Annotated in this window: 101 protein-coding genes, 1 pseudogene and 1 riboswitch (2 of these 103 cut by a window edge); of the genes and pseudogenes, 44 read left to right on the top strand and 58 right to left on the bottom strand. The window is 63.1% G+C overall.

The window, feature by feature from the left end; all coding sequences use genetic code 11:
* Together AAG793_RS12455 and AAG793_RS12450 are read left to right on the top strand one after the other, a co-directional pair.
* Positions 1-1,097: the 3' portion of an EAL domain-containing protein gene (locus tag AAG793_RS12455; protein WP_341908605.1), read on the top strand. It extends 952 nt beyond the left edge of the window; the window shows 1,097 of its 2,049 coding nt (coding positions 953-2,049); the start codon falls outside the window, past its left edge; its stop codon occupies positions 1,095-1,097.
* Between the two features lie 42 nt (positions 1,098-1,139).
* The gene (locus AAG793_RS12450; protein ID WP_341908604.1) at positions 1,140-2,150 is read left to right on the top strand and encodes an asparaginase; all 1,011 of its coding nucleotides are present in this window, start codon (positions 1,140-1,142) and stop codon (positions 2,148-2,150) included.
* 601 nt (positions 2,151-2,751) lie between these two features.
* On the opposite strand, the gene AAG793_RS12445 is transcribed toward AAG793_RS12450, so the two are convergent.
* Entirely contained in the window at positions 2,752-3,564 is an 813-nt protein-coding gene (locus tag AAG793_RS12445; protein WP_341908603.1) for a UPF0149 family protein, read from the bottom strand.
* 143 nt (positions 3,565-3,707) lie between these two features.
* On the opposite strand from AAG793_RS12445, the gene AAG793_RS12440 reads away from it, so the two are divergent.
* Positions 3,708-5,450 (top strand): FMN-binding glutamate synthase family protein, encoded by a 1,743-nt coding sequence (locus AAG793_RS12440; RefSeq protein ID WP_341908602.1) that lies wholly within the window; start codon positions 3,708-3,710, stop codon positions 5,448-5,450.
* Here AAG793_RS12440 and AAG793_RS12435 read toward each other — a convergent pair.
* The 14 genes from AAG793_RS12435 to argS form a co-directional block, all read right to left on the bottom strand.
* Positions 5,447-5,893: a putative toxin-antitoxin system toxin component, PIN family gene (locus tag AAG793_RS12435; protein WP_341908601.1), complete on the bottom strand. Its 447-nt coding sequence runs from the start codon at positions 5,891-5,893 to the stop codon at positions 5,447-5,449. The genes AAG793_RS12440 and AAG793_RS12435 overlap by 4 nt on opposite strands.
* Positions 5,890-7,329, bottom strand: coding sequence for a THUMP domain-containing protein (locus tag AAG793_RS12430; protein ID WP_341908600.1), 1,440 nt, complete (start codon positions 7,327-7,329; stop codon positions 5,890-5,892). The genes AAG793_RS12435 and AAG793_RS12430 overlap by 4 nt, the downstream gene beginning before the upstream one ends.
* Before the next feature lie 194 nt (positions 7,330-7,523).
* Positions 7,524-9,071 (bottom strand): RNA polymerase factor sigma-54, encoded by a 1,548-nt coding sequence (locus AAG793_RS12425; RefSeq protein WP_341908599.1) that lies wholly within the window; start codon positions 9,069-9,071, stop codon positions 7,524-7,526.
* 231 nt (positions 9,072-9,302) lie between these two features.
* Complete coding sequence (lptB, locus tag AAG793_RS12420) at positions 9,303-10,079, bottom strand: LPS export ABC transporter ATP-binding protein (RefSeq protein ID WP_341908686.1); 777 nt, start codon at positions 10,077-10,079, stop codon at positions 9,303-9,305.
* 59 nt (positions 10,080-10,138) lie between these two features.
* Entirely contained in the window at positions 10,139-10,714 is a 576-nt protein-coding gene (gene lptA, locus AAG793_RS12415) for a lipopolysaccharide transport periplasmic protein LptA (RefSeq protein ID WP_341908685.1), read from the bottom strand.
* 165 nt (positions 10,715-10,879) lie between these two features.
* Positions 10,880-11,629: an SDR family oxidoreductase gene (locus tag AAG793_RS12410; RefSeq protein ID WP_341908598.1), complete on the bottom strand. Its 750-nt coding sequence runs from the start codon at positions 11,627-11,629 to the stop codon at positions 10,880-10,882.
* A 24-nt stretch (positions 11,630-11,653) separates the two neighbouring features.
* Complete coding sequence (locus AAG793_RS12405; RefSeq protein ID WP_341908597.1) at positions 11,654-13,045, bottom strand: MmgE/PrpD family protein; 1,392 nt, start codon at positions 13,043-13,045, stop codon at positions 11,654-11,656.
* Entirely contained in the window at positions 13,042-14,526 is a 1,485-nt protein-coding gene (locus tag AAG793_RS12400; RefSeq protein WP_341908596.1) for a tripartite tricarboxylate transporter permease, read from the bottom strand. Before AAG793_RS12400 ends, AAG793_RS12405 begins: the two co-directional genes overlap by 4 nt.
* A 3-nt stretch (positions 14,527-14,529) precedes the next feature.
* The gene (locus AAG793_RS12395; protein WP_341908595.1) at positions 14,530-15,060 is read right to left on the bottom strand and encodes a tripartite tricarboxylate transporter TctB family protein; all 531 of its coding nucleotides are present in this window, start codon (positions 15,058-15,060) and stop codon (positions 14,530-14,532) included.
* Positions 15,057-16,013, bottom strand: coding sequence for a tripartite tricarboxylate transporter substrate binding protein (locus AAG793_RS12390; RefSeq protein ID WP_341908594.1), 957 nt, complete (start codon positions 16,011-16,013; stop codon positions 15,057-15,059). The genes AAG793_RS12395 and AAG793_RS12390 overlap by 4 nt, the downstream gene beginning before the upstream one ends.
* 284 nt (positions 16,014-16,297) lie before the next feature.
* Positions 16,298-16,999, bottom strand: coding sequence for a GntR family transcriptional regulator (locus tag AAG793_RS12385; protein ID WP_341908593.1), 702 nt, complete (start codon positions 16,997-16,999; stop codon positions 16,298-16,300).
* Between the two features lie 58 nt (positions 17,000-17,057).
* Positions 17,058-17,714, bottom strand: a complete 657-nt coding sequence (locus AAG793_RS12380) for a thiol:disulfide interchange protein DsbA/DsbL (protein WP_341908592.1) — start codon at positions 17,712-17,714, stop codon at positions 17,058-17,060.
* A gap of 116 nt (positions 17,715-17,830) precedes the next feature.
* Complete coding sequence (locus AAG793_RS12375) at positions 17,831-18,481, bottom strand: SPOR domain-containing protein (RefSeq protein WP_341908591.1); 651 nt, start codon at positions 18,479-18,481, stop codon at positions 17,831-17,833.
* A gap of 64 nt (positions 18,482-18,545) precedes the next feature.
* A complete protein-coding gene (gene argS / locus AAG793_RS12370; RefSeq protein ID WP_341908590.1) occupies positions 18,546-20,231 on the bottom strand; it encodes an arginine--tRNA ligase in 1,686 nt (561 codons plus the stop codon).
* 151 nt (positions 20,232-20,382) lie between these two features.
* Between argS and AAG793_RS12365 the strand changes: the two genes are divergently transcribed.
* Positions 20,383-20,688 carry a PsiF family protein gene (locus tag AAG793_RS12365; RefSeq protein WP_341908589.1) on the top strand — a complete coding sequence of 102 codons (306 nt, stop codon included), beginning with the start codon at positions 20,383-20,385 and terminating at the stop codon, positions 20,686-20,688.
* 62 nt (positions 20,689-20,750) lie between these two features.
* Here AAG793_RS12365 and AAG793_RS12360 read toward each other — a convergent pair whose 3' ends face one another.
* Positions 20,751-22,805, bottom strand: a complete 2,055-nt coding sequence (locus AAG793_RS12360) for a protein kinase (RefSeq protein WP_341908588.1) — start codon at positions 22,803-22,805, stop codon at positions 20,751-20,753.
* A gap of 45 nt (positions 22,806-22,850) precedes the next feature.
* Positions 22,851-23,846 (bottom strand): 23S rRNA (adenine(2030)-N(6))-methyltransferase RlmJ, encoded by a 996-nt coding sequence (gene rlmJ / locus AAG793_RS12355; protein ID WP_341908587.1) that lies wholly within the window; start codon positions 23,844-23,846, stop codon positions 22,851-22,853.
* Between the two features lie 229 nt (positions 23,847-24,075).
* Here rlmJ and rplM point away from each other — a divergent pair, with 229 nt between their 5' ends.
* The 5 genes from rplM to erpA all read left to right on the top strand — a co-directional run bounded on the left by rplM (position 24,076) and on the right by erpA (position 26,906).
* On the top strand, positions 24,076-24,504 hold the full coding sequence (gene rplM, locus AAG793_RS12350; protein WP_341908586.1) for a 50S ribosomal protein L13: 429 nt from the start codon (positions 24,076-24,078) through the stop codon (positions 24,502-24,504).
* Positions 24,505-24,514: 10 nt separating this feature from the next.
* Positions 24,515-24,907: a 30S ribosomal protein S9 gene (gene rpsI, locus AAG793_RS12345; RefSeq protein WP_341908585.1), complete on the top strand. Its 393-nt coding sequence runs from the start codon at positions 24,515-24,517 to the stop codon at positions 24,905-24,907.
* A 234-nt stretch (positions 24,908-25,141) separates the two neighbouring features.
* Entirely contained in the window at positions 25,142-25,849 is a 708-nt protein-coding gene (locus tag AAG793_RS12340) for a DUF6776 family protein (RefSeq protein WP_341908584.1), read from the top strand.
* A 106-nt stretch (positions 25,850-25,955) separates the two neighbouring features.
* Positions 25,956-26,357 (top strand): polymer-forming cytoskeletal protein, encoded by a 402-nt coding sequence (locus AAG793_RS12335; protein ID WP_341908583.1) that lies wholly within the window; start codon positions 25,956-25,958, stop codon positions 26,355-26,357.
* 183 nt (positions 26,358-26,540) lie between these two features.
* Complete coding sequence (gene erpA, locus AAG793_RS12330; RefSeq protein ID WP_341908582.1) at positions 26,541-26,906, top strand: iron-sulfur cluster insertion protein ErpA; 366 nt, start codon at positions 26,541-26,543, stop codon at positions 26,904-26,906.
* Positions 26,907-26,974: 68 nt separating this feature from the next.
* On the opposite strand, the gene AAG793_RS12325 is transcribed toward erpA, so the two are convergent.
* On the bottom strand, positions 26,975-28,111 hold the full coding sequence (locus tag AAG793_RS12325; RefSeq protein WP_341908684.1) for an anhydro-N-acetylmuramic acid kinase: 1,137 nt from the start codon (positions 28,109-28,111) through the stop codon (positions 26,975-26,977).
* A gap of 203 nt (positions 28,112-28,314) precedes the next feature.
* Positions 28,315-29,703 (bottom strand): peptidoglycan DD-metalloendopeptidase family protein, encoded by a 1,389-nt coding sequence (locus AAG793_RS12320; RefSeq protein WP_341908581.1) that lies wholly within the window; start codon positions 29,701-29,703, stop codon positions 28,315-28,317.
* A gap of 197 nt (positions 29,704-29,900) precedes the next feature.
* On the opposite strand from AAG793_RS12320, the gene tyrS reads away from it, so the two are divergent.
* The 4 genes from tyrS (at position 29,901) to AAG793_RS12300 (ending at position 33,597) form a co-directional block, all read left to right on the top strand.
* Positions 29,901-31,133: a tyrosine--tRNA ligase gene (tyrS, locus tag AAG793_RS12315; protein WP_341908580.1), complete on the top strand. Its 1,233-nt coding sequence runs from the start codon at positions 29,901-29,903 to the stop codon at positions 31,131-31,133.
* Between the two features lie 79 nt (positions 31,134-31,212).
* Entirely contained in the window at positions 31,213-31,983 is a 771-nt protein-coding gene (locus AAG793_RS12310; RefSeq protein WP_341908579.1) for a substrate-binding domain-containing protein, read from the top strand.
* A 15-nt stretch (positions 31,984-31,998) separates the two neighbouring features.
* Entirely contained in the window at positions 31,999-32,463 is a 465-nt protein-coding gene (gene dtd, locus AAG793_RS12305; RefSeq protein ID WP_341908578.1) for a D-aminoacyl-tRNA deacylase, read from the top strand.
* Positions 32,464-32,541: 78 nt separating this feature from the next.
* The gene (locus tag AAG793_RS12300; protein ID WP_341908577.1) at positions 32,542-33,597 is read left to right on the top strand and encodes an amidohydrolase family protein; all 1,056 of its coding nucleotides are present in this window, start codon (positions 32,542-32,544) and stop codon (positions 33,595-33,597) included.
* Positions 33,598-33,626: 29 nt separating this feature from the next.
* Here the strand turns inward: AAG793_RS12300 and ybeY are convergent, their stop codons facing one another.
* Positions 33,627-34,115 carry an rRNA maturation RNase YbeY gene (gene ybeY / locus AAG793_RS12295; protein ID WP_341908576.1) on the bottom strand — a complete coding sequence of 163 codons (489 nt, stop codon included), beginning with the start codon at positions 34,113-34,115 and terminating at the stop codon, positions 33,627-33,629.
* Positions 34,105-35,124: a PhoH family protein gene (locus AAG793_RS12290; protein WP_341908575.1), complete on the bottom strand. Its 1,020-nt coding sequence runs from the start codon at positions 35,122-35,124 to the stop codon at positions 34,105-34,107. Before AAG793_RS12290 ends, ybeY begins: the two co-directional genes overlap by 11 nt.
* Before the next feature lie 102 nt (positions 35,125-35,226).
* On the opposite strand from AAG793_RS12290, the gene ruvA reads away from it, so the two are divergent.
* Together ruvA and ruvB are read left to right on the top strand one after the other, a co-directional pair.
* A complete protein-coding gene (gene ruvA, locus AAG793_RS12285; protein ID WP_341908574.1) occupies positions 35,227-35,799 on the top strand; it encodes a Holliday junction branch migration protein RuvA in 573 nt (190 codons plus the stop codon).
* Between the two features lie 10 nt (positions 35,800-35,809).
* Positions 35,810-36,874 carry a Holliday junction branch migration DNA helicase RuvB gene (gene ruvB / locus AAG793_RS12280; RefSeq protein ID WP_341908573.1) on the top strand — a complete coding sequence of 355 codons (1,065 nt, stop codon included), beginning with the start codon at positions 35,810-35,812 and terminating at the stop codon, positions 36,872-36,874.
* 33 nt (positions 36,875-36,907) lie between these two features.
* Here the strand turns inward: ruvB and AAG793_RS12275 are convergent, their stop codons facing one another.
* The 6 genes from AAG793_RS12275 to AAG793_RS12250 form a co-directional block, all read right to left on the bottom strand.
* Positions 36,908-38,089, bottom strand: a complete 1,182-nt coding sequence (locus tag AAG793_RS12275; RefSeq protein WP_341908572.1) for a DSD1 family PLP-dependent enzyme — start codon at positions 38,087-38,089, stop codon at positions 36,908-36,910.
* A gap of 83 nt (positions 38,090-38,172) precedes the next feature.
* Positions 38,173-38,835 (bottom strand): histidine phosphatase family protein, encoded by a 663-nt coding sequence (locus AAG793_RS12270; RefSeq protein ID WP_341908571.1) that lies wholly within the window; start codon positions 38,833-38,835, stop codon positions 38,173-38,175.
* A gap of 18 nt (positions 38,836-38,853) precedes the next feature.
* Positions 38,854-39,462, bottom strand: coding sequence for a DUF4136 domain-containing protein (locus tag AAG793_RS12265; protein WP_341908570.1), 609 nt, complete (start codon positions 39,460-39,462; stop codon positions 38,854-38,856).
* The gene (ttcA, locus tag AAG793_RS12260) at positions 39,459-40,409 is read right to left on the bottom strand and encodes a tRNA 2-thiocytidine(32) synthetase TtcA (RefSeq protein ID WP_341908569.1); all 951 of its coding nucleotides are present in this window, start codon (positions 40,407-40,409) and stop codon (positions 39,459-39,461) included. The genes AAG793_RS12265 and ttcA overlap by 4 nt, the downstream gene beginning before the upstream one ends.
* A gap of 20 nt (positions 40,410-40,429) precedes the next feature.
* Positions 40,430-40,801 carry a dihydroneopterin aldolase gene (locus AAG793_RS12255; protein WP_341908568.1) on the bottom strand — a complete coding sequence of 124 codons (372 nt, stop codon included), beginning with the start codon at positions 40,799-40,801 and terminating at the stop codon, positions 40,430-40,432.
* 55 nt (positions 40,802-40,856) lie between these two features.
* Positions 40,857-41,645, bottom strand: coding sequence for an SDR family oxidoreductase (locus tag AAG793_RS12250; RefSeq protein WP_341908567.1), 789 nt, complete (start codon positions 41,643-41,645; stop codon positions 40,857-40,859).
* Positions 41,646-41,811: 166 nt separating this feature from the next.
* Between AAG793_RS12250 and AAG793_RS12245 the strand changes: the two genes are divergently transcribed.
* The 4 genes from AAG793_RS12245 (at position 41,812) to gshB (ending at position 45,584) form a co-directional block, all read left to right on the top strand.
* Entirely contained in the window at positions 41,812-42,930 is a 1,119-nt protein-coding gene (locus AAG793_RS12245; protein ID WP_341908566.1) for an SAM-dependent methyltransferase, read from the top strand.
* Between the two features lie 164 nt (positions 42,931-43,094).
* The gene (locus AAG793_RS12240; protein ID WP_341908565.1) at positions 43,095-43,289 is read left to right on the top strand and encodes a DUF2905 domain-containing protein; all 195 of its coding nucleotides are present in this window, start codon (positions 43,095-43,097) and stop codon (positions 43,287-43,289) included.
* A 39-nt stretch (positions 43,290-43,328) separates the two neighbouring features.
* Positions 43,329-44,540 carry a benzoate/H(+) symporter BenE family transporter gene (locus tag AAG793_RS12235; RefSeq protein ID WP_341908564.1) on the top strand — a complete coding sequence of 404 codons (1,212 nt, stop codon included), beginning with the start codon at positions 43,329-43,331 and terminating at the stop codon, positions 44,538-44,540.
* 84 nt (positions 44,541-44,624) lie between these two features.
* The gene (gshB, locus tag AAG793_RS12230; RefSeq protein ID WP_341908563.1) at positions 44,625-45,584 is read left to right on the top strand and encodes a glutathione synthase; all 960 of its coding nucleotides are present in this window, start codon (positions 44,625-44,627) and stop codon (positions 45,582-45,584) included.
* A gap of 20 nt (positions 45,585-45,604) precedes the next feature.
* Here the strand turns inward: gshB and AAG793_RS12225 are convergent, their stop codons facing one another.
* Together AAG793_RS12225 and AAG793_RS12220 are read right to left on the bottom strand one after the other, a co-directional pair.
* Positions 45,605-46,402 carry a class II glutamine amidotransferase gene (locus tag AAG793_RS12225; protein WP_341908562.1) on the bottom strand — a complete coding sequence of 266 codons (798 nt, stop codon included), beginning with the start codon at positions 46,400-46,402 and terminating at the stop codon, positions 45,605-45,607.
* Between the two features lie 54 nt (positions 46,403-46,456).
* Entirely contained in the window at positions 46,457-46,648 is a 192-nt protein-coding gene (locus AAG793_RS12220) for a 4-oxalocrotonate tautomerase (RefSeq protein ID WP_341908561.1), read from the bottom strand.
* 305 nt (positions 46,649-46,953) lie between these two features.
* On the opposite strand from AAG793_RS12220, the gene AAG793_RS12215 reads away from it, so the two are divergent.
* Both AAG793_RS12215 and AAG793_RS12210 read left to right on the top strand, forming a co-directional pair.
* Positions 46,954-48,309, top strand: a complete 1,356-nt coding sequence (locus AAG793_RS12215; protein ID WP_341908683.1) for a putative zinc-binding metallopeptidase — start codon at positions 46,954-46,956, stop codon at positions 48,307-48,309.
* Positions 48,310-48,350: 41 nt separating this feature from the next.
* A complete protein-coding gene (locus AAG793_RS12210; RefSeq protein WP_341908560.1) occupies positions 48,351-48,713 on the top strand; it encodes a hypothetical protein in 363 nt (120 codons plus the stop codon).
* A 51-nt stretch (positions 48,714-48,764) separates the two neighbouring features.
* Here the strand turns inward: AAG793_RS12210 and AAG793_RS12205 are convergent, their stop codons facing one another.
* Complete coding sequence (locus AAG793_RS12205) at positions 48,765-51,410, bottom strand: DUF1631 family protein (protein ID WP_341908559.1); 2,646 nt, start codon at positions 51,408-51,410, stop codon at positions 48,765-48,767.
* Positions 51,411-51,896: 486 nt separating this feature from the next.
* Between AAG793_RS12205 and AAG793_RS12200 the strand changes: the two genes are divergently transcribed.
* The 5 genes from AAG793_RS12200 (at position 51,897) to AAG793_RS12180 (ending at position 62,385) form a co-directional block, all read left to right on the top strand.
* The gene (locus AAG793_RS12200; protein WP_341908558.1) at positions 51,897-55,295 is read left to right on the top strand and encodes a helicase-related protein; all 3,399 of its coding nucleotides are present in this window, start codon (positions 51,897-51,899) and stop codon (positions 55,293-55,295) included.
* A complete protein-coding gene (locus AAG793_RS12195) occupies positions 55,292-56,965 on the top strand; it encodes a crosslink repair DNA glycosylase YcaQ family protein (RefSeq protein WP_341908557.1) in 1,674 nt (557 codons plus the stop codon). Before AAG793_RS12200 ends, AAG793_RS12195 begins: the two co-directional genes overlap by 4 nt.
* A gap of 118 nt (positions 56,966-57,083) precedes the next feature.
* Positions 57,084-60,677: a DNA methyltransferase gene (locus AAG793_RS12190; RefSeq protein WP_341908556.1), complete on the top strand. Its 3,594-nt coding sequence runs from the start codon at positions 57,084-57,086 to the stop codon at positions 60,675-60,677.
* On the top strand, positions 60,674-61,783 hold the full coding sequence (locus AAG793_RS12185) for an AAA family ATPase (protein WP_341908555.1): 1,110 nt from the start codon (positions 60,674-60,676) through the stop codon (positions 61,781-61,783). The genes AAG793_RS12190 and AAG793_RS12185 overlap by 4 nt, the downstream gene beginning before the upstream one ends.
* Positions 61,780-62,385, top strand: a complete 606-nt coding sequence (locus tag AAG793_RS12180) for a DUF4276 family protein (protein WP_341908554.1) — start codon at positions 61,780-61,782, stop codon at positions 62,383-62,385. Before AAG793_RS12185 ends, AAG793_RS12180 begins: the two co-directional genes overlap by 4 nt.
* Before the next feature lie 199 nt (positions 62,386-62,584).
* On the opposite strand, the gene AAG793_RS12175 is transcribed toward AAG793_RS12180, so the two are convergent.
* Together AAG793_RS12175 and AAG793_RS12170 are read right to left on the bottom strand one after the other, a co-directional pair.
* Positions 62,585-64,840 carry a malate synthase G gene (locus AAG793_RS12175; protein WP_341908553.1) on the bottom strand — a complete coding sequence of 752 codons (2,256 nt, stop codon included), beginning with the start codon at positions 64,838-64,840 and terminating at the stop codon, positions 62,585-62,587.
* 125 nt (positions 64,841-64,965) lie between these two features.
* Positions 64,966-65,700 carry a haloacid dehalogenase type II gene (locus AAG793_RS12170; RefSeq protein WP_341908552.1) on the bottom strand — a complete coding sequence of 245 codons (735 nt, stop codon included), beginning with the start codon at positions 65,698-65,700 and terminating at the stop codon, positions 64,966-64,968.
* A gap of 367 nt (positions 65,701-66,067) precedes the next feature.
* On the opposite strand from AAG793_RS12170, the gene AAG793_RS12165 reads away from it, so the two are divergent.
* The 7 genes from AAG793_RS12165 (at position 66,068) to AAG793_RS12135 (ending at position 71,670) form a co-directional block, all read left to right on the top strand.
* Positions 66,068-67,087, top strand: coding sequence for an ABC transporter substrate-binding protein (locus AAG793_RS12165; RefSeq protein WP_341908551.1), 1,020 nt, complete (start codon positions 66,068-66,070; stop codon positions 67,085-67,087).
* A gap of 168 nt (positions 67,088-67,255) precedes the next feature.
* Positions 67,256-68,008 (top strand): ABC transporter permease, encoded by a 753-nt coding sequence (locus AAG793_RS12160; protein WP_341908682.1) that lies wholly within the window; start codon positions 67,256-67,258, stop codon positions 68,006-68,008.
* Positions 68,005-68,826 (top strand): ABC transporter ATP-binding protein, encoded by an 822-nt coding sequence (locus tag AAG793_RS12155; RefSeq protein ID WP_341908550.1) that lies wholly within the window; start codon positions 68,005-68,007, stop codon positions 68,824-68,826. Before AAG793_RS12160 ends, AAG793_RS12155 begins: the two co-directional genes overlap by 4 nt.
* A 40-nt stretch (positions 68,827-68,866) precedes the next feature.
* Positions 68,867-69,076, top strand: coding sequence for an AtzG-like protein (locus AAG793_RS12150; RefSeq protein ID WP_341908549.1), 210 nt, complete (start codon positions 68,867-68,869; stop codon positions 69,074-69,076).
* A gap of 8 nt (positions 69,077-69,084) precedes the next feature.
* Positions 69,085-70,509 carry an AtzE family amidohydrolase gene (locus AAG793_RS12145; RefSeq protein ID WP_341908548.1) on the top strand — a complete coding sequence of 475 codons (1,425 nt, stop codon included), beginning with the start codon at positions 69,085-69,087 and terminating at the stop codon, positions 70,507-70,509.
* Entirely contained in the window at positions 70,506-70,904 is a 399-nt protein-coding gene (gene hpxZ, locus AAG793_RS12140; protein ID WP_341908547.1) for an oxalurate catabolism protein HpxZ, read from the top strand. Before AAG793_RS12145 ends, hpxZ begins: the two co-directional genes overlap by 4 nt.
* A gap of 49 nt (positions 70,905-70,953) precedes the next feature.
* Positions 70,954-71,670, top strand: coding sequence for a GntR family transcriptional regulator (locus AAG793_RS12135; protein ID WP_341908546.1), 717 nt, complete (start codon positions 70,954-70,956; stop codon positions 71,668-71,670).
* 155 nt (positions 71,671-71,825) lie between these two features.
* Here AAG793_RS12135 and AAG793_RS12130 read toward each other — a convergent pair whose 3' ends face one another.
* Together AAG793_RS12130 and AAG793_RS12125 are read right to left on the bottom strand one after the other, a co-directional pair.
* Entirely contained in the window at positions 71,826-72,383 is a 558-nt protein-coding gene (locus AAG793_RS12130) for a type II toxin-antitoxin system VapC family toxin (protein ID WP_341908545.1), read from the bottom strand.
* Positions 72,384-72,632: 249 nt separating this feature from the next.
* The gene (locus AAG793_RS12125; RefSeq protein WP_341908544.1) at positions 72,633-73,082 is read right to left on the bottom strand and encodes a hypothetical protein; all 450 of its coding nucleotides are present in this window, start codon (positions 73,080-73,082) and stop codon (positions 72,633-72,635) included.
* Positions 73,083-73,398: 316 nt separating this feature from the next.
* Between AAG793_RS12125 and AAG793_RS12120 the strand changes: the two genes are divergently transcribed.
* Positions 73,399-74,307, top strand: a complete 909-nt coding sequence (locus tag AAG793_RS12120) for a LysR family transcriptional regulator (protein ID WP_341908543.1) — start codon at positions 73,399-73,401, stop codon at positions 74,305-74,307.
* 18 nt (positions 74,308-74,325) lie between these two features.
* On the opposite strand, the gene AAG793_RS12115 is transcribed toward AAG793_RS12120, so the two are convergent.
* A complete protein-coding gene (locus AAG793_RS12115) occupies positions 74,326-74,979 on the bottom strand; it encodes a LysE family transporter (protein WP_341908542.1) in 654 nt (217 codons plus the stop codon).
* 82 nt (positions 74,980-75,061) lie between these two features.
* Here AAG793_RS12115 and AAG793_RS12110 point away from each other — a divergent pair, with 82 nt between their 5' ends.
* Positions 75,062-75,985, top strand: a complete 924-nt coding sequence (locus AAG793_RS12110; protein WP_341908541.1) for an HTH-type transcriptional regulator ArgP — start codon at positions 75,062-75,064, stop codon at positions 75,983-75,985.
* A gap of 270 nt (positions 75,986-76,255) precedes the next feature.
* Here the strand turns inward: AAG793_RS12110 and AAG793_RS12105 are convergent, their stop codons facing one another.
* The 8 genes from AAG793_RS12105 to ahcY form a co-directional block, all read right to left on the bottom strand.
* A complete protein-coding gene (locus AAG793_RS12105; protein ID WP_341908540.1) occupies positions 76,256-77,287 on the bottom strand; it encodes a cytochrome d ubiquinol oxidase subunit II in 1,032 nt (343 codons plus the stop codon).
* A complete protein-coding gene (locus AAG793_RS12100) occupies positions 77,280-78,680 on the bottom strand; it encodes a cytochrome ubiquinol oxidase subunit I (protein WP_341908539.1) in 1,401 nt (466 codons plus the stop codon). The genes AAG793_RS12105 and AAG793_RS12100 overlap by 8 nt, the downstream gene beginning before the upstream one ends.
* 2 nt (positions 78,681-78,682) lie before the next feature.
* Entirely contained in the window at positions 78,683-79,318 is a 636-nt protein-coding gene (locus tag AAG793_RS12095; RefSeq protein ID WP_341908538.1) for a GbsR/MarR family transcriptional regulator, read from the bottom strand.
* A gap of 126 nt (positions 79,319-79,444) precedes the next feature.
* Complete coding sequence (locus tag AAG793_RS12090; RefSeq protein WP_341908537.1) at positions 79,445-79,945, bottom strand: SRPBCC family protein; 501 nt, start codon at positions 79,943-79,945, stop codon at positions 79,445-79,447.
* Positions 79,946-80,126: 181 nt separating this feature from the next.
* Positions 80,127-80,762: a septal ring lytic transglycosylase RlpA family protein gene (locus AAG793_RS12085; protein WP_341908536.1), complete on the bottom strand. Its 636-nt coding sequence runs from the start codon at positions 80,760-80,762 to the stop codon at positions 80,127-80,129.
* A 17-nt stretch (positions 80,763-80,779) separates the two neighbouring features.
* The gene (gene metF / locus AAG793_RS12080) at positions 80,780-81,610 is read right to left on the bottom strand and encodes a methylenetetrahydrofolate reductase [NAD(P)H] (RefSeq protein ID WP_341908681.1); all 831 of its coding nucleotides are present in this window, start codon (positions 81,608-81,610) and stop codon (positions 80,780-80,782) included.
* A 22-nt stretch (positions 81,611-81,632) separates the two neighbouring features.
* The gene (locus AAG793_RS12075) at positions 81,633-82,628 is read right to left on the bottom strand and encodes a TlyA family RNA methyltransferase (RefSeq protein ID WP_341908535.1); all 996 of its coding nucleotides are present in this window, start codon (positions 82,626-82,628) and stop codon (positions 81,633-81,635) included.
* A gap of 141 nt (positions 82,629-82,769) precedes the next feature.
* Positions 82,770-84,206 (bottom strand): adenosylhomocysteinase, encoded by a 1,437-nt coding sequence (ahcY, locus tag AAG793_RS12070; RefSeq protein ID WP_341908534.1) that lies wholly within the window; start codon positions 84,204-84,206, stop codon positions 82,770-82,772.
* 123 nt (positions 84,207-84,329) lie between these two features.
* Positions 84,330-84,404, bottom strand: a riboswitch (S-adenosyl-L-homocysteine riboswitch).
* 76 nt (positions 84,405-84,480) lie between these two features.
* Here ahcY and AAG793_RS12065 point away from each other — a divergent pair.
* The gene (locus tag AAG793_RS12065; RefSeq protein WP_341908533.1) at positions 84,481-85,278 is read left to right on the top strand and encodes an HAD-IIB family hydrolase; all 798 of its coding nucleotides are present in this window, start codon (positions 84,481-84,483) and stop codon (positions 85,276-85,278) included.
* Here the strand turns inward: AAG793_RS12065 and AAG793_RS12060 are convergent, their stop codons facing one another.
* The 3 genes from AAG793_RS12060 to uvrA all read right to left on the bottom strand — a co-directional run bounded on the left by AAG793_RS12060 (position 85,279) and on the right by uvrA (position 93,237).
* Positions 85,279-86,241, bottom strand: a complete 963-nt coding sequence (locus AAG793_RS12060) for a tripartite tricarboxylate transporter substrate binding protein (RefSeq protein ID WP_341908532.1) — start codon at positions 86,239-86,241, stop codon at positions 85,279-85,281.
* A gap of 103 nt (positions 86,242-86,344) precedes the next feature.
* Entirely contained in the window at positions 86,345-87,211 is an 867-nt protein-coding gene (locus AAG793_RS12055) for a DUF4399 domain-containing protein (RefSeq protein WP_341908531.1), read from the bottom strand.
* 152 nt (positions 87,212-87,363) lie between these two features.
* Positions 87,364-93,237 (bottom strand): excinuclease ABC subunit UvrA, encoded by a 5,874-nt coding sequence (gene uvrA, locus AAG793_RS12050; protein ID WP_341908530.1) that lies wholly within the window; start codon positions 93,235-93,237, stop codon positions 87,364-87,366.
* Positions 93,238-93,729: 492 nt separating this feature from the next.
* Between uvrA and AAG793_RS12045 the strand changes: the two genes are divergently transcribed.
* From AAG793_RS12045 to AAG793_RS12015, 7 genes are all read left to right on the top strand, one after another.
* Positions 93,730-95,481: an MFS transporter gene (locus AAG793_RS12045; RefSeq protein WP_341908529.1), complete on the top strand. Its 1,752-nt coding sequence runs from the start codon at positions 93,730-93,732 to the stop codon at positions 95,479-95,481.
* 128 nt (positions 95,482-95,609) lie between these two features.
* Positions 95,610-95,999, top strand: coding sequence for a hypothetical protein (locus tag AAG793_RS12040; RefSeq protein ID WP_341908528.1), 390 nt, complete (start codon positions 95,610-95,612; stop codon positions 95,997-95,999).
* 219 nt (positions 96,000-96,218) lie between these two features.
* Positions 96,219-97,331 carry an ABC transporter substrate-binding protein gene (locus AAG793_RS12035; RefSeq protein WP_341908527.1) on the top strand — a complete coding sequence of 371 codons (1,113 nt, stop codon included), beginning with the start codon at positions 96,219-96,221 and terminating at the stop codon, positions 97,329-97,331.
* A gap of 198 nt (positions 97,332-97,529) precedes the next feature.
* Entirely contained in the window at positions 97,530-97,826 is a 297-nt protein-coding gene (locus AAG793_RS12030) for a hypothetical protein (protein ID WP_341908526.1), read from the top strand.
* Entirely contained in the window at positions 97,817-98,419 is a 603-nt protein-coding gene (locus AAG793_RS12025; protein ID WP_341908525.1) for a tetratricopeptide repeat protein, read from the top strand. The genes AAG793_RS12030 and AAG793_RS12025 overlap by 10 nt, the downstream gene beginning before the upstream one ends.
* Positions 98,420-98,642: 223 nt before the next feature.
* Positions 98,643-98,903, top strand: coding sequence for a DUF4212 domain-containing protein (locus tag AAG793_RS12020; protein ID WP_341908524.1), 261 nt, complete (start codon positions 98,643-98,645; stop codon positions 98,901-98,903).
* The gene (locus AAG793_RS12015) at positions 98,903-101,014 is read left to right on the top strand and encodes a sodium:solute symporter family protein (protein WP_341908523.1); all 2,112 of its coding nucleotides are present in this window, start codon (positions 98,903-98,905) and stop codon (positions 101,012-101,014) included. The genes AAG793_RS12020 and AAG793_RS12015 overlap by 1 nt, the downstream gene beginning before the upstream one ends.
* Before the next feature lie 172 nt (positions 101,015-101,186).
* On the opposite strand, the gene AAG793_RS12010 is transcribed toward AAG793_RS12015, so the two are convergent.
* From AAG793_RS12010 to AAG793_RS11960, 11 genes and pseudogenes are all read right to left on the bottom strand, one after another.
* Entirely contained in the window at positions 101,187-101,708 is a 522-nt protein-coding gene (locus AAG793_RS12010; protein WP_341908522.1) for a hypothetical protein, read from the bottom strand.
* A gap of 196 nt (positions 101,709-101,904) precedes the next feature.
* A complete protein-coding gene (locus tag AAG793_RS12005) occupies positions 101,905-102,564 on the bottom strand; it encodes a 2-hydroxychromene-2-carboxylate isomerase (protein WP_341908680.1) in 660 nt (219 codons plus the stop codon).
* Between the two features lie 44 nt (positions 102,565-102,608).
* Positions 102,609-102,752: a DUF1289 domain-containing protein gene (locus AAG793_RS12000; protein WP_341908679.1), complete on the bottom strand. Its 144-nt coding sequence runs from the start codon at positions 102,750-102,752 to the stop codon at positions 102,609-102,611.
* Between the two features lie 120 nt (positions 102,753-102,872).
* Positions 102,873-103,367, bottom strand: a pseudogene (locus AAG793_RS11995) (YbaK/EbsC family protein); the annotation flags it as partial.
* The gene (locus tag AAG793_RS11990) at positions 103,367-104,278 is read right to left on the bottom strand and encodes a hydroxymethylglutaryl-CoA lyase (protein ID WP_341908521.1); all 912 of its coding nucleotides are present in this window, start codon (positions 104,276-104,278) and stop codon (positions 103,367-103,369) included. The gene AAG793_RS11990 and the pseudogene AAG793_RS11995, both read right to left, overlap by 1 nt.
* Positions 104,279-104,282: 4 nt before the next feature.
* Positions 104,283-105,221: a glyoxylate/hydroxypyruvate reductase A gene (locus AAG793_RS11985; protein WP_341908520.1), complete on the bottom strand. Its 939-nt coding sequence runs from the start codon at positions 105,219-105,221 to the stop codon at positions 104,283-104,285.
* A 42-nt stretch (positions 105,222-105,263) separates the two neighbouring features.
* The gene (locus AAG793_RS11980) at positions 105,264-107,276 is read right to left on the bottom strand and encodes an acetyl/propionyl/methylcrotonyl-CoA carboxylase subunit alpha (protein WP_341908519.1); all 2,013 of its coding nucleotides are present in this window, start codon (positions 107,274-107,276) and stop codon (positions 105,264-105,266) included.
* A 110-nt stretch (positions 107,277-107,386) separates the two neighbouring features.
* Positions 107,387-108,052, bottom strand: a complete 666-nt coding sequence (locus tag AAG793_RS11975; RefSeq protein ID WP_341908518.1) for a DUF4126 domain-containing protein — start codon at positions 108,050-108,052, stop codon at positions 107,387-107,389.
* 136 nt (positions 108,053-108,188) lie between these two features.
* A complete protein-coding gene (locus AAG793_RS11970; RefSeq protein ID WP_341908517.1) occupies positions 108,189-108,965 on the bottom strand; it encodes an enoyl-CoA hydratase/isomerase family protein in 777 nt (258 codons plus the stop codon).
* 23 nt (positions 108,966-108,988) lie between these two features.
* Positions 108,989-110,125, bottom strand: coding sequence for an acyl-CoA dehydrogenase family protein (locus AAG793_RS11965; RefSeq protein WP_341908516.1), 1,137 nt, complete (start codon positions 110,123-110,125; stop codon positions 108,989-108,991).
* Between the two features lie 43 nt (positions 110,126-110,168).
* Complete coding sequence (locus AAG793_RS11960; protein ID WP_341908515.1) at positions 110,169-111,776, bottom strand: carboxyl transferase domain-containing protein; 1,608 nt, start codon at positions 111,774-111,776, stop codon at positions 110,169-110,171.
* Between the two features lie 126 nt (positions 111,777-111,902).
* On the opposite strand from AAG793_RS11960, the gene AAG793_RS11955 reads away from it, so the two are divergent.
* Entirely contained in the window at positions 111,903-112,973 is a 1,071-nt protein-coding gene (locus AAG793_RS11955; protein ID WP_341908514.1) for an AraC family transcriptional regulator, read from the top strand.
* A 325-nt stretch (positions 112,974-113,298) separates the two neighbouring features.
* Here the strand turns inward: AAG793_RS11955 and AAG793_RS11950 are convergent, their stop codons facing one another.
* Positions 113,299-113,990, bottom strand: the 3' portion of a protein-coding gene (locus AAG793_RS11950; protein WP_341908513.1) for a hypothetical protein. Its footprint extends 118 nt past the window's final position; the window shows 692 of its 810 coding nt (coding positions 119-810); its start codon lies beyond the right edge, outside the window — the gene reads right to left on this strand; the stop codon is at positions 113,299-113,301.

Below are 113,990 nucleotides of genomic sequence, written 5' to 3'. Positions count from 1 at the left end.
ACACCGACACCGTGGCGCGACTCGGCGGCGACGAATTTGTCGTGATGCTGGACGACCAGGGCGACGAGCTCAGTCAGGCCATCGCCCGCACCCGCGTGGTGGGCGAGAAAATCCTCGCCGCCCTGAGCGAGCCCTACGACCTCGCGGGCACTGACCATTACGCGACCTGCAGCATGGGCATCACCACCTTCGCACGCCAGGGCGAAAGCATTGGCGAGCTGCTCAAGCAGGCTGACCTTGCCATGTACGAGGCCAAGGCCGCTGGCCGCAACGGCCTGTGCTTTTTCGACCCGCGCATGCAGGCGGCCGCCATTGCCGGCGCCGCGCTGAATCTGGAATTGCGTCAGGGGCTGCGGGATGGCGCTTTCGAGCTGCACTACCAGCCCCAGGTCGGCAAGGAGGGGACGATGTTTGCCGTCGAGGCGCTGCTGCGCTGGCGCCATCCGCAGCGGGGGCTGGTGTTTCCGGACGAATTCATCACGCAGGCAGAAGACAGCGGCCTGATCCTGCCGCTGGGCAAATGGGTGCTGGAGACCGCCTGCGCGCAGCTTGCGCTGTGGGCACAGCGGCCAGCCACCGCCAAGCTCCGCGTGTCGGTCAACGTGAGCGTGCGGCAGTTCCGTCACCCCGAATTCGTGGAGCTGGTGATGGCCACCATCAGCCAGGCAGGCATCAATGCGCACCAGCTGAAGCTGGAGCTCACCGAAAGCCTGCTGGCCACCAACATCGAGGTGACGATTGCCAAGATGGGAGCGCTGAAGGATGCGGGCCTGACCCTTGCCATCGACGACTTCGGCATGGGGTACTCGGCCCTGTCGTACCTGAAATACCTGCCACTGGACCAGCTGAAGATTGATCGCGCCTTTGTGAAAGACATCCTCACCGACCCGAACGATGCCGCGATTGCCCGCACCATCATCGGCCTGGCCCAGAGCCTGGGGCTGGGGGTTATGGCCGAGGGCGTGGAGACCGAGGCCCAGCGCGAGCTGCTCGCGCGCTACGGCTGCGAGTGCTACCAGGGCTTTCTGTTCTCCAAGGCCTTGCCCATCGACGAGCTGGAAGTCTTCATGCAAGGCCTGCCCAAACCGGCGACCTGAGAGCGCCCTGCGCCGGCCGCAGGCATGCAGCACAATTGCCGCATGCAACACATTCCCCTGATTGAATTGACGCGCGGCGGCACGCTCGAATGCCAACATTTGGGCTCGGTCGCCGTGGTCAATACGCGCGGCCAGCTGGTCGCTCATGCGGGCAACCCGCATTGGCTGTCGTTTACCCGCTCCACCCTGAAGGCGCTGCAGGCCCTGCCTTTCATTGAGGCTGGCGGCCACCGGCAGTTCGGCTTCAGCACCCGCCAGATCGCGATGCTGTGCGCCAGCCACAACGGCGAAGACATGCACGTCACCGAAGCCCAGGGCATGCTGGAGAAAGCCGGCCTGACCTACAAGACGCTGCGCTGCGGCTGCCATGTGCCGATGCTGTTCGCGCAAACAGAGACTTCGCCCCCGGCTGGAGCGGTATTCGATGAACGCCACAACAACTGCAGCGGCAAGCACGCCGGCTTCGTCGCCTACTGCGTGCAGCACGGGCTGGATCTGGAAGACTACATCGCACCCGAACACCCGCTGCAGCAAGCCATCCGCCGCGACGTGGCACGCGCTGTCGGCCTGGACGCCAACGACCTGACCATGGGCATCGACGGCTGCTCGGCACCCAACTACGCGATGCCGCTGTCCAAGCTGGCTTACGGCTACGCACGCCTGGCCAGCGGCAGCCGCGACACTGAGTTCGGCGAGAGCTTCGCAGCGCTAGGCAACGCGATGACCGAGCACCCCGACCTGGTCTCAGGCACCGGCCGCAACGACCTCGCCTTCATGCGCGCCGGCCGCGGCGACTGGGTCACCAAGATCGGCGCCGACGGCGTGCAGGTGGTCGGCAGCAAGAGCCGTGGCGAAGCGGTTGCGTTGAAGATTCTCGACGCCAACAAGGTGGCACTGCACGCCGCCACCGTCGAGGTGCTGGACCAGCTCGGCTGGCTGGACGACGCGCAGCGCGAGGAGCTCAAGCCCTGGCGAGCGGCGACGATTGTGAATGCGCGGGGGGTGTTGGTGGGGGGAAGACGGCCGGCTTTCCGGCTGCAAGTGGGTGGCTAGGATTTTTGCGTTTTGGGATTTTTCTAAGGACTGAAGCCGGGGGTTGCCCGGCGGCGACTCACTTTCTCTTGCTTCGCCAAGAGAAAGTAAGCAAAGAGAAGGCGACCCTGGTGCCTGCGTCCCCTTCGCTTCGCTACGGGGCAACCTGCGGTGCTCGGTCCAGGCGGGGTCTGGCTAAACTCGCTTCGCTCAAACAACGCCAGCCCTGATCCGCCTGAACCTCCGCTCCTCGGCGCATTCACAAGGGGTGGAGGCAACAAGACATAAGGCAAATACCGAACTTCCCAAGGACACGCCATGGCGTGTCCTTGTTGTATTGGTTCCCGCTCCCGTATCACCCGTGTGGCTGGGCCGAGCAGCGCAGATGGAGGCGGGATCAGGGCCGCAGTTGTTTGAGCGCAGTGCAACGAAGCGAGTTCTGCGGACCCCCGCCGGAGTCGAGCAGCGCAGGTTGCCCGTAGCGCAGCGAAGGGACCCAGACTTCGGGTCGCCTTTCTTTTGGGAACTTTTCTTTGGCGAAGCAAAGAAAAGTGCCTCGCCCGCCGGGGCGAGTCCCGGCCTCAGGTCTCAGCAAACCCGAGAACCCAAAAAACCAAAAGAATCACCCCACCCCATGACACTTCTTGTACTTCTTCCCACTCCCACAATGACAAAGCTCATTGCGCCCCGGCGTCGCCTCCACCCGCACCGTCTCCACCTTCGGCCCCATGGTCTTCCACAGCTCGCGCAGGTCATACACCGCCCAGATGGCCTCGCCGAAGGCGTTGAGGCGGGCGATGCTGGTGCTGGGTGCGCCGTCTTCGCTCAGCGGTGAGACTTCGGGCGGCGCGCTGTCGTCTTCCGTCATTGCCACCACGGCCTGCAGTGCGCCATCGAGCCACTTGGCGGCATCCTTGTCGCGGGGCGGGGTCCATTCGTCGGGCCAGCTTTCCACCGCAAACATGAAGCCCAGCGCCCAGACCTGGGCGAAGGCGGGCAGCTCCTCGGCTGCAAAGCGCGCCCGTTCTTCGGGTGACATTTCGGCCACTGCGCCACGGATGTCCATGACTTCAGGGTGGTAGCAGCGCTCGTCTTCGAGTGAGTCCACTTCGGCATCGAGTGCGGTGGCGACTTCGTTCCAGCGCTGCTGCCAGAGCGCAAGAAAGCGCTCACGCTGCGCCTCACTGGCGAAAGAGCCGCCCTCGGGGTCTGCCGGCTCGCCTTCTGCGGGTGTGGCCAGCAGCACCGGCAGGTATTCGGCAGGCGCAATCGGGCGGCGTGAGCAAATCACGGCGGCCATGAAGCCTTCGCAGAACTCCCACTGGGGTGTTTCGTCGTAGCGGGTGCGCAGGTCGTCGAGGATGGCGTCCAGCTCGTCGAACTCGGCGGTGTCGAGCACGGCCGTGGGGGTGGGGGTGTAAGAAGGCGTGGTCATGAGGGACAAACGAAGGGTAAAGACAAGGCGCCGGAACAAGGTGCAGGAACAGGGCGCAAAAGGAAAGCACCAAGCGGCGCTCTTATGATGCAAAGTGTATCTGCCGCCCCCCGGCCTGAACAGGAACAAGGAAGCGACCCATCATGCTCCAGCAACTGGATTCCCGATTTCCACTCCGCTACAGCTTCATGGGCCTGTGTGCGTTCGGGGCCCTGCTGGCCCTGTTCAGTGTGGTGGCCTTTGGTGTGGGCTGGCTGGTGCTGCTGGCGTGCCTGTTTCTCGTGGGGGTGGGCGTGCACGACCTGCGCCAGACCCGCCACGCCGTGCTGCGCAACTACCCGGTCATCGGCCACATGCGCTTTCTGTTCGAGTACATCCGGCCGGAGATGCGGCAGTACTTCATTGAAAGCGACAGTGAGGCACTGCCCTTCTCGCGGGCGCAGCGCTCGCTGGTGTACCAGCGTGCCAAGGGTGAGCCCGACAACCGGCCGTTTGGCACGCAGCTGGATGTCGGGCAACAGGGCTACGAGTGGGTCAACCATTCGATGGCTCCGACCCAGCTGACAACTCATGACTTCCGCGTCTGGATTGGCGGTACGCCGGAGCAGCCTTCAGCCTCGGTCGAGCCCTGTACCCAGCCCTACCACGCCAGCGTGTTCAATATCTCGGCGCTGAGCTTCGGCTCGCTGTCGGCCAACGCCATCATGGCGCTGAACAAGGGCGCCATGATGGGCGGCTTTGCACACGACACCGGCGAGGGCTCGATCTCGCAGCACCACCGCGTGCACGGCGGCGATCTGATCTGGGAAATTGGCTCCGGCTATTTCGGTTGCCGGCATGAAGACGGCAGCTTCAACGAGGAGCGCTTTTCCGCAAACGCCAGCGACCCGCAGGTCAAGCTGATTGAACTCAAGCTCAGCCAGGGCGCCAAGCCGGGCCACGGCGGCATTCTGCCGGGGCCGAAGGTGACAGAAGAGATTGCCGCCGCGCGCGGCGTGCCGGTGGGGCAGGACTGCATCTCGCCCTCCAGCCACAGCGCGTTTTCAACGCCGGTGGAGATGATGCATTTCATCGCCAGTCTGCGGCGCCTGTCGGGCGGCAAGCCAACCGGCTTCAAGCTCTGCATCGGCCACCCGTGGGAATGGTTTGCAATTGTCAAGGCCATGCTGGAGACCGGCATCACGCCCGACTTCATCGTGGTCGATGGTGCCGAGGGCGGCACGGGCGCCGCACCGGTGGAGTTCACCGACCATGTGGGCGCGCCCCTGCAGGAAGGCCTGCTGCTGGTGCACAACACGCTGGTCGGTGTGAACCTGCGCAGCCGCGTGTCGATTGGCGCTGCAGGCAAGGTGGTGAGCGCCTTCGACATGGTACGGCTGATGGCGCTGGGCGCCGACTGGTGCAACGCCGGCCGCGGCTTCATGATGGCGCTGGGCTGCATCCAGGCGCAGAGCTGCCACACCGGCAAATGCCCGACGGGGGTGACCACCCAAGACCCGGTTCGCCAGCAGGCGCTGGTGGTGCCCGACAAGGCCGAGCGCGTGCGTAACTTTCACCGCAGCACGCTGCATGCGCTCAAGGAACTGGTGCAGGCGGCGGGCCTCAACCATCCGCAAGAGGTGAGCGCGCACCACATCGTGCGCCGCCTGACCGACACCGAAGTGCGGCTGCTCAGCAACCTCATCATGCAGGTGGAGCCGGGGGCACTGCTCGATTCGCTGGACAAGCTGCCCACCGTGTTCCGCTACTACTGGCCCCTGGCGAGCGCGCACAGCTTCCGGGCCAATGGGGTAGTGGGGGCGGTGGGTGCCGCCATCGGTGCCGCCATCGGTGCGGCCAACGATGCAGCGACCGCCCGCAGCGTGGACATTCCGCTGCCGGTTTAGTGCGCCTGCAGGTCTGCGGCGGCAGGGCTGACCATGGCCGATTGCACCGTCACGCCCAGCGCGAGCAGGCGCTTTTTCATGCACAGCACCGCGCGATCTTTGCTCAGCAAGGGCGCACGGTGCGCCACCGCCAGGTCGATGAACTTCTGGTCGTCGGCGTCACGGCAGGTCACGCGGGCCTTGGTGGCCACCGGCACCAGCCGGGCATGGCGGTCAAAGGCTGCCAGCACATCACCCGCCGCCAAACCATAGAAGGCCAGACGCGGAACGATCTGCGGATAGGCGAGCACCCGTGCCAGCTCTTCGCGCATGGCGGCAGTCGCCAGCCAGTCAGCCTCGCCCGCGACCAGCGCGGCCTTGAGCGGCTGCGCTGCCGCGTCTTTGAACACGAACACATCGAGAACGATGTTGGTGTCCAGAACGATGGCTGTGACGCCTGTCACCCCTGATCTTTCCCGCCAGCAGAAGGAGCAGCAGCCTGCGCAGGCTTGCTGCGCGCCGAGCCGGCCACCATGTCGAAGCGGAACAGCCGGCATTCGATGGGGCCGTTCCACATCGGCACACGGCGCGACTCTTTCAGGCGCATCTTGCCGGGCAGCTTCAGGTCAGGCGTGAGCACATGGGCCGTCCAGCCGGCGTAATGCTTCTTCCAGTGGGTGGCCAATTGCGGAAAGAAGTCCGAGGCTTCTTCGCCCCACGCGTTCTGCGCCTGCTCGCGCCCGGGGTTGGCGGAGCGGTCGCGTGAGGTTTCAAAGGCGGCTTCTTCGCGGGTGTCGCCGCTTTGGCGCGCGTCTTGTGGGTCGCGCATCAGGGGTTGACCGAATTCATCAATCGGCTGGTTGCGATGGTCTGTCATGGCTGGGCGAGCAACGGGGGCTTGCTGCCGCCGCTGGTCACGCCCCTGCACACCGGTGATGCCGGCCACACCCGCCACATCAATCCGCTCGCCGTAGGGCGGGTTGACCAGCATCACGCCAGCAGGCGCAGGCGGCATGCGCTGCAGGGCATCGCCACCGCGCAGTTCCACCGCGTGCGCCACACCGGCACGCTCGGCATTTCGCTCGGCAAAGTCCACCATCCGGAACGACACATCGCTGCCAAAGACCGGCGCCGTGGGCTGGGTGATGGCCGCCTCGGCCTGGTCGAGCAGGCCATCCCACACATGGGCCTGGAAGGGCAGGTATTTCTGGAAGGCAAAGCGGCGGTTGATGCCCGGTGCGATGTGGCAGGCGATCTGCGCCGCTTCAATCACGATGGTGCCGGAGCCGCAGCAGGGGTCATACAGCGGCACGCCTTGGCGGCAGAGTTCGTCCCACCCACTGGCGGCGATCATCGCGGCAGCGAGGGTCTCTTTCAGCGGCGCATCGCCCTTGTCTTCGCGCCAGCCGCGCTTGAAAAGTGGCTCGCCCGAGGTGTCGATGTAGATGGTGACGGTGTCGGTGGTCAGGTGCACATACACCCGCACATCAGGCCAGCGCGTGTCGACATCGGGTCGCACGTCGTACTTGGCGCGAAAGCGGTCGGCAATCGCATCCTTGATCTTGAGCGCTGCGAAGTTGAGGCTGGTGAGCGGGCTGTGCTGCGCGGTGATCTCGACCTTGAAGGTTTGTTTGGGCGTGAACCAGATCTCCCACGCCACATTGGCCGCCGCGTTGTAGAGGTCCTGCTCGCTGCGGTACTGGTTGTGCTGCAACTCGATCAGCACGCGCTGGGCCAGCCGGCTGTGCAGGTTGAGCTGCAGCGCATCGCGCCAAGAAGCCTGCAGCCCCACACCGGCGCGCCAGGCTTTGCCGGCCACACCAGTGATGCGCTGCACTTCGGTGGCCAGCAGGTTTTCAACGCCGGCGGCGCAAGGCAAAAACAGTTGTAGTTGGTTCATAAGTTCACGGTCGTGTCATGCAAGCAGGAGCCGCGGAACCGGCTTTGCCGGGCCGCAGGCGGAGCGGCCCCCGAGGGGCTGACGACCGCGGCTCCAAACCTGCCTGCGCAGGTTTGGACGGGAGGAAGGGCCAACGCCTCTGGCGTGGGCACGTCCAGCGAACGACACGAAGTGCGAGAGCGTGGGGGTCATTTCTACAAGGACTTACGCAAATTGGCGGGCGCCAGACGAAGAGCTTCCCGGTACTTGGCCACGGTGCGTCGCGCGCATTCAATGCCCTGCTCCTTGAGCATTTCGGAAATCTGGTTGTCGCTCAGCGGCTTCTTGGCGCTTTCCGACGACACAAACTGCTTGATGAGCGCGCGCACGGCGGTGCTCGATGCATTGCCACCCGTCTCGGTGCCCAGCGCGGAGCCGAAGAAGTATTTCAGCTCGAAGGTGCCGAAGGGCGTGCTCATGTATTTGGCGGTGGTCACGCGCGAGATGGTGGACTCGTGCAGGCCCAGCTCATCGGCAATCTCGCGCAGTACCAGCGGTCGCATGGCCAGCTCGCCGTGGGTGAAGAAATTCTTCTGGCGCTCAACGATGGCACTGCTGACGCGCAGGATGGTGTCAAAGCGCTGCTGGATGTTCTTGATGAACCAGCGCGCCTCCTGCAGCCGCTGCTGCAGCGCCGCGCCGCCCTGCCCTGCACCCTTACCACTCTGCTTGAGCGCATTGGCATAGATGTCGTGCACGCGCAGGCGCGGCATCACGTCGCTGTTGAGCGACACCTTGAAGCCGCGGCCGGCCTTGACGACGATGACATCCGGCACGATGACATTGCGCTCGACGTTGGCAAAGCGTCTGCCCGGCTTCGGGTCGAGCCGACCGATGACCGCAATAGCACCCTTGACCACCGCCTCGGGACATCCGCACAGCTGCGCCAGACGCTTCACATCGCGCTTGGCCAGCAGCTCCATCGGCTGCTTGCAGATGGCCATGGCGGCGCGGGTTTCCTCCGAGTTCTTGCAATCCAGCAACTGCAGCTCCAGGCATTCGGCCAGATTGCGCGCACCGACACCGGCAGGCTCCATGTGATGCAGCAGCTTGAGCGCCACCGCAAAGTGCTGCTCCAGCTCTTCGGTCTGCTCCAGGTCACCACCGGCCAGCCCGACGGCCAGCGAGGCCAGGCTGTCCTCAAGGTAGCCATCGTCGTTCAGCGATTCGATCAGGAAATGCAGTGCCGCCTTGTCTTCTGGCGACAGGCGCAGCCCGAGCGACTGGCGGTGCAGATGGTCCTGCAACGACTCGTGTGCCCCGACCAGATCGGACGCTTCGGTGTCGCTGTCATCGACATTGTTTTTGCGCGCCGGCGCATCGCTGCCCCACTCGCTGTCGTCAGGCGCGGTCTCGACGCTGCCATCGCCATCCCAGCTGTCCTCCAGTTTGGGCTCGGCACTGGGTTCTGCGTCGCTGGCCGTCGTGGTGCCAACATCATCGGCCCCGGACGCAGGGGCCTCAGCCACCGCAGCTTCAAACTCGCGGCTGTCCTGGCTGACCGGCGTGTTGACATGCTCCAGCCCGAACTCCTCGCGCACCGCGGTTTCCTCGGCCACTTCCAGAAACGGGTTTTCGTCGAGCATCTGCTCGACCTCCTGGCTCAGCTCCAGCGTCGACAACTGCAGCAGGCGAATCGACTGCTGCAGTTGCGGCGTCAGCGCCAGATGCTGCGAGACGCGTAAAGAAAGACCCTGCTTCATGACATCCCTACGCGCGCGATAAAGCGGGTTGGGAAGAATCAGGCCAGCGGGGGCCGCGCAACAGGCTTTGCCGGGGCGCAGCCGCCGCACCCTGCAGGGGGGAGGGAGCTACACGGAGTGAGCGACAACGGGGGGGAGTCTCAAGCGCAGCGAAGGGCCGCCCCGAGCAAGCGACGGCCCCCTCGGGGGGCAGGGAGTTACACGAAGTGAACGACCGTGGGGGCACCATGATCACATTTTGAAGTGCTCACCGAGATAAACACGGCGCACATCGGCGTTATTGACAATCTCGGACGGTGTGCCGTTGGCCAGCACATGACCGTCGCTGATGATGTAGGCGTGGTCGCAGATGCCCAGCGTCTCGCGCACGTTGTGGTCGGTGATCAGCACGCCAATGCCGCGCTGCTTGAGGAAGCCGATGATGCGCTGGATCTCGATCACGGCAATCGGGTCGATGCCGGCGAAGGGCTCGTCCAGCAGGATGAAGCGCGGCTGTGTGGCCAGCGCCCGCGCAATTTCAACCCGGCGCCGTTCACCGCCCGAGAGCGACAGTGCCGACGAGTCGCGCAGATGGTCGACCCGCAGGTCCTTGAGCAGGGTGTCGAGGCGGCGTTCGAGTTCGGCAGCGCTCAGCGGCTTGCCGGCTTCGTCGACCTGCAGTTCCAGTACAGCGCGGACGTTTTCGTCGACGGTGAGCTTGCGGAAAATCGAAGCCTCCTGCGGCAGATAGCTCAGACCCAGCCGCGCCCGCAGATGGATGGGCATGTGCTCGACCGACTGGCCGTCGATGGAAATCTGCCCCGCATCGGCACGCACCAGCCCGACGATCATGTAAAACGAGGTGGTCTTGCCGGCGCCGTTGGGGCCGAGTAGACCGACCACTTCGCCTTTCTCCACAGACACCGACACATCGCGCACCACCATGCGGCTGCCATAGGATTTTTGCAGGCCTTCGGCCACCAGCCGGCTCACAGGCCCGGCACCCTCACCAGTCAGCGCACCAGTCATGGCGCTTGATGAGTCAGTCACCACATCGGTCATCGGCAAAGGTTCTTTCGGTTGGGGGGTCACTGTCCGAGCGTGGGGCTGGGACGAAGCGCGGGGGCCGGTCCGTCCACGGGTGGCGCCACAGGGGCAGAGACGGCGCTGCGCGGGGTCAGCATGGCGCGGATGCGGCCTGTGGGGTTGGACGCGGTGCGGTTCTCGGCGCCGCCGTCGACGGTGAACACGTCGGTGTTGTTGTTGTAGACGATCAGCGAGCCGGTGGTCTCGTCGACCAGGGTGGCGCCGTTGTAGCGTCGCACCACAGCGCGCTTGATGAATTTCACCAGGTCGGCGCGGCTGTCGTACTCGATGCGCTCGCCCTCGCCTTCGATGTATTCGTCTACCCCGTCGCGCTTCTTGCGGTAGAAGGCCAGCTTGCCGGGCGCGGCGATGGACACCGCCTGCTGGTAGCCCTCCGGGTCCTGCGCCACGTCGACCCGGTCGCCGCGCACAATCGTGGTGCCCTTGGTGATCACCACATTGCCGGTGAACACGCTGGTTTGTTTCAAATCGTCATAGCGCAGCGCGTCGGCTTCTGCGTTCATGGGCTTGTCGCGGTCGGCTTTTTCAGCAAAAACCGGAAACACCGCTCCCAACATCAGCACGCCTGCAAGCACGAGGCGCGGCAGGGGAAATCTTGTAAGGCACGAATCTTGCTGTCGGGTCATGCGTCCCATTGTAGCGAGGCCACATGGCTGTGGCACCGCGCAGCCACCCAGCGGTGGGGTATTTATCTGGTCTGGCCCACCTCAGTGGCCCAGATTTCAGCTGCCCAGGTAGGTACCGCCGTTGACGTGCAGCACCTGCCCAGTCACAAAGCGGGCCTCCATGCCGGCCAGCCAGGCTACCGATGCGGCCACTTCGTCAGCGGTGCCGCGCCGTCCCAGCAGGGGCTGGTGTTTGGCATGGTGTGCGGGCACGGCGTGCGAGCTGCTGCTGCGCCGCACGGTGTCGATCATGCCTGGGGACACGCAATTGACCGTCACGCCGCGCGGCGACAGGTCGTGCGCCAGCGCCCGTGTCAGCCCGACCAGCCCGGCCTTGGCCGTGACCACATGCACCCGGTCGGCTGCACCGGTGTGTGCGGTCAAGCCACCCACATTGACGATGGCGCCCGCCGGTGATTCCACCAGCAGGGGTAGCGCGGCCTGAGAACAGAAAAAGGCGCCGTCCAGCACCACCGCGAGCGTGGTGTGCCAATCGGATTCGGTGACGTCGGCCAGCGGAGCCTCATGCCGGATGGCGGCGTTGTTGACCAGCACATCCAGCCGGCCCCAGTGAGCCTTGACCTGTTCCACCATGGCCTGCACTGCCGTGCGGCTGGTGACATCGGCCATGCACAGCATCGCGGGCACACCGAGGGCGGTCAACTCATCAACCACCGCCTGGCCTTCGGCCTGTGAGCTGCGCACATTCACGGCTACCGCCAGACCCGCGCGGCCGAGGTGCAGCGCAATCGCGCGACCAATGTTGCGGCCGGCCCCTGTGACCAGCGCGACCCGTTTTTCCTGCATGAGATTCTCTTTCTTTGCGCCGTTTCAGGCGGTGGCAGCGGGCAAGGCCAGCAATGACAGATCGACCCGGGGCGCATCGAAGGTCTGGCGCAGCATGGCCAGCATGGCCTGGGCCTGCGGTGCCTCCACGCCGCCGTGGCGGCAGTTGGCAAAAAACTTCTGTTCCAGATCAGCGGCGCTCAGCGGGTGATCGGCACCGCCCTTGAAGAAGCCCTGCCGCGCCTCCTTCACCTGGCCATCCTGCAGGGTCACGCGGACGTGGCCGGTGAACTGTTTGGGATAGGGGTTGTTCGGGTCCACCATGTAGCTGATCTTGCCGGCGAGTGCGCGCAGGTCAGCACGCTGAACCATGGCTTCGGTGTATTCGCTGAGCCCCGCGTCGTCGAGCAGCAGCCCGGCCGCAATCGCATAGGGCACGCTGAACTTGGCCGCATACGCATTCGGTGGCGACTGCTTGAGCGCCAGCGGCTCCCACAGCCGGTGCACGATGCCTTCGGCAGTCTCGCACTCGATCTTCACGATCTGCGACAGGTCCAGCCCATCGCGACGCAGCGCGCGTGCGCAGTCGATGTAGGGGTGGGCCATGGTGCCGCAGGCATAGGGCTTAAAGGCAATCGTGGTCCAGATCCAGTTTTTGCCAAATCCGTCCAGCATGGCCTCGAAGTTGCCATCGGTGGTGTTGGCAAAGCCATGGAAAAGGCCGTGCGAACCTTCAAATACCGTGGCCGGCCCCTTGAAACCGGCTTGCGCCAGACGCACCGCGCGGTAACCCGACTGCGCTGCCCAGCCTGGGTGCATGCGCTTGGTCCAGGCGCCGTCGGCCAGGTATTCGATGACGCCGGAGGCCATGCTGCCCGCAATGCCAAAGGCGTTGACGAGTTGCTCCTCGGTGAGGCGCAACGCGGCGCCCACACCCGCCACGGCGCCCATCACGCCAAAAATGGCGGTCGGATGAAAACCGGCCTTGTGCACCTTGGTCGGCGCGACCGCACACAGGCGGCACATCACCTCGACACCGATGGCGAGACCCCGCAAGGTGTCGGCACCGCTGAGCTGGTGGCGCTGCGCGGCAGCCAGCATGGCCGGCACCATCACCACACCGGCGTGCACCGGACCGCCCTCGTAGGTGTCGTCAAAGTCCTCGCCGTGGGCGGCGATGCCGTTGACGAAAGACGCCGCCTCGACGCCAAAGCCCTGGTTGAATCCGATGACGGTGCACGGCCCATCCTGTTCGACCGAGGCCAATGCGGCCTGCACATAAGACTCCGAACGTGCGGCCAGGCAGATGCCGGTAATGTCCATCAGCAGCCGGTCGCCGGTGGCGCGCGCTGCGGCGCCAGATTGGGGTTCAGCGCTGCAGATGCCTTTGGCCAAGCGTTGCGAGACAGTGAGGGAATCAACTTGCGGGCCACTCATGGCTTCTTGCCTTTCGACGCTGAAAACTCTTTCCAGCCGGTGTAAGCGGTCAGAGCGAATGCCGTGATCAACAGACCCAGCGAGACCTTGTCGGTCAGGAAAATGCTGTGCTCGCCACCCGAGATCAGCAGGCTGCGGCGGTAGTTGGACTCCACCAGATAACCCAGCACCAGGCCCAGCACCAGCGGCAACACCGGCAGGCGGAGCAACCGCATGCCATAGCCCAGCACGCCCACCGCCAGGACAATACCCACCTCAAAAATGCTTTGGTGAATCGCGTACACGCCGGACATCACCAGCGCCAGGATGAAGGCGATCAAATAGGGCTTGGGGCGGTTCACCAGCCAGATGCAGGGCGAGAGGATCACCAGCCCGATCAGCAGCATCGCGATGTTGGCAAACAGCAGCCCGCCATACAGCCCCCACACCACCTCGGGTGCTTTTTCAAACAGCATGGGCCCGGGTTGCAGGCCGTGAATCAGGAAACCGCCGAGCAAAATGGCTGCGGAGTTGGAACCGGGGATGCCCAGGCTGAGCAGCGGCACCAGTGCAGTGGCAGTGACCACGTTGTTCGCAGACTCGGGCGCAGCAATGCCTTCGGGCGAGCCATGACCGAATTCCTCGGGTTTTTTGGACCAGCGCTTGGCCTCCGAGTACGCCATGAAGGCTGCCACCGTACCGCCCGCGCCGGGCGTCACACCTTCAAAGGTACCAATTGCGGCACCAATCGCCTGCGGCTTGAACAGGCGCTTGCTCATGGCCCAGTTCGGAAGCTTTAGCCTGGCTTCGGATTTGCTCGCCTTGGCCCAGGCGGGCTCGCCAATCTGCACCAGCATTTCGGTCACGGCAAACAGGCCGACCATGATCAGGATGGGCTTGATGCCGCCCAGCAGATCGGCCGACCCGAACGTGAAACGTGGCACGCCCGACACCGGGTCGCTGCCGATGAAGGCAATCATCAGGCCGATGCAGGCGGTGATCAGACCGCGTAACAGCGAACCACCCGACAAGCCGGCAATCACCGACAGGCCGAGGATTCCGAGCGAGAAATAGGCAGCAGGTGTGAATGCCAGCGCGACCTTGGCGAGGCTCTCCGTTGCCAGCACCAGCACCAGCAGACCAAACAGCCCGCCCCACATGCCCGACATCAAGGAAATACCCAGCGCCTCTCCAGCCCGGCCCTGACGCGCCATTTCGTAGCCGTCAATCACCGTGGCCGAGGCCGAATTGGTGCCCGGCGTTCGAATCAGGATAGCCGGTATGGAGCCGCCGTATTCAGCGCCCACATACACACTGGCCAGCAGCACGATGGCGATTGTCGGGTCCATGCCAACGGTGAATGGCAGCAACAACGCCATCGCAATCGATGGAGAGATACCGGGAAGCGCGCCGCCCAGAATGCCCCACAGCACACCGGCGAAAGCCGCCACCACCACCCACAGCGAAGCCAGGTTGGTGAGAGAGTCGATAAAGCCAGTCATTGTTCAGAACCCCAACCAGGCGAGCCACACGCCGGTGGGCATGCCAACCTTCAGCGCAAAAGAAAAAAGGAACCACAGCACCAGCGCACCACCGACTGCCGTCAACCACAGGGTGCGGGCGCCGCGGGCGCCGCCCAGCCAGGCCGCAGACACCAGCAACAGGATCACCGCCGGAAGGTAACCGCCGAACGGCAGGAACACCATGTAAGCCACCAGAATCAGCAACAGACCAGCCGCCAGCAGGTGGGCCTTGCGCCTGGATTCCGCTGGTTCACTGGCTGTGTCATTGGGCGATTCAGGCGCATCAGGCGCCTTGTCGGCAGCGACTGCAGCCGGCTTGCGCTGGATGAAGGTTTTCGCCATCAGCGCCAGCGAGGCCAGAAACATCAGGGCGCCGACGCCGACGGGCACACCAGAGGCGCCGACCGCGTCTGCCAGCATGCTGTCTTCAATGGTCCGCGCCTGCCAGATGTACAAGGTCGACACGACCATCCCGAGCGCACCAGCAATGCGCTCGCCGGAGCTTTCGGTCATTTGATGATGCCGAGTTCTTTGAAGGACAAGGTGGTTTCAGCGGCCACATCAGCAGTGAAGCGGCGAGCGGCTTCGCGGCCCAGCACCATGGGCGTCAGGTGCTCTTTGGTGTATTCAGCCTTGTAGGCGGGCAGGGCCAGCACTTTCTTGACGGCATCTTCCCAGGCCTTGGCCACGTTGTCAGGCATGCCCTTGGGTGCTGCGAGGCCACGGAATTTGCGCACCACCACATTGAGGCCCTGCTCCTTGGCGGTGGGCAGTTGCGGCAGGCTTTCGATGCGGGTCTCGGACAGCGTGGCCAGCAGGCGGATCTTGCCGGCTTCGAGCTGGCCCTGGATTTCCTGCATCTCGCCGACGCCGATGTCGTAGGTGCCATTGAGCACGCCGATCATCTGGTCACCACCGCCTTCGTGACTGATGATGGGCACCTTCACGCCACCGGCTCGCGCCAGCTTTTCCATCGCGATGCGCTCCAGCGACGCCGGGTTGGAAGCACCCCAGCGCGATTTGCCCGGGTTGGCCTTGGCATGCGCCACCACATCGGCGAGCGTCTTGAAGGGAGAATCGGCGCGGGTGAAGATGACTTCGGGGTCGATGAAGATGATGACGACCGGGTCCAAGCCGTCGTAGCCGACCTGCGGCTTGGACAGCAGCGTGGTCTGGATGTAGGTCGGCGTGGTGCCGTAAAGGATGGAGCCATCGGCCGGCCCTTTGGCCACATGCGCCACCGCCGTCGCACCGCTGCCGCCGCGAATGTTCTCGACGGCAAAGCTGGTCTTCATCACGCCGCCCAGATGCTTGGTCAAGGCACGCAGGAACACGTCCGTTCCGCCGCCCGGGCTGGAATGCGTGACCAGGGTCACACGGTTGACCGGGTAGTCGGCTTGCGCCAATGCGGTGGTACTGGCGCACAAGGCGAGCAGGCCGGACGCCAGCAGCGTTTTGATCATCATGGGTTTGTCTCCGTCTTGGTTGTATCGTTTCGCGCAGCCTCGCCGGACGATCCCGGTGGCTGCAGGCCATTGCACACCCGCAAGGGTTTCGCGTCAACGGCGGAACGGCCCGGCTTTGTCTGCGCCAGAAAGCCTGTTCCACCAGCCAGACTGGCGCTGGAACAGAGCCGCCTGGGGTGCGAAGGCGTCAAAAAATTATAACGACGACCCCTCAACTGTCAACAGTTTACTTTTCACTGACACGTGAGCGATTTCGCGTCCGGCCCTGGGCCGCAATCAACAGATCAGTGGGTTTCGACCGAGCTCGCCAGCCGCGTCCAGCCGCGCGCCACATGCAGCGACAGCAGCCGTTCAGCCTCAGCCGCATCGCGGCGCTCCAGCGCGTCAAGGATCTGGCGGTGTTCCTGGTTGGAGGTCTTCAGGCTGCCCTGATGCACCAGCCCCCGGCGGCGGAACAAGTGGGTGCGGTTGACGATGGACAGGTAGAGATCGGCCAGCGTCTGGTTGCTGGCGATTTTGACGAGCAGATCATGGAACTCGAGGTTGAGCGCGTAGTAGCGCGACATGTTTTCGGCCTGGGCGGCATCCTCCATGGCGGACACCAGTGCACGCACATCGGCAAGCGCCGCATCCGTCGCGCGTTCTGCAGCGAGGCGACCGATCAACCCAGACAGGGCGCCGCGCACTTCATACAGTTCGCGCGCGTCGTCCAGCGTGATCTCGCGCACAAACACGCCCTGGTTCACCACGCTGGCCAGCAAACCCGCCTCTTCCAGACTGCGGCAGGCCTCGCGCACCGGACCCCGGCTCACGCCGAGGCGGATGGCCAATTCGCTCTCGTTGATGCGGACACCCGCCGACAGCTCACCCGAGGCAATCAGGGTGGCAATTTCCTCGCGCACGATGGTCGTCAGCGTGCGCGAACGTCGCTGCTGGATCTGCTCCAGCGCGGACGACGAGGTGGGGGTGGACGGGGATTTGCTCATGCGGGCGGCGATTCTACGCCCAGGCGTTCCGCGCCCTCACGGCAACCCGATGGACCGGTCAGGAGGTCTTGCCGCGGGACTGGCCGATCAGATAGTCGGTCACCTGCAGGGCGCGACCCATGTGCTGAGCCAGATTGCCCGAGGTGAAGTAGCGGCCGGCCACACCGATCGAAGGCACGCCATCGACCTGGTAAAAATCCTGCAGCTGGGTGGCCTTGCGCACCTTGCTGCTGACCGAGAACGAGTTGTACAGCTCGGTGAACTGGGCCCGGGCAATGCCCTGCTTTTCGGCCCAGCCGGCGATCAGGTCAAAGGTGTTGAGCGGCTGCTTCTCGACATGGATCGCGTAGAACACTTTCTTCTGCAACTCGTCGACCTTGCCCAGACTCTCCAGCACGTAGTAGAGGCGCTGCTGGGGCTCGAAGTCGGGGCGGAAAGACACGGGTGCGCGACGGAACGACACATCCTTGGGCAGTCGTTTGACCCAGACTTCCAGCTGCGGCTCGAACGCGTTGCAGTGCGGGCAGCTGTACCAGAAAAATTCCACCACCTCGATCTGCCCGGCACCAGCCTCGGTCGGCGCCCGCTTGTCCAGCGCCAGAAAATCCTTGCCTTCCTTGAAGGCCGTTTGTGCCAGCACCGTCTGCGGCACGCCAGCGCCCAGAGCCACAGCGGCGGCCGAAGCGGCCGAAAGCGAAAACGCACGTCGTTGCATTGAATCTCTCTCCTGAAAATACGGAAATCACTGCGGCAGATCTGCCACCATGCCCTGTTGGTGCCGCAGCACCGGCAAAAGTTCAGTTCACCGGGTGCCCGCCCGCGAAGGTGGCGTCAGCGCTGCACTCGCACCAGCGCAGTCTCGATGGAGTTGTTGTCCAGCCGCTCCTTGGCCTTGTCGGCGTCTTCCTTGCGGTCAAACGGCCCCAACCGGACGCGGTACACCGTGCGCCCGGACTGCTCGCGCTCGGTCACCTTGGCCTGCATGCCCAACAGCGACAGCTTGACGCGCTGGGCTTCGGCGTCCTCCGGTGTGCGGAATGCACCGGCCTGAACAAAATAGCTGAAGGGGTCCACGGTGGCGCTGCCAGCTGGCGCGCCGCCCGGGCCCACCGCTTCCGACTTGGCCTTGGCCAGATCGCCCAGAGGATCGTTCGACGCCGGCGGTTTGGCCGTCTTGGCCGGCGCCTCGACCGTGGCCGGAGGCCCCGGCGGCACCACTGGTGCATTGGCATCGGTCACCTCGCCAGAGGCCGAAGGCGTGGACGGCTTGGCCGGGGTCTTGCCCGCCAATGGCGCGTTGGGGTTCCAGTCCTTGTTCTTGCGTGCTTCGGCAGCATCGCTGTCAGGGCTGCGCGACTGGCTCTTGTTCATGAAAGGCACCGGCACCTTGGTGATGTACACCGCCACGGCCAACGCCGCACCGAGCCCGATCAGCGCACCAATAATCAAACCCAGTAGGGTTCCGCCTCGTTGTTTTTTCATACCACGCCCAACTTCGTTGCCGTCTCCGGAATGCCTGAATGCTATCGCCGCCATCATGTGGCCATCACATCTTGCGCGGGGCGCTCACGCCCAGCACTGCCAGACCATTGTGCAACACCTGCGCGGTCGCGGCGACCAGCGCCAGCCGGGCCCGCTTGACGTCTTCTTCCTCGACCAGAATGCGCTCGGCGTCGTAGTAGCTGTGGTAGCAGGCTGCCAGCTCGCGCAGGTAAAACGCCACGTCGTGCGGCGCAAAGCCCTGCGCGGCGCCGGTCAGCATCTCGGGGTATTTGGCAAGCAATAGCATCAGTGCCTGGGCCTGCGGGCTGGTCAGCGGAGACAGGTCGGCTGACTTCAGGCTGGCCTCATCACCGCCCTGCGAGGCCCAGGTGGTGAGGATGGAGCAGATGCGGGCATGCGCGTACTGCACGTAGTACACCGGGTTCTCGTTGTTCTTGGCAAGCGCTAGGTCAATGTCGAAGATGTATTCAGTGTCCGGTTTGCGGCTGAGCAGGAAAAAGCGCACTGCATCCGCGCTGGTCCACTCGATCAGGTCGCGCAGCGTCACATAACTGCCGGCACGCTTGGAAATCTTGACCTCTTCACTGTTGCGCACCACACGCACCATGGTGTGCAGCACGTAGTCGGGGTAGCCGGCAGGCACGCCTTCGCCAGCGGCCTGCAAACCGGCACGCACGCGGGCGATGGTGCCATGGTGGTCCATGCCCTGAATGTTGACGGCCTTGGCAAAGCCGCGCTCCCACTTGGCGAGGTGGTAAGCCACATCCGGCACGAAGTAGGTGTAGCTGCCGTCGCTCTTTTTCATCACGCGGTCTTTGTCGTCGCCGTAGTCGGTGGACTTGAGCCAGAGCGCACCGTCCTGCTCGTAAGTCTTACCCGCCTCTTTCAGTTTGGCCACAGCAGCGTCAACGCGGCCGGAGCTGTAGAGGCTGGATTCGAGGTAGTAGTTGTCAAAGCGGACGGAGAAGGCCTTGAGGTCCAGGTCCTGCTCATGGCGCAGATAGGCCACCGCGAACTGGCGGATGCTGTCGATGTCTTCCACATCACCCGATGCGGTGAACTCGCGGTCATCCGACTTGACAGTCTTTTTGGCGAGGAAGTCCGCCGCGATGTCAGCGATGTAATCACCGTTGTAGGCCGGCTCGGGCCAACCGGCGTCGCCGGGCTTCAGGCCCTTGGCCCGCGCCTGGGTGCTGTTGGCCAGCGTCTGGATCTGCACGCCCGCATCGTTGTAATAGAACTCGCGCCAGACCTTGGCACCCTGCGTGGCAAACAGGTTGCAGATGGCGTCTCCCAGCGCCGCCTGACGACCATGGCCCACGTGCAGTGGCCCAGTCGGGTTGGCCGAGACGAACTCGACAATCATCTTGCGGTCGCCATCGGCGGGCTGCTCGCCGTAGCACGGCCCGGCAGCCAGCACCTCGCGTACCGTCTCCTGTTTGGCGGCTGGCTTGAGGCGGATGTTGATGAAGCCGGGACCGGCAATTTCCACCGCGTCCACCCAGCGTTCAAAAGCAGGCGCCTGGCGCAGCAGCGCGCACAGGGCTTCTGCCGTCTGGCGCGGATTCTGCTTCAAGGGCTTGGCCAGCTGCATCGCGGCCGTGCAGGCGAGGTCGCCATGGGCGGCGACTTTCGGGGATTCAAAGGCGGCGCGGGCGCCAGCGCCCGGCGAGAGTTCTTCCAGTGCCGCCGCGAGCGCGGTCAGCAGGTCTTTTTTGATCGAGAGCATCGCCTGATTTTACGGTTAAGCCATTGGTGACCCGACCTTTGGCAAGGGATGGCTTGCAGCCGCACCCGTCATCGCATTTGCCGCGCGGGGCGTTATGTGCTGGAATCCCAAGTGGAATTCAATTCCGAACCACAACCCCCGAGGAGCCACCATGAAGAAGTCACTTTCACTGATCGCTATTGGTTTTGCCGTGTCCATGACCTTCGCTCCACTGACGCACGCGGCAGACGCGCCCGCCAAGACGGCACAGCAGAACAAGATGACCACCTGCAACAAGAGCGCCGAGGGCAAGAAAGGGGACGAGCGAAAAGCCTTCATGAAGGAGTGCCTGAGCGCCAAGGACGACACCCCGACCACCCAGCAAGGCAAGATGAAAGTCTGCGCCGCTGAAGGCAAAGGCAAGAAGGGCGACGAGTACAAAGCCTTCATGAAAGAGTGCCTCAGCAAGAAGGCTTGAGGTCACGCAGCCCAGCGTAGTCCGCTGGCTGCTCTTTTCCTTTCCGCCTGTGCGGGGACGTCTCAGCCGCGCAGGCTGGCCAGGTCGTCCACCAGCGCCTGCGCCGAGTGGTAGCGCTGCTCCGGGTCCTTGGCCATCAGCTTGTTGACGATGGGCTGTAGCGCTGCGTGGGCCGGCGGCAAGGCGGGCGTGTCGGCATGCAGGTGGCGAGCCAGCAGCAGCTCCAGCGATTCGGCCACGAACGGCCGTCGGTTGGCCAGCATCTCGAAGAACATCACGCCCAGGCTGTAGAGGTCTGACTGCGCCGTCACGTCCTTGCCGGTGACCTGCTCCGGGCTCATGTAATAAGGCGTGCCGACCACATCGCCATGGCGGGTCTGGGTGAAGCCGAGGTTCTGCGTCTGCAGCATCGACTTGGCAATGCCGAAGTCGGCCAGCGCCGCACTGCCGTCGGCGCGCAGCATCACGTTTTCGGGTTTCACGTCGCGGTGCACGATGCCGTTCTCGTGGATGGCCGAGAGGGCTTGGGCGATCTCGCTGACAAGCGTCACGGCCTGCGCCTGCGTCATGTCGGGGCCGAACAGGTTGCGCAGGTCGCCGCGCTCGAAATACTCCATCGCGATGTAGGCGTGCTCGTCGGTGAAACCCTGGTCGTAGATGCGGATGACGTGCGGGTGGTCAATCTTGCTGAGCAGCGCGTACTCCTGGATGAAGCGCACCAGATGCTCGGAGGCCTCCTTGCCACGCGAGTCCAGCACCTTGAGCACCACCGGCAGACCATCGGACTCGCGCTCGCTGAGGTACACCTCGGTCATGCCGCCGGCGCCGATCTTGCGCGTGATGCGGTAGCCCTTGAGGCGAACCGGCTCGTCGTTGGCATCAAAGCGAATGGCCTTGAGCGCGGAGAGCTTGGCGTCCAGCGCACCCTTCACCGCCCGCGCGGTGATGTCGGAGTTGGCGCGCACCGCCTCGCTGATATCGTCGGCGCGCTCGGTCAGACTGGCCATGCCGTGGATCTTGTCGTCCATGCTGGTGACCAGTCCGGTGACTTCGGCCACCTCCACCGCCAGGTTCTTGCCCGGCACCACCAGTGAGGTGCGAACCCCCGTCTGGATGCCTTCGCCCGCACGGTCCAGCGTCTCGGTGCTGGCCATCACGGTCCAGCCGGTTTCTTCGGTGGCGCTTTCCAGTCGCGACGCGAGGGTGACGGTTTCGCCCACCGGCGTCAGCTCCTTGCTCTGGTGCGTGCCCAGCCGGCACAGCGTGACCGGCCCGCTGTGGATGCCCACACCCACCGCAAAGGGCGGCAGGCCCCGCGTGCCATAACGCTGGTCAAGCCAGTGCCGGAACTCATGGGTGGCCAGCACCATCGCCAGCGCCGCCGACACGGCGCGGCGCGAGGCCTGCAGTGGCGAACCGGTAGCGGTGTCGGAGAACACCGCCATCAGCCCGTCACCAATGAATTTCAGGTGGCTGCCGCTGTTCTTCAGCACCGGCTCGGACACCCGCTCGAAATACTCGGTGAGCAGTTCAGACACTTCGCTGCCGTTGAGCTTCTCGGCCAGCGAGGTGAAATTGCGGATGCTGGCCACCAGCACCGTGGCATCTGCCAGGGTTTCGGTTTCGGCCGAGGTCGGTATGTCCACCTGCACCTTGGTCGGCCTGCCGCCGCTGATGCTGGTGGCAAAGGCGGCACGCAGCCGCTGCTCGCCGGCTGCCAGTTCCGAATCGATGGCGCCACGCACCCGTGCCTGTTTTTTCAGTTGCGCATGCACCGCATCAAGCAACTCGGCACGGCTGAACGGTTTCGACAGGTAGTCGTCTGCGCCCGAAGTCATGCCGCGGCGCATGCTCTCGCGATCGTCCAGCGCCGTGAGCAGCATGAAGGGAATGTTGGCAATCGCCGGATCGGCGCGCAGCGCCGCCAGCAGTTCAAAGCCGTTCAGCCCAGGCATGCCGACATCGGAGATCACCAGGTCCGGCTGCAGCGCCAGCACCTGCTCCAGCCCCGTGCTGCCGTCGGGTGCAGCGGCGGTGTCGAAGCCCTCCAGTTTCAGCAGGCGAACGATGTTGCTGCGGATGGCGTCGTCGTCTTCAACGATCAGGATCAGGGCCATGGCGCAGTCTGCTCCTTGCTTCGCTCGTTTGTCTGGCGTGCTGGCTCAGCCGCCATGCTCCAGCGTGAAGCCGGCGTTGCGGTCCTGCCCCAGCAAGGTCACCATCTGCGGCAGCGCCGCCTGCAGCTCGCCTTTCAGCGTGTGCGGCGGGTTGATCACAAACATGCCACTGGCCGGCAGACCGGGCCGGACGACTTCGCCCGTTTCGTCGGTGGTCAGCTTGCTGGATTTCACTGTCAGTGCCGCATTGAGCCAGGCCCGCCCGGCCTTGACGGCCAGGGTTTTCAGCTTGCGCGGCAGGTCGTGCGCCTCGGGGCGCGGAATGATGGGGTACCAAACCACATAGGTGCCGGTGGCAAAGCGCTTGACGGCATCGGCCATGCAGGCCGCCAAGCGGGCGTAGTCGCTCTTGATCTCGTAGCTCGGGTCGCACAGCACCATGGCGCGGCGGGCGGGCGGCGGCAAAAAGGTCTTGAGCACCTCAAAGCCGTCTTCCCGGGCCACCGCCACCTGCCGGCCCACGCCCAGCTGCTCGATGTTGCCGGCCAGCGACTTGAAATCGGTCGGGTGCAGCTCGAACAACTTGAGCTTGTCGCGGCCGCTCAGGAACTGCTGCTCAATAAAGGGCGATCCGGGGTAAATCTTCAGATGGGCCAGCAAGCCGGTTTCGGCAAACTGCGGGTTCAGCTTGCGCAGCACCTCGGCGTAATCCTGCAGCGCCGGCGCCCACTGGCTAGTGTCGACCGGCTGGGGGGCGGCGTCTGCGACTGGCGCCAGCTTCTTTGCCGCAGCGGGTGCTTTCCCCGGCTTGGCGGGTGGCGTCAGCGGGGCTGAAAACAGCCGGAACACGCCTTCCTGGGCCTCGCCGCTGGTTTCCGTGTAATCGCCGTCCAGCCGGTACAGCCCCGCTCCGGCGTGGGTGTCAATCACCGTCAGCGCCGTGTCTTTCAGGGTCAGGTATTTCATCAACGCAATCAGCGTCGTGTGCTTGAGCACGTCGGCATGGTTGCCGGCGTGGAAGGCATGGCGGTAGGAAAACATGGGGCTATCCTACCTGCTTGCCACTGACAAAATGCCTCCGGGCACCGCCATATTGACGCAAGTCCTTGATTTTTCATATAATCTATGGCTCTGCAGCGCCAAGTGGTTCCGCGGCAGAGGAAGGTGCGCGCATCAAAGCACTCGCCGGATTGACTGCCTAAGAGGTTCTCAACAGAAGAACACCGACCGCAGAAAAGAACCCGACAAACCATTTTTCGGAAGAAAACTCATGAAAACGTTCAGCGCCAAACCCGCTGACGTGACGCACGAGTGGTTTGTGATTGACGCGACCGACAAGGTCCTCGGACGAGTAGCCAGCGAAGTTGCTCTCCGTTTGCGCGGCAAACACAAGGCCATTTACACGCCTCACGTCGATACCGGTGACTTCATCGTCATCATCAATGCAGCCCAGTTGCGTGTCACCGGCGCCAAGTCGCTGGACAAGATGTACTACCGCCATTCCGGTTACCCCGGCGGTATCACAGCCACCAACTTCCGCGACATGCAAGCCAAGCACCCCGGCCGCGCTTTGGAAAAAGCCGTCAAGGGCATGCTGCCCAAGGGCCCGCTCGGCTACGCCATGATCAAGAAACTCAAGGTGTACGGTGGTGCAGAGCACCCGCATACCGCCCAACAGCCCAAAGTGCTGGACATCTAAGGAGCTATTGATGATTGGTGAATGGAACAATGGCACCGGCCGTCGCAAATCCAGCGTCGCCCGCGTGTTCATCAAAAAAGGCACTGGCAAGATCACGATCAATGACCGTGACATCCAGGTGTTCTTCGGTCGCGAGACCTCGATCATGATCTGCCGCCAGCCCCTGTTTCTGACGAACCACGTCGAGACGTTTGACATCATGGTCAACGTCCACGGCGGCGGCGAGTCCGGCCAGGCCGGTGCAGTGCGCCACGGCATCACCCGTGCGCTGATCGATTACGACGCAAGCCTCAAGCCGGCCCTGAGCCAGGCTGGCTTCGTGACCCGTGACGCCCGTGAAGTCGAACGTAAAAAAGTCGGCTTCCGTTCAGCACGCCGTCGCAAGCAGTTCAGCAAGCGTTAATCAACGCCTGCAGCCCTGCTGCAAAAAGCCGCCACGGTTCGCGCCTGGCGGCTTTTTTCATGGCCGGACGCCGTTTCGTCCCAGCCATGACGGGCAAGAGGTGCGCTGCCGCACTTACCTGTTTTTACCGCTCAGGCCCGGGCAGGAGCGGTTTGGGCGTGCACAATGCATCTCCACACCGTCAACACTCACGGTCGGGAGGGCTCCCGGCCCTCACCCACCGCAGGACCTGATTTGAAATTCCGTCTGTTCCGCCGCCGCCTGACCATCAGTTCCCCGCGCATGGCGGTCCGCAGCGCGCTGCCATGGCCGCTGCGCTGGATGGCCGGCGCCCTGATGCTGGGTTTCTCGGCCGCCCTTGCCTTGTGGGCCTTCGAGTTCGGCAAGGGCATTGCCGGGCTGGACACCGGCGCCAAGGAAGAACTCCGCCTGCTGCGGCAAGAGGTGCTGTCGCTGCGCGAAGACCGCGACAAGGCGCAGTCCATCGCCAACACCTCGGGCAGCCTGTTGACTGCAGAAAAGGCGGCGCAGGAGAAGATGCAAAGCCAGATGCGGCAGCTGGAAATGGAAAACCGCAGCCTGCGGGACGACCTCGGCTTTTTCGAGAAACTGCTGCCCGCCAGCAGCACGGAAGTGGCCACCATCCGCAGTCTTCAGGCCGAGGCGCTGTCGGCCACCCAGCTCAAGTGGCAGGTGCTGGTGCTGCAACCCGTCAAGAATGCGCCCGTGTTCAATGGCCAGTTAGAGCTCACTCTCGGCGGCACACTCGCCGGTAAACCGTGGGTGATGGCACTTCCCGGCGGCGCGCAGGCGCTGCAGTTCAAGCAATACCGGCGGGTGGAAGGCGTGCTCGACTTGCCCCCCCAAGCCGTGGTAAAAACAGTCACGGCCAAGCTGATGGAAGGGACCACGGTTCGCTCCATACAGACCTTCAAGATGTGAGGTCACCTTTCCCCGTTCTGCCGTTCCGTTTTACCCCGATCCGCAGTCCCAAGCCCCTCCCTTTGGGGCTGATGTGGTCTTCCCTCCCTTTTTTCAGGAGCGCCTCATGTTCGGCAAAAAGAAGCAACCGCCCATCAAGAGCCTGATTGCCCACGGCAGTTGCATCGAGGGCAACCTGAAGTTCTCGGACGGGCTGCGCATCGACGGCGACGTGGTGGGCGACATCCGCGCCAACGACGGCAGTGCCAGCATTCTGGTCATCAGTGAATCGGCGACCGTCACCGGCCACATCCATGCCGACCACGTGATCATCAATGGCCGCGTGCTCGGCCCGGTGCATGCGTCCGAGCTCCTAGAGCTTCAGCCCAAAGCCAAGATCGAAGGCGACGTGTCTTACAAAGCGCTTGAAATGCACCAGGGGGCCGTCATCTTTGGTCAGCTGCGCCCGACGGCCCTGCCCCAGCTCGAAGAAAAGCCCACACTCAAACTGGCGGCCAACAACCCCTGAAATATAGGTGATGTGAGCGCACGCTGACGGTAAAGCAAGAGCTTTTCAGGTGGTGTTGCGATAACACCCGTGCGCGTTATGGTTGATTGATTTGCTGTAGTATTCAAAGGTGGTAGTTGTACCGAACGCTTGCGTTCTGTTCAGACCACCCATTCCCTTGACGGTTCTTGACGGAGTTTCCCCATGAGTGCAGTTGCCGAAGTTGTTCCTACCGAAATGCCCGCCCCCTTTGTCTTCACCGACAGCGCGGCGTCCAAGGTGGCAGAGCTGATTGCCGAAGAAGGCAACCCGGACCTGAAACTGCGCGTGTTTGTGCAGGGCGGCGGCTGCTCTGGCTTCCAGTACGGCTTTACCTTTGACGAGATCACCAACGAAGACGACACCACCATGACCAAAAATGGCGTGTCGCTGCTGATCGATGCAATGAGCTACCAGTACCTGGTAGGCGCTGAAATCGACTACAAGGACGACCTCGAAGGCGCCCAGTTCGTCATCAAGAACCCGAATGCCACCAGCACCTGCGGTTGCGGCTCCAGCTTCTCGGCCTGAGCAATCCGCACACGATTCATTGAAAAGCCGCCCTCGGGCGGCTTTTTTTGCGTCTGCAGGGTGTGGGGTCAGGCCGGGTAGATGGCACCGAGCACGCGCAGGCCAGCCGCACCGGTCACGCTGGGCAGGTTGCCCGGACGCCGCAACACGGTCTGACGCGCCAGCCACGCAAACGCAGCGGCTTCCACCTGCAGTGGCGGCAGGCCATGCAGGTCAGACGACGACACCTGCAGCCACGGCAAGCCGGCTTGCAGACGCTGGATCAGATGGCTGTTGTAAGCGCCGCCGCCACACACAATCAGCGCCGCGCAGCCACGGGCATGTTGCTCGATGTCCGCAATGCAGGCTGCCGCCGTGAACTCTGCTAGCGTGTGCTGAACATCCTGCGGCCGTTCGGCTGCGAATGGCGCCAGCTGGTGCTTCAGCCAGCCTAGGCTAAATAAATCTCGGCCAGTGCTTTTGGGTGGTGGCAGTTGCAGGTAGGGCTCGGCCATCAGACGGGCGAGCAAGGCAGGCAACCGCTGCCCACCGGCTGCCCACGCACCGCCAGCATCAAAGGCTTGGCCGGTGTGCTGATGGCACCACGCGTCCATCAGCGCATTACCCGGTCCGCAGTCAAAACCCAGTACTGGCCCCTGCCCTCCCGCCGGCAGGATGCTGAGATTGGCGATGCCGCCCAGATTCAGCACCACCATCGGCGCGTCGGGCCGGCCGAACACCCCCTGATGGAACGCGGGAACCAGCGGCGCGCCCTGGCCACCGGCCGCCACATCGCGGCTGCGAAAGTCGGCCACTACATCCAGACCGGTGAGCTCGGCCAGCCGTGCCGGGTTGTTCAACTGCAGGGTATAGGCCTGCTCGACCGGGTTCGCAGCGCTGCCCGGCTGGTGCCTGACGGTTTGCCCATGTGCGCCGACGGCCCGCACCTGCGCCTTGCCAATGCCCTGCGACGCAGCGGCATCGAGCAGCGACTGCACCACGCAGGCATACACAGCCGCCACCTGATTGCCCGCCAACGCGGCGCGGTGCAGCTCGTTGGCACCGGGGCTGTTGAGCGCCAGCAACTCCTGCCGGAAGCCCGCCTCGAAAGGCTCCGTCGCAGACGCCACCACACGCGGCGCGGTGCCAGAGAAATCGACGAGCACGCCGTCAGCACCGTCCAGCGAAGTGCCCGACATCAGGCCAATGTAGAAATCAGACATCAGGCTATTTTGCCTCGCTCAGGCGACTCCCAAGCAACTGTCCTTCGACAGGCTTAGGACGAACGGGGTTCAGAGCAAGCTGAGCGATAAAGAAGGAAGGTCTTCACACCAGCAGAGCCGCGGAGCTGGCTTTGCCAGGCCGCAGGCGAAACGGCCCCCTCGGGGGGCAGGAAGCTACGCGTAGCGAGCGACCGTGGGGGCTTCAGTTATTCAGTACGCGTCTGCGTGATGCTCGCCGCCGCCTGCAGCTGCATGCGCACATCGCCCGCCACCTGCCGGAACACAGGCAAAGCAGCTGCGGGGACCGGAACGGCTTCGCTCTGCTTGGCGATCAGCATCGGGTCCTGGTGCTGCCCGTTGACACGGAATTCAAAGTGCAGATGCGGGCCGGTGGCCCAGCCCGTCGCACCGACCAGACCGATGGTCTGGCCCTGCGTCACAGGCTGACCACGCTGGACCATGATCTTGCTGAGGTGGGCATACACCGTCTCATGGCCATTGCGGTGCTTGATGAACACCACATTGCCGTAGCCGTTTTGCACACCGGCGAACTCGATCACACCGTCACCCACAGTCCGTGCTGGCGTGCCGGTGGGCGCTGCGAAGTCCGTGCCGAGGTGGGCGCGCCATTTCTGCAGGATGGGGTGAAAGCGCATCGAGAAACCACTGCTGACGCGGGAGAACTCCACCGGCGAGCTGAGGTAGGCGCGGCGCAGGCTCTGGCCATCGAGCGTGTAGTAGGTACCCTTATGGGCAACGCCTGTCGCATCCTTGCCGGGCGGCTGGAACCACATGGCCTGGAAAGCCTTGCCGGCATTCACAAATTCAGCGGATAGCACGCGGCCAGTGCGCAATGGCTCGCCATCGGCTTCCAGCGTTTCGTAGACCACATTGAAGCGGTCGCCCTTGCGCAGCGCGCGGCGGAAGTCGATGTCGCCCGAGAAAATCTCAGCCATCTGCACGGCCACGGCATCCGGGATGCGGGCTTCGTCGGTGGCGGCAAACAGCGAACTCTGGATCACGCCGCTGGACAGGCGGGTCGAGCTGACATAAGGCACGGCCTCAATGCGGGACGTGAAACCCGCGCCGGTGCGCTCGACCACCAGCCGCTTGAACAACGCGTCGTCTTCGCTGGGCCAGCGCATGCTGAGCTTTTGCAGCTGCTGGCTGTCGCTGGCCTCCGCCGTCACGTTCTTGCCGGGGCGGCCAGCGAGCAGGAAGCGGGCATTCGCGTCAGAGCGCAGGAAAGCGGCAGCGGCGCTGTCGTCGATGTTCAGGCGCCGGAGCAAGGCGTCGACCGTGTCGCTGCTGCGGGTGCTATCGGTGCGGAACAGGTTGAAACGGAAGTCGCCCAGCACCTCGGTTTGCGGTGCGGTGGCCAGAGGCTGCACCTCTTCGAGAATCTGGCGGACTGGCAAATCGGCGGCGTCGGGCGCCAGAGGAGCCACGCCGAATGCAGTCACCCCGGTTCCCAGCAGCAGGGCGGCCAGTGTGGTGGTGACTCGTCGGGGGTGGCGGCGGAGGCTTTCGGCGACAGGGCGCAGAATCCGCGAAGGCTTTGGCAGAGGCAAATCAGAATCCCGACTCAAGTGCATCGGTCGCGCGTTGCACGGCCGACTGCGTTAAAAGGGGTTGCCCGATGCCCGCCTGCCGGTGGCCGGGGGCGGGATCGTCAGGCTGCAAATCTTCTGGTCCAGCTTCAGCAAGTTACAGGCCAACTAAAATGACCGGCTGAAGCAGGAAAACACCCATTCTATCCGCCGGACACGTCCTCGGCATGTGAAAAACCCTTATGAATCAAGCAGTTGTTACAAATCATCCGGTCACGGACCGCGTCCGGGAGGCCCTCGCCGTGTCCCTGCGAGGCTGCGAGGAGCTGATTCCGCAAGACGAATGGGTCAAAAAACTGGCCCGCTCCGAAGCCACAGGCGTGCCGCTGCGCATCAAATTGGGGCTGGACCCGACAGCGCCTGACATTCATGTCGGCCACACCGTGGTGCTGAACAAAATGCGGCAGCTGCAGGACCTGGGCCACACCGTGATTTTCCTGATCGGGGACTTCACCAGCCTGATTGGCGACCCGTCCGGCCGCAACGCCACCCGCCCGCCGCTGACGGCGGAGCAGATCAAGGTGAATGCCGAAACCTATTACCGCCAGGCCAGTCTGGTGTTGGACCCGGCCAAAACCGAGATCCGCTACAACAGCGAGTGGAGCGAGCCGCTGGGCGCCACCGGCATGATCCAGCTGGCCTCACGGTACACCGTGGCCCGCATGATGGAGCGCAACGACTTCAATGACCGCTTCAAGGCCGGCACGCCGATCAGCGTGCATGAGTTCCTGTACCCGCTGATGCAGGGCTATGACTCGGTGGCACTCAAGAGTGATCTGGAGCTGGGCGGCACCGACCAGAAGTTCAACCTGCTGATGGGTCGGCACCTGCAGGCCGAATACGGCCAGGAGCCGCAGTGCATCCTGACCATGCCGCTGCTCGAAGGCCTGGACGGCATCGAGAAGATGTCCAAGAGCAAGAACAACTACATCGGCATTTCCGAAGACGCCAACACCATGTTCGCCAAGGTGCTGAGCATCTCCGATGTGCTGATGTGGCGGTGGTACACGCTGCTGAGCTTCCGGAGCGAAGCGGAGATTGCCGCCCTCAAGGCCGAGGTCGACGGTGGCCGCAACCCCAAGGACGCCAAAGTCGCGCTGGCCAAGGAAATCACCGCGCGCTTTCATTCCGCCGCCGCTGCGGATGCGGCCGAGCAGGACTTCATCAACCGCAGCAAGGGCGGCGTGCCGGATGAAATTCCCGAGGTGTCGCTGTCCGGCGCGCCGATGGGCATAGGCGCCCTGCTCAAGGCCGCAGGTCTCGCCCCCTCAGGCAGCGAGGCCAATCGGCTGATCGACGGGGGCGGCGTGCGCATCGACTCCAGCGTGGTCAGCGACAAGACGCTGAAACTCAACGCCGGCACCTATGTGCTGCAGGTGGGCAAGCGCAAATTCGCGCGCGTTACCCTGGCTTGAAGCAAGCCATTCCGATTTGCCTCACACTGGCCTCGCTCCGAACCCGGCATTGAAACCCACCCACTCTGAAGGATTCACCGTGAAGCCCAGCTCCTTCCTGAAACGTGTTCTCGCCTCCACCCTTTTGATCGCAGGCGCGCAGGTCAGCGCAGCTGAAATTGCCGTACTCAGCGCCGGCGCCATTGAGCCCGGCCTGCGCGCAGCAGCCACCGCCTTCCAGCAGCAGACCGGTCACACGGTCAAGATCACCTTCAACACGGCCCCGCAGTTGCGCCAACGCATGGAAGGCAATCCGGCCTTTGACGTGGTGATTGCGCCGCCGGCCGTGATTGGCGAGTTCGCGCAGGCCGGCAAGCTGGCCGAAACACGGGCCAACGTGGGCCGCGTCGGCATGGGGGTGACGGTCCGTGAGGGCGCACCGGTGCCTGACATTTCCAGCGCAGAAGCCATCAAGCAGTCTGTGCTGGCCGCCGACTCGCTGGTCTTCAACCGTGCATCGACCGGCCTGTATTTCGAAGGCCTGCTGCGCAAGATGGACATCTACACCCAGGTAGAGGCCAAGACGACGCGCTACCCCGATGGTGCCTCCGTGATGGAGCACGTGATCAAGGCCGCCAAGCCCGGTGCGGTGCGTGAAATCGGCTTTGCGCCCATCACCGAAATCCTGCTGTACCAGGGCAAGGGACTGAAGTTCGTCGGCCCCTTCCCGGCGGAAGTGCAGAACTACACGTCTTACACGGCAGCACCTCTGGCCCTCGGCGGGCAACAGGCGCTGGCGCAGCAGTTTGTGAGCTTTCTGTCGGGCCCGGTAGGCAAGCCCTTGTTCGTGGCGGCTGGCATCACCGACTGACCGGGCGAGCGCCGGATGCGAGCGATCCTGCAGCGCGTGGCCGAGGCGCGTGTCGTCATTGATGGCGCGGTGGCAGGCGCCATCGGCCCGGGCCTTCTGGTGCTGCTGTGCGCCGAGCATGGCGACACCGATGGCCACGCCGACCGCATGCTGGCCAAGATCCTCAAGCTGCGGATTTTTTCAGACGATGCCAGCAAGATGAACCGCAGCGTGCAGGACCTTGACGGCCAGGGCCTGCGCGGCGGCCTGCTGGTGGTGAGCCAGTTCACGCTGGCGGCTGATGTGTCAGGCGGCAACCGGCCCAGCTTCACCGGCGCCGCCCTGCCGGCGGAGGGTCGCAGGCTGTACGACCACTTTGTCGCGCAGGCCCGCATCGCGCACGCTCCGGTGGAAACCGGGCAATTCGGCGCCGACATGAAGGTACATCTGGTCAACAACGGGCCGGTGACCATCCCCTTGCGTATCGGGCAGACCGACTGAAGCGGCTCTCGCCACGAGCCAATCACCGGAAATCCAGTAACCAAAAAAACAGAATCAGCAAAACACGAGGGAATGGCGATGAAAAAGGCATGGATCGCTGCGGTACTGTCCGCAGGCATCGGTTTCGGCTGGGCGCAGCCCCTTCCGATGATTGACACACACGCACACTTTCAGACCATTCCCTACAAGGAGATGGAGGCCTCGCACAAGACGGCGCTGGCCACCATGGACCGCTTCGGCATTGCGCGCAGCCTGCTGATGCCGCCGCCTTTCGCCACGGTCACCCCGCAATGGTTCTACGACATCGAGGACCTGCTGTTCACCACCAAAGCCCACCCCGACCGGTTTGCGGTGCTGGGCGGCAGCACGCTGAACGTGATGATTCACGAAACCAGAGTAGATGCCGTGAACGACGGGGTGAAAGACAAATTCCGCAAGCGGGCGCAGGAGATCGTGAAACTCGGCGCGGTGGGCTTCGGGGAGATCGCGGTGATGCATGTCTCCATTCCGGCGATGGGCCCGCGCCACGCGTTTGAAGACGTGCCGGCCGATCACCCGCTGCTGCTTCTGCTGGCGGACGTGGCGGCCGAAAACGACATCCCGATCGACCTGCACTGCGATCTGGTGCCAGAAGACATGCCGCTGCCCGATGTGCTCAAGCCCAACCCGCTCAATCCGCCGGTACTCAAGAGCAACCTTGCAGCGCTGGAGCGGCTGCTGGCCCATAACCGCAAGGCGCAGATTGTGTGGGTGCATGTCGGCTTCGAGCCACTGCTCACGCGCGCACCAGAGCGGGTGCGCCAGATGCTGACGGCGCACCCCAACCTTTCGATGAGTTTCAGGCTCAACCGCGGCGCGCCACGGCCTGCCGCCGCGCTGGACCCGGATGGCAAGGTCAAGGAAGCGTGGGTGGCGCTGGTGAACGAGTTTCCCGACCGTTTCATGCTGGGCAGTGATTCGTTCTACGCCCGCAACGGCATCGCGCGCGGCTCCAGCGAAGAAGGGCTGACGAATCTGCGCAATCTGGTCGAGCAGCTGCCGCCGGAAGTGGGTGCCAAGGTGGCCAACGGCAATGCCACGCGCCTCTACCGGCTGGACCGGCCGGCCTTCAGCAAGGGCGCTGGCACGCGGTAAGTCGTGTGGGGTCCGTGGGGACGCAACTCTCAGTACGGGTTGCCAAAGCCCAGTGAAGCCAGCAGCAGAATCTCCAGCGCTTCCATCTCCAGCGCATCGCGCTCGCTGGTTTCATGGTCATAGCCCTGGGCATGCAGCGTGGCGTGCACCAGCAGGTGCGCGTAGTGGGCCTCAAGCGTCTTGCCCTGCTCCGCCGCTTCGCGCGCCACCACTGGGCCGCACAGCACCAGATCGGCCGTGACCACCGGCTCGCGGGTGTAATCGAAGGTGAGCACGTTGGTGGCGTAGTCCTTGCCGCGGTAGTCGCGGTTCAGTGCCTGCGCTTCGGCTTCGCCGACGATGCGCACGGTCAGCTCGGCGTCACTTGCCAGTGCGTGGCAAATCCACTGCAGCACATCACGGCGCGGCAGTGCGGCGCGATGACGGGCGAGATCGGGAAAGGTGCCGAACTGGAGCGACAGGTCCAGCGTATTCAATACGGCGCTCAATGCGGCGTTCGATGCAGCATCACGAGCCATTGCGACTCCGCGTCCGCGTGCTTCTGGTCACTGGGGTGATGGCATCCAGAACATCCGCCGACGGCTCAATGGGCGCACGCTGCTTGTCGTAGGCATCCACGATGCGGGCCACCAGCGGATGGCGCACCACGTCGGCACTGGTCAGGCGCGTGATCGCGATGCCTTTGACCCGTCGCAGAACCCGTTCTGCATCGACCAGCCCGCTGAGCTGGGTGCGCGGCAGATCCACCTGGCTCACGTCACCGGTGACCACCGCCTTGGCGCCAAAGCCGATGCGGGTGAGAAACATCTTCATCTGCTCGGGCGTGGTGTTTTGCGCTTCGTCCAGAATCACAAACGCATGGTTGAGCGTGCGCCCGCGCATGAAGGCCAGCGGTGCAATCTCGATCTGCTGGCGCTCGAACGCCTTCTGTACGCGCTCGAAACCCATCAGTTCATACAGCGCGTCGTAGAGTGGCCGCAGATACGGGTCCACCTTCTGGCTCAGGTCGCCGGGCAGAAAGCCGAGCCGCTCGCCGGCCTCCACTGCCGGGCGCGTCAGCACAATGCGTTGGACGGTGCTGCGCTCCAGTGCATCGACTGCGCAGGCGACAGCCAGATAGGTCTTGCCGGTACCGGCCGGCCCGATGCCAAAGGTAATGTCGTGGGTGGCGATGTTGTCGAGGTAAGTACCCTGATTCACGGTGCGGGCGCGCAGATCGGCCCGGCGTGTGGACAGTACCGGCACGCCGTCAGTGCTGGTCGCGGTGCTGATGGCCGGGTCGCCGGCCAGCATCAGCTGCACCATGTCCTCGGCAATCGGCCGCTGGGCGAGCTCATACAGCGCCTGCAGAACCTCCAGCGCCTGCTGCGCCTTGACCTTGGGGCCGTCGATCTTGAACTGCTCGAAGCGGTGCGCGATCGTGACCTGCAGCGCCGCCTCGATGGTGCGGATGTGCGAGTCCATCGGTCCACACAAATGACCCATGCGGGTGTTGTTGGGCGGCGTGAAGGTGTGGCGAAGAATCAAGGCGAGGGTTTCCGGAAAAGGGCGCCAAATCGGCGGTGGAACGGGCTGGAATGCAATTGTCCGCCCAAATCTCCAAAGCCACCTGACTGCTAAGATTCACCAATGATAGGAAGACTCTCCGGCCAGCTGGCCGAAAAAAACCCACCGGAAATTCTGGTGGATTGCCAGGGCGTCGGCTACGAGGTGCTGGTGCCCATGAGCACCTTCTATAACCTGCCCGCGCTGGGCGAAAAAGTCACCCTGCTCACCCACTTTGTGGTGCGGGAAGATGCGCAGATTCTTTACGGCTTTGGCAGCGCCACCGAGCGTGCGGCCTTCCGCCAACTCATCAAGATTTCCGGTGTCGGCCCCCGCACCGCGCTCAGCGTGCTGAGCGGCATGAGCGTCGAGGAACTGGCCCAGGCCGTGACGCAACAGGAAGCCGGCCGCATCATCAAGGTGCCGGGCATCGGCAAGAAAACCGCCGAGCGCCTGCTGCTGGAGCTCAAGGGCAAGCTGGGTGCCGACATCGGCATCACCGTCAGTATCGCCAACGATGCGCAGTCCGACATCCTGCAGGCCTTGGTGGCACTGGGCTACAGCGACCGCGATGCTGCACTGGCGCTGAAGGCGCTTCCGAAAGACATCGGGGTGAGTGACGGCATCAAGCTGGCGCTGAAAGCATTGGCCAAGTGATATTCACGACATGACCATTCAGACCGACGATTTTTCCGCGGGCGATTTTCCACCGGCCAAGCGCGTGATGTCGGCCGTGCCCGCCTCACCCGGCGAGGAAGCCATTGAGCGCGCCCTGCGCCCCAAGCTGTTTGACGAGTACGTCGGTCAAACCAAGGTGCGGGACCAACTGGAGATTTTCATCGGTGCGGCCAAAAAGCGCAGCGAGGCGCTGGACCATGTGCTGCTGTTTGGCCCGCCCGGCCTGGGCAAGACCACGCTCTCCCACATCATTGCGCATGAACTGGGCGTGAACCTGCGCCAGACCTCGGGGCCGGTGCTGGAAAAACCCAAGGACCTGGCCGCGCTGCTGACGAATCTGGAGAAGAACGACGTGCTGTTCATCGACGAGATTCACCGCCTGAGCCCTGTAGTCGAGGAGATTCTGTATCCCGCGCTGGAGGATTACCAGATCGACATCATGATCGGCGAGGGCCCAGCCGCGCGCAGCATCAAGCTCGACCTGCAGCCCTTCACGCTGGTGGGCGCAACCACCCGCGCCGGCATGCTGACCAACCCGCTGCGTGACCGCTTCGGCATCGTCGCGCGGCTGGAGTTTTACACGCCGGACGAACTGGCACGCATCGTGAAGCGCAGTGCGAAGCTGCTCAACGCGCCCATCGACGATGCCGGCGGCTTCGAGATCGCCCGTCGCTCACGCGGCACACCGCGGATTGCCAACCGGCTGTTGCGCCGGGTGCGTGACTATGCGGACGTGAAAGGCACCGGCCACATCAACCTCGACATCGCCAACAAGGCACTGGCCATGCTCGACGTGGACCCGCAGGGCTTTGACGTGATGGACCGTAAGCTGCTGGAGGCTGTGATTCACCGCTTCGATGGCGGCCCGGTCGGGCTGGACAACATTGCCGCCAGCATCGGCGAAGAGCGTGACACGATTGAAGACGTGATTGAGCCCTATCTGATCCAGCAGGGCTACCTGCAGCGCACGCCGCGCGGTCGGGTGGCCACGCTGGCGGCCTACCGCCATCTGGGGGTGTCGCCGCCCACCACTGGCAACGACATGTTCAGCTGAGGGCCGGGCAACCCGGCCTGTATCGAGGTTGGATCAGGTCAACGCACCGCGCGCATCGACGCGGTAAACACGCTGCACCGTGCCCGCAGCCAGCCCACCAGTGACACCAATCATGGCGTTGTGCAAATTGACCGTCGGGTCGCAATGGCCGGGAATCAGCCACACCGTCTGGCCAAGCCCCGGCAGCCGCTTGCCGGCGCCTGTAGCGCGCAGGATGCCGTGCTCATCGCCGCCATTGGCGTATTCAAGTTCAGCCTCGCCTTCAAGCGCATGCACCATGGGCAAGCCGGAGTCGATGGCGTGGCTTTTGTGGCCGGCATCGCACACCGCATGCCCGGCGTGTGTGCTCATGACCTGGGTTTTGACGAACAGCGCATGCTCAAACGGCGGCTGCGCCGCGTCGCGCTCATTGCGGGCATAGTCGGCGTCCATGAACAGGAAAGAACCCGCCTGCAGCTCCCCATAGACACCACTGGCGGCTTCGAGCAGAAAGCTGCCAGTGCCTGCGCCGGTGACCAGGTCCACCGCCATGCCCTGCGCCTCGATCAGCTGGCGCGTCATGACGACCGACTGCACCGCCTTGGCGATGGCGTCGCGGCGCTCCTGCGCGCTGCGAATGTGCTGGGCCTTGCCGTGGTAGGCCTGCAGCCCGGCAAAGTGCAGCGCCGGGTGTTTGCGGATTTCGAGCGCCAGCGTCACCGCGGCCGCCCCTGGCTCCACACCGCAGCGGCCTTGGCCGACATCCATCTCGACAAACACATCAATCACTGTGGCCACGCCGGATGCGGTGCGCGCATCGTTCATGGCCTGCGCCAGCCGGATCACGCCTTCGGTGCTGTCCACCGCAATCGCCAGCTTGCCGCCTTCGGCTGCCAGATGCCGGGCCAGTGCGGCCACACGCGCCAGCTTGGCCGGTGCGATGACCTCGTTGCTGATGTAGATGTTGTGCACGCCACCGGCGGCCAGCGCCTCGGCCTCAGCCGTCTTCTGCACGCACACGCCCACTGCACCGGCGCGCATCTGCGCCTTGGCGAGACTGGCGCACTTGTGCATCTTGGCATGTGGGCGCCAGCGGACGTTGTGCTTCTTCGCGAACTCCGCCATGCGTGCCAGATTGCGCTTCATGGCATCCAGGTCAATCACCAGCGAGGGCGTATCGATCTCGTTGACGGATTTGCCCACCAGGGCGGCGAGATGGGAAGGCAGGGTACTCATGCGTTGCGGAATCCGGTGGCGTGGCGTCGGGTCAGTTTGGGGTCAGTGTCCGGTCAGTTTACCGGCTCAGGCCCTGAGAACCCCTATCCACGGCCGGTACCGTCCGAGAAATGGTCGTCGCCGGAGTCATCGCCCTCCAGATGCCGTGAGTCGGCCCAGCCCACCAGGGTAAAGCCCTCGGGCGTCCAGAGCAGGCGGTTGATGGCTGTGTTGCCCAGCGCCCAGGTGCGCGGCGCCTGCAGGTCGAGCCGGGTCGCGGCGCGGTACAGCACGTCCATCACCCCGCCATGGCCGACCAGCGCAATCAGTTCGCCGGTGTGGCGGGCAGCCAGCCGTTCAGCGGTGTCCACCACCCGCCGCTGCAAATCAAGCAGTGATTCACCGCCATCCGGCGTGAAAGCCGGGTCGCGCTGGCGCCAGCGCCGGGCCTGCTCGGGCAGCAGCCCTTCGATTTCAACAAAGGTCTTGCCCTCGAAGCTGCCAAAGCTGCGCTCACGCAGACCTTGATCGGTCTGTACGCCAAGCCCGAGTGGCCTGGCCAGCCATTGCGCGGTTTCAAAAGCACGCGACAGGTCACTTGCATACACCGCCGTGATGGGCTCGTCCTGCAGCGCGCGCGCCATGCGCTGGGCCTGCAGGCGGCCGGTGTCGTTGAGCGGGATGTCCAGATGCCCCTGGATGCGGGTGTCGACGTTCCACGCGGTTTCGCCGTGGCGGATGGCAATGATGCGGGTCGCCTCGGTCATGCCATGCCGCGCCGCAAGTTAACGCGGGATTTCAATGTTGATGCGCCGTGTGCCCGGTGGCGGCTGCGGAAAGCCGGTGAGCGCAGCGTCCAGCATGGCGGGCAGCACCGCCAGCGTGTCGGACCACACGCCGTCGTGCAGCGCCCGGGTTTCGTACATCACCTGCCCGGTGCTGAGGTCGCGCATCAGGATAGTCAGTTCGCGCTTGAACCATGGCGCCTCGGGGAAGCGCATCGGAAACGACAAGCCGAAAGATGCGCCCCGGCTGCCACCGCCCACGAACACGCCGGGCGTACCAAAGCCGCCGTAGCCGCTATCGTAAGGGTAGCGGTCAACGATCTGGGTGTTGATGACCACCTGCACACTGAGGCGCGCGGCTGGCGGGTTGAGCACCAGCCCCACCTTGGCCAAGGCCTTGCCAGACAGACCTTCAACAAAATCCTGCTGCTGGCCCAAGGCCTGCTGGGATGGCAGACGCTCAAATCGGTAGGTCGTGCCCGGCAACGGAGGCGAAGTCTTCCACGACGAAAAGGCAGTGACATCGCTGTCCACCAGCCGCACACTGGAGCAGCCCGTCATCACCAGCAGCGTGGTGCACCACAGCGCGAGCGCGAGCCAGCGCTTCATTGCGGCTGGATCCCGATGACTGCACGCGCCGGCAAGGCGGGCTCGCTGAAGGTTTCGGCGTCAAAGGCCTTGTCGCCATCCGGGTCGGGCACGCCGGTGGCGCGAATCGCCTTGAAGTCGTGGCGCTGGTTGTCCATCAGGTGCGAAGGCACGATGTTCTGCAGCGCGGAGAACATGTTTTCCAGCCGGCCGGGGAATTTCTTCTCCCACTCGCGCAGCATGTTGCCAACCTGCTTGCGCTGCAGGTTCTCCTGGCTGCCGCACAGCGTGCAGGGAATGATGGGGAACTGCCGCACCTCGGCCCAGCGGGTGAGGTCTTTCTCGGTCACGTAGGCCATGGGGCGGATCACCACGTTCTTGCCGTCGTCGCTCACCAGCTTCGGCGGCATTCCCTTGAGCTTGGCGGCAAAGAACATGTTGAGGAAGAAGGTCTGCAGCATGTCGTCGCGGTGGTGGCCCAGCGCGACCTTGGTGCAGCCCAGTTCACCCGCCACACGGTAAAGAATGCCGCGGCGCAGGCGGGAGCACAGCGAGCACAGCGTCTTGCCCTCGGGAATCACGCGCTTGACGATGCTGTAGGTGTCCTGGTTCTCGATGTGGAAGGGCACGCCGAGCTTGCCCAGGTACTCGGGCAGCACATGCTCGGGGAAGCCGGGCTGCTTCTGGTCGAGGTTGACCGCCACCAGGTCAAAGTGGATGGGCGCGCGCTTTTGCAGCTTGAGCAGGATGTCGAGCATGGCATAGCTGTCTTTCCCGCCCGAGACGCACACCATCACCTTGTCGCCTTCTTCAATCATGTTGAAGTCGACGATGGCACGGCCCACCTCGCGGCACAGCCGTTTCTCAAGCTTGTGGTCCTCGCGTTCGATCTTCAGGCTGTTCTGCACGCGGGCAGAGCTTTGCGCCTGCTCGTGGGCGGCCAGCGCTTCATCCCAGACTGCACTCATGTCGTTTGCTCCCATGGTTTTCACCACTGTCCTGTCTCGACACGAATCGCCACTTCGCAGTCGTCAAAAATTTCCAGCTTGGCGATCTTCACCCTCACGCCGACTACGCCGGGCAGCAGCATCAGCCGGTGCGCCAGCTTGCCGATCAGGCTCTCCAGCAGGTTCACATGCTCGGCGGTGCATTCGTTGATGATGATCTGGCGCACCTTGCGGTAGTCCAGCACGTGGTTGATGTCGTCGTCGTGCGGCAGCAGCGGCTGGGTGCCCTGGTTCAGCTCGGCGTCCACCTGAATCGGCTGCGGGGCGGCTTTCTCGTGCTCCAGAATGCCGAGGTTCGCGTCAAAACGCAAGCCGGTGAGCGTGAGGATTTGTGTGCCTCGGGAATTGAACATGGTCTCAGCCTGTCAGTGGATGTTTCGGTGGATGGCCGGGGCTTGCGATCCGGGCCTACATCAGCGAGAAGTCGCGCTCGAACTTCATCAGGTGCTGGCCCCCATCAACCAGCAGCGTGGTGCCGGTGATCGACTGGTTCTCCAGCGCGAACTTCACCGTGGCCGCCACATCGGCCGGTGTGGACGAGCGCCCCAGCGGCGACAGCGTGTGCAGGGCTTCGAACTTCTCGTCGCTGAGCATGTGGCTGGTCAGCGTGAGCCCCGGCGCCACACCCACCACCCGCACCGCAGGCGCCAGCGCCAGCGCCAGCATGGTGCCGGCGGCTTCCAATGCGGCCTTGGAGAGGGTGTAGCTGAAAAAATCGGGGTTCTGGTTCCAGAGCTTCTGGTCCAGCAGGTTCACCACTGCACCGGTGGCGCCGCGCGCAGCGACGTGTGCGTGCAGGGCCTGCGCCAGCAGCACGGCCGCGCCGGTGTTGCTGTGCAGGTGCTTGTCGAGTGCGGCAAAACTGAAGCTGGCTGCGCTGTCATGTTCAAAGGTGGAGGCGCTGTTGACCACCGCATCGAGCCGGCCGCAGCGCGCCACCACCGACGGCACCAGCGCGCGCACCGCGCTTTCATCGGCCAGATCGGCCTCCAGCACCAGCGGCTCGACTGCCCTACCGGCTTTGGCGGAGGCCACACGCGCGCAGTCTTCAGCGGTCACCAGCGCATCGTCGCGCGAGCTGCGGTAGTGCACCGCCACCTGCCAGCCGCCAGAGGCCAACGCGAGCGCGATCTCGCGGCCGAGCCGTTTGGCGGCACCGGTGACGAGAACAACAGGCAGTGAGGAAGGCACGGTCATTGGAATGTGGCGGTAATGCGGAGAGCGCAGAGAATGCGGGGAATCAGGCGCGGGGAGGATGGCCGACAATTGGAGCACCGCGTCACGGCAAGGCAAGGCTGGATGCACTGCAGGCCCGGCCCCCACTCCGACGATCACTCCGACAACACGACCCAGCCCCCAACGGATGAGCCCAACCAGCCAAAGCCCCATTTTACCGGCCGACCCCGATCAGCGCCTCATCGAGGTGATTGCCGACGCCATCACCGACGCAGGTGGCTGGCTCGGCTTTGACCGTTTCATGGCACTGGCACTCTACAGCCCCAGTCTTGGCTACTACGCTAATGACTCGCGCAAGTTCGGCCTGATGCCCTCGGGCGGCAGCGATTTCGTGACCGCCCCCGAGCTATCGCCCCGCTTCGGCCAGACGCTGGCTCGCCAGGTCGGTCAGGCGCTGCAGGCCACCGGGACCCATGAGGTCTGGGAATTCGGCGCCGGCTCCGGCGCACTGGCGCAGCAAGTGCTGGCGGCCCTGGGCGAGCAGGTGCAGCGCTACACCATCGTCGATCTCTCAGGCAGCCTGCAGGCCCGCCAGCGCGAGCTTCTGGCCGCTTATGGCGACCGGGTGCAGTGGGTGAGCGAGCTGCCTGCGCAGATGCGCGGCGTGGTGCTGGGCAATGAGGTGCTTGATGCGATGCCGGTCAAGCTGCTGGTGCGGCTGGGGGGCCAATGGCACGAGCGCGGCGTAGCGCTGCACGACGGCCGATTCACCTGGGCCGACCAGCCCACCCCCCTGCGGCCGCCAGTGGAGATCGACAGCGACCACGATTACCTGACCGAAATTCACCCCGAGGCCGAAGGCTTTGTGCGCACGCTGGCCGACCGTCTGGTGCAAGGCGCCGCCCTGTTCATCGACTACGGCTTCCCCGAAGCCGAGTACTACCACCCGCAGCGCCACATGGGCACCGTGATGTGCCACCGCGCCCACCAGTCCGATGCCGACCCGCTGGCCGATGTGGGCCTGAAAGACATCACCGCCCACGTCAACTTCACCGGCATCGCGCTCGCAGCGCAGGAGGCCAGCCTGCAGGTGCTGGGCTACACCAGCCAGGGACGGTTTTTGCTCAACTGCGGTGTGGTCGACGGCATGGAAGGCGCTAGCCCGGCAGAGCGCAGCATGGTGCAAAAGCTGATCAACGAACACGAGATGGGCGAGCTGTTCAAGGTCATCGCATTTGGAGCCAAGGACAGCCTTGCCTGGGAACCCTTGGGGTTTTGCGCCGGCGACCGCACCCATACCCTGTAACAGACCCGTCCAAGCTCACTGCGGATAGTGCCCAAAGAACTCCGCAACCCAGCGGAGCCGCGGAACCGGCTTCGCCGGGCCACAGGCGGACGGCCCCCTCGGGGGCAGGTAGTTACGCGAAGCGAACGACCGTGGGGGCTCACATCCCCGGCTAAACTCCCCAGATGATCCGCTGGTTCATCGTCATCTTCCTCGCCCTAGTCTTCATCAGCTGGTTCACCCCGCTGCTTCAGAAACTGGGCTTCGGCAAATTGCCGGGGGATTTGCGCTTCCGGCTGTTTGGGCGCGAGTGGTTTCTGCCGGTCACCACCACCATCCTGCTGAGCTTTGTGGCCAGCGCGATTGCCCAGTTCATCTGACGCGCCTTCATCCCACCATCGCCTCGCCAGCGCTTTGCCATGTCATTTTTCAAAGACCTGAATATCGCTGCGTTCACTGCAGGATTCGTGGCCGTTCTGGTCGGCTTCACCAGCTCGGTGGCTATCGTGTTCCAGGCGGCGCAGGCCTTCAACGCCACGCCAGAGCAGATCTCGTCGTGGATGTGGGCGCTTGGCCTCGGCATGGGGTTGTGCTCGCTGGTGCCTTCGCTCTGGCTGAAGAAGCCGGTGATGGTGGCCTGGTCCACACCCGGCGCGGCGGTGCTGGCCACGGCCGGGCTGGCGGGCGGCTTCTCGATGGGCGAGGCGGTGGCCGCCTTCATGGTCAGCGCGCTGCTGATCACGCTCTTCGGTATCACCGGCTGGTTCGAGAAAGTCATGAACCGCATCCCGGTGGCGATTGCGTCGGCCTTGCTGGCCGGTGTGCTGGCTCGCTTTGGCCTGCAGGCTTTTGCGGCGGCGCAAACTGCCCTGCCACTGGTGTTGTTGATGCTGGCAATTTATCTGGTGGGTAAGCGCCTGATGCCGCGCTACGCGGTAGTGCTCACGCTGCTCGGCGCCATCGTGTTCGCCGCAGCGCGCGGGCAGCTGGCCTGGTCCGAGGTGAATTTCTCGCTCGCCATGCCAGTGTTTGTGATGCCGCAGTTCAGCATGGCGGCAGTAGTGAGTCTGGCGATTCCGCTGTTTGTGGTGACCATGGCCTCGCAGAACCTGCCCGGCGTGGCGGCCATTCGCGCAGCCGGCTATGGGCCGGATGCAGCGGACGGCGGTATTCCGATTTCCAAAGTCATCACGCTCACGGGTCTGGCCACACTGGTGCTGGCACCCTTTGGCGCCTTCGCGCTGAACCTGAGCGCCATCACCGCCGCCATCTGCATGGGCGAGGAAGCGCATGAAGACCCGCGCAAGCGCTACACCGCTGCGGCGTTGTGCGGCCTGATCTACATCGTCATCGGCATTCTGGGGGCCGCCGTGACCGGCCTGCTCACCGCTTTCCCGAAAGAGCTGGTGGTGGCGATTGCGGGCCTGGCCCTGCTGGGCACGATTGGCGGCGGACTGGCGGCAGCGGTCAAGGACGAAGACCACCGCGAGGCGGCGCTGATCACTTTTTTGGTCACGCTCTCGGGCGTGGTGATTGCCGGCGTGGGCTCGGCCTTCTGGGGCGTGGTCGCCGGCGCGATCGCGCTGTTTGTACAACAATACGGAAAGACCTCGTCCGCAGCGCCTCGCTGACATTCGCTCACCCTGTATTGCTGAGCGACTGCGCTTACTCTTTCAACCCGCTGCGGCTTGGCCCGCAGCTTTCACCCAACTGCCATGCACATCCTGTTTGTTGCCGATCCGCTGGAGTCCTTCAAGATCTACAAGGACACCACCTTTGCCATGATGCGCGAGGCGCAGCGGCGCGGCCACCGCATCAGCGCCTGCGAGGTGAAAGACATCACCTGGCAGCGCGGCGGCGTGGTCACAGCCTTTGTGCGCGACATCACGCTGACGTGCGATGCCGACGTGTGGTTCACCGCCGCGCAACACTACCCTGACGAACGGCCGCAAGCGCTGAAGGACTTCGGCTGCGTGGTGATGCGCAAGGACCCGCCCTTTGACAGCGAATACTTCTACAGCACCCACCTGCTGGAGCAGGCCGAACGCGAAGGCGCGCGTGTCTTCAACAAGCCCCGGGCGCTGCGCGACCACCCGGAAAAGCTCGCCATCATGGAGTTTCCGCAGTTCATCGGCCCGACGCTGGTGACGCGTGACGCGAGCGACATCAAGCGCTTTCATGCCGAGCACAAGGACATCATCCTCAAGCCGCTCGACGGCATGGGCGGCATGGGCATCTTCCGGGTGAAGGAAGACGGTCTCAACCTCGGCAGCATCATCGAAACCCTCAACAAGGACGGCGCGCAAAGCGTGATGGTGCAGAAGTTCCTGCCCGAGATCGTTCACGGCGACAAGCGCGTGCTGGTGATTGGCGGCAAGCCAGTGCCGCAGTGCCTGGCGCGTATTCCGCAGGGCGGCGAGGTGCGCGGCAATCTGGCAGCCGGTGGCAAGGGCGTGGCGCAGCCGCTGTCGGCACGCGACCGCGAGATCGCCGAGGCCATCGGCCCGATATTGGCGGCGCGCGGCCTGCTGCTGGCTGGCATCGACGTGATTGGCGACTGCGTGACCGAGATCAATGTCACCAGCCCAACCTGCTTTCAGGAAATCTTTGACCAGACCGGTTGCGATGTGGCGGCGCTGTTCATCAATGCACTGGAAGAAGCGCTGAGCATCTAGCGCCGAGGCCACCAGGCCCCTCAAGCATTCGCCAGCGCACCGTCCACAAACACTTTAAGTTCCCCCGGCACGAAAGACGTCCACTGCTCATTGGTGGTCAGCGGTGCAGTCACCACCACTGCCACACGGTCTGATGGATCGGTGTGCTCGGCGAAGTTCACACTCACGTCCTCATCGCTCAGCGTGGCATGCGCGAACGGGTGGCGCCGTTCGACGTAGCAGAGGTGGGTGGACGCATGGGCCCACAAAGCCTGGCCATTGCTGAGCAAAAAGTTGAAGGTGCCGTGGCGCGCGATCTGCGGTGCCAGCTCGCGCAGCGTGATGCTCAGTTCTTCCACACTGGGCACATCGGCATGCGACTTGGCCAGTTCCTGCATGATCCAGCAAAAGGCGCGCTCGCTGTCGGTGTTGCCCACCGGGCGGAAGCTGCCATGCAACCGCGGTGCGAAGTCTTTCAGGTCGCCGTTGTGCGCGAACACCCAGTAGCGGCCCCACAGCTCGCGCACAAAGGGGTGGCAGTTCTCCAACGCCACGCTGCCCTGGGTCGCCTTGCGGATGTGGGCAATCACATGCCGGCTCTTGATCGGGTAGCGGCGGATCAGCTCCGCCACCGGCGACTCGCAGGCCGGCAGGTGGTCGACAAAATGGCGCAGTCCGCGATCTCCACCGCCCAAGTCCGAGCCGGGCGCATTCTCGAAAAACGCAATGCCCCAGCCGTCGCTGTGGTGGTCAGTCCGTCCGCCACGCTGCGCGAAGCCGCTGAAACTGAAAGTCACATCGGTCGGCGTGTTACAGCTCATGCCCAGCAACTGGCACATGTCAGGCGGCCTTTTTCTGCAGGGCTGTCAGCGGGGGCAGCGTCATGGGCTGGCTCAGTCCCGTGGCTCGGACCAGAGCTTGCCGCCGGTGGCCCAGTTCTCGCGCTTGATGTCGGTGATCAGGATGTCAACCGACTCCGGCTGGCCACCCAGAATTTCGACGCTGACGCGGGTGATGGCCTCGACGAGCTTTTTCTTCTGCTCGACGGTGCGGCCTTCCATCATTTCGACGTGGTAAGTGGGCATGGGTGCTCCTCGGTGAATCGGTTAACAGACAGGTCGATGATAAAAGCTCGTGCGCCTGGTGCACCGACTTCAGCGGAAAAGGCTGTGAATCGTCTGTCGGTCTGCACTGACAGCACGACAGGGTGCGTTCGCAGCAGCCCTTTCTGCGGGGCGTGAGACACTGCTGGCACGAGTTTCCTCACGGGTGCCGGCATGATGCCCGCGCTCCACCGGCGCTATTACCCGCACTTCAACAGAGCTGTCACCCGCCGTCAGCCTCACCACCGCGCGCTGCGGCACCGCCACAGGCACCACCCTTGTCTTTCCTGCTCCAACCCTCCACAGCCCGCCCGGCGGACCAGACCCTGCCGCTGCTGGCCGGGCGCAACTACCACTGCCAGTGCGGGCAGCCGGTGTTCTTCCGCAACAGCAAGTGCCTCGCCTGCAACACGCCGCTGGGCTATGACTGCGAGCGTGGTCTGTTGCTGCCGCTGATGCCAGGGCCGCAGCCTGGCACCTGGCAGGCTTGGCAGGCCAGCGGCGCCCCGCTTAACGCCCCGCCGGATGACCCACACCCGCCCGCGCTGGAGCAGATTCCGGGTCAGGAGTCTGCTCCGGCCACCGATAGCACCAACAACATCGGCATCACGGCCAGTACCGCCGGCTCCGACAACGCCCACGGACAGGACGGCATGGCGCCCTCGGCGTGGCAATCACAGTCGCAAGGGCCATCGGCGCTGGACGTGGAATCGGGTGAGCCGCTGTACCGGCGCTGCCTCAATCTCTCCACGCCAGCATCCTGCAACTGGCTGATGGCAAACGATGATCCGCACGACATGTGCCGCGCCTGCCGGCTGAACCGCACCATTCCCGATCTCACCGACCCGTCAGAGCCCGACAACGGCTACCTCTGGGGGCTGGTGGAACTGGCCAAGCGCCGGTTGGTGTCGTCGCTGATCCTGCTGGGCCTGCCGGTGGCCTCGCGCCTGAGCGAAGACCCGCATCGCGGCCTGATGTTCGACTTCCTGCGCTCGCCGGTGAACGGTCCGCATGTGATGACCGGGCACGACACCGGCCTCATCACGCTGAATGTGGACGAGGCCGATGACGCCAAGCGCGAAGCGGTGCGCATGGCCCTGCGCGAGCCTTACCGCACGCTGCTCGGGCATTTCCGCCACGAGGTCGGTCACTACTACTGGGACCGCCTGATCTCCGGTACCCACTGGGTGGAGGGCTTTCGCGCGCTGTTCGGTGACGAGTCCATCGACTACGCGCGCAGCCTGCAGCGCAATTACGACGAAGGCCCGGCGCCCGACTGGCCGCAGCGCTTTGTCAGCGCCTACGCCAGTGCTCACCCCTGGGAAGACTGGGCCGAGTGCTGGGCCCACTACCTGCACATGCGGGACGCCATCGACACGGCCCTGAGCTTCGGCTTGAGCGTGGACCGCTTTGACCTCGAATTCACGCCCTTCACGCTGGATGCGCTGTACCAGCCCGACCACGCCACCGCACCGCAGTTCCTCGACTTCCTGAACCACTGGACGCGCCTGACCACCATGCTCAACGAAATGTCGCGCAGCATGGGGCAGCCTGACTTCTATCCGTTTGTGCTGCCACGGGACGTGATCGCCAAGCTGCACTTCATCCACCTGGTGGTCAGCGCGGACAACTGGCGGTCGTAGCGGCGCGTCAGAATGGCTGACAGTTTTACACTGCCGTCCACATGCCGCGCACACCCCGCTCACCCCGTCCACCGGGAACACCGCGAAGTCACCACTACAGCGTCTATGTCATTGAGCTGGCGCCGGAGGTCTGGGACGTGGCGCGCTTTAGGCGTGCCAACCCCGACTATCAATTGGGCAGGCCCTTTGTGTACGTGGGCATGACCGGGCTGGACGTGGACCTGCGCTTTGACAAGCACAAGGCCGGGATTCAGTCGAACCGCTTTGTGCGCGACTTCGGCCTGCGCCTGCTGCCCCGGCTGTACACCATGTACAACCCGATGCCGTACGACGCCGCGCGCGACATGGAAGTGGAGCTGGGCATTGGCCTGCGTGAAGCAGGCTATGGGGTCTGGCAGGCTTGATCAAGTTCGCGACTTGCCGCTGAGGCCAGGCCGCGCAAGGCAATCACTGAGTCAGGCTGCAGCAGACTCGGCGTTCATCGCAGCACGCAAACGTGCGGCATCAGCGCCTGCGCCGTGATCGCCTTCGCCACCCGCGAGTTCGGACACCACTGCATCCAGTGCCTGATCGACCACGCCGTGGGTGTCCACCGGCCGCAGCAGGCGCTCGCGGATCAGCCGTTCGCAGCTGCGCTTGGTCATCGAATGCGGTTGCCCGCCGTGGCTCAGGAACATGAAGAGCGTGCCCTTGCTGCCGACCCAGATCAGCTGCGCCCGCAGCCACTGCCGGCGCGAATGCAGATCCACCCAGCCGCCGGTGCGCAGGCCCCTGAGCAGCTGCTCGGCTTGCTCGGGTGTCAGCGCAGGCTCATCGTCGGGCGGCAGCGCGGACGCGGTAGCCCCTGTTGCAGCCCGTGCAGGCTGACGGGCCATCGGGTCCTGCGTCTCGGCAGGGAGCTCGCCATGCAGTTCGCCGTAGTCGGTCTGTACCGTGTCTTCAAAGCCGGCGGCATGCAACTCGTCGCGCCCCATCCAGGGCAGGCCTTCGGCGTCTTCCACCAGCAGCTGGCGGGAGTCGACATAGTCTTCCTGCTCGGTGTCTCCCAGGTCGTCGCTTTCCGGGTCGTACAGCTGCTCGCCGTCGAGGTAGTCGTACGAATCGTCCGGGTCGCCTGCCGATGCGTCGCCTTCCAGCGGGCTCAAGCCCGAGGCCTCGGCGTCGCGCCGGGTCTTGAGGCGCCGCAGCTTGAGCACCGGGCGGTGCAGCTTCATCAGGGCTTCGAAGAAGGCGTCGCTTTCGCGCGGGTCCTGGCCAATCAGCGTCAGTCCTTCATTGATCCGCGCCAGCAAGCCCGGAATCATGGCGAACAGTTTGGAAGGCCGGCGCAGCGTGACCTCGCGCTTGACGCTCCACACCAGATCGGGCACCACGGAGCCGAAGCCCCTGGGGTCGATCTGGTTGCGGGTGTCGGTGAGCCGGGCATGGGCCATCACCAGCGCCCACGGGCCGAGGATGAACTCCAGCACCAGCCGGTGCACCTTCTCGAGATCAGAGCGCTCGCTCAGCCCCTTGGCGATGCGGTCGGCCAGCAACTGCCGGTCTTCGGCAAAGCGCATGGTCTTGACGATGTGGTCGCGTTGCTGCGAATCGCGCTTGTCGAGCTCGGTCCAGTGCTGGTCCAACTCGGTCATGGCATCGACAAAGGGCACGAAGTCCTCGATGTCCTGCTCGTTGAGCGTCTTGAAGGTCTGCGTGACCTGCACGAGGAAAGTGCGGAACTCGGCGTTCGATGTGTCGTTGTACTTGAAGCTGCGCTGCGCCACGCGTTCCAGCAAGCGCCGGCCGGCATGCCGCTCGTCGCTGAAAAAGCGCGGGTCCACCATGGCCAGGCGCAGCAGCGAAGGCTCCAGCGCCACAATCGCCTCGCGCACTGGCACCAGCAGGCGTGGGTCCTGTGCCACCTGGCCGACCACCTTGCGCACCACCTCCAGCCCCAGCACCTGATCGACGTGCTGCGCTTCCTTCTTGAGCTGGGTGCGCACCATCGCGCGTTCACGGGCCCGGCCGTACGGGCCCCAGACCTGCTGGTTGAGCTGGGTTCGCTCGTCCACGCGGGCGCGGGGCGCGCTGCCGGGCAGCGCGGCGTCCTGACGCACCGTGGGTGCCGGCAAGTCCATCAGCGGTGCAGGCGCAGAATCCGGCGCCGCCTTCAGGCTCTTCAGCTCTTCCTCGACGTTGTCGTAATAGGTGGGTGCCAAAGGACGGGCCGCCGCCTGCTTGCCGCCGTTGAAAAGAAACTCCTGAAACAGCTCCTCGCGGATTTCGAAGTTGGACAGGTCGGCATACTGCACCGGTTGCGGTGTCGCCTCCAGCGGAGCGGGGCCGGACGAGAACACGCCCTCCTCATGCCAGCCACTGGGCTGGGCTTCCGCCGGGGCCGGCTGGCGGTTCACGGCCGACACGGCGGCTTGCCCGGAAGGCGCCTTGGACGTCACGCGGTAGCTGGCCCCACGCACGTTGGACATCTCCAGCAGGTTGATGAGTTGCTCGTACACCAGCCCCAGCTCGCGCCCGAACGGATCGCCCAGATGCCGCACCCACAGCGCCACCAGCGCCGGATCGGCACCCGCCTCGCCCATCAGCTCCTGCAGCGCGCGAACAAACACCTCGGGCTGCAGCGGATTCATGTCGGGCCGCACACTCGACAGCCCACGCACCGAGCTCATCAGTTTGTCGAGCTCGGCCAGCAGGGTTTCAACGGCCGGCCGCACCTGCTGCGCCAGACGCGAGGATTCGATGGCCCGCGAGACATCGGCATCGTCCACCAGAGACAGCGACGCAGGCCGCGCAGGTCGCCACTCACCGTAAGGCGACAGCTCGCCAGCGACCATCGCATCGCCGTCCATGCCGTCGACAGCGGCACTGGCCGCAAACAGGGCCTGCAGGCGCTCCGGGTAACGCGCGCACCACGCGGGCTGATGGGTCATCAGGCCGCGCCACGCCAGACCGAGCTGCTCGCGCTCAGCGCCCTGCGGGCTCATCGACTCGGCGAACTGAATGGCTGCCACCGCATCATCCAGACTGCGCTGCATGGCCGGGCCAGCCGCCGTTGCGGCCTGCTGCAGGCATTTGACAAATACTTCAGGTCGCGCGGCCATCGGGGCTCCGTCAGGGTTGTGGCATCACGGCCGCACCTGCAGGCCCAACCCGGTAGCCAGGTGGGACGCAGAATGATCCGGACACAGTGAAAAGTTACGGGGCATTACATGGCGTGGAGTGGAAATCAGGCGGGCCAGACCAGCGGGACATGGGGCGGCACCTCTGAATACGTATCAAGAGATAGGTTAAGCCGATGACTATGCAGCACACTTATTAATTTCAAAGTGTTTCGGTTGGTTGCAGCTTCACACATCTCGGGTTAACCCGAGTACTGAGTAGCTCGCACGGTGCTCAAGACTGTATGCGGCGAATCGCAGGGGCCTTGCTCGAATCGGAATGACCTATGACCCCAATCTCAGAAAACTGGGTGGCAACACTTGTTAACTTATCGGCACTCTGCACATCGACGCGTTTACCTGCGACCACGGGCAGATCGCAGTGTAAAAATAGTGTTACAAGCAGACAAACACTTCCCCTGAGGGTAAATGGCGCGCATTTTCGACAATATCGACCAAGACCTGCTTTCGGCGCTGCGCGCCACGATGCAGGTTTCCAAGCGGGCTGATTTTTGCGTGGGTTACCTTAACCTGCGCGGTTGGCAAGCCATTGACGATCAAGTTAACCCGTGGGACCCGGCTGCGGGTCAGGTGTGCCGCGTGCTCGTGGGTATGCAGCGCCCACCCTATGAAGAAATCCGCGAGCTCTATCGCCAGACTGAAGATGGCGTACTGATTGATAACGCTACTGCCAGTCGGCTTAAAACCCAGTTTGCAGCCCACCTGCGTGAGCAGATCACCTTGGGCATCCCCACTGGTCAGGATGAGGCCGGGCTACGCCGCCTGGCTCGGCAGTTGCGGGCAGGGCAGGTCATCGTCAAGCTGTTCCTTCCGTATCCACTACACGCCAAGCTATACCTGCTGTTTCGCGACGACGTGAACAACCCCATCACCGGGTTTGTTGGCAGCAGTAACCTCACACTGTCTGGTCTATCGCGCCATGGCGAGCTGAATGTCGACGTGCTGGACCACCTTGGCACCCAAAAGCTCTCGCAGTGGTTCGACGCGCGCTGGGCTGACCGTTGGGCCTTGGACGTCTCTGCCGACTTGGCGGCCATTATTGAAACCAGTTGGGCACGTGAAGATGCCATACCGCCGTATCACATCTATCTGAACATCGCGTACCACTTGAGCACAGAGGCGCGTGCTGGCCTGAGCCAGTTTCGCTTGCCCGCGCGGTTTGAACAAGAGCTGTTTGAATTTCAGAAAAGCGCCGTGAAGATTGCAGCACGTCATTTACACCGCCGAGGTGGCGTGATGATTGGTGACGTTGTGGGTCTCGGAAAAACCATGATGGCCACCGCGCTAGCCCGTATGTTTGAAGACGACCTGGGCTACGAGACACTCATCATCTGCCCCAAAAATCTGGAGCCAATGTGGGAACGCTACCGAACCGAGTACGGCCTGCGCGGTATGGTGCTACCCGTGTCACAGGTCACCAAAAAGCTGCCAGACCTCAAACGTTACCGGCTGGTATTGATCGACGAAAGTCATAACCTGCGTAACCGCGAGGGCCGGCGTTACAAAGCTATTTCCGACTACATAAAAAGTTGCGATGCCAAGGTCATCTTGCTGACGGCCACGCCTTACAACAAAACCAAGACGGACCTATCGTCACAGCTACGCCTTTTTATTGACGAGAAGGCCAACATTGGCATTCGCCCCGAGCACTTCATGCGCAAGCAAGGTATGGGCGAAGCAGAGTTTGAGCGCAAACACCAGTGCAGGGTCAACTCCATCTTGGCCATCGAGAAAAGTGACGAGTTTGACGACTGGCGCGAGTTGATTCGCCTTTACATGGTGCGGCGTACCCGCAGCTTCATCATCCAGCATTACACAAAGGCGGATAAGAATGGTCGTCGCTTTATTGCGGGCAACGACGGCGAGAAGCGTTACTTTCCGGTGCGCAAGCCCAAATCAGTCGCCTTCCCGGTCAATGATGCGGACCCGGCTGATCGATACGCCCGTCTCTATTCGCCTCACGTGGTGGATCAAATCAACGCCCTGCATGTGCCCCGCTATGGCCTGGGTTTGTATGTGGATCCAGTGGCTGAAAAATCAGCCACTCCCACTGAACGCAAACAAATAGAAAACCTGGGCCGCGCCGGCAAGCGGCTGATGGGCTTTTGCCGCACCAACCTGTTCAAGCGGCTGGAGTCCAACGGCTTCTCGTTCCTTCAGTCGATTGACCGACATATCCTGCGGAACCAGATTTATATGTATGCCATAGAGAACGGGCTCGACTTGCCGGTAGGCGTGCTGGACGCGGGCTTGCTGGATGTGGAGCACATTGACGAAGACGCCGACGGACTGGAAGGCGACCAGGAAGACCTGATGGACGGCTTGGTGGAGGCTGTGGCGGAGGAGGACAACGTCCCCGACACTCTGGCCCGCGCCAAAGCGGTGTACCACCAGTACGCTACCGACTACAAACGCCGCTTCAAGTGGCTACGGCCCAGCCTCTTCCGGGCCAAGCTGGCCGAAGACCTGGCACAAGACACCCAAACACTGAGAGAGCTGCTGCACAGCCAAGGCAAATGGGACCCAGCGCATGACCAGAAGCTGGCAGCCCTGCGCACTCTGCTGACGCAGACCCATGGCAAGGAAAAGGTACTGATCTTCACGCAGTTCGCCGATACCGCGCGTTACCTGGCCAGAGAGGTGCGGAACGCAGGCGTAGCGCACGTAGCAGTGGCCACTGGCGCCAGCATGGACCCCTATGCCTTGGCGTGCCGCTTCTCACCCAAGTCCAACAACAAAACGGTGACCAAAGCGGAAGAAGTGCGCGTGCTTATTTGTACCGACGTGCTGTCTGAAGGCCAAAACCTGCAGGACAGCAGCGTGGTGGTGAACTTTGACTTGCCCTGGGCCATCATCCGCCTGATCCAGCGCGCGGGCCGGGTGGACCGAATTGGGCAGCGCGCGGAAGAGATTCATTGCTATTCATTTTTGCCAGCAGACGGTGTGGAGCGCCTCATCCAGCTGCGCTCACGTATTCGCCAACGCCTGCAGGAAAACGCTGAAGTCGTGGGCACAGATGAGGCTTTCTTTGAAGACGAAGATGCCGCCTCCATCCGCGATCTGTATACCGAAAAGCAAGGCGTTCTGGACGACTCTGACGACGAGGTGGATCTCGCTTCTTACGCGTGGCAAGTGTGGAAGCAAGCCACGCAAGACAACTCAGATCTAGCCCGTGCGGTTGAATCGCTACCGCCGGTTGTGTATTCAGCAAAGGCCATGACCACCGTTCGCGCTGAGCTCGTCGAAGCGCTGGGTGACGCACGTGCCGCCGATGGCGGTGCGCTCGTTTACGTCAAGTCACCCGAGGGCAATGACCACCTCGCTTGGGTCGGCGCCAACGGCAAGACAGTCACTGAATCGCAATTTGCCGTGCTGCGGGCGGCTGAGTGTCTGCCCGAAACACCAGCCATGCCAAGGCTTGAGAACCACCACGATCTGGTGGCCGAAGGCCTGAAACTGGCAGTGAGTCAAGACAAAGCCATGGGTGGCGGACTGGGCCGTCCGAGCAGCCCGCGTAGGCGTGCCTATGAGAAGCTTAAGGCGTACGCCACCGAGCAAATGACAACGCTGTTCCGCGACGAAGAGCTGGAGCGCGCACTGGACGACATGTACCAGCGCCCTTTGCTCGAATCTGCGGGCGACGTGCTCAACCGCTTGATGCGTAGCGGCGTGAATGACGAGGAATTGGCTGAAGCAGTGAAGTCCCTGCGAGAAGAGAATCGTTTGACCTATGCAGAGGATGACGCCGCGCTGCGGGAGCCCCGTGTGGTGTGCTCCATGGGGCTGGTTGCCGGAACAATGCCATGAGTCTGGAAGACTTGCCAACACGCGAAACACTTGAAGTCGAATTTAAGAGCGACCGCGATTGCCTGAACGACGACGATTTGGTTGAGGCGTTGATCTGCTTGGCCAACACAAAAGGTGGAGCTCTTTATCTGGGCGTGGAAAACGACGCGTCCGTGACTGGTCTGCACCCCAGGCGCCCAGCAGATATTTCGGGATTGGCTGCGCTGGTCGCCAACCGTACCATGCCAAGACTGGAGGTTCAAGTCAGGACACTGCAGGCCAGTTCCCTGCGCATTGCCATGATCACGGTCCCGCAGAGCCCGGACATAGTTGCCCGGTCTGACGGCTTGGTTAAACGCCGCCGCATTGGCGGCAATGGCCAGCCCGAGTGCGTGCCCTTCCTTCCAAGCGAATATGCGAGTCGTCGTGCAGATTTTCAGATGCTCGACATGTCGGCCGAAGCGATCCCTAGCGCCACACTGGCTGACTTTGACACGCTGCAACGTGAACGCCTGCGCTCCGTTATTGCGAACAACCCGCGCAGTGATAAGTCGCTGGTGGGGCTGACTGACGAGCAGCTCGACGGTGCTTTGTCGCTGACCGTCACGCGCGCAGGGCAGCGCGTGCCCACCCTGCTAGGTCTGCTGCTGATCGGCCGTACCGACAGCTTGCGACGGCTTGTCCCCACGCATGAGGTGCTGTTTCAGGTCATGGACGGCATGCGTGTAAAGGTCAACGAAGGCTCGCGCGCGGCGCTGATCGAAGTAGTGGAGTGGCTCGACTTGCTGTCGCGCGGCGTCAACACCGAGCAGGAATTCAATGAAGGCCTATTTCGTATCGGTATCGCGCGCGTCGACGTAGACGCCCTTCGTGAGGCTATCAACAACGCTCTGGTGCATCGCGACTACGCGCGCCGTGGCCCAGTGCGCGTATGTTGGCAAAGCAACGACCTCATCATCAGCAACCCAGGTGGCTTTGTAGAGGGCGTTCGTCTGGACAACCTGCTCACCACCGAGCCGCGCCCTCGCAACCCTGCGCTGGCCGATGCCTTCAAGCGCCTGGGCCTGGTGGATCGTACGGGCCGCGGTGTCGACCTGATCTACACCGGCATGCTTCGGTTTGGCCGTCCTGCGCCGGACTATTCGCAGTCCATGCCAGATTTGGTCAAGCTCAGCATCAGTACCGAGCCCGCGGATTTGGCCTTTGTTCGCATGGTCCTCCATGAGGAAGCGCGGCAGAGTGGTGCGCTACCGGTGGAGGCCTTGCTGGTGCTCACGGCCTTGCGCGAGGCAAGGCGCCTCAGTGCGGCTGACTTGGCCGGCAAATTACAAACCAGCCCAACACACACATCCAGATTGATGGAGTCGCTGGTTGAGAGCGGCTTGGTTCGCGCCCACAGCAGCGGGCGCAGCCGCCAGTTCACTCTGAGTCCTTCCGTCTATCGCGACCTGGGTCAAAAAGCCGAATATGTGCGGCAAGCAGCTTTTGAGCCCATTCAGCGCGTGCAAATGATCAAGAACTATCTGCGCGAGCATGGGCAAATACGTCGGCAAGAAGTCGCTGACTTGTGCCAGCTGGCGCCCAGGGAGGCGGGGGCCGTACTGGAGCGTATGGTCAAGAGCGGCGACATCGTGCTCCACGGCGTGCGCAAGACTGCCTTCTATACCTTACCCCTTAAACCCGCGCCTTAGCCGTTTTATGACGGTTTATGACGCCCGTAATTCTTATAAGCATTTGATTTATAAGGACTTTTTTGACAATATTGATCACTTATGACGCAACCCACCGCAACCGGCAAAAAGGTCACCTATGGCCAAGCTTGACTTCCCCGCATTTGAAAAGCACCTGTCGGCATTTGACTTCCCGCGCCTGTTTCTGGACGTGCTGGGCTGGAACCGTCCCGCCGCCGAGCGGGAATGGCAGGCTGACCAGGCAGGCGAAACCGCGTTCAGCCGCCGTACTGTGGCTGAGTTGGGTGGGGTAGCTGCCATTCAGGTGGTCGCCGCCGACGGCTGGCCCGACGAAAGCCAGCGCAAACGCATCTGGAAGCACATCACCCACGCCCATGCAGAAAATCTGCTGATCTTTACCAATGCCCAGCAGCAGCCTCACCAAAGCCAGTGGTACTGGGTCAGGCGCGACAAACACCCCGAAACCGGCAAACCGCGCGAAACCCCGCGCCGGCACGACTACTTCAAGGGCCAGCCGGTCGACTTGTTTGCCAGCAAGCTGCAAGCCATGGTGGTGGAGTTGTCGGAGCTGGACACCGCAGGCCGCCTGCCCGTGCTGGAGGCTGCGCGCCGCATTCAGTCGGCGCTGGACGTCGACAAAACCACCAAAAAGTTCTTCAACGCCTACCAGCAACAGCACCTGGAGTTGCTTGGCCACATCAAGGGCATCGATAACGAACGCGACAAGCGCTGGTACGCCAGCGTGCTGCTCAACCGCCTGATGTTTGTGTGGTTCATGCAGAAAAAGCTGTTTCTGGACGGCGGCAACGCCGACTACCTGCGCACCCAGCTGGCCGCCAGCCAGGCGCGAGGCAAAGACAGGTTTTTTGGCGAGTTCTTGAACGCCCTGTTCTTTGAAGCCTTTGCAAAGCCCGAGGCCGACCGCAGCGCCCAAGCCAAAGCACTTACCGGCCAGGTGCCGTACCTGAACGGCGGCCTGTTTTTGCACCACAAGCTGGAGCTGGACCCAGATCGCGCGCCGCGCGTAGGCACCACGCTCACGGTGGCCGACAAAGCCTTTGAAGGTATCTTTGAGTTGTTTGCCAGCTTCACCTGGCACCTGGACGACACGCCCGGTGGCGATGCCGACGAAATCAACCCCGACGTACTCGGCTACATCTTTGAAAAGTACATCAACCAGAAAGCCTTTGGCGCCTACTACACCCGGCCCGAAATCACGGGCTACCTGGCTGAGCGCAGTATCCACAAGCTGATTCTGGAGCGCATTCACGAGCCCGCCATGCCAGAGCTGGGCCTGCAGGAAGTGCAGTTCGACAGCGTGCCCGAGCTGCTGGCCCGCATGGACGCACGCACCGCGCTCAAGCTGGTGAACGAGGTGCTACCCAGCATCACCGTGCTGGACCCGGCTGTAGGCTCTGGCGCCTTTCTGGTAGCTGCGCTCAAGTGCCTGATCAACGTGTATTACGCCGTGGTGGGTCGGGCCGAACTGGGTGCCAGCAGAGAGCTGCAAAACTGGCTGCGCACCATCCAGAAAGACCACCCCAGCGTGGGTTACTACATCAAGCGCCGCATCGTCACCGACAACCTGCACGGCGTGGACATCATGGAAGAGGCTTGCGAGATCGCCAAGCTGCGCCTGTTTTTGGCCATGGTGTCCAGCGTGCGGCGCGTGCAAGACCTGGAGCCCCTGCCCAATATCGACTTCAACATCCTGCCAGGCAATTCACTGGTGGGGCTGATGCGGGTGGACGAGCACGAGTTTGACAACAAGCAGGACGATCTCTTCAAGCCCCGCTACCGCGATTTGGTGGCAGAAAAGAACAGGCACCTCAATGCCTATCGCCACGCAGCCGAAGTGGCGGGCAAGGACATGAGCCTGCGCACCCTGCGCGACAGTATCGACACCGAAATGGGCTACGCCACGGGCGTGATGAATGAGTTGCTGCGCGACCAGTTCGAAGCGCTGGGCGTCAAGTTTGAAGAAGCCCAGTGGGACGCGAAGAAGAAAGACTTGGGCAAGCCCAAAAAGCACCAAGTCACTGTTGCCGACATTGCCGCCCAAAGCCCATTTCACTGGGGCTATGTATTCGACGAAATCGTGCAGAACCGCGGCGGCTTTGACATCATTCTGGCCAATCCGCCATGGGAAGTGTTCAAACCCCAGGCCAAAGAGTTTTTTGCCGAATACTCCGGCGTGGTCACCAAGAACAAGATGACCATCAAGGAGTTTGAGAAAGAGCAACGCAAGCTGCTGCAAAACACCGAAGTACGCGACGCCTGGCTGGCTTATGAGAGCCGCTTCCCCCACCTGAGCCAGTGGTTTCGCTCGGCGCCTGAATTCAAGCACCAAAGTGCTGTGGTTGGCGGCAAAAAGACAGGCAGTGACGTCAATTTGTACAAGCTCTTTATGGAGCGTAGCTTTCACCTGCTGCGCGCTGGTGGCCACTGCGGCATCGTCATCCCCAGTGGCGTCTACACCGACCTGGGGGCCAAGGGTCTGCGCGACTTGCTGTTTGGGCAGACGCAAATTGAAGGCATGTTTTGCTTTGAAAACCGCAAGACGATTTTCGAAGGCGTGGACAGCCGTTTCAAGTTCGTCGTGCTCACGTTTGAGAAGGCTGCCGCCGTCCGTCTGAAACAAGCAGGGGAGCGTAACGCCAGCGCGCCACCGGACGATTTGCTGGCCGCGCAAGCTGTAGAGGCGCAAGGCGGCGCGACAGGCACCACGCGTTTCCCGGCCGCGTTCATGCGGCATGACGTGGAAGAGCTGGTACGCTTTCCCGATGAGGGCGCGCTTTGGTTGGACGTAGAACTTATCAAACGCCTGTCGCCAGACAGCTACTCGGTAATGGAGTTCAAGAGTGCGTTGGATGTCCAGTGGATGAGCAAGGCGGCGCAGTGGCCAACGCTGGATTCGTCGAAATCGCGATTCAACAAAATCGCGTTTACACGTGAAGCCGACCCGACGTCAAAGCCCGACTTATTTTCCGAAAAAGCTGGCACTGATCTATTGCCGCTGATCGATGGTCGGAATATTCACCAGTTCACCCACGCGTTCTCAGAGGAACATCGCTTCTGGGCCACAGAGAAGAACTATCAGAAGTATTTGGGCGTGAGTCCCTCGCGAGATGAGTTGTTGGACTACCGCGCCTATCGCCTCGGATTTAGAAAGATCGCGCGAAATACGGACGAGCGAACCATGATCGCCACTGTAATACCACCGAGTTTTGTGACTGAGAGTTTTCAGACCTTGAAGGTGGTTGATGAAGACGGTCGCCTCTGCATACCTTACCCTGACCAACTCTATTTGGGCGCAGTGTTCAATTCATTTGTTTTCGATGCGTTGATCCGCTTAAAGGTCACAGCAAATATGAATTTTCACTTTGTCTACGGGACCCAGGTTCCCGATATCTTGCCATCGGATGTGCGATTCAATTCCATCGCGACACGTGCAGCCCGCCTTATATGCACCACCCCTGAATTCGACGATCTAGCCCAATCCGGCGGCTTGCAAAGCTACCATGACGGTGCCACCGACCCTACCGAACGCGCAAAACTGCGTGCCGAGATCGACGGGCTAGTCGCCCACCTCTATGGCCTGAACGAAGAGGAGTTCACGCATATTCTGGGGACATTCCCACTGGTGGCTCAGCCGGCAAAAGTAGCCGCCCACAATGCATACCGAGATGTTGAGCGAGGGTTAATCAAATGATTTTGGATTCCATCAAGATAAAGAACTTCAAGGCCGTGCGCGACTCCGGTGCGATAAAGCTGGGGCCATTGACCGCGCTGGTGGGCAACAACGGTTCGGGCAAGTCCAGCTTGATAGAGGCGTTGGAGACTTACCAGTCCATCGTGGCTGACGGGTTGGATGTAGCCATGCAGCGCTTCATGGGCATTGAGCACGTGCAGAACAAGCGCGCCAAGCCAGAAACCGCCATCAGCTTTGACTTGCGCATGCGCGGCCCATTTGGCAAAACGCATATGGCTATGGCTGTTGCAAGTGACAAAACGAGATCAGCATATGAGATCACTGATGAGACTGTGGTCTGCAAGGAGCATCTGGTCCTCGGTGGCTTCTTGGAGCACGAGAAGATGGGATTCCGAAAGCGGTGGGACGCGGGCTTTTCCATGCTGGGCAGCAACGTGTATCTGAACGAATATGCCAATCTGGTTGAGTCGTGGCAGTTTCTGACGCTCTCGCCGGAGCGTATGGGCTACCCGTTGCCTCAAAAGCGTACCGGCGGCAGGGCGCGGCTCGCTCGTGATGGGTCAAACATTGCGGAGTTCTTGCTCGACTTGCGTGAGCGTGATGTCCGTGTGTTGGAGGGCATTATTCGCACCATGACTTATGTGCTCCCCTATGCGCGAGATTTGCAGCCCGCCATCACATCAGAGCTGGAGCGCAAGGCATGGCTGCAGCTAACGGAAGGTGAGTTCAAAGTGCCGGGGTGGATGTTGTCCACTGGCACTTTGCGGGTGTTGGCCTTGCTGGCGTTACTGCGGCACCCCACCCCACCCCCACTCTTGGTGATCGAAGAAATTGAAAACGGTCTCGACCCTCGAAGTATTCACCTCTTGGTAGAAGAAGTCCGCCGCGCCGTGTTGTCGGGTACCACGCAAGTAATCTTGACAACCCATTCGCCTTACCTTCTGGACTTGCTCAAGCTCGATCAGCTGGTACTTGTGAATCGAAACGAAGCTGGTGAGCCGCATTTTTACCGCCCTGCGAGCAACGCAAAGTTGGTTGAGTGGGCCAAAGAGTTTGCGCCAGGGCGGCTTTACACGATGGGCTCACTGCACGAGGCGGCCCAATGACTATTGGCTTGATTTTTGAGTGTGGCCCACAGGGTGCAGACAAGCAAGTCTGCGAGTATCTGGCGAAGAAGATCAGTCCAGGCGTCGCGTTAGAAAGCAGGACCTTGGACAACAAGGAAAATCTGCTTCGCGATGCGGGGCGCGTGGCCGCACAGATGCTCAAAGATGGGTGCCAATGCGTGTTGATTATTTGGGACTTGCGACCATCGTGGCCAGACAAAAAAGTGAAGCCATGTCGAGCAGCTGAACGAAAACAAGTTCTTGAATCGCTGACCAGCGCTGGTTTACCGGCAGCTTCACCTGTCTACCCGGTCTGTATTGAACAAGAACTGGAAAGCTGGTTGATTGCATGTGACCACGCGATTTCAGCGTATCTCTCAACCGATGCTCATCCGTATAAAGCCGAACAGAAAAAGAAACCTGATCGGGAGCAACAACCCAAGGCGTTGATGAACAATCACTTCAAGAACGCACGGGGTTGGGTGTACGAAGATCGCGCTGACGCCATCAGAGTACTAAAAGCGGCTGAACTTGATTTGAAGCGGCTGTGCAGATCACCGAGTTTCCAGCGTTTCCGGGCAAAGCTCGAAAGCTGCGTTTGACAGATTTCGACCGTTGGCCTGCTTTTCATTATCTTTGCCTCTGGATAATGAAACCCGGAAATCAAAAAAGCCCATAAAAAAACAAAGACTTACCGTCTAGCTCATTATCTGGACACCTGATTTTTGAGCAAAACGGGCGACTGGTCTCCCAAAGAAAACGGCACCCGCAGGTGCCGTTTTTGTTTCAGCATGAGGCCGTTCAAGCCGCAGCTTTGACCTTCAAACGCCATGCATGCAGCAGCGGCTCGGTGTAGCCGCTCGGCTGCTCCAGACCCTTGAGCACCAGGTCGAGTGCGGCCTTGTAGGCGGCGGATGTCGTGAAGTTGCCGGCCATCGGCTTGTAGAGCTTGTCGCCCGCGTTCTGCTTGTCGACCACGGCGGCCATGCGCTCGAAGGTCTCGATCACCTGGGCCTTGGTCACCACGCCGTGATGCAGCCAGTTGGCGATGTGCTGGCTGCTGATGCGCAGCGTGGCGCGGTCTTCCATCAGACCGACGTTGTGGATGTCGGGCACCTTGGAACAGCCCACGCCCTGGTCGATCCAGCGCACCACGTAGCCGAGGATGCCCTGCGCGTTGTTGTCCAGTTCCTGCTGCTTCTCGGCGGCGCTCCAGTTCGGCGTGTTGGTCACCGGGATCTGCAGCAGGCCGTTCAGCAGGTTGTCGCGCTCCTTGTCGGCCTTGGTTTTCTCCAGATGCTTTTGCACGTCGCTCACCTTGACCTGGTGGTAGTGCAGCGCATGCAGCACAGCGGCAGTGGGGCTGGGCACCCAGGCGGTGTTGGCGCCGGCCAGCGGGTGGGCAATCTTCTGTGCACGCATGGCGGCCATCAGGTCGGGCATGGCCCACATGCCCTTGCCGATCTGCGCCTTGCCGCGCAGGCCGCAGTCCAGGCCCACCAGCACGTTGTTTTTCTCGTAGGCGTTGATCCAGGCGGTGGTCTTCATGTCGCCCTTGCGGATCATGGGGCCGGCCTGCATGGCGGTGTGCATCTCATCGCCGGTGCGGTCGAGGAAGCCGGTGTTGATGAAGGCCACGCGCGCCGAAGCCTGGCCAATACAGGCCTTGAGGTTCACGCTGGTGCGGCGCTCTTCGTCCATGATGCCGAGCTTGACGGTGTTTTCTTTCAGGCCCAGCACCGCTTCAACACGGCCAAACAGTTCGCTGGCAAAGGCCACTTCGGCCGGGCCATGCATCTTGGGCTTGACGATGTAAACGCTGCCCTTGCGGGAGTTGCGGATGCCGTCCTTGCCCTTGCGCTGCAGGTCGTGCAGGGCGATGGTGGTGGTGACCACCGCGTCCATGATGCCTTCGGGGATTTCCTTGGTGCTGCCGTCGGCGGCCTTGTACAGGATGGCCGGGTTGGTCATCAGGTGGCCCACATTGCGCAGGAACATCAGCGAGCGGCCATGCAGCGTGACGGGCTTCTTGCCCTTGGGCGCGGTGTACACGCGGTCGGCGTTCAGGCCGCGGGTGAAGGTCTTGCCGCCCTTGGCGACTTCTTCGGTCAGCGTACCTTTGAGGATGCCGAGCCAGTTGCTGTAGGCCAGCACTTTGTCGTCCGCATCAACCACCGCCACCGAGTCTTCGAGGTCGAGGATGGTGGACAGCGCGGCCTCAATCACCAGGTCAGCCATGCCAGCGGCATCGCTCGCGCCAATGGCCGTCTTGCGATTGATGCGGATGTCGAGGTGCAGGCCGTTGTGCTCCAGCAGGATGGACGACGGCGATTTCGCCTCGCCCTGATAACCGACGAACTGGTCGTTGTTGGCGAGGCCCGTGCTGCTGCCGTCTTTCAGTTTGACGCGCAGCTTGCCGTCCTGCACGCTGTAGCCGGTGCTGCCCACATGCGAGCCTTTTTTCAGCGGCGCGGTGCGGTCCAGCACGTGGCGTGCGTATTCAATGACCTTGGCGCCGCGCTTGGGGTTGTAGCCCGAGCCGCCGGGGCCGGCCTTGCCGCAGCCGCCTTCTTCAGAAATCGCGTCGGTGCCATACAGCGCGTCGTACAGGCTGCCCCAGCGGGCGTTGGCCGCGTTCAGCGCATAACGTGCATTGAGGATGGGCACCACCAGCTGCGGGCCGGCCTGGCGAGCCAGTTCAGCGTCCACATTCGAGGTGGTGGCCTTCACTTTTTTCGGCTGCGGCACGAGGTAGCCGATCTTCTCCAGAAACGCGCGGTAGGCCGGCATGTCGGTGATGGGGCCGGGGTGGGCCTTGTGCCAGTGGTCCAGCTCGATCTGCAGGCGGTCACGCTCGGCCAGCAGGCCGATGTTTTTTGGTGCCAGGTCGGCCACGATGGCGTCAAAGCCCTTCCAGAACTTCTCGCTGCTCACGCCAGTGCCGGGCAACACCGCGTCTTCAATGAAGCGGTACAGATTGGTCGCCACTTCCAGGCGGTGGCAGGTGGTGCGTGGCGTGCTGTTCTTGTTCGCGGTCGTGGCGTTAGCGCTTGTCATGGTGTCCCTTGTTGGCGATGAAATTGAAACTGACTACAGATAAAAACGATTCAATGAAGATTCAGTGGAAGAGGTGCGTGGGGCGTGGTGACTGAAGAATCAGCGGGTCGGCTCCCGACAACCCTCTATTGTCGCGAACCTGCCAGACCGGGCAAGGTCAGCACGTCGCGCAGGTTGCTCCCGGTGAACACCGGTTGGGTGTCCAGTTCCTCAAAGGGCAGCTGGTAGCGGTTGATCCACAGCGTCTGGTAGCCAAACCAGGTGGCGGCCAGCGCGTCCCACGCATTGCAGCTGACAAAGGCAATCTGCTGCGCCGGCAGGCCGGTGGCAGACAGCCCCAGTTCGTAGGCTTCGGGTGTGGTCTTGTACTGGCGGATGGAGTCGACACTGATCACATGGTCGAGCAGGCCGTCCAGTCCGGCAGAGCGCACCGCCACATCGAGCATGGCCGGGTCGCCGTTCGACAGGATGCCGGTGACCACGCCGCGCGCCTTCAGCGCCTGCAGCACTTCCTTGTTCTCGGGGAAGGCCGACAGGTGGCGGTACTGGTTCATCAGGCGCTCTTCGCGCTCGGGCGTCAGGTCCAGCGCCAAGCGCTTGCAGGCATAGCGCAAGCCGGCGCGCGTCAGCTCCCAGAACGGCCGGTACACCGACTCGCGCTGCGGCCCGCGCCTGCTGGTGGTCACCAGGCGCGTGTATTCAATCTGCTTGTCACGCCAGAGCACGCCCAGCGCCTGCCCCTGCCCGGGGAACAACTGCTCTGCCAGCAGGCCGACGCTGTACACATCGAACAGCGTGCCATAGGCGTCGAACAGCACCGCCTGCAGGGGGCCTGCGCCAGAAGTGGGCCGTGTTTTCATCTTCTCAACTGTATTTGATACGCGACCGGCGATTAACACCCGTCGAATTGTTTTATTGATGACTTTATCGTAAGTAATTTTTCTGACTTGCACTGATGTGGAGAAAGACAGCGAACGCAGTGGCAGTCCATTCGCCCCCTCCGACTCAGGCGGGCGGCATCGACACGCCAACAAATCAACCGAGCCACCTGGAGGTCAATTCAGGTACATGGCGTTGCATAGAAGTGCACGGCAGCACCCGGCAACAGCTGGCATATGTCTTGCTGATGCACTTGTACACAAGTATGGATGCTTCAAGTTGGTGCCTCGCACCGGCTGCTGGCACCCGCTTCCACCGGTTCCATCACCAACCCGACAGGAGTTCCGCATGACCTCAACCGCCAAGACCGCCACCGCCCTGACCGGCGCCACACGCCGCCAGATCCTGCAGACCTCCGTTGCCGGCGCCGCGCTGGGCATGCTGGGCGCACCCGCGCTGGTGCGTGCGCAAGCCGCCACCAAGGTGCGTCTGGGTTACTGGCCGATTGCTGCCGGCCTGCCGTTTTACGCCGCAGTGGAGCTGGGGTATTTCAAGGAAGCCGGCCTCGATGTGGAGCCACAGAAGTTTTCCAGCGCACAGCAGGTGATGGAAGCCGTGCTTTCGGGTCGGTCTGACGGCACCGCCAACGGCACTGGCTCGGCCAACGTGGCCATTGGTGAACTGGCCCAGCCCGGCACCTTCAAGATCTTCTGCGCCAACCCCAGCAACGTGAAGAACGTGCTCGACGAAGTCATCGTGCCGGTGGCCAGCCCCGCCAAGGTGATGGCCGACCTCAAGGGCAAGCGCGTGGGTTCGGGCCCGGGCATCCAGAACGTGACGCTGGCCAAAACCATCCTGGAGCGCGGCGGTGCCACCGGCGCCACCGTGGTCGAACTGCCCATCGGCCAGCATGTGGCGGCCCTGGCCGCCGGCCAGATCGACGGCGCCTACACGCTGGAGCCCACCGGCACCATCGGCCGCCTGAACGGCACCAGCCGCGTGCTGGAGGCCGGCGTGATCTCGCGCTACGTGCTGGGCGACAACATGGCGCCCTGGTTCGGCGGCTCGGCATCGCTGTCGTCTGACTTCATCAAGAAGAACCCCGACGCGGCCAAGAAGTTCATCGCCGCTTACGCCAAGGGCGTGGCCTACGTGCGCAGCAAGCCGGTGGAGGCGCGCAAGTACCTCACCGGCTACACGCCCATCGAAGGCCCGCTGGCCAGCGAAGTGCCACTGGCCGCCTACACCATGTACAACGAGTTCACGTCTGCGGACATCGGCCACTTCCAGAAGTTCTTTGACCTGTTCTCGGAGAAGGGCATCTTCAGCTCGCGACTGATGGTCGACACCATGATCTACAAGGGTTGAGCGCGCGCTGCACTCACACCCCCGCTCGACGACGAATGACTGTTTCATGCCCTTGCGGCAAGGAGTCCTGTGATGCCTGACCTCACCCCGCCTACAGCGGCCTTGCCTTCGACCGCGTGGGCGCCACCGCAGACAGCGCCCGCTGCCACCAGCACGCCGCGCGCGCCGATGAACTTCAGCAAGGCTCTGCCCTTCATCGGCCCCGTGGTGCTGTTTGTGTTGTGGGACCTGGTGGTGCGGCTGGGCTTCATCAAGCCCATCCTGCTGCCGCCACCCATCGATGCGATTGGCGCACTGGTCAAGGGCCTGGCCGGCGGGCCGCTGCTCAATGACTTCATCGTCACCGTGTGGCGCACCGTGCAGGCATTTCTGATCGCCTCGCTGGTCGGCATGCCGCTGGGCATCTTGCTGGGCAGTTCCGAGAAGGCCTATCGCAGCGTCGAATTCCTGATCGACTTTTTCCGCTCCACGCCATCGTCGGCGCTGATCCCGCTGTTCCTGATGATCTTCGGCGTGTCCGACATCAACAAGGTGGCAATTGCCGCATTCGGTTCGATGCTGATCGTCATCTTCAACAGCGCTTATGGCGTGATCAATGCGCGCAAGCAGCGCGTCATGGCGGCCCGCGTGATGGGCGCCTCGCGCTGGCAGATCTTCCGCGACGTGCTGGTGTGGGAAAGCCTGCAGCCTAGCTTTGTCGGCCTGCGATCGGCGGTGTCGATGGCGCTGGTCATCGTGATCGTGGCCGAGATGTTCATTGGTGCCGACAGTGGCCTGGGCAACCGCATCATCAACTCGCAGCAGGTGATGAATGTGCGCGACATGTACGCGTCGATTCTGGCGGCGGGCGCGCTGGGTTATGCGCTCAACATCTCTTTCCTTCTAGCTGAGCGCCGCATCGTGCACTGGAGTGGAAGATGAGCACCGTCCTCAACGCACCCGTGTTTGCCGATGTGCCTGCGCCAGCGTTCAAGCCCGGCCCGGCTGGCACGCACATCACCATTCGTGGGCTGACCAAGTACTTCGCCGGCTGGCCGCTGTACGAGAACTTCGACCTCGACATTCCCAAGCACAAGATCGTCTCGGTGTTCGGGCCCAACGGTTGTGGCAAATCGACGCTGATCAACATGATTGCCGGGCTGATTCCGGTTGACTCGGGTGAAATCCTGTTTGACGGCAAGTCGCTCAAGGACACCAAGATCGGCTACGTGTTCCAGAACTACCGCGAGGCGATGTTCCCGTGGATGCGCACCATCGACAACATCGCCTACCCGCTCAAGCTGGAAGGCAAAAGCAAAGCCGAGGTGGACCGCCGCATGGCCGAGCTGGTGGCGTCGTTCGATGTGAAGTTCGACCTGAACCGCTACCCCTACGAGCTGTCGGGCGGGCAGCAGCAAACAGCCTCGATCATGCGGGCGCTGGCGCCCAACCCCGAGGTGCTGTTCCTCGACGAGCCGTTCTCGGCGCTCGATTTCGAGATGACGCTGTTCATCCGCGAGAAGCTGCAGGAAGTCTTCATGAAGACCGGCACCACCATGCTGCTGGTCTCCCACGATCTGGAAGAAGCGGTGTACCTGGCCGACCAGGTGCTGCTGCTCACGAAGCGCCCGACGCGCGTGGCCGAAATCCTGCCTTACAACGACCCACGGCCACGCACTGTGGAAACGCTGTCCGAGGCCAGCTTTGTGGCCACCAAGAAGCGCAGCCTGGAAATCTTCCAGCGTGAAGTCCGGCGCTAATGTGTTGTTCATGTGTCGCTGTTGACTGCACTGATCCACCATGACCGACATTGAACTCGCCGCCGTCACAGCCTATGTGAAAAGCACCGCCGCGTTGCTTGCCATGCCGATGGACGACGCGCGCGCCGAGCGGGTGTCCCTCCACCTGCAGCGCACGGCCGGCATGGCTGCTGCACTGGCTGCCGCACCACTGCAGCCGCACGACGAGCTGGTGGAGATTTTTTGCCCGGCGCCCTTCCCCTCTGAATGAGCCCGGGCATGAGCACAACAACAGGACTCGCCATCGACGCCCCCGCCATGGCCCCCGCCATGGCCCGCGCCGTGGCCACTGGCGAGATCAGCGCCCGTGAGCTGCTCGACGACTGCCTCGCGCGAATCGACGCCACCGACGACCGGGTCAACGCCTTCACCGAGCGCACCATAGCCCGGGCGCGCGCAGAAGCCGCTGCGGTGGACAACGCGCGCGCTGCAGGCCAGCCCCTCGGCCCGCTGGCGGGTGTGCCCTATGCGGTGAAGAACCTGTTTGACATCGAGGGCGTGGTCACCCTGGCCGGCTCGCGCATCAACCGCAGCCATGCACCGGCCACCGCCGACGCGGTGCTGGTGAGCCAGATGAAGGCGGCAGGCGCGGTGCTGGTGGGTGGCCTGAACATGGACGAGTACGCCTACGGCTTCACCACCGAGAACACACACTACGGCCCCTGCCACAACCCGCACGACCTGACGCGCATTGCGGGCGGGTCGTCAGGCGGCTCGGGCGCAGCGGTGGCCGCACAGCAGGTGCCGCTGTCGCTGGGCTCCGACACCAATGGCTCCATCCGTGTGCCGGCCTCGCTGTGCGGCGTGTGGGGGCTCAAGCCCACCTTCGGCCGGCTCTCGCGGCGCGGCACCTACCCCTTTGTTTACAGCATCGACCACCTTGGCCCCATGGCCAGCAGCGTCGAGGGGCTGGCACTGGCCTACGACGCACTGCAGATGCCCGACCCGCTGGACCCGGGCTGCCACGCGCTGCGGGTGCAGCCGGTTCTGCCGTTGAACGACGCGGGGGCATCCGGCTTGCGCATCGGCGTTCTTGGCGGCTACTTCAACGACCACGCCACGGCCGAAGCCCGCGCCGTGGTGGCGCTGGCCGCCCGTACGCTGGGCGCCACGGAAGAAGTGACATGGCCCGACGCCGCCCTGGCCCGCGCAGCTGCCTTCATCATCACCGCCAGCGAGGGCGGCAGCCTGCACCTGGACGACCTGCGAAAACGCCCTGAGGACTTTGAGCCGCTGTCGGTCGACCGCTTCACCGCCGGTGCCCTGCAACCGGTGGACTGGTACCTGCGCGCCCAGCGCTTTCGCCGCAGCTACCGCGACAAGGTCAACGCCCTGTTCCAGCACTGGGATGTGCTGGTCACCGCCGCCACCCCGGTGAGCGCACCCGTCATCGGCACCGAGTGGCTGGACCTCAATGGCACCCGCCAGCCCTGCCGCGCCGCCATGGGCTTGCTGACGCAGCCGATTTCATTTGCCGGTTGCCCTGTTGTGACTGCACCGATGTGGCCAGAAGGAACCGGCGGCATGCCCCTAGGCGTACAACTGATCGCCGCACCATGGCGCGAAGACCTGGCGTTTCGCGCAGCGAGAATACTGGGCAACGCCGGTGTGGCCACCGTGCGAACACCCCAAGGATTGACATGACATCGCCAGACTTCACCCCACTTGCCATCAACCTGCCCGATGTGATGGCCGAGGTCAGCGTGCAGTTTGCGCGCTACGAAAAGGCGCTCACCAGTAACGACGTCGACGTGCTCGACGAGCTGTTCTGGAACAGCCCGCACACGCTGCGCTACGGCGCCACCGAGAACCTGTACGGCTACGACGAGATTCAGGCCTTCCGCGCCGGCCGGCCCGCGCAGGGGCTGGATCGCACCCTGCTCAAAACCGTCATCACCACCTACGGCCGCGACATGGCCACGGCGAATGTGGAATTCCAGCGCACCGGCAGCGCCAAGACCGGCCGCCAGAGCCAGACCTGGGTGCGCATGCCCGAAGGCTGGCGCGTGGTGGCAGCCCATGTGAGCCTGCTGGCCTGAGCACTGCGAAGGCCCAACAGCACCACGGCAGGTTTATCCTCTGCATGCCATGACATCTGCCCACACCGCCACGCCCGAGGCCAGCACCGTGCCCGCACGCCGTTCGCGCGCCGAAGAGGTGTACCAGCAGCTCAAGCGTGATGTGGCCGCCTTCAAGCTGGTGCCGGGCGACCGCTTCACCGAAACCGAGATCAGCGAACGCCTGGGCGTGTCACGCACGCCGGTGCGGCAGGCGCTGTTTCGCATGCAGCAAGAGGGCTTTGTCGAGGTGATGTTCCGCAGCGGCTGGCGCGTGCTGCCGTTTGACTTTCAGCAGTTCGAGGCGCTGTACGACCTGCGCATGGTGCTGGAGACCACCGCCGTGCGCCGGCTCAGCGACGACGGGCGCCGCATCAACACCGCACAGCTTGACGCCCTCAACGCGACCTGGCTGATCCCCCAGGAATCACGCAGCCGCGACGCCGTGCAGGTGGCCGAGTGGGATGAAGCCTTTCACTGCGCCCTGGTCGAAGCCGCTGGCAACGCCGAGATGGCCAGAGTGCACCGCGAAGTGACCGACCGCATCCGCGTGATTCGCCGGCTCGACTTCACCCAGCAGCCGCGCATCGACGCCACCTACGACGAACACGCCAAGATTCTCAAAGCCATCCAGCGCCGACGCGGCGACGAAGCCGCCATGCTGCTGCGCGCCCACATCGAGACCAGCCAGTCCGAGGTGCGCAAGATCACCCTGCATCAATTGCATATGGCGAGGGAGCGGGAGTAGGGCGCTTTCAACCGAGCGCTCCTTGCAATACAACTTGCAACCCGTACATCGGCGTCCGCGGGCGAAGTTAACGTCGGCGCTGACCTAGACACAACCAATATGGCGAAGCCGCAGCCTTCAGTTCTATTTCCGTACCGCGCAAAAAATAGATTCGGTTACCAGCGCCACCAATCCTGAGAGGCCAGAGGATTTGTTGGATGGGGCACCTTGTCAGGCTTGCTACCAAGCGGGATGGCAAGCAAATTCCAATACTCAAGCGGTTGCAGAAGTCGGACCGAAGTGTGCGGAGCGAGATGACGACCGAGATCCGAATCGAACGTAAGCAACACCGTGTGACCGACATCCTCTGCTTCTGCGACGATCGTGCAGTCATTCACGCCCCTGTGATGCTTCTGTAAAAGCGATGCCCGGGCGGTTATTGAATGGGGAGAGTTAAGGGGTATTTCACCGAACAGGACGCGAATGAAGCTCGCATGCAAATCGGCTCGTTCGATGTTGCGAATCTGGGCGCACTCTGCAGTTACGGTAGGGGTAACCCAAAGCGTCCCGGGAAGATAGAAGAAGAGACGAGTTAAGGCAATTCTTTGAGATGCCAACGAGTCCTTCGGGGTTGAAATGCCTGCGAAGGCATCGATAGCATATGAAAGGCACTGCGAGTCGATGCCAACTTGTGCGGTCGGAATCGCGTGTATTTCGAATCTAACGTTTGACATGAAAGGCTCGATCCGGCCTACCGGACCGATTCCTATACCTGGAAGGGTTAAGCATCAGCGGGCAAACCCAATCCACTCGTTGATTGACGAGGCAACCCCTAGAAGTCTGTTTGAAGGGATGATCAAAAATTCTCTCCTTTGACGTCTGAATTGAGTGGCATCAAAAAGCGCACCCCCATTCTGAAAAAACAAGCGAGCAGTACTGCCTTTTTGAGATGCGCTCGAATGGTGGGTTGGGCTGCACTTGCGCTAGAAATGGACGCATGTGCCGAAGTAGACCTCGTCGTTCTGGACGAAGGTGAACGGCTTTGCCGCTACCTTCTTATATTCATTGATTACCAACATATAGGCATTTGCACCCCGCCCTATGCCTTGCTCCGTGCGCAATATAGTGACGACCTTGTAGGAGTTTTCGTCTGATCCAGCGTCGATGACTTCGGGCTTGGTGATGTAAGCGTTCTTCAATGCGCCGACCATCATCCCGGTCCTTCTCTCAACAGTGAACTCCTTGCCGACATAGTTCTTGACTCGAAAGTCAAGCTGACTGTTTGGCGGAGGTTCAGCTGTAGCCACGCGTTCGATCTTGCAACGGTAGTCTCGAAGCACCTGTGCGTTGGCGCTTGAAAGCGCAGCTGCGAATGCCGCGATCGCGACGCAAATTTGTGTTGACACCACGGGGTGAGGAAAAGGAGCCTTCATACGGCCCAACGTAATGTGTGGAGCAAAACCTGCTCAAAAAACTGATCAGCGCTTATTCTTAACATGAGGCCTTCCTGAAAGTGGCTTGCAGCGTGGGTTTTCCGCCGAAAACCCAGTACTTGACCGTACCAGCATCACTCTGCTCACTGAACGATCCTAGGTGACCCTGTTTTTTCAACGACTGTAGTTCCCAAAGACCCAATCAAACTCGCCCAAGCCCAAAAACTACCCCAACCCGTTGGAATTTCCCCAAAAACAGCCCAATCATGTAATTCCACGCATTGATTTTTGCCTTTTCAGCGGGTAATTTGTCTGTATGGACAAATTGAAACAATTAGAGTCATTCGTGTCGGTGGTCGCCCGGGGCAGTTTGACGGCGGCCGCCAAGGCCGAAGGGGTGGCCCCGGCCATCATGGGGCGGCGGCTGGATGCGCTGGAAGAGCGCCTGGGCGTGAAGCTGCTGGTGCGTACCACGCGCCGCATTGCGCTCACGCACGAGGGCAGCGCCTTTCTGGAGGACTGCCAGCGCCTGCTGTCGGACCTGGCCAATGCCGAGGCCAGCGTGTCGGCCGGCGGCGTGAAGGCCAGCGGCCACTTGCGCATCACCGCGCCGGCCGGTTTTGGCCGCCGCCATGTGGCGCCGTTGGTCACCAAGTTCCGCGAGCAGCATGCCGATGTGAGCATTTCACTGAACCTGAGCGACCGCGTGGTGGACCTGGCCGGCGAAGGCTTTGACTGCGCGGTGCGGGTCGGCGACCTGCCCGACTCTTCGCTGGTCAGCGTGCGCATGGCCGACAACCGGCGCCTGTGCGTGGCAACGCCGCAGTACCTCAAGAGCCACGGCACGCCACAGCACCCGAGCGAGCTGGCGCGGTTTGACTGCCTGACGCTGTCGAGCGATGCCTCGCAGACGCGCGGCTGGGCTTTTCTGATTGCCGGTGAGGTGGTGCACCTCAAGCCGGGCGGGCCGCTCGATTGCTCTGACGGCCAGGTTCTGCACGACTGGTGCGTGGACGGCTACGGCATCGCCTGGCGCAGCACCTGGGAGGTGGAGGCAGACATCGCCAGCGGCCGCCTGGTGACGGTGCTCGATGATTTTGCGGCGCCGCCCAACGGCATTTACGCCGTGTTTCCGCAGCGCAAGCACATGCCACTGCGGGTGCGCTTGTGGATTGACTTCCTCAAGCACCACTATAGCCAGCCAGCGTTCTGGCGGGCGGGCTGAGGGCACGCCGGGCCAGTTCTAGAGCAGCCCGGCCAGCAACCACAGGGCCGTGCCCCACATCATCAGCGCCACCAGTCCGTCGAGCGCACGCCAGAACACGGGTGAATCCATGCGGCGGCCCAGCACCGCCATGGCCAGGCCCAGGCTGGCGAACCACAGCGTCGAGCCCACAGCAGCGCCCAAGCCAAACACGGCATTCTGCGGCTGGGCATAGGCCAGCGAGGCGGTGCCGATGACCACGGCAGTGTCGAGCCAGGCGTGCGGGTTCAGCCATGACAGCGTGAGTGCCAGCACCACCGCCTGTCGGCGCGTCACGGCGCGTGCCGCACCACTGGCCTGCGGCCCGTCTGCCAGCGCCACAGCCACCGGGTTCAGAAACCGGCGCATGGCCTGCGCGCCGTAAATCAGCAGCACCACCGCGCCGCCGCCGGTCATCGCGCCCACCAGCCGGTCGGACAAGCCACCCAGCTGCGCCAGCCCGGCCACGCCCACAGCGATGAGCGCCACATCGGTCGCGACGCACACCGCAATCGTCAGCCACAGGTGCTGGCGCGTGAGGCCCATGCGCATGACGTGGGCGTTCTGGGGGCCAATCGCCATGATCAACGACAGGCTGAGCACCAGACCGGGAATGAAGGCCGCAAGAAAGGCGGGGGCAGTGAAAGAAGACATGGGGTGGAGTCTGCCACCCCTGGCACTCAAGTTAAACCAAAGTAACTAGAATTTGATTCATTCAATTTTTTATTGACTGCACATGCTGGACGCCCGCCAACTGGAAGCACTGGCCGCCGTGATCGAACAGGGCAGCTTTGGCGCGGCCGCCAAGGCGCTGCACCTCACGCTGGCAGCGGTGTCGCTGCGCATCAAGTCGCTGGAAGAAGCACTGGGCCAGCGCCTGCTGGTGCGGGGCAAGCAGGTACGAGCCACGCCAGCCGGGCAGGCACTGCTGGCCCATGCGCGGCAGCTCCGGCTGATGGAAGCCGACCTGCTGGCCAGCTTGCCGGGCCGCTCGGGCAGCACCGCTGGCACCGAGCGCTGGCAGACGGTGAGCGTGGCCGTCAATGCCGACTCACTGGCCAGCTGGTTCCTGCCCGGCGTGGCACCGGCGCTGCAGCAACATGGGCTGTTGCTGGAGGTGCTGGTGGACGACCAGGACCACACCCACGACGCACTGAAGAACGGCGATGTGACCGGCTGCGTGACCACGCTGGCCACGGCGATGCGCGGCTGTGTGGCAGAGCCGCTGGGCATCATGCGCTACCGCTGCATGGCTGCACCGGCGCTGCTGGAGGCATGGCCCACCTCCGCAGCAGCAAGGGCCACCGGGCTGGCACACCGGCTGCTGCAAACCCCGGCAGTGATTTTCAACCGCAAGGACGCGCTGCAGGATGCGTTTCTGGCGCAGCACTTCAACCTGCGCGATGCACCCTACCCGCGCCACTTTGTGCCGGCGGCCGATGCATTCGAACGCGCTCTGGAGCTGGGCATGGGCTGGGGCATGCTGCCCGAGCTGCTGCTGGCCGCACGCGGCAAACGCGAAGGCCTGCAGGAAGTCTGGCCTGGTCGCACGGTCGATGTGGTGCTGTACTGGCAACACTGGGCGCGCGAGCCGCTCGCCGCACAGCGGCTGACGCACGCGGTGCGCGAGGCGGCGCGGAAGCACTTGGTGCAGGTTTAACGACCGGTGAATCCGTCAAAGCCCTTCGACAAGCTCAGGGCGAACGAAATTTAAGAGCGCGCGTTGCAGAGGCTCGCATTCCACCAGCAGAGCCGCGGGACTGGCTTCGCCAGACCGCAGGCGGAGTGGCCCCCTCGGGGGGCAGGGAGTTACACGCAGTGAGCGACCGTGGGGGCTCTGTAGATGAGCCGTGGAACCGGCTTCGCCAGACCGCAGGCGAACAGCCCCCTCGGGGGGCAGCGACCCACACGCAGTGGGGGAGCGTGGGGGCTAATACTTCAACGCGACGCTCTTGCCCCAGAACACCCGGTAAGCAAAGATCGTGTACCCAACGATCATCGGCAACACCACCAGTGCGCCGACCAGAATGATCTTCATGGCTTCGGGCGACGTGGCGGCTTTCCAGATGCTCACCTCATCGATCACCAGCCACGGGAAAAGGCTGTAGGCGAGACCGTAAAAGGCCAGCAGAAACACGCCGACGGTGGCACCAAACGGAACCCACGCGCCGTACTCGTTGCCCTGTGCCAAGCGCACCGGCAGGCGCTGCAGGCTGCGCCAGATCACCGCGAACAGCACTGCGGTGGCGATGGGAATCGGCATCAGCAGCACGATGTTGGGGAAGGCAAACCACTTGGCAAAAATGCTGCTGCTGACCAGCGGCGTGGCCAGCGAGATGGCCGCCACACCCGCCATGGTGAAGAACAGGCTGGCCTTGGCCCAGCGCACGGCTTGCAGTTGCAGCTCGCCAACCGACTTCATGATGAGCCAGCCCGCACCGATCAGGCAGTAAGCCGCCACCAGCGCAAAACCAATCACCGAGTTGAAGGCAATCGTCCACAGGTCGGACGAGAAACCGGTGATCAGCGAGCCCAGCATGTAGCCCTGCGACCAGCTGGCCAGCAGGGAGCCGGCGTAGAACATGGTGTTCCACAGCGGCTTGTGCGACGCGGTGGCTTTCACGCGGAAGTCAAACGCCACGCCGCGCAACGTGAGGCCGATCAGCATCAGCGCCACCGGCAGATACAGCGCACCGAGGATCATGCCGTGTGCCATGGGGAATACGGTGAGCAGAATGCCCACGCCCAGCACCAGCCAGGTTTCATTCGCGTCCCAGAAGGGGCCGATGCTGGCGATCATGCTGTCCTTGTCGTCTTCGCTGGCGCGGCGCATCAACACACCCACACCGAGGTCGTAGCCGTCAAGAATCACATAGGCCAGCATCGCCAGCCCCATCACCACCAGAAAGACGATGGGCATCCAGCCCGCGGCCTGGGTCAGGTCGGGGGCCATATCAAGCATGGGATGCTCCCTGCTTTTCGGGGTAGTTGATGACGTTGGGCTGCTGCTCGATGCTGTCGCCGAACGGCTTGTCGGCATGCTTCTTGTGCCGCGCCAGATAGAACACCACAGAGATGTAGGCCACGATCAGCGCCGCATAGAGCGTGAGGTACATGGCCAGCGTCAGCGCGATGCGCGGTGCGGGTACCTGCGACGCAGCTTGTGCCGTGGTGAGCACGCCGTGCACCAACCAGGGCTGGCGCCCGATCTCTGTCACGTACCAGCCCGCCACCAGCGCCACCCAGCCGGCAAACGTCATGGCCACCAGCACCCGGGCTTGCCACGGCCTGATCGTGCGGGAGGGGTCTTTCTTCCACGGCGCGAGCTGGAAGGCGCACATCCAGCTGACCAGCAGCATCAACATGCCCACACCGACCATGATGCGGAAGGCCCAGAACACTGGCGCCACCGGCGGGTGCTTGTCTTCAAACTGGTCCAGCCCCTTGACCTCGCCATTCCAGTCGTGGGTGAGGTAGAAGGAGGCGAGCTTGGGAATGGCGATCTCATACTTGTTCTCGCGCGCCTTCTCGTCGGGGATGCCGAACAGCACGGCGCCCACGCCCTTCTCGGTTTTCCAGATGCCTTCCATCGCTGCCAATTTGGCTGGCTGGTGTTCCATGGTGTTGAGGCCATGCAGGTCGCCCGCAACGATCTGGAGCGGAATCAGCACCGCGGCCAGGTACACGCCGGTTTTCAGGCCGGTCAGCACCTCGGCGCCACGGTCGTTGCGCAGCCAGCGGTAGGCCGAAATGCCGGCCACGATGAACGCCACCGTGAGGCCCGAAGCCAGCATCATGTGGGTGAAGCGGTAGGGGAAGGAGGGGTTGAAGATCACCTCCAGCCAGCTGGTGACATGCGCCTTGCCGTCAATCATTTCGAAGCCGGCGGGCGTGTGCATCCACGAGTTGAGCGCCAGAATCCAGAAGGCAGACATCGTGGTGCCGCCCGCCACCAGAAACGTGGCAAAGGTGTGCATGCGCTCGCTGACGCGCTGGCGACCAAAGAGCATCACGCCCAGCATGGTGGCTTCAAGGAAGAAGGCGGTGAGCACTTCATACGCGAGCAGCGGGCCGGCGATGTTGCCGACCTTTTCCATGTAGCCCGGCCAGTTGGTGCCGAACTGGAAGCTCATGGTGATGCCGCTGACCACGCCCAACGCAAAGGTGAGGGCAAAGATCTTGACCCAGAACTGGTAGGCGTCCATCCAGTGCTGCTGCCCGGTCTTGACGAAGCGCAGCTTGAAGTACAGCAGTACCCAGCCCAGCGAAATGCTGATGGTCGGGAAGAGGATGTGGAAGGTAATGTTCGCGGCGAACTGAATGCGCGCCAGAAGGAGAGCGTCGAGATTGTCCATCGTCAGGCCTTGGTTGCTGAACTGTCGGTTGTATGGCCGTCCCTGCTGCCAGACTCATTCTGCACGGGCTTGGCACGCCCTGCAAAACCTGAGCGCACGGTGTTTGCCACCTTGTCTTTGGCTTCCAGAAGGCGTTGCACCTTGGCGCCCATCTTCATCAGGCTGACCAGCGTGGCCGAATCCATCTTCTGCACATCGGCCAGCCAGCCGGTCATCAGCTCGATCAGGTCGTGCATCTGCTTCATGCGGGCCTGGGCATGGATGTCATCGCCGACGGAGGGTTGCTCCATCAGCGCGTCGCGCAGCATCGACAGCGTGGGATCGATTTCGCGCTTGCGCCGCTCTTCAGCCAGCGTGCGGAAGATGGCCCACACATCGTCGGGCGCCTGGAAGTACTCGCGGCGGTCGCCGGGCAGGTGCTGCAGGCGCACCAAGTTCCACGACTCCAGCTCTTTCAGGCCCATGCTGACGTTGGAGCGGGAAAACGACAGCGCCTCGCCGATTTCGTCGGCGTTCAGCGCGCGGGGAGAGACATACAGCAAGGCATAAATCTGCCCCACGGTGCGGTTGATGCCCCAGCGGCTGCCCATCTCACCGAAGTGCAGGACAAACCGCTGGGTGAGCGGGGCCAGATTCATGATTTTCTTTGCTGAATTTTCAGTAATTTCTGAAATTATAGGAAGTTTCACATGTTTCTGCAGGCGATAGCCCCGCCATCGCGAGGGGCTCTGGGACCCGTGCGACCGGGCCTGAACCGACCAGCCTCAGGCCGTCGGTGGCGGCGCGCCCAGCAGTTCAGCCAACTGCGCCGTCGCCTTGCCCCAGCCGTCGTGAAAGCCCATCTTTTCATGCGCTTCGCGGTCGGCCATCGACCAGTGCTGCACCCGGGCGGTGTAGCGCGTCTTGCCGCCTTCGTCGGCAAACGTCAGGATGCCCGTCATGAAGGGCTTGTCGGAAGGTTTCCAGGCTTCGGTATAGGCGTCAGTGAACACCAACTTCTCATTGGGCACCACCTCCAGGTACACGCCGCGGTTGGGGAATTCGGTGCCGTCCGGGCCGCGCATTACGATCAGGCTGGCGCCGCCCGGTCGCACGTCGAGTTCGGCGCTCACCGTCTGCCAGGGCTTGGGCGTGAACCACTGCAGCAGCAGCGCGGGCGTGGTCCAGGCCTGATAGACCTTCTCGCGCGGGGCGTCGATCAGCCGGGTGATGACCAGCTCGCGCTCGGCGGCGTCGCCGGGTGTTGAGGGAATGGGTTCAGCCATGGGGCCTCCTTCGGAGATATTTCGGCAACACGGTCTGAAGTGTCCGCAGCAGACCGGGCTGAAGGGGGATGCTAGCGCGTAGGAGCGCAAAGGCAATGCACGGCTGGCGCGGTGGCATGCAGGCTGACATCTGCTTGCAGCTGATACACGGCGCCTTTGTTTCCCTGCTCGTCCTTGTTAATTACCGGGAAGGTTGGCGCCTGGCGGGTGCGCGCCGCACCGGTGCCGGTGCCGGTGGCGGCAGGGGCGACACCATGGGCGTCGATTCCGGCACCATCAGCACCACCTCCTTGAAGCCCAGCCCCAGCATGTCGAGCGCCTGCGCGGCAGAGCGGCTCAGGTCGATGATGCGGCCGTGAATGTAAGGCCCGCGGTCGGTGATGCGCACCTCCACCTCGCGGCCATTGACCAGGCTGTGCACCCGCACCAGCGTGCCGAAGGGCAGCGTGCGGTGGGCAGCGGTGAGTGCGTGCATGTTGAACCGGTCGCCGCTGGCGGTGCGGCGGCCGTGAAAGCCCGGGCCATACCAGGAAGCACCGCCGCGCTGGAACTCGCGCGCCGATTCGCCGCCAAGCAAAGCGGGCCGTGGTCCGATGGGTGGTGCGTCAGCGATCGGCAGATCGCCGGGCGTTGCTGAATCGCCCTGCGCCGCAGCAGGAGAAGGCGTTACCGCGGGAGCAGCCGCCGGTATAGTCGCAACCGGTGTGCGAACCGGCGCTGTGCCGCAGGCCACCAGACCGAACAGCACCACAGCGGCCAAAAGTGTCCCGGGCGCTCTGCACAGGATGACTTGCATGGTGAATCGTTGCTTCAGCATGCAGGTCCTCGCCCGCTTCAGCGCTGCTGCAGTCGCTGGATGATTTCCGTCGTCGCGCCCGCCTGGTTCATCGTGTAGAAATGAATGCCGGGCACACCGGCTGTGCGCAGCTGGTCGCAGAGGTCGGTGATGACGTCGAGTCCAAAGCTCTTGATGGATGCCGCGTCATCGCCATAGCCCTGCAGGCGCAGGCGGATCCAGCGTGGAATCTCGGCGCCGCAGGCATCGGAAAAGCGCATCAACTGCGTGGAGCTGGTAATCGGCATGATGCCGGGCACCACGGGCACCTCAACGCCTAACGCGAGCGCGTCATCGACAAAACGGAAGTAGGCGTCGGAGTTGAAGAAGTACTGGGTGATGGCCGAGTCGGCGCCGGCCTTCACCTTGGCGGCAAAAGCCTTGAGGTCAGCATCGGCCGACTTGGCCTGTGGATGGATTTCCGGGTAGGCCGCCACTTCGATGTGGAAGGCGTCGCCGGTCTCTTCGCGGATGAAAGCCACCAGATCGCTGGCGTAATGGAATTCGCCGCCAATGCCATAGCCGCTGGGCAAGTCACCGCGCAGTGCGACCAAGCGCTTGACGCCCATGGCGCGCAGGGTGGTCAGTTGCGCACGCACCGTGGCCTTGGTCGCGCCGACGCAGGAGAAATGCGAGGCGGCCGCCACACCTTCACCCAGGATTTCCTTCACGGTGCCGAAGGTGCCCTCTTGCGTGGAGCCACCGGCACCAAAAGTGACCGAGCAGAACTCGGGCTGGAACGCATACAGGGCCTGGCGCGTGGCGCGCAGCTTCTCGGCGCCTTCAGGCGTCTTGGGCGGAAAAAATTCAAAACTCAGAGGCAGATTCATCGCGGCCATCTTCACTCTCTCTTCAGGAATCGGTTGGCTTGATCCGGCGCTTGCTGCGAGCCGGTCCGGGCTGGCCGGCATGCGCGGCTTCCGGGTCTTCATGCGGCTCGCGCCGTTCGGCACGCGGCTGGCGCTTGGGCGCCTTGCGCTGCGGCGCCGCAGGCAGTGGCAGGCTTTCGCCCGCGTTGTCATGGCCCTTGAGGGCGTGGATGAAAAACTCGCGGTTGCCGTCGCCGCCTTCAATCGGTGAATCGAGCCAGGCCTTCACGTCCATGCCCAGCGCAGTGCAGGCCTCGCGCAGGCGCTGCTCGACAAACGCAAAGTGGGCCGCGTCACGCACGATGCCGCCCTTGCCGATCTGGCCGGGCTGCAGCTCAAACTGGGGCTTCACCAGCATCAGCAGGTCACCGCCCGGCTTGAGCAGGCGCACCACGGCAGGCAACACCAACGTGAGCGAGATGAAAGACAGGTCGCCGGTGAGCAGATCGAAATCGGCAGCGATGGGCTCGCCGCCTTCAACATCACCCTCGACCGTGTCCTCCGCAGGCTCACCTTCTTCATGGGAGTGAACCACAGGCGTCATCAAGTCCGCCGCCACGATGGCGCGCGCATTGATGCCTTCAAGGCACACCACGCGCGGGTCGCTGCGCAAGCTGGGGTGCAACTGGCCATGGCCGACATCCACACCCACCACCTGCGCCGCGCCGTGCTGCAGCAGGCAGTCGGTGAAGCCACCGGTGGACTGGCCGATGTCAAGGCAACGCAAGCCCTTGACCTTGAGGCCCGTGCTCTGCAGCGCGCCTTCGAGCTTGAGGCCGCCGCGCGAGATGTACTTGGCCTCGGTCGTGTCCAGCAGTTGCAACTCGGCCGCCTCGGGAATCTCATCGCCGTTCTTGGCGATCTTCTTCCAGGGCTTGTCCGACTCCACGCGCCACTGCACGCCAGACGCAATCAGGCGCTGGGCCTGCGAGCGGGTGGCGGCATGGCCGTGTTCAACGAGGAATAAGTCAGCGCGCATGGGGCGTTACCAGGAGTCGTGCGCGTAGCGAGCGGCCGTCAGGCGAGGCGCGGGAGGCCCCATGAACCGGAGCGTACACAGGTACGTGAGGATTCATGGGAGGACCCGCAACGACGCATCACGGTCACGCAGTCGCGCAGATCAATAACGATATGTGTCGGCTTTGTACGGGCCGGCTTTGGACACGCCGATGTAAGCAGCCTGCTCGTCGCTCAGTTCGGTCAGCATGGCGCCGACTTTCTTCAGGTGCAGACGGGCGACTTTTTCATCGAGGTGCTTGGGCAGCACGTAAACCTTGCCCACTTCGTAGTCGGCCTTCTTGGTGAAGAGCTCGATCTGCGCGATGGTCTGGTTGGCGAAACTGGAAGACATGACGAAGCTGGGGTGGCCAGTGCCGCAACCGAGGTTCACCAGACGGCCCTTGGCCAGCAGAATGATGCGCTTGCCGTCCGGGAAGATCACGTGGTCGACTTGCGGCTTGATCTCTTCCCAGGTGCACTTTTCCAGCGCGGCGACATCGATCTCGTTGTCGAAATGGCCGATGTTGCAGACGATGGCCTGGTCTTTCATCGCGGCCATGTGCTCATAGGTGATGACGTTCTTGTTGCCGGTGGCGGACACAAAGATGTCGGCTTTGTCGGCAGCGTATTCCATGGTCACGACCTTGTAGCCTTCCATCGCGGCCTGCAGGGCGTTGATGGGGTCGATCTCGGTGACCCAGACTTGTGCCGACAGCGCGCGCAGCGCCTGGGCAGAACCCTTGCCCACGTCGCCGTAGCCGGCAACCACGGCGACCTTGCCGGCGATCATGACGTCGGTGGCGCGCTTGACGGCGTCGACCAGCGATTCGCGGCAGCCGTACAGGTTGTCGAACTTGCTCTTGGTGACCGAGTCGTTCACGTTGATGGCGCGCAGGGCCAGCGTGCCCTTGGCCGACATCTCATTGAGGCGCAGCACGCCGGTGGTGGTTTCTTCGGTCACGCCGATGATGTTCTTCAGGCGGCGGCTGTACCAGGTCGGGTCTTGTGCCAGCTTGGCCTTGATCGAGTTGAACAGGCAGATCTCTTCTTCGCTGCCGGGGTTGGCCAGCAGGCTGGCGTCGGTCTCGGCCTTGGTGCCTAGGTGCATCAGCAGGGTCGCATCGCCGCCGTCGTCCAGGATCATGTTGGGGCCTTCTTCAGGCGTGCCCTTGGCGCCGTTGAATTCGAAGATGCGGTGGGTGTAGTCCCAGTAGTCGGCCAGCGTCTCGCCCTTGATGGCGAACACCGGGGTGCCGGCGGCCACGATGGCGGCAGCGGCGTGGTCTTGCGTCGAGAAGATGTTGCACGATGCCCAGCGCACATCAGCGCCCAGGGCCTGCAGCGTCTCGATCAGCACGCCAGTCTGGATGGTCATGTGCAGCGAGCCGGTGATGCGCGCGCCCTTCAGCGGCTGGGCCTTGGCGAATTCTTCGCGGATGGCCATCAGGCCGGGCATTTCGGTCTCAGCGATCTTCAGTTCCTTGCGGCCCCAGGCAGCGAGGGACAGGTCGGCGATTTCATAGTCGTTCACGGGCACGGGTTTGAGAATGGCGTTCATTTGGTTATCTCCAAAATCGAGGGTCAAGGTCGGCAAAATAGCCACGACCGCACAGCAGCAAAGCAATCAGAGAGTCGGGGGAGTTTGTGTTGACTCACCCGGCTTCAAGGTGCATAAGGCACATGCGGGTGAGCGTGGTTGCAAATGAAAGTCCTGAGCCTAGACCACATGCCGTGGGTTGCAACGCTCCTCAGGAAGCCGCTATTGTAGCCAACCCACTCGAACTCTGGCAGCCACAGCTGGGCAATTCTTCACGACGTGAGAAAATTTCACGATGCAAGAACTCACCCGCTGGCCACTGGCCGAGCGCCGCGCCATCCGGGGCGTGTTCACCGACATCGACGACACGCTGACCACCGACGGCGCGATCACGCCTGATGCGCTGCAGGCGCTGCACGACCTGAAGGCCGCCGGGCTGCCGGTGGTGGCTATCACCGGAAGACCGGTCGGCTGGAGCGAGCCTTTTGCCGCGCAATGGCCAGTGGATGCCATCGTGGCGGAGAACGGCGCCGTGGCACTGCTGCCCGATTCAAGCAACGGCCAACCAGCCCTGAAAAAAATCCATCAGCAGGACCCAGCCACGCGCGCCGCCAACTTCGCCCGCATGCAGGCGGTGCTGGCGCGCATCGAGACCAGCATTCCCGGCGCGCAGCGCGCCACCGACTCGCCGGGCCGCGAGACCGACATCGCGATTGACCACAGCGAATTCACCAACCTGGGCGAAGAAACCATCGCACAGGTGGTGGCGCTGATGCGCAGCGAGGGCATGCATGCCACGGTGAGCAGCATCCACATCAACGGCTGGTACGGTGCGCACAACAAGCTCGAAGGCGCACGCTGGATCGTGCAGCAGCTGTGGCAGCGCCAGCTTGACCACGAGATGGCGCAGTGGGTGTATGTGGGCGACTCGACCAACGACCAGCTGATGTTTGAAGCCTTCCCGCACAGCGTGGGCGTGGCCAACATCGCGCGCTTTGTGCCGCAGCTCGCGCACCTGCCGCGTTATATGACCCACGGTGAGCGCGGCGCGGGTTTTGCCGAGCTGGCGGCCGCGCTGCTCAGCGCGCGCTGATCACGAGGCCTTCAGCAGCCCAAGCTTTTCCACCAGCGCTTTTTCACGCGCGAAGGTGTCCTTGGCGAACTTGCTGTAGGCCGCTGAGCCCATGTACATCGGCACCATGTCGTACTTGGCGAGCGCGGTGCGGTAGCTGGCCTGCTCCATCGCTTGCTTGAAGGCATCGTGCAGACGCTTGACCACTGCAGGCGGCGTGTCGCGCGGGGCGGCAATGCCGAAGGGTGAGTTCTGCACCATGTCCAGACCCAGTTCCTTGAGCGTGGGCGCATCGGGGAACTTGGCCAGGCGCTCGCTGCCCCAGGTGTTGAGCACGCGCAGCTTGCCGGCCTCGACCTGTGGCGCAAAACCGGTGGAGTCGGCAGCCGCCATGATGTTGCCGCCGAGGATGGACTGCATCAGGTCGGCACTGCCTTTGTAGGGCACATGCAGCAGTTCAATGCCCAGCTTCTGCGCGATCAGCTCCATCGTCAGGTGCGGGCTGGTCAGTGTGCCGGTGGAGCCGTAGCTCAGCTTACCGGGGTTGGCCTTGGCCCAGCCGACGAAGTGCGTCCAGGTCTTGAGGGGCGAATCGGCGGGCACCACCAGACCAAAGGCGTAGCCGGTGACGTTGAGCACATAGGCCAGGTCCTTGATCGGGTCCCAGCTGATTTTGGTGGTGTAGGGCAGACGGAACACGCCCAGCGGAATCTGCGCCAGGGTGTAGCCGTCGGCCGGCGTGCTTTGCAGCTGCTGGGCCGGCAAGGTGCCTCCGGCGCCGGGCTTGTTCTCGACGATGACTGTCTGGCCAAGAATCTTGGAGGCGTTGTCGGCCAGTGCCCGCATCGTGATGTCGGTGGGCCCGCCCGCCGGAAAGGCGATGACCAGCTTGATCGGTTTGGCAGGAAAGGGCTGGGCACGGGCGCCCGTGGCCGCAGTGGCTGCGATGACGGCAGCAGATTGAAGCAGTTGACGGCGTTGCATAGGGTCTCCGGTCTTGAGTGCCAAAGACCCATCATGTGGGCGGCGCGCCTGAAGCGCATCAGGGCAACACCTGAAGCGGTGTCACCCCGGTGTCAGGGCGCGATCAGCGGGCCGCCACCGTCACGGCCACGGGCTTGGCCGCACTCTGCACCTTGGCGCCGGGTGCGTTGCTGACCAGTTCCAGCTTCAGGTTGTAGTCACCCGGTGGCGGGCTGAACCACGCTTCAGTCTGACCTCCGGTGAAACTCAACAGCTCAGGCTTCTGGCCTTTGCGCTCCATCACCAGACGGAAGTGCCCGGTGTCTGGCGCCTGCGCACCCACGTGGGAGATGTTGAGTCCGCTGGCGTGGAACTGCAGGCGAAACGGTGGGCGCAGGGCGCTCCCATCGGCCACGTTCAGGAGTTCAATGCGCGGTGCGCCCTGCACGGTGGCTGGGGCCACGGATGTGTTCTGCCGCGTCACGGTGAACTTGAGCGGCTTGCTGTAAACGAAATACGGAATGTGTCCCGCGTCGGCCAGCAGCAGGCGCACTTCGTAGGTACCGGGTGGCAGATTGATCACCGACTCCATCTGGCCTTTGCCAAAGTGGATGTACTGGTCCGTGAAGGGCAGCGGCTTTTTGAAGTCCATCGGCAAGCCCTGATTGACCAGCAGGTGGTGGTGGCCCGCACGGCCCGCCGATTTGCCCGCTGGCACCAGGCCGCGCATGGAGAGGCCAAAGCGCGCGACGAAAGGCGTTTCGACCTTGTCACCGTCCTTGAGGTTGGTGAAATAGGTTTCTGGTTCGCGGGAAGGGGCTGCCGCCAGCCACGGGTGCTCCACCGCGTCGGTCTCGACCGGTACGGTGCCGGCACCCTGAGCCTGCGCCGTGGCGACAAACACCAGAGCAGACAAGGCAGAAAAAACGACCGAAACGGCCCACAAAAATCCGCCCTTCAGGGCGCTCGTCGAGTTGTTACGGACCGTCATCATCAAAGTGTCTTCGTCTGTTTGCGGCTCACCGGATGGTGAATTACGCAATAAGTTACCAATCAGTCATTTTAGTTACTGACTAGTAACATTTCAGAGCAAAGGTCTTTGAACTGTGTCCCCCCCCTGCGCCTGGCCTGCCGGCCACCCGCTCAGCGGTTCAACACGACCGTCAGTGCCTTGCCGGTGTGGGTACCCAGCTTGACCACCGCTTCCGGCGGCGCCGAGGCAACCACCTGGCCGCCGGCATTGCCGCCGTCCGGGCCGAGGTCGATCACCCAGTCGGCTTCGGCGATCACGTCCAGGTCGTGCTCGATCACCACCACGCTGTGACCACCATCGACCAGCCGGTGCAGCACATGAATCAGCTTTTCCACATCGGCCATGTGCAGGCCCACGGTGGGCTCATCGAGCACATAAAGGGTGTGTGGCGCCTTCTGGCCGCGGCGCGTGATGTCGTCGCGCACCTTGGAGAGCTCGGTCACCAGCTTGATGCGCTGCGCCTCGCCGCCCGACAGCGTCGGTGAGGGCTGGCCCAGCGTGAGGTAGCCCAGGCCCACGTCTTTCAGCAGCTGCAGTGGGTGGCCGATGCTGGGCATGGAGGCAAAGAAGTCCACCGCCTCATCGACTTCCATCTTCAGCACATCGCCAATGCTCTTGCCGCGCCAGGTGACGGCCAGCGTCTCGGGGTTGAAGCGCGCGCCGTGGCAGGTTTCGCACAGCACCTTCACGTCGGGCAGAAAGCTCATGCCGATGGTGCGCACGCCCGCGCCTTCGCAGGTCGGGCAGCGGCCCTCGCCGGTGTTGAAGCTGAAGCGCCCGGCCGAGTAGCCGCGCGCCCGCGCTTCCAGCGTGTCGGCAAACAGCTTGCGGATGGTGTCCCAGAAGCCGATATAGGTGGCGGGGCAGGAGCGCGGCGTTTTGCCAATGGGCGTCTGGTCCACTTCGAGCACGCGGTCGACCACGGCGTAGCCTTCCACGCGTTCACAGCCGGTCCATGCGGGGGTCTTGCCTTTGTCATCGGCTTCGCGGCCGGCCTTGGTTGAGCGCTGCATCACACCGGCCTGCACGTTGGCCAGCAACACATCGCGCGCCAGTGTCGATTTGCCGGAGCCCGACACACCGGTCACGGCCACCAGCCGGTAGAGCGGCACCTTCACCGTGACCTGCTTCAGGTTGTGCAGATCGGCGTTGACCACGGTGAGCCACGAGGTGAACGGGCTCGCGGCAACCGGAGCCGCGTTGTGCAGCGCGCTGGCGTTAGCCGCCGCGTCTTTCAGTGCCTGCGCTTTCAGGGCGGCGGCCTTCTGCTTGCTGAGCGGCTTGGCCGGCACCGCTGTGGGGTCGATGGCAGTGACTGGCGCGGCGCCCGCGCGGGTTTCACGGCGAATCTGCAGCGGATGCACCAGCGGATTCGCCAGATAGCGACCGGTCAGCGATGCCAGCACCGCCGACAGATCGGCCGCCGTGCCCTGCGCCACCAGCGTGCCGCCGCGCTTGCCAGCGCCGGGACCGATGTCGATGATGTTGTCGGCGCGGCGAATGGTGTCTTCATCGTGCTCCACCACCACCAGCGTGTTGCCACGCTCGCTGAGCTTGCCGAGTGCGCTGAGCAGAATGCGGTTGTCGCGCGGATGCAGGCCGATGGTCGGCTCGTCCAGCACATAGCAGACGCCCTGCAGGTTGGAGCCCAGCTGCGCCGCGAGGCGAATGCGCTGCGCCTCGCCACCCGACAGCGTGGGCGCGCCACGGTCCAGCGTGAGGTAGCCCAGGCCCACGTCTTCCAGAAATTCCAGCCGGCTCTTGATCTCGGGAATCAGGTCGCGGCCAATGCCGGCTTCACGACCGGTCATGCCGCCAGCCAGCGTCAGCGTGTCGACCCAGCGCCGCACATCGGTGACCGACAGCGCCGCGATGTCGGCAATGCCCACACCGGCAAACTTCACCGCGCGGGCCTTGGCATTGAGGCGTGTGCCTTCGCAGGTCGGGCACGCCGTGCCGGCGAGGTCTTCCACCTCGGGCTCGGCAAAGCTCTGCTCGCGACCCTTGTTGTCGTCGTCCATCACCGAGTCGTCAAAGACCTTGCGCTGCTCCTTGCTCAGCTTGACGCCAGTGCCCACGCAATCGGGGCACCAGCCGTGCTTGCTGTTGTAGCTGAAAAGGCGCGGGTCCAGTTCGGCATACGACGTGGCGCAGACCGGGCAGGCGCGTCGCGTCGAGAAGGCCTCAAGCCGGCCGATGTGCTTGGTGCTGGTGCCAGCCAGCATCGCGCCCTTCAAACCATCCAGCGGTGCCAGCACATGCACCACGCCCTTGCCGTGCTCCAGCGCGGTGGCGAGGGCCGCGCGCAGTGCCGCCTCGTTGTCGGGCGACACATGGATGTCGGCAATCGGCAGTTCGACGGTGTGCTCCTTGAAGCGGTCGATGCGCGGGAAGCCGGTGGTCGGCAAAAACTCGCCGTCAATGCGCAGGTGGGTGTAGCCGCGCGGCCGCGCCCAATCGGCCAGCTCGGTGTACACGCCCTTGCGCGCAATCACCAGCGGCGCCAGCAGACCGATGTGCTGGCCGCGGTAGGTCTTGATGAGCTGCGCGGCAATACTCTCGGGGCTTTGCGGCATCACCGCCGCGCCGTCCTTGGTGCAGTGCTGCACGCCCAGCTTCACATACAGGAGGCGCAGGAAGTGCCAGACCTCGGTGGTGGTGCCGACGGTGGACTTGCGCCCGCCGCGCGACAGCCGCTGCTCAATCGCCACTGTGGGCGGAATGCCGTACACCGCGTCCACCTCGGGCCGGCCCGCCGGCTGCACGATGCTGCGCGCATAGGCGTTGAGCGATTCAAGGTAGCGGCGCTGGCCTTCGTTGAACAGAATGTCGAAAGCCAATGTGGACTTGCCGGATCCAGACACGCCCGTCACCACATTGAACTTGCCGCGCGGAATATTGACCGACAGGCTCTTGAGGTTGTTTTCCTTGGCGTTGACGATCTGGATCAGGTTGGAGAACGCGGGCCGCGTGGTCCACGCTTTTGGCTTGCGCTCTTCCACGCCATGCACCTGGCCCATGGCCTGCTCGTACTCGCGCAGCGCCAGCGCGGTGTGCGAAGTGGGGTGCTGGCGCACCGCCTCGGGCGTGCCCTCGGCCACCAGCAGGCCACCGCCCTCGCCGCCTTCCGGACCCAAATCAATCAGCCAGTCGGCAGAGCGGATCACGTCAAGGTTGTGCTCGATCACGATCAGCGAGTTGCCGGCATCGAGCAGCTTGCGCATCGCGCGCATCAGCTTGGCGATGTCGTCAAAGTGCAGGCCGGTGGTCGGCTCGTCAAACAGGAACAGCGTGCCGCGCTGCGGGTGGCGCAGAGCCAGCGCCTGCTTGCTGGCGCTACCGGTCTTGCTGGCGTCCGCCAGAAAGCCTGCGAGCTTCAAGCGCTGGGCCTCGCCGCCCGAAAGCGTCGGCACCGGCTGGCCCAGCTTCACATATTCAAGACCCACATCGACGATGGGCTGCAGCGCGCGCACCACCTCGCGGTCTTGCGCGAACAGGCGCACCGCTTCGCTCACCGTCAGCTCCAGCACGTCTGACACATTCAGCAGACGCGGCGTGACATCACCAATCGCTTTGCGCTCAATCGTCACTTCCAGAATCTCGGCGCGGTAGCGCTTGCCGTCGCAATCGGGGCAGCGCAGGTACACATCGCTCAGGAACTGCATCTCGACATGCTCGAAGCCGGAGCCACCGCAGGTCGGGCAGCGCCCATCTCCGTTGTTGAAGCTGAACTTCGACGAGGTGTAGCTTCTCTGTTTAGCCAGCGGCGCCAACGCAAACAACTCGCGCACCGCGTCCCAGGCGCCCACATAGCTGGCCGGGTTGGAGCGCGCTGTCTTGCCAATCGGGGACTGGTCCACGAACACCACGTCGTTGAGGTGGTCCGCGCCCATCAACCGGTCGTGCAGGCCCGGCGTTTCGGTGGCCTTGCCGAACTGCCGCAGCAATGCCGGCGCCAGGATGTCCTGCATCAGCGTGGACTTGCCAGAGCCGCTGACGCCCGTCACACACACCAGCCGCTGCAGCGGGAATTCGACCGTCAGGTTCTTCAGGTTGTGGTCGCGTGCACCTTCGAGAATGAGGCGTGGCGTGTTGTCTGTCACCGCGCGCTTGAAGCCCATGCCGACCTGCTTGCGCGCGCCTAAGTAGGCGCCGGTGAGGGTGTCGGCGTGCTTGAGGTCTTCGGGCGTGCCGTCAAACACAATCTGCCCACCCCGCTCGCCCGGGCCGGGGCCCATGTCAATCATGCGGTCAGCGGCCAGCATCACCGCCGGGTCGTGCTCGACCACCACCAGCGTGTTGCCGGCATCGCGCAGGCGGTGCATGGCCTGGGTGATGCGGTTCATGTCGCGCGGGTGCAGGCCAATCGACGGCTCGTCCAGCACGAACAGCGTGTTGACGAGCGAGGTGCCCAGCGCCGTGGTGAGGTTGATGCGCTGCACCTCGCCGCCCGACAGCGTACGGCTTTGCCGGTCCAGCGTGAGGTAGCCAATCCCTACATCACACAGGTACTTCACGCGGGTCTGGATTTCCTCGAAGAGTGACTTGAGCGCTTTCTGCTCGGCATCGTTGCCTGGCGCGGCGAGCGACAGGCTGTCAAAGAAGCGGCGCAGCCGGTCGATGGGCAAGCGCATCAGGTCGTGCAGGCACAGGCCCGGCAGGGCTTCCAGCTGCGCGCGCGTCCACTGAACACCCACCGGCATGAAACGCTCGGCCGGTGGCAGCACCGCATCGGCGGCCTCTTTGGTGCCGAGCCGCCACAGCAGCGGCTCAAGTTTGAGGCGTGCGCCGCCGCAGACCTCGCACGGCGTGTAGCTGCGGTACTTGGACAGCAGCACACGGATGTGCATCTTGTAGGCCTTGCTCTCCAGGTACTCAAAAAAGCGCTTGATGCCAAACCAGTGCTGGTTCCATTTGCCGTTCCAGTTCGGCGAGCCGTTGATGACCCAGGCCTGCTGCTCGGCGGTCAGCTTGTACCAGGGCGTGTCGCGCGGAATGCCTGCGGCTTCGGCGTGGCGCATCAGGTCGTCCTGCGCTTCTTTCCAGGCCGGCGTCTGCATCGGCTTGATGGCGCCAGCGCGCAGCGTGAGCTTGTCGTTGGGAATCACCAGGCCGTAGTCCACCCCGATGACGCGGCCGAATCCACGGCAGGTTTCGCAGGCGCCCATCGCGGAGTTGAACGAGAACAGCGAGGGCGTGGGTTCGGTGTAGCGCAGATCGCTGTCTGGGCAGTGCAGGCCCGTCGAAAAGCGCCACATGTCTTCAGGTGAATCGTCGCCCGTCTGTACATACACATTCAGCCTCCCACCACCCCGCTTCAGTGCAGTCTCAATCGCCTCCATCACCCGCACTTTTTCTGCGGTGTGCAAACGGAAGCGGTCGGCCACCACATCAAGCAACTTGTGGGGACCGGCAGGCGTCGCGATGTCGCGCTGTGCGTGCACGCGGGTAAAGCCGCTGGCGGCCAGCCACTGCTCCAGTTGCTCGGGGCTGGTGTTGCCGGGCAGCTCCACCGGGAACGTAACCACAGTGCGCGGGTCGCTGCCTGCGGTACGGGCCATCAGCTCGGCATAGATTGACTCGGGGCTGTCGTGGCGCACGCCCTGCGCCGTCTGCTTGTCAAACAACTGCGCTGCGCGGGCATAGAGCAGCTTGAGGTGATCGTTCAGCTCCGTCATCGTGCCAACGGTGGAGCGCGACGAGCGCACCGGGTTGGTCTGGTCAATGGCAATCGCGGGCGGCACGCCTTCGACCTTGTCCACAGCCGGCTTGTCCATGCGGTCCAGGAACTGCCGCGCATAGGCCGAGAAGGTTTCGACGTAGCGGCGCTGGCCTTCAGCAAACAGGGTGTCGAACACCAGCGAGGACTTGCCCGAACCACTGGGGCCAGTCACCACCGTCATCTCGCCAGTGCGAATGTCCAGGTCCAGATTCTTGAGGTTGTGCTGACGTGCGCCGCGAATGCGGATGAGGCCCTGGGACATGGAGTGAGTGCTTTCCTGAAGAGGTCAAATATTCTAGGCACCGCACGGAGCCCACTGCCGCGTAGGGTTAAGGTACTGTCTCGACTTTCCCGTACATAAAAGCCGAGCTAGTAGTAAGAAGAAGCCGAGCCGGTAGGTTTTGCTGACAACTGTTGCGTATCCAGATGCCCAAGTGCGGCCTGTACACAGGTCAGTTTGGAAGTACGCCAGTTTCATTCAATGAATCAACAGCTTTCCCTATTCTTACGACGCGAGGTCATGCGTGCAATCTGTACGTAAGAAAACTTCGCAACACTCCTGCCTGACACAAATAGAACCGCGTCAAGCTGGTCGTCGCATCACTTTTCCTCCATGTCTGTAGCCGGATCATAAGAAGAGAACTGCCGGGGCCCTCTGCGGACAAGCAACGTCTGGCCGAAAGACCAGACACATATGGAGCGACTCAAAGTGGCAGCTGTAATGACAACAAACGTGCGGGAGCGATCCCGCCCCATGACCCGCGAAGAGAAGAAGGTCATCATGGCCTCCTCTGCGGGTACCATTTTTGAGTGGTACGACTTTTACCTTTACGGTGCGCTGGCCGCGATCATCGGCGCGCAGTTCTTTACCGCCTTTCCGGAGAACACGCGCAACGTGTTTGCCTTGCTGGCCTTCGCCGCCGGCTTCATCGTGCGCCCCTTTGGCGCACTGGTGTTCGGCATGCTGGGCGACATGATCGGCCGCAAGTACACCTTCTTGATGACCATCGTCATCATGGGTATCTCGACCTTTCTGGTGGGCGTGCTGCCGAACTATGAAAGCATCGGCACGGCCGCGCCAATCATCCTGATCCTGTTGCGCATGGCGCAAGGCCTGGCCTTGGGCGGCGAATATGGTGGTGCGGCGATCTACGTGGCCGAACACGCGCCAGCCAACCAGCGCGGCTACTTCACGGCCTTCATTCAGACCACAGCAACGCTGGGTCTGTTGTTGTCGCTGATCGTGATTCTTTCCGTGCAAGGCTATGTCAACGGCGCCTACCCGGATGTCGCCCTGATGAAGGATGGCGTCGCCGTTCTGATGGCTGACGGCAACCCGACCATGGTCAAGGCGTTCAACGCCTGGGGCTGGCGTATTCCGTTCATCGGCTCGATCTTCCTGCTGGCGATCTCGCTCTACATCCGTTTGCAGATGAATGAGAGCCCGGCCTTCAAGAAAATGAAGGAAGAAGGCCGCACGTCCAAGGCACCGCTGAGCGAAGCCTTCGGCAACTGGAAAAATGGCAAGATCGCCCTGATCGCCTTGCTCGGTCTGGTCGCTGGTCAAGCGGTGGTTTGGTACACCGGCCAGTTCTATGCACTGTTCTTCATGCAGAACGTGATCAAGGTCGACAGCTTCACGGCCAACGTCATGGTGGCTTGGTCACTGATCCTTGGCACCGGTGGCTTCCTGGTTTTCGGCGCGCTGTCTGATCGCATCGGCCGCAAGCCCATCATCCTGACGGGTTGCCTGCTGGCCGCCATCACATTTCTGCCCGTGTTTGGTCACCTGACCAAGACCGCCAACCCGGCCCTCTACGCCGCGCACCAGACGCCGGTCACCGTGACGGTCTCGCCGGATGACTGCTCGTTCCAGTTCAACCCCACAGGAACGGTGAAGTTCTCATCGTCGTGCGACATCGCCAAGGCACAGCTGGCCCGCACGTCGGTGAACTACGAAACCGTGGTTGGCGCTCCTGGCACACCAGCGACCGTCAAAGTCGGCGAGACATCCATCCAGTCCTACGACGCAGGCAAGCTGACTGGTGACGATCTGAAGAAGGCCAAGGCCACTTTTGACTCCGGCTTGAACAATGCGCTCAAAAGCGCGGGCTACCCACTGGTTCCGGCTGACAACAAAACCATTGCCAAGGCAAACCACTTCTTTGATATTTTTTCTGTGCAAAAACTGACGATCATTCTTATCCTGGCGTACCTCGTCATTCTGGTGACGATGGTTTATGGTCCGATCGCAGCGATGCTGGTTGAGATGTTCCCGACGCGCATCCGGTATTCCGGCTTGTCGCTGCCTTATCACATTGGCAACGGCTGGTTCGGTGGCCTGATGCCGGCGACCGCCTTCGCGATTTCAGCGCAGACCGGCAATATCTACTCAGGCTTGTGGTACGCCATCGTGATCGCCATCATGACGGTGGTCATTGGTGCCCTCTTCGTGCCAGGTGGCACCCACAAGAAGGACATTTTCGCTGGCGACTCTGCCCGATAAATCCTTGCACTGACAGACCCGGCCTCTGACTTCTTGGGAAGGCAGGCCGGGTTTTTTCGTTGACGGGGCTGTCCGCCTGCGGATCCATCGGTCGCGCTTCTTTGCGCACATGCAAGCAAGCGCACTGGATGGTTTTGCAACCTTCAGAGCTGCGGCATCGGAAAATTGTTGCCGCTGCTGCAACGGCCACGACCGTCGTAAACAGCAATTTGGCGCTTCACCTATTGAGACAGGAAATGGCTACTTTGATTGACCTTTTTTTCTCGCAGTTGACCGATGTGTTTCGCATCGGCCTGATGGTTGCCCTTGTGATCACCATGCGCAGGACTTCCGCAGTGACCGGATCGGTTTTGCCTTTGGCCCTGGGTGTCGTGTTTGTCGCCGTGATACTGCCCACCACCCTGCCCAGCGGCTCGGCAAGCCTGACCGAAGCCATTCTTGCGGGGTTGCTATCGAACCTCACCATCCTGGTCATCGTTCTCATCGCAGTGCGGTTGATCACACGACTGCGGCGTTGAACCGACGCCCCTGTGGCGACGCCCTGGCTTTGGGGATCACACTTTCCAGGCGTGATGCGCCCTGATGTGTAGCGTTAAAGTTTTACGTGTGGCTGCTGAACGTGGTTCAGGCGCGAATTTTGTCCGGTCTCAGGCTGGTGATACGCAGTTTCCCCGCTTCGGCTGACACGGATTCGTGATTTACTCGGCGCTCCAGATCGCATCCCAAGGAGACACCCCATGAACAAAACAACAGCGTGGCTGGCAGCCATCGCATTCGCAGCCCTGTCGCACGCCAGTCATGCCCAGCTGCTGATCGGCCAGACCGCAGGCTTCACCGGACCGGTGGGCGCTGGCGTGAAGGAAACCACCGAAGGCGCCAAGCTCTACATTGATGCCATCAATGCCAAAGGCGGCGTCGGCGGCCAGAAGATCGAGCTGGTGTCGCTGGACGACAAGTTCGACCCCAAGCTCGCCGCAGAGAACGCGCGCAAGCTGATTGAAGAGCAGGACGTGCTGGCCATGTTCCTGACGCGCGGCACACCACACACCGAAGCCATCATCCCGTTGCTCGACAAGAACAGCGTGGCGCTGGTCGGCCCCTCGACCGGCGCGATGGTGCTGCACCAACCGGTGAAAAAGCGCATCTTCAATGTGCGCGCCACCTACCAGCGTGAGGCAGAGAAGGCCATCACGCACCTGAACTCCATGGGCATCACCCGCATCGGCATCGTGTATGCCGACGACAGCTTCGGAGCCGATGGTGTAGCCGGTGCACAGAAAGGTCTGGCAGGCGCCAAGCTCAATGCCGCAGTGCTGGAAAAGTTTGACCGCAGCAAGCCCGACTTCGGCCCGATTGCGCCCAAGCTGGTGCAGGCCAACGTGCAGGCGGTGATGATGGTCGCTTCCGGTCAGGCGGTGGCCGATGGCATCAAGGCCTTCCGGGCGGCCGGCTCGGGCGCGCAGATCGTCACGCTGTCGAACAACGCGTCGGGCGGCTTTGTGAAAAGCCTGGGCGACAACGCGCGCGGCGTGATCGTCACGCAGGTGTTCCCGTACGAGCGCTCCATTGCCTACCCAATGGTGAAAGAGGCGCAGGATCTGGCCAAGGCCAAAGGGCAGAACGACGTGAGCCCCGCCATGCTGGAAGGCTTTGCCGCCGCCAAGGTGCTGGTGGAAGCACTGCGCCGCGCCGGCCCCAAACCGACGCGCGACAAGATCCAGACCGCGCTGGAAGGCATGCGCAAGATCGACATCGGTGGCCTTGAAGTGAACTACTCCGCCGAGGACCACACCGGCCTTGACTTCGCCGACCTGTCCATCATCGGAACAGACGGCAAATTCAAACGCTGACCCGACAATCAGGGCAAACACTTGCTGGGGCTTTCCCTAGTAAATCCGGGCAAACGGCGCTTTTCTGGCGCTTTTGGCGCCGACTTTCAGGGTTAGCCCTTAGCGTTTCGATTTCACTGATTTTTACGTCAGTTAGCGGTCAGTATCTTCTTTGACATTACCGACACCTGTACTCATCAGGGTGGAACCCGGAGTGTCATGCTGCTACTGATCATTGTGTTGAAAAGCCTTATCGAACTGTCGCTGATGTTCATCGTCGGCCGGTTCCTGCTGGGGCTGCTCGCCGGCGCCAAACGCGACACCAATGTGTTCTGGCAACTGCTGGACGTTGCCGCCAAGCCTGCGCTGTGGATCACACGGCGCATCAGCCCCCGCTTCATCCTCGACCAGCACATCCCGCTGGCCGCAGCCAGCTGGCTGGTCATGGCTTGGGTGCTGGTGGTCAAGCTCAAGATTGACATGTGCCTGCAGGGAGGTGCCGTGGTATGTCAGTGACCCACAAGCACTCACCCTCACCCGCACTCGGTTTCTGGGACGGCTTCACCCGCCGCTGGACCGCCAAGGTCTACCTGCTGCTCGGCATGCGTGCACGCGCCATGGAGGTGTTCCAGGACATCCTCTCGCTGGCACCCGATGACGTGCAGGCCCTCAACAGCCTGGGCTATGACGCCCTGAACACTGGTCACCCCGCGCAGGCCCTTCCCTATTTTGAAAAAGTGGCGCAGCTCGTGGAGTCGTCCAACGCGCACTTCAATGTGGCTTTCACCTGCGAAATTCTGGGCCGCCTCGATGAGGCCGAGCGCCGGTTCCGCGCCGCCATCGCACTGGAAGAAAAAATGGACCGGGCTTGGTACGGACTGGGCCTGGTGCTGGTCAGGCAGCACCGGATGGAAGAGGCGGTGGTGGCGCTGAAGAAGAACACCCAGCTTCAGCCCATGAGTCCTTTCGGCTGGTACCAGCTGGCACGGGTTCATGTGGAGCTCAATGAGCCAGAGAAAGCAACAACAGTCATTCAGCACCTTCAGGGCTTTGAGCCCAAGGTGGCCGCACAGCTGCGGCGTGAAACCGGCCTGGGTGGGCCGGTCTAGAAACAGCATCGGAACAGGATCGCCCCGTTTCGGGTTGGCAAGGTCAATCGCGAGGTCACTCGTGATTCATTTGGTTAGGTAGGCGGTTGGATCGGGAAAGGCGCATTTGATGTTGAAAGAACCCACAAGGTTTTTTCAAGGCGCTGTTGGGCAGAAGGCCATGGCCTGAAGCAGCAACAACACAAAATGCATTTCATTCATTAGAAAATACTGGAGCAAAGCAATGCAACTTACTGCAAAGCATCATGAGTATTGGCGCAAAACGCTAAACATCACCGGCGTCCTGCTGGCGATCTGGTTTGTCGTCACTTTCGTCCTGGCGTTTTACGCCAAATCACTGACGTTCAGCTTTTTTGGCTGGCCATTTTCGTTCTGGGTCGCAGCACAGGGTGCACTGGTGGTTTACTGCCTGATCATCTGGTTCTATGCGCGCTACATGAACAATCTGGACAATGAATACGGCGTGGCCGAAGGAGAGGAATGATGTTCGGTTCCGCTTCACAGTCACAAAAAGACTTTAAAAAGGGCCTGAACAAGGTCTACGGTTTCTACACCGGCGGCTTCCTGGCCTTCGTGCTGGTGCTGGCTGTTCTTGAGCAGATGGGCCTGCCCCGCGCCTGGATCGGCTATCTGTTCCTCGCTGGCACCGTGTTCCTGTACGCAGGTATCGGTGTGATGAGCCGGACCAACGATGCGGCTGAATACTACGTCGCCGGCCGTCGCGTCCCCGCGATGTACAACGGCATGGCGACCGGCGCTGACTGGATGTCGGCTGCCTCGTTCATCGGCCTGGCGGGAACGCTCTACCTGACCGGCTTCGGCGGTCTGGCGTTCATTCTGGGCTGGACGGGCGGTTACTGCCTGGTGGCCCTGTTCCTTGCGCCCTATCTGCGCAAGTTCGGCCAGTTCACCATCCCGGACTTTCTGGGTGAGCGGTTTGAAGGCAACCTGCCCCGCCTGATTGGTGTGGTCGGCGCCATCCTGTGCTCCTTCACCTATGTGGTGGCACAGATTTACGGCGTGGGCCTGATCACGGCACGTCTGACGGGCCTGGCTTTCGAAGTGGGTATTTTCGCGGGCCTTGCCGGTATTCTGGTTTGCTCGTTCCTCGGTGGCATGCGCGCGGTGACCTGGACCCAGGTCGCCCAGTACGTGATCCTGATCGTGGCTTACCTGATCCCTGTGGTGTGGTTGTCGGTCAAGCACACTGGCATGCCTGTTCCTCAGGCTGTGTACGGCTACACGCTCGAAAAGGTCACGGCCAAAGAAGAACTGCTGCTGAAGGATCCGAAAGAGCTGGAAGTTCGTGGCATCTTCAAGGCACGCGCTGATGAAGCAGTGGCCAAGCTCAAGGACGTGCCCGCAGCGCTGGCCGCCGACAAGGCTGCTGCCCAGAAGAAGGTCGACGACCTGAAAGCAGCCAACGGACCAGTGGCCGAGATCCAGGCCGCAGAAGCAGCGCTTGCCGCACTGCCGAAAGACGTCGCAGCCGCAACCGTGGCCTACAACGCGGCCCGCGTGAGCAACACGGCTCGCTCCAATCCGCCGCTGCGCCATGCCGAACCTTACCCGGGTAAAGACGAAGCTGCGCAGAACATCGCACGCAAGAACTTCCTGGCGCTGGTGTTCTGTCTGATGATTGGTACCGCTGCCCTGCCGCACATCCTGATGCGCTACTACACCACCCCGTCGGTGAAAGAAGCGCGTGAGTCTGTCAGCTGGTCGCTGTTCTTCATCTTCCTGCTCTACTTCACGGCGCCTGCGCTGGCGGTGCTGGCCAAGTTCGAGGTCTACACGATCCTGGTCAACACACCGTTTGACAAGTTGCCGGAATGGATTGCACGATGGAGCGCGGTCGACAAGTCGCTGCTGTCGGTGGTCGACGTCAACAAGGACGGCATCCTGCAACTGGCTGAAATGTCGATTGGTGGTGACATCATCGTGCTGGCAACGCCAGAAATCGGTGGCCTGCCCTATGTGGTGTCTGGCCTGGTGGCCGCCGGTGGTCTGGCTGCTGCGCTGTCAACGGCCGACGGCCTGTTGCTGACGATTGCCAACGCCCTGTCGCACGACGTGTACTACAAAGTGCTGGACCCCAACGCATCGACCGCACGCCGCGTGCTGGTGTCCAAGGTCCTGCTGCTGGTGGTGGCCCTGGCCGCTGCGTACGTGGCGGCACAGAAACCGGCGGACATTCTGTTCCTGGTGTCTGCGGCGTTCTCGTTCGCTGCTGCGACCTTCTTCCCGCCGCTGGTGCTCGGTATCTTCTGGAAGCGGGCCAACAAGTGGGGCGCCTCCCTGGGCATGGTGGCGGGTCTGGGTGTGACGTTCTATTACATGATCACGACGCAGCCCTGGCTGTATCGCCTGACCCATGGCAGCCCGTTGACGCCTGAAATCCTGAAGGCCAACACGTGGTGGGACATTGCACCCATCTCTGCAGGCCTGTTCGGTGTGCCCATCGGCTTCGCGGTGATCATCATCGTGTCGCTGCTGACCAAGGCACCGGGCAAGAAAATCCAGGAGCTGGTGGAGCATGTGCGCTTCCCGAGCCTGGACGGTGGCAAGCCCTCTGCCGGCAGCGCTGCTCACTGAGTAAACTGCTGAATCAACGACCCTCTCGGGGGTCGTTCATTATCAAAAGCCCCGTTGCTCACGCAACGGGGCTTTTTTCATGGCTTCAGGAAAAGTGGCGCCCGACGGAAGGGCACAGCGTGCGTCGCGCGTGAAGTGGCGTGAAAAGCGCCAGGAGGCAATCAGGGGGCGATCAAGACCCCAGCGCAGCCTGAACGAAGGCCTCGGCCTTTTGCGGTGATCGCATCGAAGCCACCACCGGCTGAATGGCGTAGATCCGCGCGACCAGCTCATCCATGGTTTTGCACCGTTCAATCTGCAGGCACAGAGGGTCTGCAGTCGGGCCCAGCAATTCCTGCAAGGCCCGCGACGCTTTCATTGCCGTGGTTTTGAGATCCCGGGGCGGCATCGGCGCGCCTGCTGACGCGGGCGCTGCGGCGGCCTGCAAGGGCGCAGGCGCAGACACAGGTGCCGCAGGCTTGATCGAACGCGTTTTGTCTATCTCAACAAGGCCGGCGCCCAGCAGGGAATTCGCCATCTCCACCAGTGCCACCGGATCAGGGGCCAGTGGCGACAAATCCTTCAGCGACTTGGCTCCGTCCACCATGATGAGCAGCGTTCTGACCTTGGGTGGCAAGCTGCGGTCATGGAGTTTGATCGCCGCCTGACCGGCGGCAGTCTTGTGCAGGACGGAATGAATGGTGATTTCATCCAAGGGACACCTCCTGCTTGTTGATGCTCTGCTTGTTGATGTATTTGCCCGCAGTGGATGGGCGATTGAAACCAGCAGGCGAGATCATCAAATGATTATGGAGATTGCACAATCACCTGTCCAGCGCATGAGACTGGGGAATACCCAGCCTTAAACAGCAGCACTCTTGAAGAGCAACGCTTTCTACTTACAACGTGCGTCACGCACCGGAACGGGGCCGCTGTATGCCCACTGGCAATTGGGCAGCATCGGTCCATGCGGCAGATTCAAACCACGCATCGCCCAACAGGTACGCGCGCAGCATCGGCAAGGCATCCAAGCCCCAGAACAATTTGCCGTCCACCTCAAACGTCGGCACGCCAAATGCGCCCTTGGCAATCGCCGCTTCAGTGTTGGCCTTGAGCTGTGCCTTCACCGCATCGCCCTGCGGGTCTTGCGCGGGTGCGAGTTGCGCGGTCAGTGCCTCCACACGCGCAGGGTCTGAGGCCTCGGCACCACCGCGCCACACATGGCGAAAAATGGTTTCGCACACATAGCGATTCGGCTGACCCGGCAAGCCTTCGGGGCTGCACGCCACGGCCAGCCGCAGCAAGGGCAGCGGGTTGAACGGGTGACTGCGCGGCATGTCGCACGGAATACCCAACTGATGCGCCTGCCACAGCACCTGGCGGTAAGTCCAGTCGCGCTTGGGCGCAATTTCAGCCGGGCCGAGTTGCCCATGGTGCTTGAGCATGGCGACGAACAGCACCGGGCGGTAGGTCATGCTGTAGCTGAGGCCGCGCAACGCCTCGGGCAGGTGCTCGAAGGCAAGACATGCGTAGGGCGAAATGAAATCGATGTGACAGGTGATCTGCGCCATGCGCCCTGCCCCCGACGCAATCTTGGTGATGCCCAGCGAATCGCTCATGCCGGCCGCCGTACCGCCTGGGCGCGCTCGACCAAGGTGCGCCAGATACCGCGCTTGCCAGCGTCGTCCATCTGGCTCCAGTTGGCGATTTCCTCGCGCAGGCGGAAGCAGCCTTCGCACAGGCCTGTCACCGCATTCATGCGGCACACCGAATTGCAGGGAGATGGCACATCAGGTGTGGCATCGAGTGTGGCCGCGCGCGCCAGCACCTGGCCAGCTGAGCGCTGCAGAAGGCGCAGCTCTTGCGCAGTGTCCACCGCCACATCGACCACCGGTGCCCCCGTGAGCTGCTGCAACTGCTGCGGCGACAGCTTGAACACCGCATGGGGGTGCCCGGCTGCAGCCCAGATGTCTTCAAAGCGGAACAGCGACTGATCGACCAGCATCACCGGCGGCGTGGCATGGCCAAGCGGCGACACACCGCCAATCGAGAACCCGGTGCGTTCCTTCACAAACTCGGCATCGGCGCGACCCAGGCGCTTGCCGTCGGGGCACAGCAGCGCCTCGACTTTTCTTTCATCCACGCGCCGGTCACCAGAGGTCACGACCAGCACCGCAGCGTCATCCAAGCGGCGGCGGAACACGATGCTCTTGGCAATCTGGCCGATGGAGACACCCAGTGCGTCAGCAGCCTGCTGCGCGGTGCGCGCTGCGTCGTCCAGCATCAGCGGTGCATGCGGATGTCCGCTGGACTGCAACAAGGCGGCCACGCGCTGTACGCCCTCGGGTAGAGCAATGAGTTCCGCGCCACACATCACGCCGTCATCCTCTTGTTGAGCAAAGCGGTGGCCGCACGCGAGTTCGGCTTGCGCTGCAGGAAGTCGCTGATGTAGGTGCCCGCGTCGATCAGCTTGTCGAGGTCAATGCCGGTCTCAATGCCCATGCCGTGCAGCATGTACACCACGTCTTCGGTGGCCACATTGCCGGTAGCCCCTTTGGCGAACGGGCAACCGCCCAGCCCGGCCGACGAGGTGTCGTACTGCCACACGCCCAGTTCCAGACTGGCCAGCGTGTTGCCCAGCGCCTGACCATAGGTGTCGTGGAAGTGGCCGGAGATGTCATTGATGTCGTAGTGCTTCAGCGCTGCCTCCAGCGCCGCCTGCACCTTGCGCGGTGTGCCCACGCCAATCGTGTCGGCCACACCCATGTGCTGCACACCAATGCCCTTCATCAGCCGGGCGACCATGGCCACGCGCTCGGGCGCGACCTCGCCTTCATACGGGCACCCCACCGCGCACGAGATGGCACCACGCGTATGGATGCCGTGCGCCTTGGCGGCTTCAACCACCGGCCGGAAGCGCTCGATGCTTTCTTCGATCGAGCAGTTGATGTTGCGCTGGCTGAAGGCTTCGCTGGCGGCAGCAAACACCACGATCTCATCGGGCCGGGTCGGCAGGGCCGCTTCAAAGCCCTTCATGTTGGGCGTCAGCACCGAATAGCGCACACCCGGCTTGCGATGGATGCCCGCCATCACCTCCACGTTGTCGGCCATCTGCGGCACCCACTTGGGCGACACGAAACTGGTGACTTCGATCTCGGTGAGGCCCGCATCCTGCAGGCGGTGCACCAGGCCGATCTTGATCTCGGCAGGCACTGGCGATTTTTCATTTTGCAGACCGTCGCGCGGGCCGACATCCACAAGTTTGACTTTCGATGGCAATTTCATCACTCTAGTATCCCTTCTGGGGGTCAACCACACCGGCGAGAGCGGTAATCGGCGCTCCATTTTGCAGTGCGCGAATCTTGCCCGCAATCTGGGCAATGCTTTCATCACGCAGCGTGCGGGCCGAGGTGTGCGGTGTCACAGTGACTTTCGGGTGCGACCAGAACGGGTGTTCGGCCGGCAAAGGCTCGGTGCGGAACACATCCAGCGTGGCGCCTGCAAGGTGGCCGCTGTCGATCAGCGCCAGCAGGTCCTCATCCACCAGATGGCCGCCGCGCGCCACGTTGATCACGTAACCACCGGGTTGCAACTGCGCCAGCGTGTCACGGTTCAAAATGTTCTGCGTCTCGGGCGTCAGCGGCAGCAGGCACACCAGCACGCGGCTGGCGGCCAGAAATTCCTTGAAGCCTGCACTACCGATATCGCCCGAAAAGCATTGAACGCCTTCGACCGCCTTGGGCGACCGGCTCCAGCCCTTCACAGGAAACTCAAACTGTGCCAGCGCCCGGCTGACGCGCTCGCCCAGCACGCCCAGCCCCATCACGCCCACCGGCCAGTCGCTGCGCAGACGGGGCTTGCGGAACGACCAGCGGCCTTCGGCCACATCCGCCTCGTAGGCATCAAACTCGCGGAAGTGGCGGATCACGACATGGCATACATACTCGGCCATCTGCACCGACATACCGGCGTCGTCCAGCCGCACGATGGGCACGCCCTCGGGCAGGCGCAGCTTGAGCAGGGCATCGACACCGGCGCCGGTGTTGAAGGCCGCCTTCAGCGCCACCTGCTCATCAAAAAACTGCTGGGGCGGCGCCCACACCACCGCGTAATCGGCCTGCGGTGCGCCGGGCGCCCACAGTTCTACGGTGGCGTCCGGCAAGGCGCGGGACAAGCCCTCCAGCCAAGGCTGGGGTCTGGAATCGGTACAGCAATAGGTGATGCGCATCGGGTCTCGCAAAACGATCTCCAGAGATCTCCACGCGGGAGATCAAACAGTGAGGGTCAACAACTCTGCGCCCTCGGCCACCTGGTCGCCCGGTGCGTAGAGCAGTTCCTTCACCACGCCGCCAGCCGGCGCGGCAATCGTGTGCTCCATTTTCATCGCTTCCATCACCGCCAGCGCCTGGCCCTTGCTGACCGTCTCGCCGGCCTTCACCGCGAACGACACCACCTTGCCCGGCATGGGCGCCGTGAGGCGGCCGCCTTCGGCATGGGCTTCGCCCGCATGGGCCAGCAAATCGACCACGGTGATCTGCGTCGCGCCGCGCGCGGTGAACACATGGGCCAGCTCACCGCTGCGGTACACCGCCGCCGTGGCGCGCTCGCCTGCAAACTGCACATCCATTTCGGCGCCAGCCTTTGAAAACACCAGCGGGCCGGATTGCCCGCTCACCTTCAGCTGCAGTGCGCCGTCATGCAGATAAGTCAAGTCGGCAACCGCTGCCTCGCCATGAAACTCGAACTCAAAACGGCGCTGCACCACACCGTGCGAGCGCCAGCCATCGCGCCGGCTGAAGGGGTCGTGGCCTTCCAGCGCCCTCTCATCCAGCAGGGTCTGCGCAACCACACAGGCGGCGGCCAGCGGCAGGCCCACCGGCTCCTGCCTGAAGAGTCGCGCTTCTTCGCGCTGGATCAGCGCGGTGTCCAGGTTGGCCTCTGCAAACGACGGGCTGTGCACCACATGGCGCAGGAACTGCACGTTGGTGCTGAGGCCGACGATGCGGATCTGCGCCAGTGCGTCGTCCAGTCGGGCCAGCGCTTCGGCGCGCGTCTGGCCGTGCACGATGAGCTTGCCCACCATGGAGTCGTAATACGGCGAGATCACATCGCCCTGCCGCACGCCATCGTCCACGCGCACCGCGAGCCCTCTTTCACTGAGGCTTGCTCGCTCGAACGCGGTGTGCGCCGGTTTGTCGTACACATGCAGTGTTCCGGTGGCGGGCAGGAAATTGTTGTCGGGCGTCTCGGCGCAGATGCGCGCTTCAATCGCATGGCCATGAATCTTCAGATCGCCCTGCTGCAGCGGCAGTGGCTCGCCATACGCCACGCGCAGTTGCCACTCCACCAGGTCCAGCCCGGTAATCGCCTCTGTCACCGGGTGCTCCACCTGCAAACGGGTGTTCATCTCCATGAAAAAGAAATTCATGGTGCCATCTGCGCGCTGCTCCACGATGAACTCTACCGTGCCGGCACCCACATAGTTCACCGCCCGCGCCGCCGCCACAGCCGCCTCACCCATCTGCTGGCGCATGGCGGGCGTCATGCCGGGAGCGGGGGCCTCTTCCAGCACCTTCTGGTGGCGGCGCTGCACCGAGCAGTCGCGCTCGAACAAATACACGTAATTGCCCTGCGTGTCGCCAAACACCTGAATCTCGATGTGGCGCGGGCGCTGGGCGTATTTCTCGACCAGCACCGCGTCGTCGCCAAAGCTGTTAATCGCCTCGCGCTGGCACGACGCGAGCGCGGCCGCGAAGTCTTCTGACTTCTCCACCGCCCGCATGCCCTTGCCGCCGCCGCCTGCGCTGGCCTTGATCAGCACCGGGTAACCGATGCGGTCGGCTTCGCGCTGAAGCAGCGCCGGGCTCTGGTCGCTGCCGTGGTAGCCGGGCACCAGTGGCACACCGGCTTTTTCCATCAGCTGCTTGGACTCAGCCTTCAAACCCATGGCCTTGATTGCCGACGCGGGCGGGCCGATGAAGACGAGGCCCGCATCGGCACAGGCCTGCGCAAACTCTTCGTTCTCGCTCAGGAAACCATAGCCGGGGTGAATGGCCTCAGCCCCGGTGGCCTTGGCCGCAGCGATGATACGTTCCCAGCGCAGGTAGCTGTCTTTGGGCGCACTGCCGCCGATATGTACCGACTCATCGCAGAACGCCACATGCTTGGCCGTGGCATCGGCATCGGAGTACACCGCCACGGTCTTGATGGCCATGCGGCGGGCAGTTGCAGCAACGCGGCAGGCGATTTCACCGCGATTGGCGATCAGGATCTTCTTAAACATGGTGAACTTTCGCGGTGAAATCCCCTGCGCACGCTGCGCGTGCCAGGCGATGTAGCTTCGCTGCTGCGCGGCGTTGCCGCTGGTCACCCCTATTAGCAATCAGTATTTTTTTAAACATGGTCACTCTTTGAAAAAGGAGATTTCAATTGGAACGCTGCGGTCGGCCCCGGATCAGCCTTGCCGCTGAAGATGCGGGCTACGCGGGTAAACAGCAGGCGCAGAAAGCGCCAGCACAGGCGGATCAGCCACACGCTGAGCACCAGCACGGCCGCCAGCGCCACCGCAAACACCAGGGGATGGGCAATCGCCAGCCACAGGCCCAGCGGCACCAGGCCATCTTCCAGCAGCGACGCGCCGATGTTGGTGAAGGGCTCGGGCGAGGTGTTGATCGCTGCGCGCGTGGTGGCCTTGGCGGTGAAGCTGGTGGCGGCCAGGGTGCCGCCCATCAGTGCGGCGACCAGACCCATCACCGCACTGTCGGCGCCGAACACACTGGCCGCCAATGCAGCGCCGGCCGGAATGCGGATCACGCCATGCACCGCGTCCCACAACGAATCGACGCCGGGAATCTTGTCTGCAAAAAATTCGACGAACACCAGAAACCCGCTCACGCCCAGCACCACTGGGTGCGACAGCAGCTGCAGGCCGGGCGGCAAGGCGATCCAGCCCATGAAGCCGGCCAGCCCGGTGAGCAGCACCGCCAGATACAGGCGCACGCCACTGGCCCAGCCGAGCGCGCCGGCCAGGGCAATCAGTTGGGCTGTATCCAGGTTCATTTATGGCTCCGAATACCCGAGGTAGAAAGGACCTGAGGCCAGCAGACGCCGCGGGACTGGCTTTGCCAGACCGCAGGCGTCGCCCCCTTGAGGGGGGAGGCGGCTACACGAAGTGAGCCCGCAACGGGGGTGGTTCTCATAGCCAATTCGGCTTGCGCTTCTGCAGGAACGACTGCACCCCCTCGCGCCCCTCGGGGCTCACACGCACATCGGCAATGGCGGCCACCGTCATTTGTACCAGTGCGGGTGTGATCTCCTGCTCGGCCACATCCTGCACCAGCTTCTTGCACAGGCGCACGGCTTCGGGCCCGGCGCTGACCAGCGTTTGCGCGAGTTCCGCAACGCGGTGGTTCAACGCATCAGGGTGCACCACCTCATGCACAAAGCCGATGCGCAAGGCCTCTGCGGCGCCGAAGCGTTCGGCCGTCAGAAAGTAGCGGTGCGCGGCGCGCGCGCCCATGGCACGTATCACGTAGGGGCTGATGGTGGCCGGGATCAAGCCCAGCTTGACCTCACTCAGGCAGTAATGCGCGGTATCGACCGACACCGCGATGTCGCAGGCGGCGACCAGCCCGGTGCCACCGGCATACACATCGCCCTGAATCTTCGCAATCGTCGGCTTCTGGCAGGCATAAATCGTCTGCATCATGGTCGCCAGGCGCCCGGCGTCGGCGAGGTTCTGCGCATAGGTGTAGTCGGCCATGCTGCGCATCCAGTTCAGGTCGGCGCCAGCGCAAAAGGCCGTGCCGTTGGCCGCCAGCACAATGCAGCGCACATCGCCCTGCGCCTGCAGTTCATGGAAGGCCTGCGTCAGCTCCAGAATGACTTCATCATTAAAGGCGTTGCGCACATCGGGGCGGTTCAGCGTGACGGTGGCAACACCGTTCGCGGCGTGAATGAGCAGGTGGTTCATGGGCATTCCTTTCAAAGCTGGTTTCAACGGTAGCGCTTCGCCACCTCTTCCAGCATCACCTCGGTGGCGCCGCCGCCAATGCCGAGCACACGGGCATCGCGCCACAGGCGTTCGATGGCTGTCTCGCGGATAAAGCCCATGCCACCATGGAACTGCTGGCAGGTCTGCAGCACCTCGTTGACCAGCTCGCCCGTCAGCGCCTTGAGCATGGAGACCTCCTGAACAATGTCTTTCTGCTGCGTCACCGCCCAGGCGCAGTGGTACATGAACTGCCGCGCGGCGCGGGTCTTGGCGTCGAGCATGGCGATGCGGTGGCGGATGGTCTGCTTGTCCCACAGCGTGGAGCCAAAGGCCTCGCGGCTGCGCACATGGTCCAGCGTCATCTGCAGCGCCTGGGTGCAGTGGCCAACGGCCATGGCGCCCAGTGCAATGCGCTCGGTCTGGAAGTTCTTCATCACCGAGTAAAAGCCCTTGCCCTCTTCGCCCAGCAGGCTGCCGGCAGGAATGCGCACGTTGTCAAAGATCAGCTCGGCCGTGTCGGAAGACAGCCAGCCGGTTTTCTTCAGCGCGCGACCCACCGTAAAGCCGGGCGTGCCCTTCTCGACAATGAACATCGACATGTCGTGCCGCGCCGTGCCGGTCTTGGCCGCGACAAAGTACAGGTTGGCATGCACGCCGTTGGTGATGAACATCTTGGTGCCATTGAGCACCCAGTGATCGCCATCCCGCCGGGCCGTGGTGCGCATACCGGCCACGTCAGAGCCGGCGCCCGGCTCGGTGATGCCCACCGCGGTGATGGTCTCGCCAGAGATCACACTGGGCATGTAGCGCGCCTTCTGCTCAGGTGTGCCGGCATGGAACAAATGCGGGCTGGCCATGTCGGTGTGAACCAGCACCGTGATGATGAAGCCGCCGAAGGTCGATTGCGACAATGCCTCGGCAAACACCAGATTGGTCAGCGCATCGGCCTCGCCGCCGCCGTATTCGGAGTCATACATCAGCCCCAGCAGGCCGGCCTGGCCCATCTTGCGCAGCACCTCGCGCGGCACACAGCCGTCTTCTTCCCATTGGGCAGCATAGGGCTCGACCTCGCGGGCAATGAAGCGCGCCACCTGCTCGCGCAGCTGCTCATGCTCGGGGGTGAGGTAGATGTTGTCCATGGTGTCTCCGTTGTACTTTTTTGCAGACGTGTGGCGCGCGCACTCACATGCGGAACACACCAAACTTCGTCTCGGGAATCGGCTGGTTCAGCGTGGCCGATAGGCCCAACGCCAGCACGCGGCGCGTGTCGGCAGGATCGATCACGCCGTCGTCCCACAGGCGGGCGCTGGAGTAATAGGGGTGCGACTGGTGGGCGAACTGGTCCAGCACCGGCTGTTTGAAGGCAGCTTCTTCCTCGGCGCTCCAGGCGCCGCCGCGCGCTTCAATCGCGTCGCGCTTCACCGTGGCCAGCACACCGGCCGCCTGCTCGCCGCCCATCACGCAGATGCGGGCGTTCGGCCACATCCACAGAAAGCGCGGCGAGAACGCCCGGCCGCACATGCCGTAGTTGCCGGCGCCGTAGCTGCCCCCGATGATCACAGTGAACTTGGGCACCTGCGCGGTGGCGACGGCCGTCACCATCTTCGCGCCGTGCCGGGCAATACCTTCGCTTTCGTACTTGCGGCCCACCATGAAGCCGGTGATGTTCTGCAGAAACACCAGCGGAATCTTGCGCTGGCAGCACAGCTCGATGAAGTGTGTGCCCTTCTGCGCTGACTCGGAGAACAGCACGCCGTTGTTGGCGATGATGCCGACCGGCATGCCTTCGATGTGCGCAAAGCCGCAGACCAGCGTGCTGCCAAAGCGCGCCTTGAACTCGGCAAACTCGCTGCCATCGACGATGCGGGCAATCACCTCGCGCACGTCGTACGGTTTTTTGGTGTCGACCGGAATGACGCCGTGCAGCTCTTCGGGGCTGTAGAGCGGCGGCACCGGCGTGCGCAGCACCTGCCCGGGCACCTTCTGGCGGTTGAGGTTGGCCACCGCGCGGCGGGCCAGCGCCAGCGCGTGGGCATCGTTCTGCGCCAGGTGGTCGGCCACGCCCGAAAGTCGGGTGTGCACATCGCCACCGCCCAGGTCTTCAGCGCTGACGATTTCGCCAATCGCGGCCTTCACCAACGGCGGGCCGCCCAAAAAAATGGTGCCCTGGTTCTTGACGATGATGGTCTCGTCGCTCATGGCCGGCACATAGGCGCCGCCCGCGGTGCAGCTGCCCATGACCACCGCAATCTGCGAGATGCCCTGCGCGCTCATGTTGGCCTGGTTGAAGAAGATGCGGCCAAAGTGCTCGCGGTCGGGAAACACGTCGTCCTGGTTCGGCAGGTTGGCGCCACCTGAGTCCACCAGATAAAGGCAGGGCAGGTTGTTCTGCATGGCCACTTCCTGCGCGCGCAGGTGCTTCTTCACCGTCATCGGGTAGTAGGTACCGCCTTTGACCGTGGCGTCGTTGCAGACGATCATGCAGTCCACGCCGCTGACGCGGCCAATGCCGGTGATCACGCCAGCGCCTGGTGCATCACCGTGGTACATCGCGTGTGCGGCCAGCGGGGCCAGCTCCAGAAAGGGTGTGCCCGGGTCCAGCAGCATCTGCACCCGGTCGCGCGGCAGCAGCTTGCCGCGGGCCAGATGCTTTTCACGCGCCTTGTCGCCACCGCCGGCAGCGGCCTTGGCCACCTGCAGGTGCAGGTCGTCCACCACCGCACGCATGGCAGCAGCGTTGGCCTGAAAGTCGGCCGAGCGGGCGTTGAGTTGTGTCTCCAGAACTGACATGTGATTCCTCGTTGCAATGCGGTGCAGGCACACCTTACCGCCAATCCACGAGCTTAAGGAAAACCCGACCCGCGCAGGCTGTCATTGAGGTTGCAAATACTGCCAACTTCTCACAAACTCAGACCCATGTCCGCCGCCACTTCCGCCGCCCGAGCCAAACCGCCCCTGGCAGCTACGCCCATGACCTTTGCCAGAAGCATTGCCGCAGCCTGCGAACGCGGTGGCGTGTCGCCGGCAGACCTGTTGAAGCTGGCACAGATCACGCCAAGTCAGCTGCAGCGCCCGGGCGGGCGAATCACGGCAAGGCAGATGGAAGTGCTTTCAGGCGCCGCCATGCAGGCGCTCGACGACGAAGGCCTGGGCGCCTTCAGCCGCCGCCTGCCCTGGGGCAGCTACGGCATGCTGGCCCGCGCCTCGCTCAGCTCGCCCAGCTTGGGCGTGGCCCTGAAGCGCTGGTGCCGCCACCACGGGCTGCTGACGGACGACCTACATCTCAAGCTCACCACCAGCGGCGACACCGCCATCATCACGCTGGAAGAGCGCGGCGACTTGGGCAGGCACGGCGCCGAAAGCCGCGAGTTCAGCATCGTGCATGTGCTGCGCAACCTGCATGGCTTGGCCTGCTGGTATGTGGATTCGCGCATCCCGCTGCAGGGCGCGCGCTTTCCGTTTGCTGCGCCCCCGCATGCCGATGCGTACCGGCACATGTTCCCCGGCCCGCTGCGCTTTGATGCGGCACAGACCGCTTCGACAGGCTCATCACAAGCCGAGCTGCGCTTTGACGCCCGCTACCTCGCCCTGCCGCTGCGCCGCGATGAGAAGGCCCTGCAACAGATGCTGCAACGCGCCCTGCCACTCACCGTGCTGCAATACCGCCGCGACCGCCTGCTGGTGCAGCAGGTCCGCCAGGCACTGGCCACCCACCCCGATACCACACACAGCGCAGACGGCATCGCACGCCTGCTGAACATGTCTGCCCGCACGCTGCACCGGCAACTGAAGGAAGAAGGCGCGTCGCTGCAGGTGCTGAAAGACGAGGTGCGCTTTGAACGCGCGAAGGAACTGCTGAACCGCAGCGACAAACCGATCAAGCAGATTGCTTTGGAATCAGGCTTTCAGAACGAGAAGAGTTTTGGGCGAGCGTTCAAGACGCGGGAGGGCGTACCGCCACATGCTTTTAGAGAAAGCAGAGAGTGAGAGCCGATGTTGGCAACCCGATGCGCTCATTTCCGGCTGCGACGCTTCTGCAGATTCGGAACATCAACGTCTGCTTCCGAGACGTAACGGAAATTTAACTCATCAGAATCACTGCCTTAAAGCTGCCATACGTCGTTCGCAGTGTTTCGGTTAGGGTGAGGACAGAAATACAGCGATGGCGGTGATCTGATTGGCGCGCGGCAGATTCAGACTTTTAGCGACCTAGCGAGCATTTCTAATGTGCCGGTACGGCGATCTGCGCGATCGCTGTAGAACGACCCACTGACGTCCCTGAGCTCATGTAGGACCGCCATAGCCTGGCTCTCTAGAGCTGGAGCGGAAGTTTGCCCGCTTGGCAGCGAAGCCATGATTGAAGTAGTAATTCACGATGTTTAACGATCCACGATTCCATTAATGTATCGAGCCCTGGCGGATTCATATCTGTCAACGGCTCAAACTTGTCCACACGGTACTTTGCGTTGAGCGATGGCTCATTACAAGCACGCACATGAACATGCGCATAGCCGTGATCAAGCGGATACATGATGATGCGAAGCCCGTCAAATTCAGCAATCGTGTGATTGGCTGACGGGTGCAAGCCCCACTCGACCAACTCTTGCGCCCACCGTTCACCATGAGGTGCAGTTGCAAGGTTACGTACAGCTACCTGGGTTGTGCCATCGCCGTCGATTGTCATCTTGTCTGCAAAAATCGCGTCCCCAGCTGCTCCCGTTTCCGGAACGCCGAGACTCCACGCCCATGATTCCGCTAGATGGGCGCGAGTGATTCCCTCGCCAGAGCGTCCCCGCACTGATAACTCGCAATCAAGTTGTTCGACGGGCACTGGCGCATAATGAAATGGCTGCACAGCTCGCGCTTTCAACTTCTGTACTCGCTCTTTCCCTAACCAATGCTCCAGCCAGCCTTGGAACGGCCTACCCGCGACATGGCCGTGGAACACACCTCTGGAAAAAGATAGACGGACATCGGGCCTTGCCTTCTGGGCGCGAAAGAAAG

The organism is Polaromonas sp. YR568, from assembly GCF_943372955.1.
Classification (GTDB): Bacteria; Pseudomonadota; Gammaproteobacteria; order Burkholderiales; family Burkholderiaceae_C; genus Polaromonas.
This window is presented reverse-complemented; position numbering and strand designations above follow the sequence as displayed.

What these genes read in the sequence shown, in the direction of transcription:
- AAG793_RS12300 (WP_341908577.1), top strand. Translation starts at nt 32,542, where the DNA reads ATGAAAAAGGCATGGATCGCTGCGGTACTGTCCGCAGGCATCGGTTTC.
- AAG793_RS12005 (WP_341908680.1), bottom strand. Translation starts at nt 102,564, where the DNA reads ATGGCGCAGATCACCTGTCACATCGATTTCATTTCGCCCTACGCATGT.
- AAG793_RS12045 (WP_341908529.1), top strand. Translation starts at nt 93,730, where the DNA reads ATGACCCGCGAAGAGAAGAAGGTCATCATGGCCTCCTCTGCGGGTACC.
- erpA (WP_341908582.1), top strand. Translation starts at nt 26,541, where the DNA reads ATGAGTGCAGTTGCCGAAGTTGTTCCTACCGAAATGCCCGCCCCCTTT.
- AAG793_RS12065 (WP_341908533.1), top strand. Translation starts at nt 84,481, where the DNA reads ATGCAAGAACTCACCCGCTGGCCACTGGCCGAGCGCCGCGCCATCCGG.
- AAG793_RS12240 (WP_341908565.1), top strand. Translation starts at nt 43,095, where the DNA reads ATGATCCGCTGGTTCATCGTCATCTTCCTCGCCCTAGTCTTCATCAGC.
- AAG793_RS12040 (WP_341908528.1), top strand. Translation starts at nt 95,610, where the DNA reads ATGGTTTTGCAACCTTCAGAGCTGCGGCATCGGAAAATTGTTGCCGCT.
- AAG793_RS12255 (WP_341908568.1), bottom strand. Translation starts at nt 40,801, where the DNA reads ATGTTCAATTCCCGAGGCACACAAATCCTCACGCTCACCGGCTTGCGT.
- AAG793_RS12245 (WP_341908566.1), top strand. Translation starts at nt 41,812, where the DNA reads ATGAGCCCAACCAGCCAAAGCCCCATTTTACCGGCCGACCCCGATCAG.
- tyrS (WP_341908580.1), top strand. Translation starts at nt 29,901, where the DNA reads ATGAATCAAGCAGTTGTTACAAATCATCCGGTCACGGACCGCGTCCGG.
- ruvB (WP_341908573.1), top strand. Translation starts at nt 35,810, where the DNA reads ATGACCATTCAGACCGACGATTTTTCCGCGGGCGATTTTCCACCGGCC.
- AAG793_RS12385 (WP_341908593.1), bottom strand. Translation starts at nt 16,999, where the DNA reads ATGAGCAAATCCCCGTCCACCCCCACCTCGTCGTCCGCGCTGGAGCAG.
- AAG793_RS12365 (WP_341908589.1), top strand. Translation starts at nt 20,383, where the DNA reads ATGAAGAAGTCACTTTCACTGATCGCTATTGGTTTTGCCGTGTCCATG.
- argS (WP_341908590.1), bottom strand. Translation starts at nt 20,231, where the DNA reads ATGCTCTCGATCAAAAAAGACCTGCTGACCGCGCTCGCGGCGGCACTG.
- AAG793_RS12155 (WP_341908550.1), top strand. Translation starts at nt 68,005, where the DNA reads ATGAGCACCGTCCTCAACGCACCCGTGTTTGCCGATGTGCCTGCGCCA.
- AAG793_RS12390 (WP_341908594.1), bottom strand. Translation starts at nt 16,013, where the DNA reads ATGATGATCAAAACGCTGCTGGCGTCCGGCCTGCTCGCCTTGTGCGCC.
- ahcY (WP_341908534.1), bottom strand. Translation starts at nt 84,206, where the DNA reads ATGAACGCCATTCTCAAACCCGTGCCCGTGAACGACTATGAAATCGCC.
- rlmJ (WP_341908587.1), bottom strand. Translation starts at nt 23,846, where the DNA reads ATGTTTTCCTACCGCCATGCCTTCCACGCCGGCAACCATGCCGACGTG.
- rplM (WP_341908586.1), top strand. Translation starts at nt 24,076, where the DNA reads ATGAAAACGTTCAGCGCCAAACCCGCTGACGTGACGCACGAGTGGTTT.
- ruvA (WP_341908574.1), top strand. Translation starts at nt 35,227, where the DNA reads ATGATAGGAAGACTCTCCGGCCAGCTGGCCGAAAAAAACCCACCGGAA.
- dtd (WP_341908578.1), top strand. Translation starts at nt 31,999, where the DNA reads ATGCGAGCGATCCTGCAGCGCGTGGCCGAGGCGCGTGTCGTCATTGAT.
- AAG793_RS12110 (WP_341908541.1), top strand. Translation starts at nt 75,062, where the DNA reads ATGCTGGACGCCCGCCAACTGGAAGCACTGGCCGCCGTGATCGAACAG.
- lptA (WP_341908685.1), bottom strand. Translation starts at nt 10,714, where the DNA reads ATGTTGGGAGCGGTGTTTCCGGTTTTTGCTGAAAAAGCCGACCGCGAC.
- AAG793_RS12150 (WP_341908549.1), top strand. Translation starts at nt 68,867, where the DNA reads ATGACCGACATTGAACTCGCCGCCGTCACAGCCTATGTGAAAAGCACC.
- uvrA (WP_341908530.1), bottom strand. Translation starts at nt 93,237, where the DNA reads ATGTCCCAGGGCCTCATCCGCATTCGCGGCGCACGTCAGCACAACCTC.
- AAG793_RS12190 (WP_341908556.1), top strand. Translation starts at nt 57,084, where the DNA reads ATGGCCAAGCTTGACTTCCCCGCATTTGAAAAGCACCTGTCGGCATTT.
- AAG793_RS12075 (WP_341908535.1), bottom strand. Translation starts at nt 82,628, where the DNA reads ATGCGCGCTGACTTATTCCTCGTTGAACACGGCCATGCCGCCACCCGC.
- AAG793_RS12360 (WP_341908588.1), bottom strand. Translation starts at nt 22,805, where the DNA reads ATGGCCCTGATCCTGATCGTTGAAGACGACGACGCCATCCGCAGCAAC.
- AAG793_RS12170 (WP_341908552.1), bottom strand. Translation starts at nt 65,700, where the DNA reads ATGAAAACACGGCCCACTTCTGGCGCAGGCCCCCTGCAGGCGGTGCTG.
- AAG793_RS12085 (WP_341908536.1), bottom strand. Translation starts at nt 80,762, where the DNA reads ATGCTGAAGCAACGATTCACCATGCAAGTCATCCTGTGCAGAGCGCCC.
- AAG793_RS12100 (WP_341908539.1), bottom strand. Translation starts at nt 78,680, where the DNA reads ATGGACAATCTCGACGCTCTCCTTCTGGCGCGCATTCAGTTCGCCGCG.
- AAG793_RS12220 (WP_341908561.1), bottom strand. Translation starts at nt 46,648, where the DNA reads ATGCCCACTTACCACGTCGAAATGATGGAAGGCCGCACCGTCGAGCAG.
- AAG793_RS12410 (WP_341908598.1), bottom strand. Translation starts at nt 11,629, where the DNA reads ATGCAGGAAAAACGGGTCGCGCTGGTCACAGGGGCCGGCCGCAACATT.
- AAG793_RS12320 (WP_341908581.1), bottom strand. Translation starts at nt 29,703, where the DNA reads ATGCACTTGAGTCGGGATTCTGATTTGCCTCTGCCAAAGCCTTCGCGG.
- AAG793_RS11990 (WP_341908521.1), bottom strand. Translation starts at nt 104,278, where the DNA reads ATGAAATTGCCATCGAAAGTCAAACTTGTGGATGTCGGCCCGCGCGAC.
- AAG793_RS12130 (WP_341908545.1), bottom strand. Translation starts at nt 72,383, where the DNA reads ATGTCAAACGTTAGATTCGAAATACACGCGATTCCGACCGCACAAGTT.
- AAG793_RS12225 (WP_341908562.1), bottom strand. Translation starts at nt 46,402, where the DNA reads ATGTGCCAGTTGCTGGGCATGAGCTGTAACACGCCGACCGATGTGACT.
- AAG793_RS12205 (WP_341908559.1), bottom strand. Translation starts at nt 51,410, where the DNA reads ATGGCCGCGCGACCTGAAGTATTTGTCAAATGCCTGCAGCAGGCCGCA.
- AAG793_RS12160 (WP_341908682.1), top strand. Translation starts at nt 67,256, where the DNA reads ATGAACTTCAGCAAGGCTCTGCCCTTCATCGGCCCCGTGGTGCTGTTT.
- AAG793_RS12135 (WP_341908546.1), top strand. Translation starts at nt 70,954, where the DNA reads ATGACATCTGCCCACACCGCCACGCCCGAGGCCAGCACCGTGCCCGCA.
- AAG793_RS12250 (WP_341908567.1), bottom strand. Translation starts at nt 41,645, where the DNA reads ATGACCGTGCCTTCCTCACTGCCTGTTGTTCTCGTCACCGGTGCCGCC.
- AAG793_RS12055 (WP_341908531.1), bottom strand. Translation starts at nt 87,211, where the DNA reads ATGACGGTCCGTAACAACTCGACGAGCGCCCTGAAGGGCGGATTTTTG.
- AAG793_RS12025 (WP_341908525.1), top strand. Translation starts at nt 97,817, where the DNA reads ATGTCAGTGACCCACAAGCACTCACCCTCACCCGCACTCGGTTTCTGG.
- AAG793_RS11970 (WP_341908517.1), bottom strand. Translation starts at nt 108,965, where the DNA reads ATGAACCACCTGCTCATTCACGCCGCGAACGGTGTTGCCACCGTCACG.
- AAG793_RS12405 (WP_341908597.1), bottom strand. Translation starts at nt 13,045, where the DNA reads ATGAGTGGCCCGCAAGTTGATTCCCTCACTGTCTCGCAACGCTTGGCC.
- AAG793_RS12235 (WP_341908564.1), top strand. Translation starts at nt 43,329, where the DNA reads ATGTCATTTTTCAAAGACCTGAATATCGCTGCGTTCACTGCAGGATTC.
- AAG793_RS12265 (WP_341908570.1), bottom strand. Translation starts at nt 39,462, where the DNA reads ATGAAGCGCTGGCTCGCGCTCGCGCTGTGGTGCACCACGCTGCTGGTG.
- AAG793_RS12185 (WP_341908555.1), top strand. Translation starts at nt 60,674, where the DNA reads ATGATTTTGGATTCCATCAAGATAAAGAACTTCAAGGCCGTGCGCGAC.
- AAG793_RS12165 (WP_341908551.1), top strand. Translation starts at nt 66,068, where the DNA reads ATGACCTCAACCGCCAAGACCGCCACCGCCCTGACCGGCGCCACACGC.
- AAG793_RS12200 (WP_341908558.1), top strand. Translation starts at nt 51,897, where the DNA reads ATGGCGCGCATTTTCGACAATATCGACCAAGACCTGCTTTCGGCGCTG.
- AAG793_RS12440 (WP_341908602.1), top strand. Translation starts at nt 3,708, where the DNA reads ATGCTCCAGCAACTGGATTCCCGATTTCCACTCCGCTACAGCTTCATG.
- AAG793_RS12035 (WP_341908527.1), top strand. Translation starts at nt 96,219, where the DNA reads ATGAACAAAACAACAGCGTGGCTGGCAGCCATCGCATTCGCAGCCCTG.
- AAG793_RS11965 (WP_341908516.1), bottom strand. Translation starts at nt 110,125, where the DNA reads ATGGACAACATCTACCTCACCCCCGAGCATGAGCAGCTGCGCGAGCAG.
- AAG793_RS12445 (WP_341908603.1), bottom strand. Translation starts at nt 3,564, where the DNA reads ATGACCACGCCTTCTTACACCCCCACCCCCACGGCCGTGCTCGACACC.
- AAG793_RS11985 (WP_341908520.1), bottom strand. Translation starts at nt 105,221, where the DNA reads ATGCGCATCACCTATTGCTGTACCGATTCCAGACCCCAGCCTTGGCTG.
- AAG793_RS12145 (WP_341908548.1), top strand. Translation starts at nt 69,085, where the DNA reads ATGAGCACAACAACAGGACTCGCCATCGACGCCCCCGCCATGGCCCCC.
- AAG793_RS12060 (WP_341908532.1), bottom strand. Translation starts at nt 86,241, where the DNA reads ATGCAACGCCGTCAACTGCTTCAATCTGCTGCCGTCATCGCAGCCACT.
- ybeY (WP_341908576.1), bottom strand. Translation starts at nt 34,115, where the DNA reads ATGGCTCGTGATGCTGCATCGAACGCCGCATTGAGCGCCGTATTGAAT.
- AAG793_RS12335 (WP_341908583.1), top strand. Translation starts at nt 25,956, where the DNA reads ATGTTCGGCAAAAAGAAGCAACCGCCCATCAAGAGCCTGATTGCCCAC.
- lptB (WP_341908686.1), bottom strand. Translation starts at nt 10,079, where the DNA reads ATGACTGGTGCGCTGACTGGTGAGGGTGCCGGGCCTGTGAGCCGGCTG.
- rpsI (WP_341908585.1), top strand. Translation starts at nt 24,515, where the DNA reads ATGATTGGTGAATGGAACAATGGCACCGGCCGTCGCAAATCCAGCGTC.
- AAG793_RS12105 (WP_341908540.1), bottom strand. Translation starts at nt 77,287, where the DNA reads ATGCTTGATATGGCCCCCGACCTGACCCAGGCCGCGGGCTGGATGCCC.
- AAG793_RS12210 (WP_341908560.1), top strand. Translation starts at nt 48,351, where the DNA reads ATGCCGCGCACACCCCGCTCACCCCGTCCACCGGGAACACCGCGAAGT.
- AAG793_RS12000 (WP_341908679.1), bottom strand. Translation starts at nt 102,752, where the DNA reads ATGAATGCGGTGACAGGCCTGTGCGAAGGCTGCTTCCGCCTGCGCGAG.
- AAG793_RS11975 (WP_341908518.1), bottom strand. Translation starts at nt 108,052, where the DNA reads ATGAACCTGGATACAGCCCAACTGATTGCCCTGGCCGGCGCGCTCGGC.
- AAG793_RS12400 (WP_341908596.1), bottom strand. Translation starts at nt 14,526, where the DNA reads ATGACTGGCTTTATCGACTCTCTCACCAACCTGGCTTCGCTGTGGGTG.
- hpxZ (WP_341908547.1), top strand. Translation starts at nt 70,506, where the DNA reads ATGACATCGCCAGACTTCACCCCACTTGCCATCAACCTGCCCGATGTG.
- AAG793_RS12020 (WP_341908524.1), top strand. Translation starts at nt 98,643, where the DNA reads ATGCAACTTACTGCAAAGCATCATGAGTATTGGCGCAAAACGCTAAAC.
- AAG793_RS12450 (WP_341908604.1), top strand. Translation starts at nt 1,140, where the DNA reads ATGCAACACATTCCCCTGATTGAATTGACGCGCGGCGGCACGCTCGAA.
- AAG793_RS12180 (WP_341908554.1), top strand. Translation starts at nt 61,780, where the DNA reads ATGACTATTGGCTTGATTTTTGAGTGTGGCCCACAGGGTGCAGACAAG.
- AAG793_RS12380 (WP_341908592.1), bottom strand. Translation starts at nt 17,714, where the DNA reads ATGCAACGACGTGCGTTTTCGCTTTCGGCCGCTTCGGCCGCCGCTGTG.
- AAG793_RS11955 (WP_341908514.1), top strand. Translation starts at nt 111,903, where the DNA reads ATGTCCGCCGCCACTTCCGCCGCCCGAGCCAAACCGCCCCTGGCAGCT.
- gshB (WP_341908563.1), top strand. Translation starts at nt 44,625, where the DNA reads ATGCACATCCTGTTTGTTGCCGATCCGCTGGAGTCCTTCAAGATCTAC.
- AAG793_RS12375 (WP_341908591.1), bottom strand. Translation starts at nt 18,481, where the DNA reads ATGAAAAAACAACGAGGCGGAACCCTACTGGGTTTGATTATTGGTGCG.
- AAG793_RS12430 (WP_341908600.1), bottom strand. Translation starts at nt 7,329, where the DNA reads ATGAACCAACTACAACTGTTTTTGCCTTGCGCCGCCGGCGTTGAAAAC.
- AAG793_RS12090 (WP_341908537.1), bottom strand. Translation starts at nt 79,945, where the DNA reads ATGGCTGAACCCATTCCCTCAACACCCGGCGACGCCGCCGAGCGCGAG.
- AAG793_RS12120 (WP_341908543.1), top strand. Translation starts at nt 73,399, where the DNA reads ATGGACAAATTGAAACAATTAGAGTCATTCGTGTCGGTGGTCGCCCGG.
- AAG793_RS12395 (WP_341908595.1), bottom strand. Translation starts at nt 15,060, where the DNA reads ATGACCGAAAGCTCCGGCGAGCGCATTGCTGGTGCGCTCGGGATGGTC.
- AAG793_RS11980 (WP_341908519.1), bottom strand. Translation starts at nt 107,276, where the DNA reads ATGTTTAAGAAGATCCTGATCGCCAATCGCGGTGAAATCGCCTGCCGC.
- AAG793_RS12195 (WP_341908557.1), top strand. Translation starts at nt 55,292, where the DNA reads ATGAGTCTGGAAGACTTGCCAACACGCGAAACACTTGAAGTCGAATTT.
- ttcA (WP_341908569.1), bottom strand. Translation starts at nt 40,409, where the DNA reads ATGAGTGCAGTCTGGGATGAAGCGCTGGCCGCCCACGAGCAGGCGCAA.
- AAG793_RS12030 (WP_341908526.1), top strand. Translation starts at nt 97,530, where the DNA reads ATGCTGCTACTGATCATTGTGTTGAAAAGCCTTATCGAACTGTCGCTG.
- AAG793_RS12015 (WP_341908523.1), top strand. Translation starts at nt 98,903, where the DNA reads ATGTTCGGTTCCGCTTCACAGTCACAAAAAGACTTTAAAAAGGGCCTG.
- AAG793_RS12275 (WP_341908572.1), bottom strand. Translation starts at nt 38,089, where the DNA reads ATGAGTACCCTGCCTTCCCATCTCGCCGCCCTGGTGGGCAAATCCGTC.
- AAG793_RS11960 (WP_341908515.1), bottom strand. Translation starts at nt 111,776, where the DNA reads ATGTCAGTTCTGGAGACACAACTCAACGCCCGCTCGGCCGACTTTCAG.
- AAG793_RS12115 (WP_341908542.1), bottom strand. Translation starts at nt 74,979, where the DNA reads ATGTCTTCTTTCACTGCCCCCGCCTTTCTTGCGGCCTTCATTCCCGGT.
- AAG793_RS12175 (WP_341908553.1), bottom strand. Translation starts at nt 64,840, where the DNA reads ATGACAAGCGCTAACGCCACGACCGCGAACAAGAACAGCACGCCACGC.
- AAG793_RS12425 (WP_341908599.1), bottom strand. Translation starts at nt 9,071, where the DNA reads ATGAAGCAGGGTCTTTCTTTACGCGTCTCGCAGCATCTGGCGCTGACG.
- AAG793_RS12095 (WP_341908538.1), bottom strand. Translation starts at nt 79,318, where the DNA reads ATGAATCTGGCCCCGCTCACCCAGCGGTTTGTCCTGCACTTCGGTGAG.
- metF (WP_341908681.1), bottom strand. Translation starts at nt 81,610, where the DNA reads ATGAATCTGCCTCTGAGTTTTGAATTTTTTCCGCCCAAGACGCCTGAA.
- AAG793_RS12270 (WP_341908571.1), bottom strand. Translation starts at nt 38,835, where the DNA reads ATGACCGAGGCGACCCGCATCATTGCCATCCGCCACGGCGAAACCGCG.
- AAG793_RS12125 (WP_341908544.1), bottom strand. Translation starts at nt 73,082, where the DNA reads ATGAAGGCTCCTTTTCCTCACCCCGTGGTGTCAACACAAATTTGCGTC.